General features: G+C 66.4%; 104 protein-coding genes, 3 tRNA genes and 1 pseudogene (2 of these 108 only partly in view). 51 read left to right on the plus strand and 57 right to left on the minus strand.

What is annotated here, in order from left to right; translation table 11 throughout:
• The 3 genes from A4F85_RS04040 to A4F85_RS04050 form a co-directional block, all read left to right on the plus strand.
• A protein-coding gene (locus A4F85_RS04040) for a LysR family transcriptional regulator (protein ID WP_063325734.1) crosses the window boundary here: on the plus strand, positions 1-337 show its 3' portion. Its footprint begins 521 nt before the window's first position; 337 of the gene's 858 nt are visible here — the last part of the coding sequence; the start codon falls outside the window, past its left edge; its stop codon occupies positions 335-337.
• Positions 338-430: 93 nt separating this feature from the next.
• Positions 431-1,102, plus strand: a complete 672-nt coding sequence (locus A4F85_RS04045; RefSeq protein ID WP_013801706.1) for a glutathione S-transferase — start codon at positions 431-433, stop codon at positions 1,100-1,102.
• A gap of 106 nt (positions 1,103-1,208) precedes the next feature.
• Positions 1,209-1,856, plus strand: a complete 648-nt coding sequence (locus A4F85_RS04050) for a LysE family translocator (protein ID WP_013801705.1) — start codon at positions 1,209-1,211, stop codon at positions 1,854-1,856.
• A gap of 35 nt (positions 1,857-1,891) precedes the next feature.
• On the opposite strand, the gene A4F85_RS04055 is transcribed toward A4F85_RS04050, so the two are convergent.
• The 7 genes from A4F85_RS04055 to rpiB form a co-directional block, all read right to left on the minus strand.
• Complete coding sequence (locus A4F85_RS04055) at positions 1,892-2,848, minus strand: sugar-binding transcriptional regulator (RefSeq protein WP_012206377.1); 957 nt, start codon at positions 2,846-2,848, stop codon at positions 1,892-1,894.
• Positions 2,849-2,893: 45 nt separating this feature from the next.
• A complete protein-coding gene (locus A4F85_RS04060; protein WP_012206378.1) occupies positions 2,894-4,015 on the minus strand; it encodes an erythritol/L-threitol dehydrogenase in 1,122 nt (373 codons plus the stop codon).
• 48 nt (positions 4,016-4,063) lie between these two features.
• Positions 4,064-5,044: an ABC transporter permease gene (locus A4F85_RS04065; RefSeq protein ID WP_016448253.1), complete on the minus strand. Its 981-nt coding sequence runs from the start codon at positions 5,042-5,044 to the stop codon at positions 4,064-4,066.
• Positions 5,045-5,092: 48 nt separating this feature from the next.
• Positions 5,093-5,857, minus strand: a complete 765-nt coding sequence (locus A4F85_RS04070) for a GolD/DthD family dehydrogenase (RefSeq protein ID WP_063325735.1) — start codon at positions 5,855-5,857, stop codon at positions 5,093-5,095.
• Positions 5,854-6,915 carry a substrate-binding domain-containing protein gene (locus A4F85_RS04075; RefSeq protein ID WP_063325961.1) on the minus strand — a complete coding sequence of 354 codons (1,062 nt, stop codon included), beginning with the start codon at positions 6,913-6,915 and terminating at the stop codon, positions 5,854-5,856. The genes A4F85_RS04070 and A4F85_RS04075 overlap by 4 nt, the downstream gene beginning before the upstream one ends.
• Before the next feature lie 63 nt (positions 6,916-6,978).
• Entirely contained in the window at positions 6,979-8,481 is a 1,503-nt protein-coding gene (locus A4F85_RS04080) for a sugar ABC transporter ATP-binding protein (protein ID WP_063325736.1), read from the minus strand.
• Positions 8,482-8,483: 2 nt separating this feature from the next.
• Entirely contained in the window at positions 8,484-8,957 is a 474-nt protein-coding gene (rpiB, locus tag A4F85_RS04085; protein WP_012206383.1) for a ribose 5-phosphate isomerase B, read from the minus strand.
• 294 nt (positions 8,958-9,251) lie between these two features.
• On the opposite strand from rpiB, the gene dhaL reads away from it, so the two are divergent.
• Positions 9,252-11,048: a dihydroxyacetone kinase subunit DhaL gene (dhaL, locus tag A4F85_RS04090; RefSeq protein ID WP_063325737.1), complete on the plus strand. Its 1,797-nt coding sequence runs from the start codon at positions 9,252-9,254 to the stop codon at positions 11,046-11,048.
• A 3-nt stretch (positions 11,049-11,051) separates the two neighbouring features.
• On the opposite strand, the gene A4F85_RS04095 is transcribed toward dhaL, so the two are convergent.
• The 7 genes from A4F85_RS04095 to A4F85_RS04125 all read right to left on the minus strand — a co-directional run bounded on the left by A4F85_RS04095 (position 11,052) and on the right by A4F85_RS04125 (position 17,665).
• Complete coding sequence (locus A4F85_RS04095) at positions 11,052-11,558, minus strand: disulfide bond formation protein B (RefSeq protein WP_012206385.1); 507 nt, start codon at positions 11,556-11,558, stop codon at positions 11,052-11,054.
• Positions 11,559-11,656: 98 nt separating this feature from the next.
• On the minus strand, positions 11,657-12,784 hold the full coding sequence (locus tag A4F85_RS04100) for a sulfate/molybdate ABC transporter ATP-binding protein (protein ID WP_013801698.1): 1,128 nt from the start codon (positions 12,782-12,784) through the stop codon (positions 11,657-11,659).
• 37 nt (positions 12,785-12,821) lie between these two features.
• Positions 12,822-13,820, minus strand: coding sequence for a sulfate ABC transporter permease subunit CysW (cysW, locus tag A4F85_RS04105; RefSeq protein WP_082848104.1), 999 nt, complete (start codon positions 13,818-13,820; stop codon positions 12,822-12,824).
• Between the two features lies 1 nt (position 13,821).
• Entirely contained in the window at positions 13,822-14,727 is a 906-nt protein-coding gene (cysT, locus tag A4F85_RS04110) for a sulfate ABC transporter permease subunit CysT (RefSeq protein ID WP_013801696.1), read from the minus strand.
• 74 nt (positions 14,728-14,801) lie between these two features.
• Positions 14,802-15,803, minus strand: coding sequence for a sulfate ABC transporter substrate-binding protein (locus tag A4F85_RS04115; RefSeq protein ID WP_063325738.1), 1,002 nt, complete (start codon positions 15,801-15,803; stop codon positions 14,802-14,804).
• A gap of 157 nt (positions 15,804-15,960) precedes the next feature.
• Positions 15,961-16,620 carry an RBBP9/YdeN family alpha/beta hydrolase gene (locus tag A4F85_RS04120; protein ID WP_013801694.1) on the minus strand — a complete coding sequence of 220 codons (660 nt, stop codon included), beginning with the start codon at positions 16,618-16,620 and terminating at the stop codon, positions 15,961-15,963.
• A 115-nt stretch (positions 16,621-16,735) separates the two neighbouring features.
• Complete coding sequence (locus tag A4F85_RS04125) at positions 16,736-17,665, minus strand: LysR family transcriptional regulator (RefSeq protein WP_012206391.1); 930 nt, start codon at positions 17,663-17,665, stop codon at positions 16,736-16,738.
• Positions 17,666-17,841: 176 nt separating this feature from the next.
• Between A4F85_RS04125 and A4F85_RS04130 the strand changes: the two genes are divergently transcribed.
• Positions 17,842-18,480: an FMN-dependent NADH-azoreductase gene (locus A4F85_RS04130; RefSeq protein WP_012206392.1), complete on the plus strand. Its 639-nt coding sequence runs from the start codon at positions 17,842-17,844 to the stop codon at positions 18,478-18,480.
• Between the two features lie 90 nt (positions 18,481-18,570).
• Here A4F85_RS04130 and A4F85_RS04135 read toward each other — a convergent pair whose 3' ends face one another.
• The gene (locus A4F85_RS04135) at positions 18,571-19,686 is read right to left on the minus strand and encodes a hypothetical protein (RefSeq protein ID WP_063325739.1); all 1,116 of its coding nucleotides are present in this window, start codon (positions 19,684-19,686) and stop codon (positions 18,571-18,573) included.
• Positions 19,687-19,949: 263 nt separating this feature from the next.
• Between A4F85_RS04135 and A4F85_RS04140 the strand changes: the two genes are divergently transcribed.
• A complete protein-coding gene (locus A4F85_RS04140) occupies positions 19,950-20,438 on the plus strand; it encodes a hypothetical protein (RefSeq protein WP_063325740.1) in 489 nt (162 codons plus the stop codon).
• A 91-nt stretch (positions 20,439-20,529) separates the two neighbouring features.
• On the opposite strand, the gene A4F85_RS04145 is transcribed toward A4F85_RS04140, so the two are convergent.
• The 4 genes from A4F85_RS04145 to A4F85_RS04160 all read right to left on the minus strand — a co-directional run bounded on the left by A4F85_RS04145 (position 20,530) and on the right by A4F85_RS04160 (position 23,654).
• Positions 20,530-21,078 (minus strand): NADPH-dependent FMN reductase, encoded by a 549-nt coding sequence (locus tag A4F85_RS04145; RefSeq protein ID WP_063325741.1) that lies wholly within the window; start codon positions 21,076-21,078, stop codon positions 20,530-20,532.
• 84 nt (positions 21,079-21,162) lie between these two features.
• On the minus strand, positions 21,163-21,993 hold the full coding sequence (locus A4F85_RS04150) for a MetQ/NlpA family ABC transporter substrate-binding protein (RefSeq protein ID WP_013801689.1): 831 nt from the start codon (positions 21,991-21,993) through the stop codon (positions 21,163-21,165).
• Between the two features lie 62 nt (positions 21,994-22,055).
• Positions 22,056-22,721, minus strand: coding sequence for a methionine ABC transporter permease (locus tag A4F85_RS04155; RefSeq protein WP_012206396.1), 666 nt, complete (start codon positions 22,719-22,721; stop codon positions 22,056-22,058).
• Positions 22,722-22,772: 51 nt separating this feature from the next.
• A complete protein-coding gene (locus tag A4F85_RS04160; protein WP_034395395.1) occupies positions 22,773-23,654 on the minus strand; it encodes a methionine ABC transporter ATP-binding protein in 882 nt (293 codons plus the stop codon).
• A gap of 386 nt (positions 23,655-24,040) precedes the next feature.
• On the opposite strand from A4F85_RS04160, the gene A4F85_RS04165 reads away from it, so the two are divergent.
• The 6 genes from A4F85_RS04165 to A4F85_RS04190 all read left to right on the plus strand — a co-directional run bounded on the left by A4F85_RS04165 (position 24,041) and on the right by A4F85_RS04190 (position 29,471).
• Positions 24,041-24,781 carry an energy-coupling factor ABC transporter ATP-binding protein gene (locus A4F85_RS04165; protein WP_063325742.1) on the plus strand — a complete coding sequence of 247 codons (741 nt, stop codon included), beginning with the start codon at positions 24,041-24,043 and terminating at the stop codon, positions 24,779-24,781.
• A 17-nt stretch (positions 24,782-24,798) separates the two neighbouring features.
• Complete coding sequence (locus A4F85_RS04170; RefSeq protein ID WP_013801686.1) at positions 24,799-25,392, plus strand: energy-coupling factor transporter transmembrane component T family protein; 594 nt, start codon at positions 24,799-24,801, stop codon at positions 25,390-25,392.
• 70 nt (positions 25,393-25,462) lie between these two features.
• Complete coding sequence (locus A4F85_RS04175; RefSeq protein WP_012206400.1) at positions 25,463-26,056, plus strand: biotin transporter BioY; 594 nt, start codon at positions 25,463-25,465, stop codon at positions 26,054-26,056.
• Positions 26,049-27,545, plus strand: a complete 1,497-nt coding sequence (locus tag A4F85_RS04180) for an AMP-binding protein (RefSeq protein WP_063325743.1) — start codon at positions 26,049-26,051, stop codon at positions 27,543-27,545. Before A4F85_RS04175 ends, A4F85_RS04180 begins: the two co-directional genes overlap by 8 nt.
• A complete protein-coding gene (locus A4F85_RS04185) occupies positions 27,542-28,741 on the plus strand; it encodes a thiolase family protein (protein WP_063325744.1) in 1,200 nt (399 codons plus the stop codon). The genes A4F85_RS04180 and A4F85_RS04185 overlap by 4 nt, the downstream gene beginning before the upstream one ends.
• 4 nt (positions 28,742-28,745) lie before the next feature.
• Entirely contained in the window at positions 28,746-29,471 is a 726-nt protein-coding gene (locus A4F85_RS04190) for a nitroreductase (protein ID WP_063325745.1), read from the plus strand.
• Positions 29,472-29,658: 187 nt separating this feature from the next.
• Here A4F85_RS04190 and A4F85_RS04195 read toward each other — a convergent pair whose 3' ends face one another.
• The 4 genes from A4F85_RS04195 to ydiJ all read right to left on the minus strand — a co-directional run bounded on the left by A4F85_RS04195 (position 29,659) and on the right by ydiJ (position 34,430).
• Positions 29,659-30,477, minus strand: coding sequence for a MetQ/NlpA family ABC transporter substrate-binding protein (locus A4F85_RS04195; protein WP_012206404.1), 819 nt, complete (start codon positions 30,475-30,477; stop codon positions 29,659-29,661).
• Between the two features lie 134 nt (positions 30,478-30,611).
• Positions 30,612-30,962: a single-stranded DNA-binding protein gene (locus A4F85_RS04200; protein ID WP_012206405.1), complete on the minus strand. Its 351-nt coding sequence runs from the start codon at positions 30,960-30,962 to the stop codon at positions 30,612-30,614.
• A gap of 230 nt (positions 30,963-31,192) precedes the next feature.
• Positions 31,193-31,269 (minus strand) — tRNA-Pro (locus A4F85_RS04205).
• Between the two features lie 107 nt (positions 31,270-31,376).
• Positions 31,377-34,430 (minus strand): D-2-hydroxyglutarate dehydrogenase YdiJ, encoded by a 3,054-nt coding sequence (ydiJ, locus tag A4F85_RS04210; RefSeq protein WP_063325746.1) that lies wholly within the window; start codon positions 34,428-34,430, stop codon positions 31,377-31,379.
• A 53-nt stretch (positions 34,431-34,483) separates the two neighbouring features.
• On the opposite strand from ydiJ, the gene A4F85_RS04215 reads away from it, so the two are divergent.
• A complete protein-coding gene (locus A4F85_RS04215; protein WP_082138189.1) occupies positions 34,484-35,482 on the plus strand; it encodes a LysR substrate-binding domain-containing protein in 999 nt (332 codons plus the stop codon).
• Positions 35,483-35,632: 150 nt separating this feature from the next.
• On the opposite strand, the gene A4F85_RS04220 is transcribed toward A4F85_RS04215, so the two are convergent.
• The 10 genes from A4F85_RS04220 to aceA form a co-directional block, all read right to left on the minus strand.
• Positions 35,633-35,709, minus strand: a tRNA-Pro gene (locus A4F85_RS04220).
• A gap of 30 nt (positions 35,710-35,739) precedes the next feature.
• Positions 35,740-36,150, minus strand: coding sequence for a MerR family transcriptional regulator (locus A4F85_RS04225; protein WP_013801679.1), 411 nt, complete (start codon positions 36,148-36,150; stop codon positions 35,740-35,742).
• A gap of 188 nt (positions 36,151-36,338) precedes the next feature.
• The gene (locus tag A4F85_RS04230) at positions 36,339-36,671 is read right to left on the minus strand and encodes an integration host factor subunit alpha (RefSeq protein WP_012206409.1); all 333 of its coding nucleotides are present in this window, start codon (positions 36,669-36,671) and stop codon (positions 36,339-36,341) included.
• Positions 36,672-36,704: 33 nt separating this feature from the next.
• Positions 36,705-39,152, minus strand: a complete 2,448-nt coding sequence (gene pheT / locus A4F85_RS04235; protein ID WP_063325747.1) for a phenylalanine--tRNA ligase subunit beta — start codon at positions 39,150-39,152, stop codon at positions 36,705-36,707.
• Positions 39,153-39,227: 75 nt separating this feature from the next.
• Complete coding sequence (gene pheS / locus A4F85_RS04240; RefSeq protein ID WP_012206411.1) at positions 39,228-40,280, minus strand: phenylalanine--tRNA ligase subunit alpha; 1,053 nt, start codon at positions 40,278-40,280, stop codon at positions 39,228-39,230.
• A 110-nt stretch (positions 40,281-40,390) separates the two neighbouring features.
• Positions 40,391-40,750 (minus strand): 50S ribosomal protein L20, encoded by a 360-nt coding sequence (rplT, locus tag A4F85_RS04245; protein WP_012206412.1) that lies wholly within the window; start codon positions 40,748-40,750, stop codon positions 40,391-40,393.
• A 26-nt stretch (positions 40,751-40,776) separates the two neighbouring features.
• On the minus strand, positions 40,777-40,980 hold the full coding sequence (gene rpmI, locus A4F85_RS04250) for a 50S ribosomal protein L35 (RefSeq protein ID WP_012206413.1): 204 nt from the start codon (positions 40,978-40,980) through the stop codon (positions 40,777-40,779).
• 203 nt (positions 40,981-41,183) lie between these two features.
• Positions 41,184-41,801: a translation initiation factor IF-3 gene (gene infC, locus A4F85_RS04255; protein WP_012206414.1), complete on the minus strand. Its 618-nt coding sequence runs from the start codon at positions 41,799-41,801 to the stop codon at positions 41,184-41,186.
• 80 nt (positions 41,802-41,881) lie between these two features.
• Positions 41,882-43,813: a threonine--tRNA ligase gene (gene thrS / locus A4F85_RS04260; protein WP_034395367.1), complete on the minus strand. Its 1,932-nt coding sequence runs from the start codon at positions 43,811-43,813 to the stop codon at positions 41,882-41,884.
• 309 nt (positions 43,814-44,122) lie between these two features.
• Positions 44,123-45,454 (minus strand): isocitrate lyase, encoded by a 1,332-nt coding sequence (gene aceA / locus A4F85_RS04265; protein ID WP_013801675.1) that lies wholly within the window; start codon positions 45,452-45,454, stop codon positions 44,123-44,125.
• 362 nt (positions 45,455-45,816) lie between these two features.
• Between aceA and A4F85_RS04270 the strand changes: the two genes are divergently transcribed.
• The 8 genes from A4F85_RS04270 (at position 45,817) to hemP (ending at position 51,287) form a co-directional block, all read left to right on the plus strand.
• Positions 45,817-46,767, plus strand: coding sequence for a DMT family transporter (locus A4F85_RS04270; RefSeq protein ID WP_063325748.1), 951 nt, complete (start codon positions 45,817-45,819; stop codon positions 46,765-46,767).
• Between the two features lie 216 nt (positions 46,768-46,983).
• Positions 46,984-47,283: an SWIB/MDM2 domain-containing protein gene (locus A4F85_RS04275; RefSeq protein WP_012206418.1), complete on the plus strand. Its 300-nt coding sequence runs from the start codon at positions 46,984-46,986 to the stop codon at positions 47,281-47,283.
• Positions 47,284-47,400: 117 nt separating this feature from the next.
• Positions 47,401-48,528, plus strand: a complete 1,128-nt coding sequence (locus tag A4F85_RS04280) for an alpha-hydroxy acid oxidase (protein ID WP_063325749.1) — start codon at positions 47,401-47,403, stop codon at positions 48,526-48,528.
• Between the two features lie 106 nt (positions 48,529-48,634).
• Positions 48,635-48,907: a (2Fe-2S)-binding protein gene (locus A4F85_RS04285; RefSeq protein WP_012206420.1), complete on the plus strand. Its 273-nt coding sequence runs from the start codon at positions 48,635-48,637 to the stop codon at positions 48,905-48,907.
• 101 nt (positions 48,908-49,008) lie between these two features.
• The gene (locus tag A4F85_RS04290) at positions 49,009-49,710 is read left to right on the plus strand and encodes an energy transducer TonB (RefSeq protein WP_013801672.1); all 702 of its coding nucleotides are present in this window, start codon (positions 49,009-49,011) and stop codon (positions 49,708-49,710) included.
• A 15-nt stretch (positions 49,711-49,725) separates the two neighbouring features.
• Positions 49,726-50,448 (plus strand): MotA/TolQ/ExbB proton channel family protein, encoded by a 723-nt coding sequence (locus A4F85_RS04295; RefSeq protein WP_012206422.1) that lies wholly within the window; start codon positions 49,726-49,728, stop codon positions 50,446-50,448.
• 3 nt (positions 50,449-50,451) lie between these two features.
• Complete coding sequence (locus tag A4F85_RS04300; RefSeq protein ID WP_013801671.1) at positions 50,452-50,865, plus strand: ExbD/TolR family protein; 414 nt, start codon at positions 50,452-50,454, stop codon at positions 50,863-50,865.
• 200 nt (positions 50,866-51,065) lie between these two features.
• Complete coding sequence (hemP, locus tag A4F85_RS04305) at positions 51,066-51,287, plus strand: hemin uptake protein HemP (RefSeq protein WP_012206424.1); 222 nt, start codon at positions 51,066-51,068, stop codon at positions 51,285-51,287.
• A 261-nt stretch (positions 51,288-51,548) separates the two neighbouring features.
• Here hemP and A4F85_RS04310 read toward each other — a convergent pair whose 3' ends face one another.
• A complete protein-coding gene (locus A4F85_RS04310) occupies positions 51,549-51,956 on the minus strand; it encodes a GlcG/HbpS family heme-binding protein (protein ID WP_063325750.1) in 408 nt (135 codons plus the stop codon).
• Positions 51,957-52,146: 190 nt separating this feature from the next.
• On the opposite strand from A4F85_RS04310, the gene A4F85_RS04315 reads away from it, so the two are divergent.
• Together A4F85_RS04315 and A4F85_RS04320 are read left to right on the plus strand one after the other, a co-directional pair.
• On the plus strand, positions 52,147-52,839 hold the full coding sequence (locus A4F85_RS04315; protein ID WP_012206426.1) for a Bax inhibitor-1/YccA family protein: 693 nt from the start codon (positions 52,147-52,149) through the stop codon (positions 52,837-52,839).
• A 66-nt stretch (positions 52,840-52,905) separates the two neighbouring features.
• Positions 52,906-53,334, plus strand: coding sequence for a hypothetical protein (locus tag A4F85_RS04320; RefSeq protein ID WP_012206427.1), 429 nt, complete (start codon positions 52,906-52,908; stop codon positions 53,332-53,334).
• Between the two features lie 101 nt (positions 53,335-53,435).
• Here the strand turns inward: A4F85_RS04320 and rlmD are convergent, their stop codons facing one another.
• On the minus strand, positions 53,436-54,908 hold the full coding sequence (rlmD, locus tag A4F85_RS04325) for a 23S rRNA (uracil(1939)-C(5))-methyltransferase RlmD (RefSeq protein WP_034395354.1): 1,473 nt from the start codon (positions 54,906-54,908) through the stop codon (positions 53,436-53,438).
• A 76-nt stretch (positions 54,909-54,984) separates the two neighbouring features.
• Entirely contained in the window at positions 54,985-55,302 is a 318-nt protein-coding gene (locus A4F85_RS04330; RefSeq protein ID WP_063325751.1) for a hypothetical protein, read from the minus strand.
• 187 nt (positions 55,303-55,489) lie between these two features.
• Between A4F85_RS04330 and A4F85_RS04335 the strand changes: the two genes are divergently transcribed.
• Genes A4F85_RS04335 through A4F85_RS04350 form a run of 4 tightly spaced genes read left to right on the plus strand, consistent with a single transcriptional unit; the run spans position 55,490 to position 57,825 of the window.
• The gene (locus A4F85_RS04335) at positions 55,490-56,050 is read left to right on the plus strand and encodes a GbsR/MarR family transcriptional regulator (protein WP_012206430.1); all 561 of its coding nucleotides are present in this window, start codon (positions 55,490-55,492) and stop codon (positions 56,048-56,050) included.
• A 32-nt stretch (positions 56,051-56,082) separates the two neighbouring features.
• On the plus strand, positions 56,083-56,952 hold the full coding sequence (locus A4F85_RS04340; RefSeq protein WP_063325752.1) for an NAD-dependent epimerase/dehydratase family protein: 870 nt from the start codon (positions 56,083-56,085) through the stop codon (positions 56,950-56,952).
• On the plus strand, positions 56,945-57,349 hold the full coding sequence (locus tag A4F85_RS04345) for a DoxX-like family protein (protein ID WP_063325753.1): 405 nt from the start codon (positions 56,945-56,947) through the stop codon (positions 57,347-57,349). Before A4F85_RS04340 ends, A4F85_RS04345 begins: the two co-directional genes overlap by 8 nt.
• The gene (locus A4F85_RS04350) at positions 57,346-57,825 is read left to right on the plus strand and encodes a DUF2269 family protein (protein WP_012206433.1); all 480 of its coding nucleotides are present in this window, start codon (positions 57,346-57,348) and stop codon (positions 57,823-57,825) included. Before A4F85_RS04345 ends, A4F85_RS04350 begins: the two co-directional genes overlap by 4 nt.
• Positions 57,826-57,866: 41 nt before the next feature.
• On the opposite strand, the gene A4F85_RS04355 is transcribed toward A4F85_RS04350, so the two are convergent.
• The 8 genes from A4F85_RS04355 to A4F85_RS04385 all read right to left on the minus strand — a co-directional run bounded on the left by A4F85_RS04355 (position 57,867) and on the right by A4F85_RS04385 (position 64,703).
• A complete protein-coding gene (locus A4F85_RS04355; protein ID WP_012206434.1) occupies positions 57,867-58,082 on the minus strand; it encodes a TOBE domain-containing protein in 216 nt (71 codons plus the stop codon).
• 54 nt (positions 58,083-58,136) lie between these two features.
• Positions 58,137-59,117 carry an ATP-binding cassette domain-containing protein gene (locus tag A4F85_RS04360; protein WP_012206435.1) on the minus strand — a complete coding sequence of 327 codons (981 nt, stop codon included), beginning with the start codon at positions 59,115-59,117 and terminating at the stop codon, positions 58,137-58,139.
• 15 nt (positions 59,118-59,132) lie between these two features.
• Positions 59,133-59,981: an aliphatic sulfonate ABC transporter permease SsuC gene (ssuC, locus tag A4F85_RS04365; RefSeq protein WP_063325754.1), complete on the minus strand. Its 849-nt coding sequence runs from the start codon at positions 59,979-59,981 to the stop codon at positions 59,133-59,135.
• An 11-nt stretch (positions 59,982-59,992) separates the two neighbouring features.
• Positions 59,993-61,153, minus strand: coding sequence for an FMNH2-dependent alkanesulfonate monooxygenase (gene ssuD / locus A4F85_RS04370; protein ID WP_063325755.1), 1,161 nt, complete (start codon positions 61,151-61,153; stop codon positions 59,993-59,995).
• A 38-nt stretch (positions 61,154-61,191) separates the two neighbouring features.
• The gene (locus tag A4F85_RS04375; RefSeq protein ID WP_063325756.1) at positions 61,192-62,247 is read right to left on the minus strand and encodes an aliphatic sulfonate ABC transporter substrate-binding protein; all 1,056 of its coding nucleotides are present in this window, start codon (positions 62,245-62,247) and stop codon (positions 61,192-61,194) included.
• Between the two features lie 23 nt (positions 62,248-62,270).
• Complete coding sequence (locus A4F85_RS04380; protein ID WP_197485444.1) at positions 62,271-63,272, minus strand: sulfonate ABC transporter substrate-binding protein; 1,002 nt, start codon at positions 63,270-63,272, stop codon at positions 62,271-62,273.
• Between the two features lie 157 nt (positions 63,273-63,429).
• Positions 63,430-63,600 carry a hypothetical protein gene (locus A4F85_RS30265; protein ID WP_156516927.1) on the minus strand — a complete coding sequence of 57 codons (171 nt, stop codon included), beginning with the start codon at positions 63,598-63,600 and terminating at the stop codon, positions 63,430-63,432.
• An 80-nt stretch (positions 63,601-63,680) separates the two neighbouring features.
• Positions 63,681-64,703: a sulfate ABC transporter substrate-binding protein gene (locus A4F85_RS04385; protein WP_013801660.1), complete on the minus strand. Its 1,023-nt coding sequence runs from the start codon at positions 64,701-64,703 to the stop codon at positions 63,681-63,683.
• A gap of 144 nt (positions 64,704-64,847) precedes the next feature.
• Between A4F85_RS04385 and A4F85_RS04390 the strand changes: the two genes are divergently transcribed.
• The 9 genes from A4F85_RS04390 to A4F85_RS04430 all read left to right on the plus strand — a co-directional run bounded on the left by A4F85_RS04390 (position 64,848) and on the right by A4F85_RS04430 (position 74,549).
• Positions 64,848-65,120 (plus strand): oxidative damage protection protein, encoded by a 273-nt coding sequence (locus tag A4F85_RS04390; RefSeq protein WP_012206441.1) that lies wholly within the window; start codon positions 64,848-64,850, stop codon positions 65,118-65,120.
• 172 nt (positions 65,121-65,292) lie between these two features.
• Positions 65,293-65,961: a trimeric intracellular cation channel family protein gene (locus tag A4F85_RS04395; RefSeq protein WP_063325758.1), complete on the plus strand. Its 669-nt coding sequence runs from the start codon at positions 65,293-65,295 to the stop codon at positions 65,959-65,961.
• 15 nt (positions 65,962-65,976) lie between these two features.
• Positions 65,977-67,917, plus strand: a complete 1,941-nt coding sequence (gene mnmC, locus A4F85_RS04400; protein WP_063325759.1) for an FAD-dependent 5-carboxymethylaminomethyl-2-thiouridine(34) oxidoreductase MnmC — start codon at positions 65,977-65,979, stop codon at positions 67,915-67,917.
• Positions 67,918-68,108: 191 nt separating this feature from the next.
• Positions 68,109-70,190: a TonB-dependent receptor plug domain-containing protein gene (locus tag A4F85_RS04405; RefSeq protein ID WP_063325760.1), complete on the plus strand. Its 2,082-nt coding sequence runs from the start codon at positions 68,109-68,111 to the stop codon at positions 70,188-70,190.
• Between the two features lie 22 nt (positions 70,191-70,212).
• On the plus strand, positions 70,213-71,100 hold the full coding sequence (locus A4F85_RS04410) for a tungsten ABC transporter permease (RefSeq protein ID WP_231890439.1): 888 nt from the start codon (positions 70,213-70,215) through the stop codon (positions 71,098-71,100).
• 33 nt (positions 71,101-71,133) lie between these two features.
• Entirely contained in the window at positions 71,134-71,682 is a 549-nt protein-coding gene (locus A4F85_RS04415) for a DUF2478 domain-containing protein (protein ID WP_034395316.1), read from the plus strand.
• Between the two features lie 5 nt (positions 71,683-71,687).
• A complete protein-coding gene (locus A4F85_RS04420) occupies positions 71,688-72,749 on the plus strand; it encodes an iron ABC transporter substrate-binding protein (RefSeq protein WP_063325762.1) in 1,062 nt (353 codons plus the stop codon).
• Complete coding sequence (locus A4F85_RS04425) at positions 72,749-73,762, plus strand: FecCD family ABC transporter permease (protein WP_063325763.1); 1,014 nt, start codon at positions 72,749-72,751, stop codon at positions 73,760-73,762. The genes A4F85_RS04420 and A4F85_RS04425 overlap by 1 nt, the downstream gene beginning before the upstream one ends.
• Positions 73,755-74,549, plus strand: a complete 795-nt coding sequence (locus A4F85_RS04430) for an ABC transporter ATP-binding protein (protein WP_063325764.1) — start codon at positions 73,755-73,757, stop codon at positions 74,547-74,549. Before A4F85_RS04425 ends, A4F85_RS04430 begins: the two co-directional genes overlap by 8 nt.
• On the opposite strand, the gene A4F85_RS04435 is transcribed toward A4F85_RS04430, so the two are convergent.
• Positions 74,546-75,403, minus strand: a complete 858-nt coding sequence (locus A4F85_RS04435) for a hypothetical protein (RefSeq protein ID WP_231890440.1) — start codon at positions 75,401-75,403, stop codon at positions 74,546-74,548. The two genes, A4F85_RS04430 and A4F85_RS04435, sit on opposite strands and share 4 nt — an antisense overlap.
• A gap of 450 nt (positions 75,404-75,853) precedes the next feature.
• On the opposite strand from A4F85_RS04435, the gene A4F85_RS04440 reads away from it, so the two are divergent.
• The 8 genes from A4F85_RS04440 to A4F85_RS04475 all read left to right on the plus strand — a co-directional run bounded on the left by A4F85_RS04440 (position 75,854) and on the right by A4F85_RS04475 (position 83,134).
• A complete protein-coding gene (locus A4F85_RS04440; RefSeq protein ID WP_013801649.1) occupies positions 75,854-77,686 on the plus strand; it encodes a nitrite/sulfite reductase in 1,833 nt (610 codons plus the stop codon).
• Between the two features lie 28 nt (positions 77,687-77,714).
• Positions 77,715-78,098, plus strand: coding sequence for a DUF934 domain-containing protein (locus tag A4F85_RS04445; protein WP_012206452.1), 384 nt, complete (start codon positions 77,715-77,717; stop codon positions 78,096-78,098).
• A gap of 1 nt (position 78,099) precedes the next feature.
• Positions 78,100-78,858, plus strand: a complete 759-nt coding sequence (locus A4F85_RS04450; RefSeq protein ID WP_013801647.1) for a phosphoadenylyl-sulfate reductase — start codon at positions 78,100-78,102, stop codon at positions 78,856-78,858.
• A 41-nt stretch (positions 78,859-78,899) separates the two neighbouring features.
• Positions 78,900-79,832: a sulfate adenylyltransferase subunit CysD gene (gene cysD / locus A4F85_RS04455; protein ID WP_013801646.1), complete on the plus strand. Its 933-nt coding sequence runs from the start codon at positions 78,900-78,902 to the stop codon at positions 79,830-79,832.
• On the plus strand, positions 79,832-81,214 hold the full coding sequence (locus tag A4F85_RS04460; RefSeq protein WP_063325766.1) for a sulfate adenylyltransferase subunit 1: 1,383 nt from the start codon (positions 79,832-79,834) through the stop codon (positions 81,212-81,214). The genes cysD and A4F85_RS04460 overlap by 1 nt, the downstream gene beginning before the upstream one ends.
• Positions 81,215-81,378: 164 nt before the next feature.
• A complete protein-coding gene (gene fdxA, locus A4F85_RS04465) occupies positions 81,379-81,708 on the plus strand; it encodes a ferredoxin FdxA (RefSeq protein ID WP_013801644.1) in 330 nt (109 codons plus the stop codon).
• Positions 81,709-81,721: 13 nt separating this feature from the next.
• Positions 81,722-82,774 carry an NAD(P)/FAD-dependent oxidoreductase gene (locus tag A4F85_RS04470; protein WP_063325767.1) on the plus strand — a complete coding sequence of 351 codons (1,053 nt, stop codon included), beginning with the start codon at positions 81,722-81,724 and terminating at the stop codon, positions 82,772-82,774.
• An 87-nt stretch (positions 82,775-82,861) separates the two neighbouring features.
• Entirely contained in the window at positions 82,862-83,134 is a 273-nt protein-coding gene (locus tag A4F85_RS04475) for a hypothetical protein (RefSeq protein ID WP_228676869.1), read from the plus strand.
• A gap of 45 nt (positions 83,135-83,179) precedes the next feature.
• On the opposite strand, the gene asd is transcribed toward A4F85_RS04475, so the two are convergent.
• Positions 83,180-84,034: an archaetidylserine decarboxylase gene (gene asd / locus A4F85_RS04480; protein WP_063325768.1), complete on the minus strand. Its 855-nt coding sequence runs from the start codon at positions 84,032-84,034 to the stop codon at positions 83,180-83,182.
• A gap of 451 nt (positions 84,035-84,485) precedes the next feature.
• Here asd and infA point away from each other — a divergent pair, with 451 nt between their 5' ends.
• From infA to A4F85_RS30820, 3 genes are all read left to right on the plus strand, one after another.
• Positions 84,486-84,734 (plus strand): translation initiation factor IF-1, encoded by a 249-nt coding sequence (gene infA / locus A4F85_RS04485; RefSeq protein ID WP_012206460.1) that lies wholly within the window; start codon positions 84,486-84,488, stop codon positions 84,732-84,734.
• Positions 84,735-84,794: 60 nt separating this feature from the next.
• Positions 84,795-84,871, plus strand: a tRNA-Pro gene (locus A4F85_RS04490).
• A gap of 280 nt (positions 84,872-85,151) precedes the next feature.
• On the plus strand, positions 85,152-85,586 hold the full coding sequence (locus A4F85_RS30820; protein WP_043820605.1) for a YbaY family lipoprotein: 435 nt from the start codon (positions 85,152-85,154) through the stop codon (positions 85,584-85,586).
• Positions 85,587-85,656: 70 nt separating this feature from the next.
• Here A4F85_RS30820 and A4F85_RS29245 read toward each other — a convergent pair.
• Positions 85,657-86,258, minus strand: a pseudogene (locus A4F85_RS29245) (glutathione S-transferase).
• A 101-nt stretch (positions 86,259-86,359) separates the two neighbouring features.
• Here A4F85_RS29245 and A4F85_RS04505 point away from each other — a divergent pair.
• Positions 86,360-86,824 carry a ribonuclease HI family protein gene (locus A4F85_RS04505; protein WP_082848106.1) on the plus strand — a complete coding sequence of 155 codons (465 nt, stop codon included), beginning with the start codon at positions 86,360-86,362 and terminating at the stop codon, positions 86,822-86,824.
• 59 nt (positions 86,825-86,883) lie between these two features.
• Here the strand turns inward: A4F85_RS04505 and A4F85_RS04510 are convergent, their stop codons facing one another.
• Positions 86,884-87,210, minus strand: coding sequence for a tetratricopeptide repeat protein (locus tag A4F85_RS04510; protein ID WP_063325771.1), 327 nt, complete (start codon positions 87,208-87,210; stop codon positions 86,884-86,886).
• A 984-nt stretch (positions 87,211-88,194) separates the two neighbouring features.
• Complete coding sequence (locus A4F85_RS04515) at positions 88,195-92,013, minus strand: ExeM/NucH family extracellular endonuclease (protein WP_063325772.1); 3,819 nt, start codon at positions 92,011-92,013, stop codon at positions 88,195-88,197.
• A 457-nt stretch (positions 92,014-92,470) separates the two neighbouring features.
• Between A4F85_RS04515 and A4F85_RS04520 the strand changes: the two genes are divergently transcribed.
• Positions 92,471-92,776 (plus strand): H-NS histone family protein, encoded by a 306-nt coding sequence (locus A4F85_RS04520; RefSeq protein ID WP_063325773.1) that lies wholly within the window; start codon positions 92,471-92,473, stop codon positions 92,774-92,776.
• Between the two features lie 97 nt (positions 92,777-92,873).
• Complete coding sequence (locus A4F85_RS04525) at positions 92,874-93,092, plus strand: hypothetical protein (protein WP_013801634.1); 219 nt, start codon at positions 92,874-92,876, stop codon at positions 93,090-93,092.
• 338 nt (positions 93,093-93,430) lie between these two features.
• On the opposite strand, the gene A4F85_RS30985 is transcribed toward A4F85_RS04525, so the two are convergent.
• From A4F85_RS30985 to A4F85_RS04560, 7 genes are all read right to left on the minus strand, one after another.
• A complete protein-coding gene (locus A4F85_RS30985; protein WP_156516928.1) occupies positions 93,431-94,255 on the minus strand; it encodes a Gp49 family protein in 825 nt (274 codons plus the stop codon).
• A 45-nt stretch (positions 94,256-94,300) separates the two neighbouring features.
• The gene (locus A4F85_RS04535) at positions 94,301-94,738 is read right to left on the minus strand and encodes a crAss001_48 related protein (RefSeq protein ID WP_063325774.1); all 438 of its coding nucleotides are present in this window, start codon (positions 94,736-94,738) and stop codon (positions 94,301-94,303) included.
• Complete coding sequence (locus tag A4F85_RS04540; RefSeq protein ID WP_063325775.1) at positions 94,735-95,232, minus strand: hypothetical protein; 498 nt, start codon at positions 95,230-95,232, stop codon at positions 94,735-94,737. Before A4F85_RS04540 ends, A4F85_RS04535 begins: the two co-directional genes overlap by 4 nt.
• On the minus strand, positions 95,223-95,456 hold the full coding sequence (locus A4F85_RS04545; protein WP_063325776.1) for a hypothetical protein: 234 nt from the start codon (positions 95,454-95,456) through the stop codon (positions 95,223-95,225). The genes A4F85_RS04540 and A4F85_RS04545 overlap by 10 nt, the downstream gene beginning before the upstream one ends.
• Position 95,457: 1 nt before the next feature.
• Positions 95,458-96,006: a lysozyme gene (locus tag A4F85_RS04550; RefSeq protein ID WP_063325777.1), complete on the minus strand. Its 549-nt coding sequence runs from the start codon at positions 96,004-96,006 to the stop codon at positions 95,458-95,460.
• Positions 96,003-96,272: a holin gene (locus tag A4F85_RS04555; RefSeq protein WP_231890441.1), complete on the minus strand. Its 270-nt coding sequence runs from the start codon at positions 96,270-96,272 to the stop codon at positions 96,003-96,005. Before A4F85_RS04555 ends, A4F85_RS04550 begins: the two co-directional genes overlap by 4 nt.
• A gap of 88 nt (positions 96,273-96,360) precedes the next feature.
• A complete protein-coding gene (locus tag A4F85_RS04560; protein ID WP_063325779.1) occupies positions 96,361-110,208 on the minus strand; it encodes a PLxRFG domain-containing protein in 13,848 nt (4,615 codons plus the stop codon).
• 81 nt (positions 110,209-110,289) lie between these two features.
• Between A4F85_RS04560 and A4F85_RS04565 the strand changes: the two genes are divergently transcribed.
• On the plus strand, positions 110,290-110,826 hold the full coding sequence (locus A4F85_RS04565) for a hypothetical protein (protein ID WP_156516929.1): 537 nt from the start codon (positions 110,290-110,292) through the stop codon (positions 110,824-110,826).
• A gap of 1 nt (position 110,827) precedes the next feature.
• On the opposite strand, the gene A4F85_RS04570 is transcribed toward A4F85_RS04565, so the two are convergent.
• Positions 110,828-112,106, minus strand: partial view of a Nif11-like leader peptide family natural product precursor gene (locus A4F85_RS04570; protein WP_156516930.1) — the 3' portion only. 602 nt of this gene lie beyond the right edge of the window; the window shows 1,279 of its 1,881 coding nt (coding positions 603-1,881); its start codon lies beyond the right edge, outside the window — the gene reads right to left on this strand; the stop codon is at positions 110,828-110,830.

Raw genomic sequence — 112,106 nt, forward strand, 5'->3', positions numbered from 1 at the left:
GCGCCAGCCGGCCGACCTGGCCGGGCAGACGCTGCTGCGCTCGTACCGCCTGCAGGAATGGGAGAGCTGGTTTGCCACGCTGGACCAGAGCGCGCCGCTGGCGCGCGGGGCCATGTTCGACTCCTCGCTGACGCTGGCCGAGGCGGCGGCCCAGGGCGCGGGCGTGGCCCTGCTGCCGGCGCGCATGTTCCAGCACCTGCTGCAGCAGGGCCGGCTGGTGCGCCCCTTCGAGCAGGAGGTGGACACGGGAGCCTACTGGCTGACCCACCTGCGCTCGCGCGCACCCAGCGCGGCGCTCAAGACCTTCAGGCAATGGCTGCTGGCGCAGCTGCAATAGCCACGGACGCCCGCGGCAAGACCCGCAGGCCGCCTGACTTTGGCCCCGGCGCTATCATCTGCCGCTTTTGGCCCCTAGCCCCGTTCCCGCTCCATGACCCAGACCCTGCCGGTTCTCTACTCGTTTCGCCGCTGCCCCTACGCCATTCGCGCCCGCCTGGCGCTGGCCCATGCCGGCCTGGCCTGCGAGCTGCGCGAAATCAACCTGCGCAACAAGCCGCAGGCGCTGCTCGACGCTTCGCCCAAGGGCACGGTGCCCGTGCTGGTGCTGGAGGACGGCCGCGTGATCGAGCAGAGCCTGGATGTCATGCTGCACGCGCTGCGCGCCAATGACCCGGATGGCTGGCTGGCACCGACCAGCGGTTCGCTGCCGGACATGCTGGCGCTGATCGAACGCAACGACGGCTTTTTCAAGCACGCCCTGGACCGCTGCAAGTACCCCGAGCGCTACACGGCCGAAGAGGTCAACCACGCCCAGGCCGATGCCCTGACCTGGCTGGCCGAGCTGGACGACCAGCTGGAGGCCACCGGCTACCTGTTCGGCCAGAACCCCAGCCTGGCCGACATGGCCCTGCGCCCCTTCGTGCGCCAGTACGCGCGCATCGACGAGTCGCAATGGAACGAGCAGCCCTGGCCGCACCTGCAGGCCTGGCTGCAGCGCTGGATCGATTCGGCCCTGTTCGCCGAAGTGATGGAAACCTACCCGGGCTGGGTGCCCGGCACGCGCGGCCCGGTCTTTGCCGCCGGCGGCGTGGGCAGCGACTGACACCTGCCCGCCCCGTTTGCCCTGCCCCGGGTCGGCAGGGGCTGCGCAAGGCAGGCAAAACTGGCACAGTGGCAGGCTGTTGCCAACCGCATGAGCCTTCGCCGACATGACCCTCGCCACCCTGCTCGTCTTCTCCCTGGTCGCGCTGATCGCGATCATCACCCCCGGTCCCACCGTGCTTCTGGCCCTGGCCAATGGCTCGCGCCACGGCGTGCGCCGCGCCCTGCCGGGCATGCTGGGCGCCGTGTTGTCGGACTTCGTGCTGGTCGGCGCGGTCGCGCTGGGCCTGGGCGCGCTGCTGGCGGCCTCGGAGTTCTGGTTCTCGGTGGTCAAGTGGGCGGGAGCGGCCTACCTGGCCTGGCTGGGCCTGCGCATGCTGCGCAGCCAGGGCGGATCGCTGTCGGCACCCCAGGGCGACGGCAAGGCAGAGGCCGGCGCCGACGGCTACAGCGCCCGCACCGTGCTGTTCAAATCGTTCCTGGTCGCCGTGACCAATCCCAAGGGCTACCTGTTCTGCTCGGCCCTGCTGCCGCAGTTCATCGACCCGGCGGCCGCCCAGGCGCCGCAGTACATCGCCATTGCGCTGGTGTTCGCGCTCATCGATTTCCTGGTGATGCTGGCCTATGCCTTCGCCGGATCACGCGCCGCGCGGCTGCTGCGCGGGCGGGCCGTGATGTGGCTGGACCGCCTGTGCGGCGGCATGCTGCTGGCGCTGGCAGGCTCGCTGGCCTTCTACCGCCGCGCGTCGAACTAGGCACGCCGCCCAAGAGCCGCGCCTCCCCCACTGCGTCAGCGCGTCGTCCCCATGACATCGTCCAGCTGCAGCACGGCCGCCGCGTTGGCGGTGGTGGTGGCCAGCGTGTCGATGGCGCCGGTGCGCAGGGCGCCCAGGATGGCCGTGACCTTGCTGGATTCGGCCGCCACGGCGATGACGTTGGGTATGCGCAGCAGGTCCTCGCGGCTCAGGCCGATGACGCGGTCCTGCATGGGGGTTGCGGCCGGCTGGCCGTGGATGTCGATGAAGTCGTAGCCCATCATGTCGCCCACCGTGCCCGCGCGGCGGGCGTCCGAGATCTCCTGCGCGGAAAACCAGCCCATGCGGGCCATGTTGCTGTCCACGCTGACATCGCCCACGCCGATGAGGGCGATGTCGGCGCGGCGCGCCTTGTCCAGGGTGTGCCTGACGGTGTCGTTGTCCAGCAGCGCCTTGCGCAGTTGCGGATCGCCCACCAGGGCCGGCGCATAGAGCGATTCGGACTTGCCGCCAAAGCGCGCGGCCAGGCGGCGCGCGATGTGGTCGGCGTTCATCGCCTCCCCGCCACGGTAGGAGCCGCCGATGGCGCTGACGAAGTGGCACTCCCGCCGTGTGGCGGACAGGGCGTGCTCGGAGACCGAGGACACGTTGCGCCCCATGCCCACGGCCACGATGGAGCCATCGACCAGGATGCGCTCCAGCTCGCTGGCCACCAGGCCTGCCAGCAGTTCGCGCTGCCGGTCGGCATCCTTGTGGTCCACCGCGATCAGGGCGCGCTTGATATGAAAGCGCTCGGTCAGCTGCCGCTCCAGGTCGGCGGACACCAGCGAATGCGGCCGCACGCGGATCTCGACGATGCCCTCTTCCTGCGCGCGGCGCAGCAGCCGCCCGACGGTGGCGCGCGAGATGCCGAACTCCTTGGACAGTTGGTCCTGCGTGCATCCATCGACGTAGTACAGGGTCGCCAGTCGCGTCAGGTCGCTTTCAGTCAAGGGTGCCTCCAAGGGTGCCGGGAAAGGCGCGCAGTGTAGCGCCGCTCACCGGGCCTCGCCAGCGTGGGGCAGCAGCAGGACCTTGACCGAGTCCATGGAATCGGCCACCCGGATGGCGCTTTCCCACTCCGACAGCGCATAGCGGTGGGTGACGATGCCCTCGGAGGTGACCAGCCCGCGCGCCAGCAGGTCGATGGCAATGGGGTAGCAATGGGCGCTGAGGTGGGCGCCGCGCAGGTCCAGCTCCTTTTCCTCGCCGATGATGGACCAGTCCACCGTGGTCTCGCGCCCGAAGACGCTGAACTCCACGAAGCGGCCGAGCTTGCGCACCAGGTCCAGCCCCTGCGTCACGCCCGAGGGCGCGCCCGTGGTCTCTATGTACACATCGCAGCCATAGCCGTCGGTCAGTGCGTGCACGATGGCGCGGGCATCCTCGCGCGCGGGGTTGATGGTCACGTCGGCGCCGCAGCGGCGCGCCAGCGCCAGGCGCTGGTCCGACAGGTCCATGACCACCAGCCGGCGCGGCGTCTTCAGGCGCGCCACCTGGGCCATGAGCAGGCCCAGCGTGCCCGCGCCGGCGATGACCACCACATCATCGAGCTGGATGTCGCCGCGGTTGACGGCATGGATGGCGCAGGACAGCGGCTCGGTGATGGCCGCATCCTCGAAGGCCACGCTCTCGGGAATCCGGTGCACCACGGCGCGGGCGGATAGGCGCATGTACTCGGCCATGCCGCCATCGGCCACCTGGCCCTGGAAGCCGTAGACATCGTGCACCTCGCACATCCAGCGAAAGCCGGTCCTGCAATAGCGGCAGGCATGGCAGGGCACGATCTGCTCGGCGATCACCCGGTCACCCAGCTGCACGCCGTGGTGCTCCTGCGCGCCCTCGCCCACCTGCACCACATGGCCCCAGAACTCGTGGCCCGCGATCACCGGCGGGCGCACATAGGCGGGGCGGCCTTTTTCCGGATCTCCCCAGAAGCGCGGCGCGCCAGCCCAGCATTTGCAGTCGCCCGCGCAAATGCCGCAGGAAGCCACGCGGATGACCAACTCGCGCGGCCCGGCCTGCGGACGCGCGACGCGTTCGAGCCGGTAATCCCTGGGGCCGTGGCAGACCACGGCCAGCATGTTCGTATCGGCGGCGTCAGGCAGGGTGTTTTGCATGGAACTCTCCCGGGTTGCAGATGGTGGACAGGACGTGGGCGCAGCGCTTCATGCCCTGCGGCGCGAACTGTCGAGCAGCACGGCGCCGACGATGATCACGCCCTTGATCAGCTGCTGGTAGTACGAGGAGACGCCCAGCAGGTTCAGCCCGTTGTTGATCACGCCGATGAGCAGGGCGCCGACGACCGTGCCGCCCAGGCTGCCCGTGCCGCCCGACAGGCTGGTGCCGCCGATCACCACGGCCGCGATGGCGTCCAGCTCGTAGGACACGCCGGCCTGCGGCAGCGCCGCCGTGGTGCGCGACGCCAGCAAAATGCCGGCCAGCCCCGCGAGCAGGCCGCTGACCACATAGACCAGCAGCACGATGGCGCGGGTGTTGATGCCGCTGGTCTTGGCGCTGCGCAGGTTGCCGCCCACGGCGTAGATATAGCGGCCATACACGGTGTAGCGCAGCACGAAGGCGAACACCGCGACGGCAACGGCAAAGATCACGATGGGCATGGGCACGGGGCCCAGCTGGCCGGCGCCGATGGCAAGAAAGCCGTCGGGCAGCTCGGACACCGGCATGCCGTCGTTGTAGATGTAGGTCAGGCCGCGCGCCGCACTGAGCATGCCCAGCGTGGCCACGAAGGGCGGCACCGCGAACCAGGCCACCAGCAGGCCGTTGACGCCGCCCAGCAGCATGCCCACGCCCAGCCCGGCGCCCACGCTCACCGCCAGCCCCTGGCCATCGGCCGCCAGCCAGGCGCCGACCATGCCGGCCAGCGCCAGGATGGCGCCCACCGACAGGTCGATGCCCGCCGTCAGCACCACGCACGTCATGCCGATGGCCAGGATGCCGTTGATGGAGGTCTGGCGCAGGATGTCGGCCCAGTTGCCCCAGGTCATGAAATGGGGGTTGGCCAGCGCCAGCGCGGCGCACAGCGCAACCAGCGCGATGACCACGCCGTAGCGCTCGCGCAGGCTGCGCAGGTCCAGCGCGCGCCGCCCCAAGAGCGGCGGCGAAGATGCGGCTTGAAGATTCGTCATGGAGGACTCCCGCGTTGATGGAAGAAAGGCGTGGGGCCGGCAGGCCGCTCACTGGATGGAGTAGCCCCCGTCGATGACGATGTTCTCGCCCGTCAGCATGCCGGCGTGCGTACCGGCCAGAAACACGGCCAGCCGCGCCACCTCCTCGGGCTGCGCAAAGCGGCCCGTGGGGATGAGTGCCCGCATGGCCTCCCCCACCTGCCCGGCCCAGGCCTTGCGGCCCAGCGGCGTGTCCACCACGGTCGGCGAGATGGCGTTGACGGTGATGCCGTCCGATGCCCACTCCAGCGCCAGCACACGCGTCAGTCCCACCAGGCCCGCCTTGCTGGCGCAATAGGCGGCATGGCGCCTGAGCGCGACCACGCTGGCCTGCGAGGCCAGGTTGATGATGCGGCCGTGGCGCTGGCGGCGCATGGCCGGTGCCACCGCCTGGGCCAGCAGCAGCGGCGCCGTGAGGTTGACCGCCAGCGTGCGCTCCCAGGCCGCCTCGCTGACTTCGCCGGCCGGCTCCAGCAGCGCCACGCCGGCGCTGTTGACCAGAATGTCGATGCGGCCCGTGGCCTCCAGCACCGTGGCCACCGCCTGCTCCACGCCCGCAGGCCTGGTCACATCCACCGCCAGCGCCAGGTGGCGCCGGGGCTCCGCCAGGCTGGCAGCGGCCACGTCCAGTGCCTGCCGCTCCAGGTCCACCAGGACGACACGCGCACCGCCTTCGGCGAGCTGCCGGGCAATCGCCAGGCCGATGCCGCCCGCGCCGCCGGTGACCAGGGCCGTGCGGCCGTCGAAGTCCCGCTCCAGGCTGTCGGCGCTCATTTGCGCACCTTCTGCAAGAAGGCGTCGGCATTGGCGGGCACGATGGCGGTCCAGGGCACCTCGTAGGATTTGGCCGTGCCATCGCCCCAGGGCATGGCCTGGGCATACTCGCTCCATACCACCGAGCGCGGCCGATAGGACGGACCGACAAGCTGGCGCAGCAGCACATCCAGCGCGCCCTGCGCCTGGGCCTGGGCATCCTGGAAATTGGTGGTCATCTCCCCGCGCTTGACGGCCGTGATGGCGGCGGCCACGCCGTCCACGCCCACCACCGGGATGGTCTTGATATCGATGCCCTTGGTCTTGATGGCCTGCACCGCGCCCAGGGCCTCGTCGTCGTTCTGGGCGATCACGCCCTGGATCTGGCCCGGGAATGCGGTCAGCCAGTTCTCCATCAGTCCCATGGACTCGGCGCGCGACCAGTTGGCGGTCTTGCGCGCCAGCACCTTCACGTCCTTGTGGCGGGCCAGCACCTCGTCATTGCCGCGCGCCCGCTCGATCTGTGCCGACTGGCCTATGGGCCCCTCGATGACGACGATATTGCCCTTGCCGCCGATGGCCTTCATCAATGCCTCGGCCTGCATGCGGCCGGCCACCACATCGTCATTGCCCACGTAGGAGGTCAGCACATCGCCCTGCACGCGCGTGTTGGAGCCCACCACGGGAATGCCGGCCTTCACCGCCTTGTGCACGGGCGCCGCGCCTGCCTTCAGGTCGATGGGCACGAAGAGGATGCCGTCGTACTTCTGCGTGATCATGGTGTCGAACTGGTTGCTCTGCGTCAGCGCGTCGTAGTTGCCGTCGAACACGGTGATCTGCACCGTGCCGTCCTTCACGGCCGGATGCGCCTTCAGCTCCTTGGTCCACATCTGCATGAACTCGCCCTTGAGCCCATAGACGGCCGCGCCTATGCGGTAGGGCTTGGCCGGTGCTGGTACTGGTACTGGTGCTGCTGCCGCCAGCGGGGCCGGAGCCTGGGCCCGGACCTGCGCTGCGGCCAGGAACAGCCCACCGGCAAGCGCTGCGGCAAGCACGGTGGTGAAGCGGAAAAACGGCATGGTCATGTCTCCTGTGTGTTGTGAAAGGCAAGGGGAAAAACGCAGCACGGGCATCGCCCGGGCTCAGGACGCGAGGTGCATCAGCGCCTCCTGCGTGATGCCGTGGCCGGCCACCACGCGGTCAAGCCGGCCTTTGCGGAAGATGGCGATGCGGTCGCTCAGCTCCAGCAGCTCCGGCGCCTCGGAGGACACCACCACCACGGCATGGCCCTGCGCGGCCAGCGAGGCCAGGAAGGCGTACACCTCGCGCTTGGCGCCTTCGTCGATGCCGCGCGTGGGCTCGTCGCACAGCAGGCAGACGGGATTGGTGGCCATGCAGCGGGCCAGCACCACCTTCTGCTGGTTGCCGCCGCTCAGGCCCGAGACCGGCATGGCCGGGCTGGCCAGCTTCACGCGCAGGCGCTGCAGCAGGCCGCCCACCAGCACGCGCTCTGCCGCGCCATCCACCACCCCGGCGCGCTGCAGGCCCGGCAGTGCGGGCAAGCTGGCGTTGAAGCGCACCGAGGAGCTCATCACCAGCCCCGTTGCCTTGCGGTCCTCGGTCACCAGGGCCAGGCCCGCCTTGATCGACGCCGCCGGATTGCCGCGCGGCAGGGGCAGCCCGCCCAGGCTCGCCTGCCCCTGGTCAGCGCGCGTGAGGCCGTACAGGCAGTTGAGGAATTCGCTGCGGCCCGATCCCATCAGTCCGTAGATGCCCAGCACCTCGCCGGGGGCGACGTCCAGGCTGATGTCCTCGAACTCGCCCCGGCGCGTGAGCCCCTGCACCGACAGCAGCGGCTCGCCCGGCGCCGCAGCCCTGCGCTCGCTGGCGGCAGCGCGGACCTCCCGGCCCACGATGAGCTTCACCAGCTGCCGCCGGTCGATATCGGCCAGCGCGCCGGTCTGCACGAAGCCGCCATCGCGGAACACCGTGTAGCTGTCGGCAATGGTGAAGATCTCCGTCAGGCGGTGCGACACGTAGAGGATGCCGGCGCCCTGCGCGGTCACGCGGCGTATCGCGTCGAAGAGGATGGCGGTCTCGCTTTCGCCGATGGCCGAGGTGGGCTCGTCCATGATGATCAGCTCGCTTTGCCGGCTCAGGGCCTTGGCAATCTCCACCAGCTGGGTCTGCGCCAGGCTCAGGCGGCCCATCTGCGCACGCGGATCGATATCGAAGCCCAGCTGCCTGAGCAGCGCATCCGCCTGCTCCAGCAGCGCGGCATGGCGGACCACTATGCCGGCGCGCCGGGGCTCGCGGCCCAGGAAGATGTTCTCGGCCACGCTCATGCCCGGGATGGGCGACAGCTCCTGCGTGATGATGGACAGGCGGTGCGCCAGCGCCTCGTGCGGCGTGGCGAAATCCACCGGCCGGCCCTTGAGCAGTATCTCGCCGGCATCGCGCCGCAACAGGCCCATCACGATGTTCAGGAAGGTGGACTTGCCTGCGCCATTGCCGCCGCACAGCGCGTGCACGCTGCCGGCCTGCAGCTCAAGGCAGCCGTTGCGCAGCGCAGGCACGCCGCCGAAGCTCTTGGCCACGCCGCGCGCCTGCAGCAGTGCGGTGCCGGTGCGGGTGCCGGTGCCCATGGTCACGCGCCCTGCCCGCGCCCGGCCGCGGCGGCCTGCGAGCGTTCGAAGCCGGTGATGGCATCCACCTTCAGGGCCGAGCTGCCGCCATCGAAGCGCGATGCGAGGAAGCGGTCCACGATGGCCTTGGCCAGTTCCACCCCGATCACGCGCGAGCCCAGCGTGATGATCTGCGCGTCGTTGCTGCGGCTGGCGCGCTCGGCCGAATAGGTGTCATGCGCCTGCGCGGCGCGGATGCCCGCCACCTTGTTGGCGGCAATGGCCATGCCTATGCCCGTGCCGCACAGGAGAACGCCGCGCTCATGGCGGCCCTGGACGATGGCCTGTGCCACCGCGATGCCGATGTCGGGGTAGAGCACCGGCTCGCCGTCGTGCGTGCCGAAGTCGGCCACTTCGTGGCCCTGGGCCAGCAGATGCTGCTTCACGGCGTTCTTGAGGTCGCAGGCGGCTTCGTCGCAGCCGATGGCCAGCTTCATGGCATCCCCTTCATTACAAAAGACCATCACATGATCATTTGATCAATGTTTTTTGAGAGTCTTCTCAATCAGAGAGCAGTTGTCAAACAACGAAAGCTATGTGTATCAGCAATATGAAGACGTAACCTGTTGAATTTTCTAAATAAATTATCAAATCCTATCGTTTTCCCTTGGCTATTGAATAGCCAAAAGGCATTGACATGCCAATTTCAACAAATCAAAAATGACCATTCAATGATCATATGAACAGTCTTCGGCACACCCGCCGGGACCGCACCTGGAGGAGACAACGGCATGACGACCAACCGCGTGATCAACGACCCCGACCGGGTGGTGGAGGACATGCTCCAGGGATGGATCGCCGCCCATGGCGACACCCTGCGCATCGACGCCGGCAATGCCCGCGTCGTGCGCCTGCATGCCGCGCCACGCAGGGGCAAGGTGGGCATCGTGACGGGCGGCGGGTCGGGCCACGAACCGGCCTTTCTGGGCTATGTGGGCGCAGGCCTGTGCGACGCCGCCGCCGTGGGCGAGGTCTTCTCGTCCCCCACGGCCAGAAGCTTCTACGACGCCATGCGCGCAGCCGATGGCGGCGCCGGCGTGGCCTGCCTGTATGGCAACTACGCGGGCGACAACATGAACGTTGCCATGGCCGTGCAGATGGCCGCGGCCGAAGGCATGGCGGTCAGAACCGTGGTGGCCAACGACGACGTGCCTTCAGCCGCGCGGGGCGACGAGGCCAGCCGCCGCGGCGTGGCCGGCGAGATCCTGATGTGGAAGGTGGCGGGCGCCCGGGCGGCCATAGGTGCCAGCCTCGACGAAGTGATCGCCCTCGCCCGGCACGCCATGGCCCGCACGCGCAGCATCGGCATCGGCCTGTCGGCATGCACCATTCCCGCCGTGGGCAAGGCCAACTTCCATATCGAGCGCGGCAGCATGGAGGTGGGCATAGGCCACCATGGCGAGCCCGGCATGTCCGTGCACCGCACGGCCACGGCGGCCGATATGGCCGAGCGCATGCTGGACACCCTGCTGCCCGACCTGCCCTTCGCCCCGGGCGACCGCGTGGCCGTGCTGCTGTCCGGCCTGGGCGCCACGCCGCTGATGGAGCAGTACATCCTCTATGGCGAGGTCGCCCGGCGCCTGCAAGAACGCGGCATTCAGGTGGCCTTCCGGCTGGTGGGCAATCTCTTCACCTCGCTGGAGATGATGGGCATCACGCTCACGCTGATGCAGCTGGACGACGAGCTGCTGGCCTGCCTCGAGGCGCCCTGCCAGTCAGTCGCCCTGACCCTGGCCGGCGGGCTGCCGCCCCAGCCGCAGGAGGCCATTCCAACGCTGCCCTCTGCTCCGGCACGGACGCCAGCACAGGCCCAGGAACAAGCACAAACCGCCCGCCCCCAAGCCGCAAGGCGCACCAGCCAAGGGCCGGCCATCGCGCTTGATGGCGCGGGCAGCATCGTGCGTGAACTGATCACGGCCATCGTCAGCCACCGGGAGTTCCTGAGCGAGATCGACGGCCTGATCGGCGATGGCGATCACGGCATCAACATGGCCAAGGGCTTTTCCGGCTGCGGCGCACGGCTCGATGCCATGGAGGCCAGCCAGGCGGCGCAACTGCCTGCGGCGCTGCAGCAACTGTCCCAGGCCTTGATGGACGATATCGGCGGCTCCATGGGCCCGCTGTACGGCAGCTTCTTCCAAGGCTTCGCCGATGTTCTTGGGCCGGAGCAGGAGATGGATGCCACCCTGTTCGGCCAGGCGCTGGCGCGGGCCGTCGCCGAAGTGCAGGAGATGGGCAAGGCCCAGGTGGGCGACAAGACCCTCATCGACACGCTGGCCCCGGCCCTGCAGGCCTACCGGCAATCGCTGCAGGCCGGCGCCGGTTTCCACGAGGCGCTGCAGGCCATGAAGGCCGCGGCCGAAGCGGGCAAGGAATCCACGCGCCACCTGCAGGCGCGCATCGGGCGCTCGGCCCGGCTGGGGCCGCGCTCCATTGGCGTGCTGGACGCGGGCGCCACGTCCTGCTGGCTGATTCTGAGCACCCTGGCGCAGTCGCTGCAGCGGCGACTGGCGCAAGCCTCAGCCTAGGGCTCAGCGCCTGCGGGCAGCGCCGCGCACCAGCAGCACCAAGACGGCCACGCTCATGATGGCAAAGCAGATGAAGGACCAATTGGCGATGGAGCCGCCCAGGAAGCTCCAGTCCACGGCTGCGCAGTCGCCCGAGCCACGGAAGATCATGGGCACGGCACGGCTGATGGAGTAGTTCTCGATCATTCCGTAGAAGTCGCGGCCGCAGGTGGCGAACTCGGGCGGATACCACTGCAGCCAGCTCTGGCGCGCGGCAACGAAGGCGCCAAAGCCTGCAGCCACCAGCGCCAGCACGCCCCAGCTGATCAGCCAGCCACGGCCGCCGCGCACACTGCCCAGGCCCGTGAAGAGGGCCACGCCGATCAATGCATAGCGCTGCACGATGCACATCGGGCAGGGCTCCAGCCCGACCACATGCTGCAGATACATGCCGAAGGCCAGCATGGCCACGCAGGCCAGGCTGATGAGCGCCAGGATGCGGCGCGGAGCGTTGTCAAACCATTGAAGCATTCTTGTCTTTCGTCACCCGGTTGAATGAAATCAGGGCTGCGGCGCCGGCCCGGCGCTGCAGCCCTGTTCAGCGGGTGCAGGAAGCCGTTGCCGCGCCGTCAGATGCCAGCCGCCTCGTCCAAGAACACCTTGGCGCGGCGCGGTGTCACCACCAGGGTTTCCCCCTCGCGCAGCGCCATGTCCCTGAACTGCTGCGCAGGAATCTGCGCCTCGATCAGGCCACCCTCTTCGGCATTGTCCGTGCTTTCGGTGCTCTCCGATGGAATAAGTTCCAGGCGCGCAATGGGCCCCACGACGATGGCGCGGGCCAGCTGCACGACGATGCCCGTGGGCCGTCCCTGGACGTCCAGGTTCTGGCCGGGCGAGTAGCGCTCCACCTCCAGATCGTGCGGGCGCACATAGGCGAAGGCCTTGCTGTCGCTGGCGCCCTTGGCGTCGTGGCTGTCCAGCTGGGTGCCGTCGTCCAGGTAGACACGGCCATCGCTGGCGCGGCCCTTGAACAGGTTGACATCGCCCAGGAAGCCGTAGACGAAGGGCGTGGCCGGGTTGTCCCAGACCTGCTGGGGCGTGCCCTCCTGCTCGATGCGGCCCTGGTTGATGACGACCACGCGGTCGGCCACTTCCAGTGCCTCCTCCTGGTCGTGGGTCACGAAGATGGAAGTCACGTGCAGCTCGTCATGCAGGCGGCGCAGCCAGCGGCGCAGCTCCTTGCGCACCTTGGCATCCAGCGCGCCGAAGGGCTCGTCGAGCAGCAGCACCTTGGGCTCCACCGCCAGGGCGCGGGCCAGGGCAATGCGCTGGCGCTGGCCGCCCGACAGTTGGGACGGGAAGCGTTCGGCAATCCAGTCCAGCTGCACCAGCTTGAGCAGGCTCATCACCTTCTCGCGGATCTGGGCCTCGCTGGGGCGCTGGCTGCGCGGCTTCACGCGCAGGCCGAAGGCCACGTTCTCGAACACGGTCATGTGGCGGAACAGCGCGTAGTGCTGGAACACGAAGCCCACGTTGCGCTCGCGCACATGGACATCGGTGGTGTCTTCGCCGCTGAAGTGGATGCTGCCCACGTCGGGCGTCTCCAGGCCCGCGATGATGCGCAGCAGCGTGGTCTTGCCGCAGCCTGAGGGGCCGAGCAGTGCGATGAGTTCGCCGGACTGGATGTCCAGGCTCACATCGCGTAGGGCCTGGAAATCGCCGAACTGCTTGCTGACGTTGCGTATTTCAATGCTCATGGTCTTGCTCTTGCTTTTGTCTGGTCGGGGCCGGGGTTCAGGACACCTGCGGCACCTGGGATGCCTGGGATGCCGCCGTGGGGCGCTCGGGAGGCAGGTCGGCAGCGGCCTTGGCCTGCTGCTCGGCACGCCACTCGGCCACCGACTTGATGACCAGGGTCACCAGCGCCAGCAGGGCCAGCAGCGAGGCGGCAGCGAAGGCGGCAACGGACTGGTACTCGTTGTAGAGGATCTCCACATGCAGCGGAATGGTGTTGGTCTGGCCGCGGATGTGGCCCGAGACCACCGACACCGCTCCGAACTCGCCCATGGCACGCGCATTGCACAGGATCACGCCGTACAGCAGGCCCCACTTGATGTTGGGCACGGTGACCTTCCAGAAGGTCTGCCAGCCCGTGGCACCCAGCACGATGGCGGCCTGCTCCTCGTCGCTGCCCTGCGCCTGCATCAGCGGGATCAGCTCGCGGGCGATGAAGGGGAAGGTCACGAAGATGGTGGCCAGCACGATGCCGGGCACGGCGAAGATGATCTTGATGTCATGCTCGGCCAGCCAGGGGCCGAACCAGCCGTTGGCGCCGAACACCAGCACGTACATCAGGCCCGCCACCACGGGCGAGATCGAGAACGGCAGGTCGATCAGCGTGATCAGAAAGGCCTTGCCCCGGAACTCGAACTTGGCAATGCACCAGGCCGCCGCCACGCCGAACACCAGGTTCACCGGCACGGCGATCAGCGCCGTGATCAGGGTCAGCTTGATGGCCGACCAGGCATCGGGCTCCTGCAGGCCGGCGACATAGGCGTCCCAGCCCTTGCGCAGCGCCTCGGTGAACACGGCCGCCAGTGGCAGCACGAGGAACAGGCCGATGAAGATCAGCGCAATGCCCGTGAGAATCCAGCGCACGGCGCGCGGCTCGGTGGTGGTGAGCTTTTCGCGCCGGCCCTTCGGGGGCGCCGTGAGCCTGTACAGCACCAGCACGGCGACCAGCACCGCGCCAATGATCTTGAGAAGCAGAGCTTCCTGTGGAGACAACGCCATCTCAAGCCCCTCCCGAATGCTTGCGCTGCCATGCCTGCAGCGCGTTGATGACCAGCAGCATCACGAAGGAGAACAGCAGCATCACCACGGCCACGGCCGTGGCGCCTGCGTAGTCGTATTGCTCCAGCTTGCCAATGATGATCAGCGGTGTGATTTCAGAAATCATGGGCATGTTGCCCGCGATGAAAATGACCGATCCGTACTCGCCGATGGCGCGTGCAAAGGCCATGGCAAAGCCCGTGAGCAGCGCGGGCGTGATGGCCGGCAGGATCACCTTGTAGAAGATCTGCCAGCGCGAGGCGCCCAGGCTGGTGGCCGCCTCTTCCAGCTCCTTCTCGGAGTCTTCCAGCACCGGCTGCACCGTGCGCACGACAAAGGGCAGGCCGATGAAGATCAGCGCAATGACCACGCCGTTCGGGTTGAAGGCCAGCTGGATGCCGTAGGGCTCCAGGTACTGGCCCACCCAGCCGTTGCCGGCCAGCAAGGCGGTCAGCGAAATGCCGGCCACGGCCGTGGGCAGGGCAAAGGGCAGGTCCACCAGGGCATCGACGATCTTCTTGCCCGGGAACTTGTAGCGCACCAGCACCCAGGCGATCAGCAGGCCGAACACCAGGTTCACGCAGGCCGCCGCAAACGAGGCGCCAAACGTCAGCCGGTACGAGGCCAGCACGCGCGGCGAGGCCACGGCCTCCCAGAACTGGGGCCAGGTGAGCGAGAAGGTCTTGAACAGCAGTGCCGACAACGGGATCAGCACGATCAGGCTCAGATAAAACAGCGTATAGCCCAAGGTCAGCCCGAAGCCGGGCAAAACGCGCTTGGCGCCGCGCCCTTTGCGCGCCGCACCGGACGGTGCGGGCACAGGAGCGTCGGCGCCAGGCCTTGGGCTGGTCGGAACGGCAGACACCATGTTGGATTCCAAATCAGCCAGTGTGGGGAGGGGGCCTCAGGCGGACTGCGCCGCCTTCATGCCTGCTTGCGTGCTTACTTGCCGGGGACGTAGATCTTGTCGAACTGTCCGCCGTCGTTGAAGTGCACCTTCTGGGCTTCGGACAGCGAGCCGAAATACTTGGCCACGGTGAACTGCTTGATGGGCTTGAACACATCGGCATGCTTCTTGAGCACGGTCTCGGAGCGGGGGCGCAGCGCGTGCTGTGCGGCGATTTCCTGGGCTTCGTCGGAGTACAGCCAGGCCAGGTAGTCGTGCGCCAGCTGGCCCGTGCCCTTCTTGGCCACGGTGCGCTCGACCACGGCCACGGGGTTCTCGGCCACGATGGACACCGAGGGATGGACGGCATCGACCTTGCCCTTGCCGAATTCGCGATCCACGGAGACCACTTCGGATTCGAAGGTGATCAGCACGTCGCCGATATTGCGCTGCAGGAAGATGCTGGTCGCGTCGCGGCCGCCCTTGCCCAGCACGGGCACGTTCTTGTAGAGCTGCTGCACGAACTCGGCCGCCTGCGCGTCGGTGCCGCCCTTCTCGCGCACCGAACCCCAGGCCGCCAGGTAGGCGTAGCGGCCATTGCCGCCGGTCTTGGGATTGACCACCACGACCTTCACGTCGGGGCGGATCAGGTCGCTCCAGTCCTTGATGTTCTTGGGATTGCCGTTGCGCACCAGGAACAGCATGGTCGATGTGGTGGGCGAGGCGTCATTGGGGAATTTCTTGGCCCAGTCCTTGGCGACCACGCCGCTGTCGGCCAGGAACTGCACGTCGGTGGTGGTGTTGAAGGTCACCACATCGGCGGCCAGGCCGTCGTTGACGGCGCGCGCCTGGGCGCTGGAGCCACCGTGCGACTGGTCCACCTTGATGTCCACGCCCTTGGTCTTCTTGTAGTGGGCGACGAAGGCGGCGTTGTAGTCCTTGTAGAACTCGCGCGCCACGTCGTAGGAAACGTTGAGCAGCTGGTTCTGCGCCGATACCGTTCCCGCGGCGGCCAGCGCAAGGGTGGCCAACAAAGTCTTGAGCTTCAAAGAATGCATGGTTCGCTGCCTTTTATTAGTGGACATCTCTGCGGTGTATTCACAGACAGTCACATTGTGCGAACGCTGACTTAAAACTCAAAAGAATATATTTTTGTTTGTTAATGGCCTGTCACCATATAAAGAACCGCCCTGCCCGCGGTCACCCGCCGGCCCATCACAGACCGGCAGCCCATGGCGCGCCAGCGCCAGTGCCCGCAGAGACGGAGGCATGCGCAGCCGCCACACGCGGCGGGCGCGGCGAGCGCGGCGAACGCACGGCAGGCCGGGGCTGGGCCGGCTGCCAGCTGTCGCCCTGCATCAGCGACTGCAGCAGCGCCAGGCCCAGGGGCCAGTCGCCAAAGCCTGATTCGACATTGATGTGCCCCGCGTTCTGCAGCCGCACGAACTCGCTTCCCCAGGCCCGCGCATAGGCGCCGGCCCGGCGGATCGGACAGTAGGGGTCGTTGCTGCTGGCCACCAGCACGCTGCGGTACGGCAGTGGCGCATAGGGCACGGGCGCAAAGTCGGCCAGCTGGGCACGGCGCTCGGGATCGGCCGGTGCCACCAGCAGCGCACCGCGCACGCGCGCACTGGCCTCGGGACCCAGGTGCGCTGCCGTGATGCAGCCCAGGCTGTGGGCGGCCAGCACCACCGGTTCGGGCCGGGACAGCACCAGTTGCTCCAGCGCGGCCACCCAGGGATCGCGGTGGGGCACCAGCCAGTCGTCCTGCTCCACGCGCTCGGCATGCGGCAGCTGCTGCGCCCACAGGCTTTGCCAGTGGTCAGGACCGGAGTTGCGCCAGCCGGGCACGATGATGATGCGGTGGGGATTCATGGGTTCTCCTGGACTGTCCATTGCTGGACATGGGCCCCGATTGTGGAGAACACCGCCAACTATCCCAACGAACGTTTTGTTGTTTTCTTATGGCGTGGCGAGGTGCAACCCAACCCTAGCGTGCCGCCGGCTCGCGCGTGGCATGGCTGTTGCGCCCCGGCACGGTCTCGCCGAGGAAGTCCAGGAAATGCCGCACGGCCGGCGCCAGGCCGCGCCGCGAGGGGAAGACCGCGTGCACGATGCCCTGGGGCGGCTCCCAGCCCGGCAGCAGGTGCACGAGCCGGCCCTCGGCCAGTTCCTCGTGGCACATGTAGTCGGGCAGCCAGCACATGCCGCTGCCGGCCAGCGCCGCGAATTTCAGCGTCAGCAGGTCATCCACCACATAGCGCGGCTGCAGCTGCAGGCGTTGCTCGCGGCCTTCGGGGCCGACCAGCAGCAGGCTGGACTGGCCATCCACCGCCGACATGGACATGCTGTCCAGGTGCTGCAGGTCGGCCAGTGCACGCGGCGTGCCCTGGCGCTCCAGCAGCTCCGGGCTGGCAACGAGGATCTGGCGCGCCACATCCAGCCGCTTGACGACCATGGAGCCGCTGTCCTCCAGGCTGGGGCGCACGCGCAGCGCCACGTCAATGCCCTCCTCCACCAGGTTCACGGGCCGGTTGGTCACCTGCATCTCCACATGCACCAGCGGGCAGCGCTGCAGGAACTGGGGCATGAGTTCGCCCAGCACGGTCTGGGCCAGGGTCACGGGGCAGCTCACGCGGATGGTTCCGCGCGGCTCGGTCTGCACCTCGGCCACGGTGTCGGCGGCGGCCAGAGCCGCATCGCGCATGGCCTGGCAATGGCGCAGATAGGCCTCGCCCACCTGGGTCAGCGAAAGCTTGCGCGTGGTGCGCTGCAGCAGGCGCACGCCCAGCCGGGCCTCCAGCTCCGCCACGCGCCGCGACAGCCGCGACTTGGGTATGCCCAGCGCCCGCCCGGCAGAGGCAAAGCCGCCGCGCTCCACCACCTCGGCGAAGTACAGCATGTCGTTGAGATCCATCATGTCGCGCATCCCTCCCCTGTGCTCATTGACTGCAAATTCAGGACAATCTATCGCAATTTCGGCGGCTTATCAAAGACTCTGTCCAAATTCACAATTGATCCCATCGTCGGCCCTACAAGCTTTCCCGAGTGGCCGATCCCAACCGCGATCCCAACCGACATCTCAGGAGCTTTTCCATGCAAGTGCTGCACATCGACTCTTCCATCACCGGCGCCGCTTCGGTGTCCCGCCAGCTGACCGCCCAGACCGTGGCTGCCCTGGTCGCCGCCAACCCCGGCGCCAAGGTCGAATACCTGGATCTGGCCGTGAACGCCCCCGACCACCTGAACGCAGTGTCCATGGGTTTTCGCACCGGCCAGGCCGCCACGACGGAAGCCGAGCGCGCACAGAACGCCATCTCCGAAGCCCTGGTGAGCCAGTTCCTGGCGGCCGATGTGGTCGTGGTCGGCGCTCCGTTCTACAACTTCACCATCTCCAGCCAGCTCAAGGCCTGGATCGACCGCATCGCCCAGGGCGGCCGCACCTTCCGCTACACCGCAGCCGGCCCCGAAGGCCTGGCCAAGGGCAAGAAGGTCATCGTGGCCTCCACGCGCGGCGGTGTGTACTCCACCAGCGAAATGGGCCAGGCCCTGGAGCACCAGGAAAGCTACCTGAAGACGGTGTTCGGCTTCCTGGGCATCACCGATGTGAGCATCGTGCGCGCAGAAGGCGTGGCCATGGGCGATGAGTCCAAGGCCAAGGCCCTGGAATCGGCCCGCAGCGACATCGTGCGTGCAGCGGCTGCCGCCAATCAGGAAGCGGCCATCGCCGCCTGAACCCGGTCTTGCGCATAAAAAAGCGCAGGTGCCCTGACCGGGGCGCCTGCGCTTTTTGCTGGCTGCCGAGCCTGGCAGCCGCCGTCGCAATCAGCGCACCAGCGGACTGGTGCGAACGACGGCGTACGCGCCGGCGATCAACAAGCGGTCCTGGCGGTCGAAAGCAATGGCTTTGACGTGCAGCAGCTTGCCAGGCAGCGGCCCCAGCTCGTATGCCAGGGGTGCGCTGTCCACACGCCCTGCCACGATGCTGAGCTGCCCGCTATCCGAAAGCTTTTGGACCAGGGTGCTGCGGTTGCTGGTCACAACGTAAATGCCATTCCTGCTGTCCAGGGCCATGGAAGTCACGTTGTCATCCAGCCTAGCCAGCGTTTGGCCTGTCGTGTAATTGAGGATTTCTCCACCACGGGCCACCAGCAGTTGCCCATTGCTGGCGACGGCGAGCGCGTTGAAACCTTCGCCTGGCAACGTGGTGACCTCACCATCGGCCGTGACCTGACGCAGCCTGTTCCAATCCAGCACGAACAGCCGGCCATCGGGCGTACGCCGCATGGCATGGGGGCCGGAAAAAATCGCTGCAGCGCCAACGCCATCCCTAGGGCCACTTGAATTGGGCCCACCACCGGCCAGCGCCCGCACTGCGCCCGATGCCTGCTGCACCCAGACGCCCATGCCATTGCGGGGCATGCCTCCACTGAAGACAGCGCACTCTGCACAGGTCAGGCCATCCGCAACAAAGACCTCGCCACTGCCACCTGCTGCAATAGCGCGCGGATACAGAAAGTTGCGGGGCTCGCCCCAGTCGCTGTCACCACCTGTGGAGAAGGTGGACACCACACCTTCCCCCGCAATCCGGCGAATGCGAGAGCGCTCGGGCGTGGGGCAAGGCGGCTGCGGTGACACAGGCGGATAAACATCTTCCGACACATAAATGTCGCCAAGCGGGGAAAGGGCGAGATCGGTGATTCTCGAAAACCGCGCCTGCGCGCCCACGCCGTTGACCTGACCACAGTGGTTCTGAGCCAGTGCGTCGGGCTTGCTTGCAAGCGAACCCGCCAGCAGCGACATCTGCACAGGCGCCGGCTGCGGCTCGACAACTGAGCCATTGCCATCGCCTCCCCCACCGCCGCACGCCGCCAAAACGGTCACCAATGCCACGCTCAGCGCGCCGCCTCTGCACAGATTTCTCCAGCCCTTTTTTTGCATCTTGTCTCGCCCTTATGGATGAATGCCGTCATGAACGTCACGCCAGCAGTCTAGTGGGCGTTACCAAACAAAACAGGTATCCGCTGTTTCCGCTTCTTTGAAAAATCCAATGTCCACCTGGCCTTGCACGACACACGAAGCTGGTAGGCTGAACCATCACCGCAATATTCGCGGCTTTGTCCGACACGAACCGTCTGTATTTCAGAAAGACGGCGGACCTGCCGATATCCAGGCAGCCTTACTGCATTCACTGCCTTCCATCCATGCCAGCCACAAGCCACCGTCCCCATGCCCGGCCCCGCGGCCCTGTCCATGTCCATGTCCGCCCGCCGTCCGATGAAAACCTGGTGATCACGGTGATTGCCGTGTCCCTGCTGGCCATTACCGTGCTGGGCATCGGCGTCTACCAGTTCCTGCAGTACCAGCGCGAGCAGGATCAGGAGCAGCTCAATTCGCGCGTGTACCGCAGCTATGTGCGCAACACCGACGAGGCACCTGCGCCCGAGGAGCCCGAGCAGCCCGCCGCCACGCCCACCCCTGCCAAGCCCAGCCAGCAGCAGCTGAACCAGGAAATGACGCGCAAGCTGCTGGCCCATCCCGGCGTGACGCCCGGTGCCGGCTTTTCGGCGCCCGGCGTCAAGTCGACGGGCGTGGTGATCATCGACGCCATCGACCAGGCCCAGGCGCGCGAGAAGGCATCGTCCGCCGCACGCCCTGCTGCGGCGATTGCCAACCCTTCTCCCGCTTCCTGACGCTTCCTGACCTTTGCGCTCACAGGAGCTGCAACGCAAAAGCCCGGCATTGCCGGGCTTTTTTGTGTCTTGAGCGGCCTCGCCGCACCGCTCACTGATGCTTGCGCGCCCAGGCCGCGAACTTCTGCACGAAGCCGTTCACGAAGTCGCGGCTGCCGGCGCCAATGGAGCCGTCTTCGGCAAACAGGCCGTCCTTGGCCTGGATGAAGATTTCGGGCTGGGCCAGCGTGGGCATGTCCAGGTAGGCCAGCACATTGCGCAGGTGCTGCTGCGCCAGCGCCGTGCCGATGGCACCCACGGAGACGCCGGCCACGGCAGCGGGCTTGCCGGCCCAGACGCTCTTGCCGTAGGGGCGCGAGCCCTGGTCCAGCGCGTTCTTGAGCACGCCGGGAATCGAGCGGTTGTACTCGGGCGTCAGGAACAGCACGGCCTGGGCCGACTGGATCTGGGCGCGGAACTGCTTGACCACGTCCACCTCATTGCCGTCATGGTCCTGGTTGTACAGGGGCAGGCTGTCGATGGCGACCTGCTCGAAGACCAGGCCTTCGGGCGCCAGGCGCGCAATGGCGTCGGCGAATTTGCGGTTGAAGGAATCCTTGCGCAGGCTGCCCACGATGACAGCGACCTTGATCTGGCTCATGCATTGCTCCTGGAGGAAGTGGGGAAAAACGGGCGGGAGGGGCATCTCCCGCAAGCAGCCATTATGTGGCCGCCTTCAGCAGGCTCACTGTAGGAAGGAGGGCTTGGCGTAGCCCTGGAACTTGCTGTCCACCACGGCCTTGAATTCGGCGGAACGGTAGACCTCGGCCAGGTCCTTGGCCCATGCCGTGCCCTGGTCCTTCTTCTTGATGGCCACCACGTTCAGGTAGTGGTCGGGGGTCTTTTCCAGCGAGACGGCCTCGGTCAGCTTCAGGCCCGAGGAGATGGCGAAGTTGCCGTTGATGATGGCGTACTCGGTGTCGCCCAGCGAACGCGGCAGCTGTGCGGCTTCCAGCGGGATGAACTTGAGCTTGCGCGGATTCTCGGCCAGGTCCTTTTCGGACACGCGCAGCGGGTCGATGCCGGGCTTGGCCTTGATCAGCCCGGCCTGCTCCAGCAGCACCAGCGCACGCGCCAGGTTGCTGGGGTCGTTGGGCAGGGTCACGCGGTCGCCTTCCTTGGCCTCGGCCAGGGTCTTGCGGGTCTTGGAATACACGCCCAGAGGGGCGATGGGGCCTTGCACCAGCTCCACCAGGTCCAGCTTCTGGTCGGCCGCGAACTTCTGCAGGTAGACACGGTGCTGGAAGAAGTTGGCATCCAGCGAGCCCTGGGCCAGCGCCAGGTTGGGCTGCACGTAGTCGTTGAACTCCACCAGCTTGACCTGGTAGCCCTTCTTTTGCAGAAGCGGCACGATGCCCTGCTTGAGCTGGTCGATGTTGGAGCCTGCCGTGCCGCCGATCACCAGCTGCTTCTTGTCGGCCTGGGCGTGGGCGGGCAGCGCCAGCACGCTGGCAGCGGCAAGGGCGGCGGCCGAGGCCAGCAGATGGCGGCGCACGAAGGAAAGGGATGCGGTCATGTCGGAATCCTTTTTTTGGGAGAGAGCGGGAAGAAAGAAGAAAGCGGGTCTGGACAGCGCGCTCAGCCGCGCTTGTCCAGGCGGCGGGCCGCCGTGTTGCCCACGAACTGGATGACCTGGACCATGGCCACGAGGATGGTCACGGTGAGCACCATCACATCGGTCTGGAAGCGGTAGTAGCCGTAGCGGATGGCCAGATCGCCAATGCCGCCGCCGCCCACCACGCCGGCAATGGCCGAGTACGACAGAAAGCTCACGGCCAGCACGGTCAGCGCTAGCACCAGGCCCGAGCGCGCCTCGACGATGAGCACGCGCCAGACGATCTGCAGCTCCGAGGCGCCCATGGCGTGCGCGGCCTCGATTACGCCGCGCGGCACATCGCGCAGGCACTGGTCCACCAGGCGTGCCAGGTAGGGAATGGCCGCCACGGACAGCGGCACGGCCGCAGCCAGCGGGCCGATGGAGGTGCCGGCCAGCCAGCGCGTGAAAGGCACCAGCGCGACCAGCAAGATGATGAAGGGGAAGGACCGCACGGTATTGACCGTCCAGTTCAGCACGGCGAAGGCCGGGCGGTTGTCCAGCGACTGGCCGGGGCCCAGCAGGAACAGCAGCACGCCCAGCGGGCCGCCAATGAGCACGGCGGCCGACAGGCCGATGCCCAGCATCAAAAGGGTCTGGCCCATGGCCAGCCACAGCTCGGGCAGGATTTCGACGATGTTTTCAGACATGGGAATGCGGAATCGAAAAGAAGGAGAAAACGGGAAGGGGCGAAGACCCCATCAGTGCTCGGAGCCGCCCACGGCGCGCAGCACCACGGGGCGGGTGGCGCCGCGCTCGCGCAGGGCCTTATCGGCGCGCTCCACGCGCAGGGCCTCGAGTTCGCTGCCCAGCAGCGTGGCGCGCTGCGGCGCCTCGTAGGCACGGCCCTGCGGCAAGGCGGGCAGCGTGAAGCGTTCGGCCACCTGGCCCTGCTCGATGATGGCCACCTCGCTGCACAGCGCATCGACCACGGCCAGCTCGTGCGTGACGATGACGATGGTCACGCCCAGGCGGCTGTTGATGTCGGCCAGCGTGGCCAGGATGGAGCGCGTGGTCTCGCTGTCCAGCGCCGAGGTGGGCTCGTCGCACAGCAGCACCTGCGGGCGCGGCGCCAGGGCGCGCGCAATCGCCACGCGCTGCTTCTGCCCGCCCGACAGCTGGGCAGGATGGCTGGCCGCCTTGTCGGTCAGGCCCACGATGTCCAGGCACTCGCGCACGCGCTGCTCGATCTGGGCACGCGAATGGCCACCGTGGATGCGCAGCGGAAAGGCCACGTTCTCGAACACGGTGGCGTTCTGCAGCAGGTTGAACTGCTGAAAGATCATGCCGATGTTCTGGCGCGCCTCGCGCAACGCGCGGCGGCCCAGGTCGGTCAGGCGCTGGCCTGCCACCACCACCTCGCCGCTGTCGGGACGCTCCAGCAGGTTGATCAGGCGCAGCAGCGTGGACTTGCCCGCACCGCTCTTGCCGATCAGGCCGAAGACCGTGCCCTGGCCGATGTCCAGCGATACCGAACGCACGGCATCGAAGTGCTTGCCATCGGCTGTTACAAATTTCTTTTGCAGGTCGCGCAGGCGGATCAGCGCGTTTTCCGGGGCCAAATGGGCGGTCTGGACGGTCATGGAGTCTCGGTTCGGCAGTGAAAACGGTCCTGGGATCGGCAACGGCAGCCTTTGCACCGCCATCTCCAGGCAATGGCGCGCAATTTCCGGGCCCTGTGCTTCGCAGTTGGACGCAGTTGCAAGCCGATGGGCATGCGTTGTCTTGCGTCGTCGCCAAGCACAGGCGAATCCCCAGGATCTGCCGTCATTAGTGTTCTAACGAGTGTGTTGCAAAACGTTGTTCAAACAAAAGAATAAAAAATACGGTGCTTATATCGATTGCCGTCTTTCAGGCCTTGATGTACGGCCTGGACGGCATTGCTAGAATCCGCCCCCGACAGGCCTGTACAACGGCAAGATCCCTTGCGGTTGCGTGCATTACAGGTAAGTGCCCGCTTTCCTTTGCCATGCCCGAATCCTCCCGAACTGCCGACCGTCCTGCCAGCACCGCCAGCCTGCGCGTGGAAGCCGTGCGCCTGCGGCGCGGCATCACAACAGTCTTTGACGGCCTCGACCTGCGGCTGGACGAGCCGCGCGTGGGCCTCATCGGCGACAACGGCGCCGGCAAGACCAGCCTGTTCCGCCTGCTGTGCGGCCTGGATGCGCCCGAGGCCGGGCGCGTGCTGCTGGACGGCACCGAACTGCACGAGGCCCGTGCACAGCGCCCGGGCCAGGTCGGGCTGATGTTCCAGAACCCAGACGACCAGATCATCTTCCCCACCGTGGAGGAAGAGCTGGCCCTGGGTCTGCGCCCTTCGGGCATCTCGCGGCGCGAGGCCACGGAGCGCGCCCGTGCCCTGCTGGCCAGCCGCGGCCTGGCCGACTGGGCACCGCGCGCCGTGGCCGGACTCAGCCAGGGCCAGCGCCAGCAGGTGTGCTGGCTGGCCCTGCTCATTGCCGCGCCGCGCGTGCTGCTGCTGGACGAGCCCTTCGCCAGCCTGGACCTGCCGGGCCAGGCGCGGCTGGCCCGGGACATCGCGGCCGCCGAGCAGCAGGTGCTGGTCTCCACCCATGTGCTGGACCACGTGCGCAGCTTTGGCCGCGTGCTCTGGCTGGAGCGCGGCAAAGTGCGCGAAGACGGCCCCGGCCATGAGGTCTGCGCGGCCTATGAAGCCGACGTGGCCCGCCGGCTGCAAGCGCAGGACTGACGCAGGAGCCGGCCGCCATGGGAAGCCTCTACAGCGAATACACCAGCTGGCTCCATGCCTGGAGCGCGGGCCGCAAGCTGCTGCTCATGGCGCTGCTGGGAACGGGCCTGTTCCTCATCGATTCACCGTGGCTGCTGGCCCTGGCCGGCGCCGCCTGCGGCCTGCTGTGGCTGTCGCTGGGACGCGCCACCGAGGGCGCACGGCGGCTCATGCTGTCGGTCACCGTGGCCGCCCTGCTGGTCGCTGCCTTCCATGCGTGGATGCAGCACTACGCCCTGGCCGCCGCCAGCGCGCTGCGCCTGGTCTGCGCCTCCACGCTGGGCATGGCGCTGACCGTGAGCACACGCCCCAGCGATCTGGTCGATGTGCTGGAGCGGCTGCTGGCGCCGCTGGAGCGCATCGGCATCTCCCCCGAACAGGTGGCCCTGCAACTGGCATTGATGCTGCGTTTCACCGAGCATTTCTTCGTGCAGTGGAAGCGCATGGACGATGCCCACCGGCTGCGCACGGGCCGCGCCGGCGGCCTGCGCCTGATTGCGCCGCTGACCATCCACATGCTGCAGGCCACGCGCCGCGTGTCCGACGCGCTGTGGGCGCGCCTGGGCCGCTGAGGCCTGCCCTGCCCCATTTCCCGACCGATCCATACGCAAAAGCCTTGCGAGAACCTTCCGAGAACCGTCCATGACCGCCCCCTCCACCGTCTCACGCGCCTCTGCGCGCTCCATGGCCCAGGTCTCGCTGTTTGCGGCGCTGATGGCGGTCATGGGCCTGATTCCCAAGATCGACCTGCCGCTGGGCGTGCCCATCACCATCCAGTCGCTGGGCGTGATGCTGGCCGGCGTGATGCTCGGCCCCTGGCGCGGCATGCAGTCCATGCTGCTGTTCCTCGCGGCCGTGGCCGTGGGCCTGCCCCTGCTGTCGGGCGGGCGCGGCGGCATTGCCGTCTTCATGGCGCCCTCGGCCGGCTACCTGCTGGGCTACCCGCTGGCGGCCTGCATTGCCGGCCTGGTCATGCGTGCCCTGCCCCAGGGCGCGCCCCGGCGCGCGGCGTTCAGCGCCTTTGCAGCCTCGGCGCTGGGCGGGCTGGTGGCCCTGCATGCCTTTGGCGTGCTGGGCCTCATGCTGATGGCCAAGCTCAGCCTGTCGCAGGCCTTCATGGCCACCTTGCTGTTCGTGCCCGGCGATCTGATCAAGTGCGTGCTGTGCGCCCTGGTGGTGCACACGGTGGCGCGCGGCATGCCGGACTGGCCGTTCGGAGGCCGCCAGCATGGTTGAGCCGCTCGCGCCCCACCCGCTGGCCGCGCCGCTGCAGCACCCGTGGACCCTGGTCCATGGCCCGCTGGAGCATTGGGCCCGGCAGCGCCCCGATGCGATGGCGCTGCAAAGCGAGGCGGGCCAATGGAGCTTTGCCGCGCTGCATGCCGCCGTGCTGCAGCGCTCGGCCGCGCTGGTGGCCGGCCAGGCGCCAGAGATGCTGCTGCTGGACACGGGCGGCAGCGCCAGCACCGTGGATGCCATCGTCGAATTCCTCGCCATCCTGCACAGCGGCCGCTGCGCCGCCGTGGCCGACCCCGATTGGCCCGAGGCCGTGCGCAGCCGCATCGAGGGCTGGCTTCCCACGGCGCCCAGCGCTCTGGCCGAGGCCACCGCCACCGGCGCCTTCTACACCGGCTTCACCTCGGGCAGCACCGGGCTGCCCAAGGGCTTCATGCGCCACCACCGTTCGTGGACAGAGAGCTTTCGCGTCTGCCTGGAGGACTTCGGCGCCGTGGCCGCGCAGCGCACCATGGCGCCCGGGCGTATCTCGCATTCACTGTTCCTGTTCGGCGTGATGCAGGGCCTGTGGTGCGGCGAAGGCGCCGTGGTGCAGGAGCGGTTCTCGGCGGCGCGCTGCCTGGCCAGCCTGGCGCGCGGCGAGGCGCCCTGCCTGGTCGCCGTGCCCAGCCAATTGCTGCTGATGCTGCAATGGGCCGCACACCGCGCGCTGGCGCCCATCCCCGAGGTGGAGCTGATCATGATCAGCGGCGCGCGCTGGATGCGCGCCCAGACCCCGGCCCTGCGCGCGCTGTTTCCGCGCGCACGCATCATCGAGTTCTACGGCGCCTCGGAGGCCAGCTTCATCGCCTGGATGGAGGCCGACGAACAGGCCCCGCCCCAGGCCGTGGGCCGGCCCTTCAGCAATGTGCAGTTGCAGATCCGCCCCGCCACGCAGCAGCCCGGCGACCAGCCCCTGCAGCCGGGCGAGGACGGCCTGATCTACATGCGCAGCCCCATGCTGTTCATGGACTATGTGGGCGAGGCGCGCGATGGCACGGCCGCGCTGCGCGATGGCGAATGGCTGTCCGTGCGCGACATGGGCCATATCGATGCTGGCGGCCAGCTGTGCCTGGCCGGACGCCAGAGCCGCATGCTCGTCACCCAAGGCAAGAACCTGTTCCCCGAGGAAGTCGAGACCCTGCTGGCCGCGCACCCGGGCGTGGCCCAGGTCTCCATCCAAGGCCTGCCCGACGCCCTGCGCGGCATGCAGGTGCACGCCGTCGTGCAATGGCACGGCGCCGCGCCCACAGGCTCCGCACAGGCGCTGGCGGCCTGGCTGCGCGACCGGCTGGAAAGCTACAAGCTGCCGCGCCAATGGTGGAGCTGCACCGACTGGCCGCAGACCGCCAGCGGCAAGACCGACCACGGCCGTCTGGCGCGCATGCTGGCGGCCACGGACACTGGCCAGGCACTGCCCGGCGAACCCGCGCTGCTGCCCCTGCCATGAACCCGCAAGACGCCCCCGTCATCCTGGCCTGGGCGCGCAGCCCCGTCGCCCCCGTGGGCGGTGCGCTGCGCGAGCTTGCCGCGCACGAGTTGGGCGCGCCCGTGCTCCAGGCCCTGCTGGCCCGGGCCGGCCTGCCTGCCCAGGCCGTGGATGCCGTGGTCTTAGGCAACGCCCTGGGCGCAGGCGGCAACCCGGCCCGCATGCTGGCCCTGGCTGCGGGCCTGCCGGAGCGCTGCGCGGCCCACAGCGTGGATACCCAGTGCTGCTCGGGCCTGGACAGCGTGGCCCTGGCTGCGGGCCTGCTGCTGTCGGGCCAGGCCGATATCGTGGTGGCCGGTGGTGCCGAGGCCTGGAGCCGTGCCCCCATCCGCCAGACACGCCCGCGCCATGCAGGCGAGTTGCCCGTCACCTATGACCGCCCCGCGTTCGCTCCCGACCCCGCACGCGACCCGGACCTGCTGCAATCCGCCGCCGACCATGCACTGGCCCACGGCATCACCCGCGCCGTTCAGGAGGCCCATGCCATCCACAGCCACGCGCTGGCGCTCGCGCACCGCGACCGGCTGGCCCAAGAGATCGTGCCCATGGCGGGGCTGGACCACGACGCCTATCCGCGCGCCCTGAATCCGGCCCGCGTTGCCCGCATGCCCGTGGTGACCGAAGCGGCTGGCGCCGTTGACGCCCATGCACGCCAGCGCCATGCGCTGAGCACGCCCACCATCTCGCCCAAGGCCGATGGTGCAGCCCTGGTGCTGCTGGCCACGCCGCAGGCCTGTGCACGCCTGGGCCTGCAGCCACGCGCCCGCTGGGTGGCCAGTGCCTCGCTGGGCCATGCGCCCGAAACACCGCTGGTCGCCGCCGCACTGGCGGCCCAGCAGGTGCTGGAGCGTGCAGCCGCAGCGCTGCAACTGCCCTGCCTGACTGCGGCAGAGCTCCAGGCTGTGGAGCTGCACGATGCCTTCGCCGTGCAGGCCCTGGCCTTTGCCGAAACCCTGGTCCTGCCGCTGCAGCAGCTCAACACCGGCGGCGGTGGCCTGGCGCGCGGCCATCCGATTGGCGCATCGGGCGCGGTTGCGCTGGTGCGCATGCTCTCAGACCTGCACCGCACGCCAGCAGCCCACAGGCCGGCCCTGGGCCTGGCCGCCATTGCAGGGGCGGGCGGCATAGGTGCGGCCTGCCTGGTGCAGGCGCTTTGAATCCATGGACTCCGCATTTCCCATGTCCGCCAACCCACCGTCCGACACCCTTCCCTTTGGCGATGCGCATGAGGCCCTGGTGCACGCGCGCCGCTCCGTGCGCGCCTACCGGCCCGATCCCGTGCCGGACGCGCTGCTGCACCAGTTGCTGCACTCGGCCCGCCGGGCGCCCAGCGGCGGCAACCTGCAGCCCGGCCAGTTCATACAGGTGCGCGGCAGCCTGCGCGGCGCACTCACACAGGCGCTGCTGGCCGACTGGCAAGGCGGAGCACCTGAGCGCGAGGACTACGGCTACTTCCCCCGCCCCATGCCCATGGCGCTGCGCAAGCGCCAGGTGGCGTCGGCCCAGGCCCTGTACAGCGCCCTGGGCGTGGCCCGCGAGGACCGCGCAGGGCGCGACGCGCAGTTCGGCCGCAACTACCGCTTCTTCGACGCGCCCGTGGCCCTGGTCGTGAGCATTGACGCCCGCTTCGGCGCAGGCGGCTACATGGACCTGGGCATGACCCTGTACGGCCTGCAAATGGCCGCAGCCGCCCAGGGCCTGGGCAGCTGCGCCATCGGCGCCCTGGCCTCCTACCCCGACACCGTGCGCCGCGTGCTCGACCTGCCGCCCGGCGAGCACATCGTCTGCGGCCTGGCGCTTGGCTGGCCCGACGAGGCCGCCCCCGTCAACCGCACCCAGACCACCCGCGCACCGCTGACCGAATACTTCAGAGTGCTGGGAGAATAAAAAAAGCTGCCGAAATCGGCAGCTTTGCGAGCTCGCGCCCACTAGTACGGGTCATGGCGATGGCACCACCAAGGCCCAACTCGGGGACACCGAGGAAGGGCAGCCCCGCACCGAGGGTGTCGTCCCCCTCCCCCGCGAAGCGGGTAGAGAGGGGGAAGGCGCGTCAGCGCCTCAGGGGGTGCGTTCTTCAGAACGCAGGAATCACCGACCCCTTGAACTGCACATCAATGAACTGGCGCACTTCATCGGAGTGGTAGGCCTTGATCAGCTGCGCCACCCAGGGCTTGCCCTTGTCGGCATCGCGCGCGACCAGGATGTTCACATAGGGGTTCTTGGCGTTTTCCTGCGCAATGGCATCGGTCTTGGGGTTCAGGCCTGCCGAGATCGCGAAGTTGGTGTTGATGGCCGAGGCGTCCAGGTCATCCAGCGAGCGTGGCAGCTGGGCTGCGTCCAGCTCCACGAAGCGCAGCTTCTTGGGGTTGGAGACCACGTCCAGCGGCGTGGCCTTCAGGCCCGCGCTTTCCTTGAGCTTGATCAGGCCCTGGGCCTGCAGCAGCAGCAGCACGCGGCCACCGTTGGTGGGGTCGTTGGGGATGCCGAACTTGGCGCCCTGGGGCAGGTCGGCCAGCTGCTTGATCTTCTTGGAATAGATGCCGATGGGGAAATTCACCGTGTCGGCCACCCAGCCGATCTTGTAGCCGCGGTCGCGCACCTGGGCGTCGAGGTAGGGGCGGTGCTGGTAGCTGTTGGCGTCCAGGTCACCGGCAGACAGCGCGGCATTGGGCTGCACGTAGTCGCCGAATTCCACGATCTGGATCTTCAGGCCGTTCTTCTCGGCGACCTTCTTGACCTGTTCCATGATCTGGGCGTGCGGGCCGGCCGTGACGCCGACCTTGATGGGCTTGTCCTGCGCCTGCGCGGGCATGGCCAGCAGGGTCATGGCTGCGGTGCTGGCAATCGCGGCGGCCGTGAGCGTGCGGCGGAGGAAATGGCGCTTGGTGGGCATGGATGCGGTTCCTTGTAACCTGTCAAAAACACAGGCGCACACTGTAGCGCCAACACAGCGCGCGGCGGCCGTACCGGCACACTGCGGCTAGACAGTTTTTTCAGTAGCTCACAACCGGCGCCGCAGCGCGGGCGTCAGCGGTCCTGGAACTCGGGCGTTGCCATCACCTGGTGGGCCACGACGTCCAGCACAGGGTGGGGTTGTTCCTGGCGGTCTATCCAGACCTTGGGCGTGAAGCTGCCACGCAGCGCCACGGCATCGCCTTCGATCAGATTGCGCAGCACCTCGCAGGCCTGGGCATCGAATGCAACCACGTTGACCGGGATGGAGGTGCCATCGGATGCCTCGGAACGCACGCGGGCCACCATGAAGGGGCGCCGATTGCGGTCGCTGCGGTGTTCGGGCGTACCGGTGAGTCTGCCGGTAATCAGTCCATCCATCATGTGCGAGACCAGGAAGAAATCGTCAGTTACAAAAGACGCCATTGTAGGTGCAGGTTTTACGTGCCCAGACCGGGACGCGCATCTTCGCGGTGCATGGACTTTTCATGCGCTGGCTGCCCTCGCCATCCGTGATGGACCTGCCTGGCGAAGCTGCACTTGTCCTTGCCCTTGCTCTTCGCGGCAAGGCGCCATCGCGCGCAAAATCGAACGCGCAAAAAAACGAACGCACAAAGCAAAAAGCTCCTGACGTTTCCGTCAGGAGCTTTGCGTTTTGGTCGGCGTGGCGGGATTCGAACTCGCGACCCCTTGCACCCCATGCAAGTGCGCTACCAGGCTGCGCTACACGCCGAAGCATTGAATTATAGGGACTAAAAACAGGCCTTCAGGGAAAACGCAGAGATTTTTCAAAAATGTCTGCAAATTCCTGAAATGGCGACGTTCAGCCCCCGCATCTTCTCACCCCTGATGCGTGGCGCGCACGTGGTCCAGCAAGGCCTCCAACGGATGGCGCACCTGACGTGCAGACAGTCGCTTGACCTGGCTGCGGCAGGAATAGCCGGTGGCCAGCGGCTCGCCCAGGTTCTGCTTGCTCTCGATCTGTTTCTCCCATGACTGGGCATAGATGGTCTTGGAGGTTTCGAGGTTGCGCGCCTCATGCCCGTAGGTGCCCGACATGCCGCAGCAGCCCGTGGCCTCCACGCTCAGGCGCAGCCCCCGTCGCTCGAAAAGCTGCGTCCACTGCTTGCCGCTGTCGGGCGCATTGGTCTTTTCAGTGCAGTGCGGCAGCAGCCGGTAGGCCACGCTGGCCACGCTGGTCACTGCCTCGGGCAGCACCTGCAGCAGCCACTCCTGGGGCAGCGCGACCTTCGGCACCTCGCCCATGCCCGGCACCTTGAGGTATTCCTGCCGATAGGCCAGCGTCATGGCCGGATCCAGCCCCACCAGCGCAACGCCGGACTGCGCCAGTTGCGCTAGCTGCGCGGCATTGCGGATGGCCGCCTTGGCAAAGGCGCCCATGAATCCCTGCACATGCAGCGGCTTGCCATTGGGCAGCAGCGGCGCCAGCCAGACCTGGAACCCCAGTCGCGCCGCCAGCTCGATCAGCACCTGCAGCTGGCCGGTCTCGAAGTAGCGGGTAAAGCTGTCCTGCACGATGACCACGCTGCGTGCGCGCTGCTCGGGCGTGAGCGCGGCCAGCGCCTGCGCATCGGCCGCGCGCACCTTCCATTGCCGCAAGGTGGCTGCCAGGTCCAGCCGGCTCAGCAGCGGGCCGTCGACCATGCCGATGCGCCGGCTGAGCACATCGCGCATCCATGGCGAGCCCATCACCCCGTTGTAGAGCGCGGGCATGCGCGCCAGCCACGGCATGGTGAACTCCAGCGAGCCGATCAGGTAGTCACGCACGGGCCGCAGGTAGCGGCGGTGGTAGAGCTCCAGAAAGCGCGAGCGGAATTCGGGCACGTTGACCTTGACGGGACACTGCCCGGCGCAGGACTTGCAGGCCAGGCAGCCGGCCATGGCGTCATAGACCTCGTGAGAGAAATCGGCCTCGCCGCGGCGCGCCGCGCGGCTGTTGCGCCAGCGCGCGGCCAGGCTGGACAGGAAGGGTTGGGGCCGCTGCGCGACCTCCAGCACGTTGACGCCGGCCTGCCCCTGCAGGCGCAGCCATTCGCGCATCAGCGAGGCCCGGCCCTTGGGCGAATGCACGCGCTGGCGCGTGGCCTTCCAGGACGGGCACATGGCATCGTCCGGGTCGAAGTTGTAGCAGGCGCCGTTGCCGTTGCAGTGCATGGCCGCGCCATAGCTTTGCCATACGCGCTCGTCGATCTGCCGGTCCAGCTCGCCGCGCGTGGTGACGCCGTCCACCTTGAGCAGCAAGGTCTTGCTGGCCGGAGGCGTGGCGATCTTGCCAGGGTTGAGCTGGTTGTGCGGGTCGAAGGCGGCCTTGAGCTGCTGCAGCGAGGGATACAGCTCGCCGAAGAAGGCCGGCACATATTCGGAGCGCAGGCCCTTGCCGTGCTCGCCCCACAGCAGGCCGCCATGGCGCTGCGTGAGTTCGGCCACCGCGTCGGAGATGGGGCGCACCAGGGCGGCGTCCACAGGGTTCTTCATGTCCAGGATGGGGCGCACATGCAGTACGCCGGCATCGACGTGGCCGAACATGCCGTACTGCAGGCCGTGGCTGTCCAGCAGCGCGCGGAACTCGGCAATGAACTCGGGCAGGTTCTCGGGCGGCACGGCCGTGTCTTCGACAAAGGGCTGGGGCCGCGCCTCGCCCGCCACGTTGCCCAGCAGGCCCACGGCGCGCTTGCGCATGGCATAGACGCGGTGCACCGCCGCATTGCCGGCCGCCAGCGTGTGGCCCAGCCGCTCCACCGAGGCGTCGGCGCCCAGGTGCGCGAGGAAGGCCTGCACGCGGCCATCGACCTCCTGCGGATCGTCGCCGCTGAATTCCACCAGGTTGATGCCCAGCGTGGGACGCTGCCCGTCCTGCGGGAAGTACTCGGCCACGCTGCTCCAGACGAAGTCCTTCATGGCCAGCAGCAGCACCTTGGAATCCACCGTCTCAATGGACAGCGGCCGGTGCGCCATCAGCGCGCGCGCATCGCGCAGCGCATCCATGAAGCCCGCATAGCGCACGTTGACCAGCACCGAGTACCGGGGAATGGGCAGCACGTTGAGCCGCGCCTCCACCACGAAGCCCAGCGAGCCTTCGGCGCCGCACAGCACGCTGTTGAGGTTGAAGCGCCCGTCGCCTTCGCGTAGATGGGCCAGGTCATAGCCGGTGAGGCAGCGGTTGAGCTTGGGGAATCTGGCCTCGATCAACTCCGCCTGGTCCTCGCTGATGCGCCGCGCCGTGCGGTGCACCTTGCCGATGCGCCCCGAATCGGCGCACATGCGCTCCAGCGCCTCGGCATCCAGCGGCGCGCTGTGCAGGCGCTCGCCGCCGAGCAGCACAAAGTCCAGCGCCAGCACGTGGTCGCGCGTCTTGCCATAGGTGCAGCTGCCCTGCCCGCTGGCATCGGTGTTGATCATGCCGCCGATGGTGGCGCGGTTGGAGGTGGACAGCTCGGGGGCAAAGAACAGCCCGTATGGCTTGAGCGCGGCGTTGAGCTGGTCCTTGACCACGCCTGCCTGCACGCGCACCCAGCGCTGATCGGCATTGATTTCGAGGATGCCGTTCATGTGCCGCGACAAGTCCATGGTCACGCCATGCGTGAGCGACTGGCCGTTCGTCCCCGTGCCGCCGCCGCGCGGTGTCAGCACCACATCGCGGAACTCAGGCCGCGCCAGCACTTGCGCCGCCCTGGCCACATCCTCGGCGTGACGCGGGTAGATGGCCGCCTGCGGCATGCGCTGGTAGATGGAGTTGTCCGTGGCCAGCACGGTGCGGCTGGCATGGTCCGTGTCCACGTCGCCCTCGAAGCCGGCGGCCTTCAACGCTTCAAGAAACTCAAGGTAATGAGCAGCCACGGGGGCGCCGGCGTGGGGCAGTGGGGCAATCGACATGGAGGGCAAGGTGGGGAGTTTTGTTGCAGGCGATCAGCCCAGGAAACCCATGCATGCAATACACGATTTCAGGCCGACCATGGCCGCAAGTATCTCTACACTCTTCCTCTGGAACAAACGAAAATTGCTGCCGCAAACACTGCATAAAACTCATGAATTACCGACGCCTGACGCCATCCATGTCCCTGCTGCTGGTCTTCGAGGCGGCCGCGCGCCACGAAAGCTATGCGCGTGCGGCCGAGGAGCTGTCGCTCAGCCAGAGCGCCATCAGCCGGCAGGTGCAGACGCTGGAGGCGCAGCTGGGCATCAGCCTGTTCCGCCGCGAGGGGCGCACGGTGCGCCTGACCGACGTGGGGCGCCGCTACTTCATCGACCTGGGCGCCGCGCTGGGCCGCATACGCAGCGCCACCCTGCAGGCCATGTCACGCCAGTCCGGCGGCGGCACCCTCAATCTGGCCACCCTGCCCACCTTCGGCTCCAAATGGCTGCTGCCGCACCTGCATGGCTTCTACCAGGCGCAGCCCGGGGTGACGATGCACATCCACTCGCGCATCGGCGATATCGATTTCGACAGCGCAGAGATAGACGCCGCCATCACCGTGGGCACGGGAGACTGGCCCGGGCTGACCGCGCATCGCCTGTACCACGAGTTTCTGGTGGCGGTGGCCAGCCCGCAGGCGCTGCAGCAGGCCGGGCAGGCAGCAGCCTCGCCGGATTGGGCGGGCCAGCAGGTGCTGCTCACGGTGGCCAGCAACCGGCAGGCCTGGAGCGAGTGGTTCACGCACTATCGGCTCGATCACCGGCAGATGCGGATAGGGCCGAGCTTCGAGCTGACCTCGCACCTGATACAGGCCGTGCTGGCAGGCATGGGCGTGGGCCTGGTGCCACGGGTGCTGGTGGAAGAGGAGATAGCGCGCGGTGAGCTGCACGTGGTGGGAGACGCCATCCCCAGCCAGCGCAGCTACTACCTGGTCTATCCCGAGAGGAACGCGACACTGCCGGCGCTGGCAGCCTTCCGGCAATGGCTGCTTGAGACCTGCGCTCAGGGTTGATTCCTGCGCAACGGCCGCTCCCCTTCAGGGGTTGGCGGCACACGGAAGCACCTGTTAGCGGTTGGTAGCGGTTGGTAGCGGTTGGTAGCGGTTGGCGACGGCACAAAGAAAAACGGACCACAGCCAGAAGCTGTGGTCCGTATTCATTTATGGTCGGCGTGGCGGGATTCGAACTCGCGACCCCTTGCACCCCATGCAAGTGCGCTACCAGGCTGCGCTACACGCCGAAGAATTCAATTATATACAGCTTTTTGCTCTCAAATAGAAAGCAGCGCACGAATCTGCAAAAGCTCTTCACGCACGGCCTCCGGCTCCAGCGGAACGCTGGCCGCGGCATCGCCACCGAGCAGCGGCGCGGCAGCCGGCGCCGACACCACGACACCGGCCTGCAGCGCGGGAACCACGGCAGACCCCGAGGCTTCGCGCAGGCGGTTGCGCGCGCCGTTGATGGTGAAGCCCTGTTCGTACAGCAGCTCGCGGATGCGCCGGATCATCAGCACTTCGTGGTGCTGGTAGTAGCGGCGGTTGCCGCGCCGCTTCATGGGACGCAGCTGCGTGAACTCCTGCTCCCAATAGCGCAGCACATGCGGCTTGACGTCGCACAGATCCGCGACCTCACCGATGGTGAAGTAGCGCTTGGCGGGAATCTGGGGCAGAAGTGAAGCCATGGCAAATGTGGATGAGGTCAGGATGTGCAATGCCGCTGGTGCGCGGACGCCGATCCGGGAAGAAGGCCGAGCCTACTGCACAGCTCGCTTGCAGGCCAGCACCCTGTCGTAAAAACAGCCCATCCACCGCAAGGCAGACAGGCTGACGACAGCTGGGCCACGGCAAGCCGGGCCCCGGGGACGACCCTTCAGGACGCGGAGCCCGTCGTGCCTTCCTGGATCTGCTCCTTGAGCTTGCTGCTCGCATGGAAGGTCACGACGCGGCGTGCCTCGATCGGAATGGCCTCGCCCGTGCGCGGGTTGCGCCCCGGACGCGGCGCCTTGGTGCGGATCTGGAAGTTGCCGAAGCCCGACAGCTTCACATCCTCGCCCGTCACCAGGCTTTGCGAGATCAGCTCGAAGAACGCATCCACCATTTCCTTGGATTCGCGCTTGTTCAGGCCGATCTCGTCGAACAGCAGGTCCGCCAGCTGCGCCTTGGTCAGCGCGGGCGAATCAAGACTTTCCACCGTCAGTTCCATCACGGGATCTCCTTTCACGGCATGGGCCTTCCATCAGGCGCGCAGGCGCGCGCCCAGGCGTTGCTGCAGCTGCTCGAGCACGGCCTGCACGGCCTGTTCGATCTGCACATCGGTCAGCGAGCTGTCGTCATGGCCCAGCGTCAGGCGCACGGCCAGGCTCTTTTCGTCCTGCGCCAGCGCGCCCGGTGCCGCTGTCTCGCCGGCCTTGAGCGCCTTGGGGCGGAACACATCGAACAGCACGGCGGAGCGCAGCAGGCCGCCGGTCTGGGCAGCTTCCACCGCCTGCATCAGCTGGGCATGCGTGGCCTTTTCGTTCACGACCACGGCAATGTCGCGCTCCACGGCCTGGTGCTTGGCCACGGGCTTGAACACCGGCACCTCGCGCGCCAGCACGGCATCGAGCTCCAGCTCGAACAGCACGGGCGCCTGGGCCAGATCCCATTGCTGGCGCCACTGGGGATGCAGCTCGCCGATGAAGCCGATGGACTGGCCATCGAGCAGCACGCGCGCGCAGCGGCCCGGGTGCATGGCCGGATGCTCGGCCGGCTCGAACACGGGCTTGCGCGGCGCCAGCAGCGCCTCGACATCGCCCTTGACGTCGTAGAAGTCCACCTTGGCTTCGGCGCGGCCCCATTGCAGCTGCTCTCCAGCGCCCCAGGCCAGGCCCGCCACGCGCATGGGCTGGTAGAAGCCCTTGACCGTGGTGTCGCTGTCAACAACGCTGTCATCCTTGAGGAAGACACGGCCCAGCTCGAACACGCGCACGCGCTCGGCCTTGCGGTCGGCATTGAACTTGAGCACCTGCATGAGCGAGCCGATGAGGCTGGAGCGCATCACGCTGAGCTGGCTTGCGATGGGGTTGAGCAGCTGGATGGGATTGGCGTTGCCGGCCAGATCCTTCTCCCACGCGGCTTCCACAAAGCTGAAGTTGATGGTTTCCTGGTAGCCCAGATCGGCCAGCGCGCGGCGCACGGCGAACTGGCTGCGGCGGTTTTCGGCGCGCAGCTTGGGCGCAATGGGCGCCAGCGGCTTGGTCGTGGGCAGGTTCTCGTAACCCACCATGCGCGCCACTTCCTCGATCAGGTCTTCCTCGATGTTGATGTCGAAGCGGAAGCTGGGCGGCGTGACGGTGAGCACGCCATCGCCCTGCTCCACCGGCAGGCCCAGGCCGGCCAGCGCATCGTGGCACTGCTGCTGCGTGAGCGGCATGCCGATGACCTTGGCCGCACGCGCCACGCGCAGCGTGACGGGCTTGGGCTGGGGCATGTTGGCCTGCTGATCGTCGATGGGGCCGCAGACGGTCTCGGGCGTGCCGCAGATCTGCAGCACCAGCTCAGTGATGCGCTCGATGTGCTCGACCGTCAGTTCGGGATCGACACCCCGCTCGAAGCGGTGGCCCGCATCGGTGGAGAAGTTGTAGCGGCGCGAACGGCCGGCAATCGACTTGGGCCACCAGAATGCGGCCTCGATGTAGATGTGACGCGTGTCGTCGGACACGGCCGTGGCGTCGCCGCCCATGATGCCGGCCAGCGACTCGACTTCGCGGTCATCGGCGATCACGCCCACCTGTCCATCCACGGTGACGGTGTTGCCGTTGAGCAGCTTGAGCTGCTCGCCTTCCTTGCCCCAGCGCACCTGCAGGCCGCCGTGGATCTTGTCCAGGTCGAAGATGTGCGAAGGACGGCCCAGCTCGAACATCACATAGTTGGAGATGTCCACCAGCGGCGCCACGCTGCGCTGGCCGCAGCGCGCCAGGCGATCGACCATCCACTGCGGCGTCTTCGCCTGGGTGTTGACATTGCGCACCACGCGGCCCGAGAAGCGGCCGCACAGGTCGGGCGCCTCGATCTTCACGGCCAGCCTGTCCTGCACGCCCACGGCGGCAGGCGTGAACGACTGAGGCTTGAGCGGCGCGCCGGTCAGCGCAGCCACTTCGCGCGCCACGCCATAGACGCTCAGGCAATGCGCCAGATTGGGCGTGAGCTTGAGCGTGAGCAGCGTGTCATCCAGATTCAGGTACTCACGGATGTTCTGGCCCAGGGGCGCGTCCAGCGGCAGCTCCATCAGGCCGCCATGGTCCTCGGACAGCTTGAGCTCGCGTGCCGAGCACAGCATGCCGAAGCTCTCCACACCGCGCAGCTTGCCGATCTTGATCAGGAAAGGCTTGCCATCTTCACCGGGCGGCAGCTCGGCGCCCACCGTGGCGCAGGGCACTCGGATGCCCACGCGCGCGTTGGGTGCGCCGCAGACGATGGTCAGCAGCTCGGGTCCGCCCACATCGACCTGGCACACGCGCAGGCGATCGGCATTGGGATGCTGCTCGGCAGCCTTGATCTCACCGACGACGATCTTGGTGAACGGCGGCGCCACGGGCTCCAGCTCCTCCACCTCCAGGCCGGCCATGGTCAGGGTGTCGGCCAGTTCTTGGGTGGTCAGCGGCGGATTGCAGAACTCGCGCAGCCAGGATTCGGGAAATTGCATATCAGACTCTTTGGCGTTGGTTCAGTCCGCGCGCCGTGGCGCTGGCGGACTCTTTGGCGAAGGCTTGCAGCCGGATCAACGGAATTGCGACAGGAAGCGGATATCGCCGTCAAAAAACAGTCGCAGATCGTTGACGCCATAGCGCAGCATGGTCAGGCGGTCAGGCCCCATGCCAAAGGCAAAGCCGATGTACTTTTCGGGGTCCAGCCCCATGTTGCGCACCACGTTGGGGTGCACCTGGCCGGAGCCGGCCACTTCCAGCCAGCGGCCGGCCAGCGGGCCGCTCTGGAACTGGATGTCGATCTCGGCGCTGGGCTCGGTGAAGGGGAAGAAGCTGGGACGGAAGCGCAGCACCAGGTCGTCGCTCTCGAAGAAGGTCTTGCAGAAGTCGGTGAAGACCACCTTCAGGTCCTTGAAGCTGACGTTCTCGCCAATCCACAGGCCTTCGCACTGGTGGAACATGGGCGAGTGCGTGGCATCGCTGTCCACGCGGTAGGTGCGGCCCGGCGCGATCACGCGGATCTCGGGCATGCCCTGGCCGGCGTCGAGCCGCTCGCGGTATTTCTTGACGTGCTGCACAGCGTGGCGCACCTGCATCGGGCTGGTGTGCGTGCGCAGCAGATTGGGAGCCTGCTCCGTGCCGCCTTCCACGTAGAAGGTGTCGTGCATGGAACGGGCAGGATGGTCTTCCGGCGTGTTCAGCGCCGTGAAGTTGAACCAGTCGGACTCGATCTCGGGGCCCTCGGCCACATCGAAACCCATGGAGCCGAAGATGCCCTCGATGCGCTCCAGCGTCAGCGACACGGGGTGCAGGCCGCCCTGGCCACGGCGGCGGCCCGGCAAGGTCACATCCAGCACCTCGGCCTTCAGGTGGGCCTGCAGTTCGGCATCGGCCAGGGCCTTGCGGCGCGCGGTCAGCGCGGCCTCGATGCCTTGCTTGGCCACGTTGATGGCGGCTCCGCGCGACTTCTTCTCTTCGACGGAAAGCTGCGCCATGCCCTTCATGAGCTCGGTCACCTTGCCCGACTTGCCCAGAAACTGCGCCTTGGCGTTTTCCAGATCAGCGGGGGTTTGTGCCTGCGCGAACAGCTGCTGCGCGCTCTCGACCAGAGAATCCAACTCGTTCATATCGACTCTTTATCGACTGTGAAAAGAAACAAGGGCTAGCAGCCTTTTCAAGCCCTAGCCCTTGCTGTTTGCGCTGCAGACCATCACGAGGATGGCCGCAGACCGTTATCTCAAGCAGCCAGCTTGGCCTTGACTTGATCAACGATGCTGCTAAACGCAGCCTTGTCGTGCACCGCGATATCGGCCAGCATCTTGCGGTCGATCTCGATGGCTGCCTTCTTCAGGCCGTTGGCGAACTGGCTGTAGGTCAGGCCCAGTTCACGTGCAGCGGCGTTGATACGGGCGATCCACAGACGGCGGAACACGCGCTTCTTGGCACGGCGGTCACGGTAGGCATATTGCCCAGCCTTCATCACCGCCTGCTTGGCGATGCGGAAGACATTGCCGCGGCGGCCGCGGAAACCCTTGGAAAGGGCCAGAACTTTTTTGTGACGGGCGCGGGCCGTTACACCACGTTTGACGCGAGGCATGTGTTTTCTCCTTGTTCGTCAGTGAATTACAGGCCAGCCATCGGCAGCATTTGTGCGATAGAGCCCATGTTGGTCTCATGCACAGACACTGCACCACGCAGGTGACGCTTGTTCTTGGTGGTCTTCTTGGTCAAGATGTGACGCTTGAAGGCTTGACCGCGCTTGACGGTGCCACCGGGACGAACGCGAAAACGCTTCTTCGCGCTGCTCTTGGTCTTCATTTTGGGCATTTGAATGCTCCTGTTGTTTGTGCTCGTGAGGCGGCTCGCAACACTGCGCGCACTTGCTGGCCCCGAGACACTTCTGTGCCAGCCCGGAGGCCGGCAAGAACAAGGGACATGGAAACCATGTCCCTTGCATCGCACGCCCCGCGCAATCAACTCGCGCACGGCCTGCAAATTCTGTCGCCCCTCAACGAAGGGCGAAACCGCGATTATGCCTTATCAGCCACCGCAGGTGCAGCAGAAACTTCTGCCGGCTTGCCGCCAGCTGTGGGCTTCTTGCGCGCAGGGGCGATCATCATCACCATCTGGCGGCCTTCCAGCTTGGGGAACTGCTCCACCTGGATGGAATCCGCCAGATCGTCACGCAGACGGTTCAGCAGGTCCAGACCAATCTGCTGGTGCGTGATTTCACGGCCGCGGAACCGCAGCGTGATCTTGCACTTGTCACCATCGGCCAGGAAACGGCGGATGTTGCGCAGCTTGATGTTGTAGTCGCCGTCGTCGGTACCAGGGCGGAATTTCACTTCCTTGATTTCGATGACGGTCTGCTTGGCCTTGGCTTCGGCAGCCTTCTTCTGTTCAAGGTACTTGAACTTGCCATAGTCCATCAACCGGCAGACAGGCGGAGTGGCAGTGGCGGCGATTTCCACCAGGTCCACGTCCAGTTCGCCCGCCATGCGCAGCGCTTCCTGCAGAGGCACGATGCCCAGCGGCTCGTTCTCCGGGCCGGACAGACGCACTTCAGGCGCCATGATTTCACGGTTGAGACGATGCTTGCGCTCTTCACGGTGGCGCCGATCACGAAATTCAGTAGCTATGGTTCTCACCCTTGGATTTAAGTTGCTACAACAGCGTAGCCGCTTGTGTGCAGTACACGCAAGCGGCTACCGCCTTTGGAGATGCTCCATCAGGCCTTCGCCGCGATGTCCTTGGCCACGAGTTCAATGAACGCATCGACCGACATCACACCGAGGTCCTTGTTGCCCCGTGCGCGCACTGCCACTGCACCAGCGGCCTTCTCCTTGTCGCCAGCAACAAGGATGTAAGGCAGCTTTTGCAACGAATGCTCCCGTATTTTATACGTAATCTTTTCGTTGCGCAGATCTGTCGCCACCCTAAGGCCTTGATTCGGAAATGCTTTTTGCAGCTTTTGTGCGACTTCCCGCACATAGTCCGCCTGCGCGTCGGTGATATTGAGCACGGCGGCCTGCACGGGAGCCAGCCACGTCGGCATGGCGCCAGCGTGCTGCTCGATGAGAATGCCGATGAAACGCTCCAGGCTGCCGACGATGGCACGGTGCAGCATCACGGGGCGATGGCGGTCGCCATCCTCGCCCACGTACTCCGCATCCAGGCGCTCGGGCATGGAGAAATCCACCTGGATGGTTCCGCACTGCCACTGGCGGCCGATGGCGTCCTTGAGCGTGTACTCGATCTTGGGGCCGTAGAACGCGCCATCGCCGGGCGAGATCACGTACTCGCAGCCCGAAGCCTCCAGGCTGTTGATCAGCGCAGCTTCTGCCTTGTCCCAGCTTTCATCGGAGCCGATGCGCGCCTCGGGGCGCGTGGCGACCTTGTAGATGATGTCGCTGAAGCCGAAGTCCGCGTAGACCTTTTGCAGCAGCGTGGTGAAGGCCAGCACTTCGGGCTGGATCTGATCTTCGGTACAGAAGACGTGGCCGTCATCCTGCGTGAAGCCGCGCACGCGCATGATGCCGTGCAGGCCGCCCGTGGGCTCGTTGCGGTGGCACTGGCCGAATTCGCCGTAGCGCAGCGGCAGGTCGCGGTAGCTCTTGATGCCCTGCTTGAAGATCAGGATGTGGCCGGGGCAGTTCATCGGCTTGAGCGCGTAGTCGCGCTTTTCCGACTCGGTCGTGAACATGTTCTCGCGGTACTTGTCCCAGTGACCCGTCTTCTCCCACAGGGTCTTGTCCAGGATCTGCGGACCCTTGACTTCCTGATAGCCGTTGTCGCGGTACACGCGGCGCATGTACTGCTCGACCTCTTGCCACAGGGACCAGCCCTTCGGGTGCCAGAACACGGTGCCCGGCGAATGCTCGTCGATGTGGAACAGGTCCAGTTCGCGGCCCAGCTTGCGGTGGTCGCGCTTTTCAGCCTCCTCCAGCATGTGCAGGTACTGCTGCAGGTCGTCCTTCGATGCCCAGGCCGTGCCGTACACGCGCTGCAGCATCTCGTTGCGATGGTCGCCACGCCAGTAAGCGCCAGCCACCTTCATCAGCTTGAAGAACTTGAGCTTGCCGGTGCTGGGCACGTGCGGGCCGCGGCACAGATCCTCGAAGCTGCCTTCGCGGTACAGGCTCACATCCTCATTGGAGGGGATGCTGGCGATGATCTCGGCCTTGTAGTTCTCGCCGATGCCCTTGAAGTACGCAACGGCCTCGTCGCGCGGCAGTACGCGGCGCACCACGGGCTCGTCCTTGGCGGCCAGTTCGGCCATGCGCTTTTCGATGGCGACCAGGTCCTCGGGCGTGAAGGGGCGCTTGTACGAGAAGTCGTAGTAGAAGCCGTTCTCGATCACGGGACCGATGGTGACCTGGGCCTCCGGGAACAGTTCCTTGACGGCATAGGCCAGCAAGTGGGCCGTGGAATGGCGGATCACCTCCAGGCCATCGGCGTCCTTGGCCGTCACGATGGACAAGGGCATGTCCTTGTCGATGACGAAGCTGGTGTCCACCACCTTGGCGTCCTCGCCAGCCCCCACCTTGCCGGCCAGTGCCGCTTTGGCAAGGCCTGTGCCTATGGATGCGGCCACTTCGGCCACGGTGACCGGGCCGGGGTACTCACGTTGCGAACCATCGGGAAGCGTAATGTGGATCATGGGATTCCTAAAATATTTCTCAGGGGGCGCGCATCCCCCAAAAGCAAAAAGCGCGGAGCCAGGTCCGCGCTTTCTTGGGGTCGAGTGAATCTCGTGCAGGCGCGAACCGCCAGCCGCTAGCGGCCGGTGTACATCTCCGATGTAGTTCGCGGTGTCATAACCATGATGCCTTTCTCGCCCTTGTCAGTTGTTGTCAATTGAAAACTCCCGCCATTTTAACCCCAGACAAAGAAAAAGCGCCCGAAGCACAAGGCCCCGGACGCTTTCTCACCCCTATCTACCTGAAGTTGCACTCACCGAAGCCGCGCTTCAGTGGAATTGCTCCTCTTCCGTCGAGCCGGTCAGCGCCTTGACGCTGGACGAGCCACCCTGGATCACCGTGGTCACGTCGTCGAAGTAGCCTGCGCCCACTTCCTGCTGGTGCGACACGAAGGTGTAGCCTTGTTCGCGGGCTGCGAATTCGGGCTCCTGCACCATGTTCACGTAGTGCTTCATGCCTTCGCCGTTGGCGTAGGCGTGGGCAAACTTGAACGTGTTGAACCAGTTGATGTGAATGCCGGCCAGCGTGATGAACTGGAACTTGTAGCCCAGAGCAGACAGGTCTTCCTGGAAGGAGGCGATCTGGCTGTCGTTGAGGTTCTTCTTCCAGTTGAACGAAGGCGAGCAGTTGTAGCTCAGCAGCTTGCCTGGGCAGGCGGCATGCACGGCCTGGGCGAACTCGCGGGCAAAGCCGATGTCGGGCACGCCGGTTTCGCACCACACCAGGTCGGCATAGGGCGCATAGGCCACACCGCGGCTGATGGACTGCTCCATGCCATTGCGGACACGGTAGAAGCCTTCCTGTGTGCGCTCGCCGGTCAGGAACGGCTTGTCGTTGGCGTCGTGATCGGAGGTGATCAGGTTGGCGGCTTCAGCATCGGTGCGGGCCAGCACGATGGTAGGCACGCCCATCACGTCAGCGGCAAAGCGGGCGGAGATCAGCTTCTCGACGGCTTCCTGGGTGGGCACCAGAACCTTGCCACCCATGTGGCCGCACTTCTTCACGGCAGCCAGTTGGTCCTCGAAGTGCACGCCGGCTGCGCCAGCGGCAATCATGTTCTTCATCAGCTCAAACGCGTTGAGCACGCCGCCAAAACCGGCTTCCGCATCGGCGACGATAGGCAGGAAGTAGTCGATGAATTCCTTGTCGCCGGGGTTGATGCCACGGCCCCACTGGATTTCGTCGGCACGCTTGAAGGTGTTGTTGATGCGGCGCACCATGGTGGGCACCGAGTCATAGGCGTACAGCGACTGGTCGGGGTACATGGTTTCGCTGGTGTTGCCATCGGCAGCCACCTGCCAGCCCGACAGATACACCGCTTCCAGGCCAGCCTTGGCCTGTTGCATGGCCTGGCCTGCGGAGATGGCGCCAAAGGCATTCACGTAGCCCTTCTTGGCACCGCCGTTGATCCTGTCCCAGAGCAGTTCCGCGCCACGCTGGGCCAGCGTGTACTCGGGCTGCAGGCTGCCGCGCAGACGCACCACGTCGGCGGCGCTGTAGCCGCGCTTGACGCCCTTCCAACGGGGGTTCTGCGCCCAGTCTTTCTCAAGGGCGGAAATCTGCTGTTCACGGCTCAGTTGCTGGGTCAGGGATTGGGGCATGTTGCTCTCCTGGGAGGTGGTTGAAACAAGCGGCTTTCTTGCGTCGGCCTTGGGATCAAATTTAAGTCTTATAGAAGACCTCATCAACATCTTGTGTCTTATACAAGACTAAATTTTTCATCATATAAATCAATGAGTTATTTTCATATTTTTCAATATGAAATCACATTTCTCGTATTGAGAAAAATTGGCGCAATGCAGCATTTCAATATTTCACAATGCAAAACATGGATTCCATGCCATGAAAAGTCACCACAGCATGGCAAGCGTCCGCGACAGGCACATGTCACGCACACCGGGCGCGCTCACAGGTACCATCGCGCGTTCAGGCGGCGCTCCCGCCTCTCAAACCTGCACTTGCCGTGAACACCTCCCATCGCAGATCTGCCTATGCCTGCCTGGCGCTGAGCATGTCCCTGGTCGGCAGCTATGTCGCCCTCTCCAAGCCTCTGGCGGCCATTTTTCCGGTGCTGCTGCTGGCATGGCTGCGCTTTGGCATCGGGGCCATCGCCATGCTGCGCTGGCTGCGCAAGCCGGCTGAAGAGGCACCCCTGTCTCGGCGCACGCAGGGCCTGCTGTTTCTTGAGTCGCTGTTCGGCAACTTTCTCTTCACCATCTGCATGGTGACTGGCGTGAGCCTGACAAGCGCCGTCACGGCCGGCGTGACCATGGCTGCCATCCCTGCTGCCGTGGCCTTGATGAGCTGGCTGTTTCTGCGCGAGCGCGTGGCTGCGCGCACCTGGCTGGCCATCGCGCTGGCCGTGGCGGGCATCGGCCTGTATGCACTGTCCCGCCCGGACGCTGGCGCCGCCTCGGCAGCATCAGCCTCACCGCAGGCGTGGCTGGGGCAGATGCTGCTGGTCGGTGCCGTGCTTTGCGAGGCGTTCTACGCCGTCATCGGCAAGCGCCTGACCACGTCCCTGGGGCCCAAGCGCATCACATCCATCGTCAATCTCTGGGGATTTGCGCTGTCTACGCCTTTCGGGCTGTATCTGGCGTGGCGCTTCGACTTCGGCAGCGTGGCATGGAGCATCTGGGGTCTGTTGCTGTTCTACGCCCTTGCCGCCTGCGTGTGGACCGTGTGGTTGTGGATGACAGGCTTGCGCAACGTGCCAGCCTCCCAGGCCGGCACCTTTACGGTACTGCTGCCGATCAGCGCTGCCGTGGTCGGCATGTGCGTGCTGGGCGAACGGGTTACATCCATGCAGGCGCTGGCCTTTGCGATCGCCCTGCTGGGCATTCTCGTGGCCACCTGGCCGGGCAGAAAACGCCTTGCACAACACCTTTCCGCGAGCGGTGCCAGCCCCCTCTGAAAACGCTGGCGCCGACGGCCAACCTGCCAGTGCGGCCCTCGAAAGCGAGCCAGAATGCAAAAACTCCTCAAAAAACAGCGCCACAGCAACAAATCGAGGCAAAAATTTGACGGGTAAGCTTGGAAGAGCGTTTTTTTCCCATTAGCATCAGCCTGCCAGTGGATAGCGACGGTTTTTCGCTGGTAAAGAATCCACTCCATACTAGGAACAAGCAACATGGCAACTGCAAAGAAGGCAACGGCTGCTCCGGCAGCTCCCGCAAAGAAGCGCACTCCCAACGCCGCCTTCATGAAACCCCTCACCCCCAGCCCCGCTCTGGCTGCCGTGGTGGGTTCCACTCCCCTGCCCCGCACCGAGATCATCAGCAAGCTGTGGGTCTACATCAAGGCCAACAAGCTGCAAGACGCTGCCAACAAGCGCATGATCAACGCCGACGCGAAGCTCAAGGAAGTGTTCGGCAAGCCCCAAGTCTCGATGTTCGAGATGGCTGGCCTGATCGGCAAGCACGTCAAGTAATCCTCGGGCCTGCGCCACGACGGATGAAAGCCGGCCCCTGGGCCGGCTTTTCTTTTTTCCGGGATGCCATCTCCTCTTCTTGCCGGAGATGCTGCACACCGACAACATTCCAATGCCATGAGTCAAGTGCCCGCGCTGCAAGCCGTTCCCGACGGCATCATCAATCTGGCCGACCACGAGGCGCATGCGCGGCAGCGGATGGACGACAACGCCTGGGCCTATTTCTCGGGCGGCGCGGCCGATGAGCGCAGTCTTGCGGCAAACCGCAGCGCCTGGGACGCGCTCACACTGTGGCCGCGCGTGCTCCGCCCCCTTGCAGGCGGTCACACCCGGCTGCAGTTGCTGGGCAGGGATCTGGCCTGCCCGCTGCTGGTGGCCCCCATGGCCTTCCAGCGCATGGCCCATGAGGACGCAGAGCTTGCAACGGCCTATGCCGCTGCTGCGCTGGGCGCGGGCATGGTGCTCAGCACACAGGCCAGCCTGCCGCTGGAGGCAGTGGCACAGGCAGCACGGCTCACGCCGGGCCATGGCCCTTTGTGGTTCCAACTCTATCTGCAGCATGACCGTGGCTTCACCACGCAACTGATCAAGCGCGCAGAGGCCGCAGGCTACGAAGCGCTGGTGCTGACGGTGGACGCACCCACCAGCGGTGTGCGTGACCGTGAACGCCGCGCGCGCTTTTGTCTTCCGCCGGGAGTGTCTGCCGTCAATCTGCAGGGGATGGCGCCACTTGCAGCCATGCAACTCGCACCAGGCCAGAGCCCCCTGTTCGACGGCCTGCTGCACCATGCCCCTACCTGGGATGACGTCGCCTGGCTGCAGCAGCAGACACGGCTGCCGCTGCTGCTCAAGGGCGTGCTCCACCCGGCCGATGCGCTGCAGGCCGCGAGATTGGGAGTAGCGGGCATCATCGTCTCCAACCATGGAGGGCGCACGCTGGACACCGCACCGGCAACGGCAACAGCCCTTGCCCGCGTGGCCAGGGCCGTGCGCGGCGCGGGCCACGAGCTTCCCTTGCTGGCCGACGGGGGCATACGGCGCGGCACAGACGTGCTCAAGGCGATCGCCCTCGGGGCGACGGCGGTTCTGATAGGCCGCCCCGTACTCTGGGGGCTGGCCAATGCGGGCGCCGCCGGCGTGGCCCATGTGCTCAGGTTGCTGCGCGATGAACTGGAGATCGCCATGGCGCTGACAGGGTGTGCCACTCTTGCCCAGGCCACTGTGGAACTACTGGATACCGAGTAAAGCCGAGCGCCATACAGCCCTACAGACAACCAAGAATTGCAAATGCGATGAATTCTCATTTATAATTTTTCATCCTATCAATAGCCAGCCACTACTGCCTGTAGCCATGATCGTCTGTGTATGCCGCCGGGTTTCCGACCGTGAGATCGCACGCCACGCTCATGCGGGCATGAGCTTTGACGAGATCCAATTCGAATTGGGTATCGCCATGCAGTGCGGCCGCTGCGAAAGCTGCGCCCGGGATGTGGTGGCGCAATGCTGCGCCAGCCAGCCCGTGGCGGCCATCCACAACGAGGTCGCGGCCCAGACCGTCCAGCTTGCCAACAACATTCTGGAGAGCAAAGCATGGTCCTCCTCTCAGCACTTGTCGGCAGCCTGATCCTCGTCGTTACATGCACCTGGTGGATTCTGCGCAGCTGATACTCCGTCTTCCGAGCGACAGCACCCGGCTCCCATACGCTGACCGCTCCTTCTGTCTCTATGTCCCAGTCTGATCGTTTTGGCCCCCCCGGGGGCCTTGGCCGTAACGTGGCCATCGCGGGTTCGGTCGTGGTCTTGCATGCAGCAACCCTTTGGGCGATGCAGCATGGCCTGCTCCAGCGCGCACCCGAAGAGGTCATCGTGCCAGCCCAGGTGATTGCGGAATTCATTTCGCCACCCGCTCCCGAGCCCGAGGCACCCAAGCCTCCTCCTCCGCCACCACCTCCCAAACCCCAGCCGGTCGTGAAGAAGGCACCGCCGCTGCCCAAGGCCATTGCCGACCCCAAGCCTGCACCTGCGGCGCCGCGCGGCACGCTGGACGACGAGCCCAAGCCCGTGGTGGAAGCACCGCCGGCACCGCCCGCCCCTCCTGCACCGCCAGCGCCTCCCGCTCCCCCGGCACCACCGGCTCCGCCCAAGATCGAATTGCCGTCCAACAACGCGGCCTACCTCAACAACCCGGCCCCCAACTACCCCGCCATCAGCAGACGCATGGGGGAACAGGGAACGGTCACGCTGCGCATCTTCGTGGACGCGCAAGGCCTGCCTCAAAAGATCGAGGTCAGCAAATCCAGCGGCTACGACCGTCTGGACCAGCAGGCCGTGGACGGCGTCAAGAACTGGAAATTCGTCCCCGGCAAGAGCAACGGCACGCCAACCCCCATGTGGGTCACCGTCCCGGTCAAATTCACCCTCAATTGATTCTCAGGAGTATCCATGGATTCCCAATTCGGCATTGCCCACGTCTGGACGCAGGGAGACTTCGTCACCCGTGCCGTCGCCATCATCCTGCTGGCCATGTCGGTGGCCTCTTGGCTCGTGATGATCATCAAGGCCCTGGACATCGTGAAGTTCAAGAAGCTGGCGCGCAACGCCCAGGACTTCTGGCACAGCCCCGACCTGGCCAGCGGCCTGGAAAAGCTGGGCGATGACCGCTCCAACCCCTTCCGCTACCTGGTGCTCGAAGGCCGCGAAGCCACCGCCCACCACCGCAAGACCAGCGCCCACCTGCATGACACGCTGGACATCAGCGACTGGGTGACCCGCTGCATGCGCAACGGCATCAGCGAGTTCACCGCCCGTCTGCAATCGGGCCTGGCCATTCTGGCTTCCGTGGGCTCGACCGCTCCCTTCATCGGCCTGTTCGGCACCGTCTGGGGCATCTACCACGCGCTGGTCGCCATCGGCCTGTCCGGCCAGTCCTCGATCGACAAGGTCGCGGGCCCCATCGGTGAAGCGCTGATCATGACCGCCCTGGGCCTGGCCGTGGCGATTCCCGCCGTGCTCGGCTACAACGCCGTGGTGCGTGGCAACAAGTCCATCCTCAACGCCCTCAACAGCTTTGCCCACGACATGCACGCCTACTTCGTGACCGGCGCCCGCGTGTCCATCGACGGCAAGGAAGCCGGCAACGTGCTGCCGCTGAAGAAAGGCGCGTAAGCCATGGCATTCGGAACAATGGACGATGACGGCGAAGAGGTGATGAACGAGATCAACATGACGCCGCTGGTCGACGTCATGCTGGTGCTCCTTATCATCTTCATCATCACCGTGCCGGTGATGAAGCATTCGGTGAACGTGGACCTGCCCCGCGCCACCAACCAGCCCGAGGACGTCAAGCCCGCCACCGTGCGCCTGGCCGTCTCCGCCGATGGCCAGTACCACTGGAATGGCGTTGCCGTCAGCGATACGCAGTTCGAGGAGAACCTCAAGGCCGAGGCGGCCAAGGAGCCGCAACCTGACCTGCACATCCAGGGTGACAAGGAAGTGCGCTACGAGCGCGTGGCCCAGGCCATGGCCGCCGCACAGCGCGCAGGCGTGCGCAAGATCGGCTTCGTGACGGACCCGGCCAAGTAGGCCGTGGCAGGCATTCCTTGCCTGGCGATCAACGACAACGGCCCTTCGGGGCCGTTTTTCATTCTCTTCGCGTTGGCAGTGCATCGGGTCGCAGGGATAGGACTGGTCCCAGAAACCACAATGCGAGTAAGTCTCACTTGATTTTCAATTGAGAATTGTTATCATTCACAAAACTTTCCAATTTTTGAGGAATTCCCTGCATGTCTGCCACTTCCGCCGCCACCTCGCATCTGTCCGGCAACTCCAACGCCCAGGCCTTTGCAGCGCTGCAGGCCGCAGCATCTGCAGCCCTGACCGGGGCCGCCAGCGGACTCGACAGCACCTTGCTGCTCAATGGACAAAAGGCTGTGACCATCGTGCACAACGGCACGCCCTACCGCCTGCAGGCCACCAAGCTGGGCAAGCTCATCCTGACCAAATAAGCAAGATTCCGGCCGTCGTCGGATGCCCGACCGGCGGCTTCTTCGTTTCATCGTGGGGCGACCTTGGGACTTCCAGTCTCAGAGGTCGATTAGCCAGCCAACAAAATCTCCGGATTTTGCGTAGCCAAGCATTTTTTCCCCGCGCTGCAGCGCAGATTGACCAAAGAAAAAGCCCCTGTGCATCGGCACAGGGGCTTTTTCTTGGCTGCATGGATCAGTCCCCAAGGACCGATTCATGCAGCATGGGTGCACCAGGAGCTATTACAGGCCCAGAGCAGCAATGCCGGCGCTGGCAACCTGCGCATCCTCGCTGGCCTTGACGCCGCTGACGCCCACGGCGCCCAGGCATTGGCCGTCCTTCATGATGGCCACGCCACCTTCGAGCAGGCCGTCCAGCGTGGGCGCGCTCAGGAAGGCCGTGCGGCCGTTGTTGATCATGTCTTCATAGCCCTTGGTATCGCGGCGGCCCAGGGCCGCCGAGCGGGCCTTGGACGGAGCGATGTGGGCCGACACGGCGGCGGCGCCATCCAGGCGCTGCAGCCACAGCAGGTGGCCGCCGTCATCGACGATGGCAATGGTCACGGCCCACTTGTTCTTCAGCGCCTCGGCTTCTGCGGCGGCGGCAATGGCCTTCACGTCGGCCAGTTCGAGTTCATGCTTGGTCTTCATAAGATTCCAATTATCCATTCCATCACAAATGTCCTATAAGCATAGCAATCGTATGAGGACTGACAATGCATGCGCAGAACAAAACATTCGAAACCAAACCATGGCGGCGGCTCGGGGTATTGCAAGTCGCGCGCAAACCGCCACCTAGAATGGGCAAGTCGCAACAACACTCCTTCGGAGGACTGGCCACATGAATGATCAAGTCACCACACTGGGCTCTGCGGGCTACGGTGTCTCGCAGCAAGAGCGCAATCGCGTATTGCGCAACACCTACTGGCTGCTGGCCCTGAGTCTTCTCCCCACCGTGCTGGGCGCTTGGCTGGGCGTGGCCACGGGCATCACGCGCTCGCTGAGCGGCGGGTTGGGGCTCATCGTCTTCCTGGGCGGCGCCTTCGGCTTCATGTTCGCCATCGAGAAGACAAAGCACTCGGCAGCCGGCATTCCCGTGCTCCTGGGTTTCACGTTCTTCATGGGCCTGATGCTGTCGCGCATGATCGGCATGATCCTGGGCTTCAAGAACGGCTCCGAGCTGATCATGACCGCCTTTGCAGGCACGGCCGGCGTGTTCCTGGTCATGGCCTCGCTGGCCACGGTGATCAAGCGCGACCTGTCGGGCATGGGCAAGTTCCTGTTCGTCGGCGTGCTGGTACTGTTCGTGGGCTCCATCATCAACGTCTTCATCGGCTCCACGGCCGGCATGATGGCGATCTCGGTGGCGGCCATCGGCATCTTCAGCGCCTACATGCTCTATGACCTCAAGCAGATCATGGACGGCGGCGAGACCAACTACATCAGCGCCACGCTGGCTCTGTACCTGGACCTGTTCAACGTGTTCCAGAGCCTGCTGGCCCTGCTTGGCATCATGGGCGGCGAACGCGACTGATGCCGCACGCGGAAGGCTTCGCCTTCCCTGCTGCACACCAAAGGCCTCCTTCGGGAGGCCTTTTGCATGTCCGGGATCATCATTTGTGCAAAGCGGACTCAACTTCTTCCAGGGCCTGCCGATAATCTCCTCAAGATGACCATGCCTAATCTTCCCCGCACCTTCGCCATCCTGCTGCTGCCCACGCTGCTTGCCGGCTGCAAGCTGGATGATATTCCGGGCCTGGGACCGGACCCCCGCACCGTCGCCAAGGAGGCCGAGGCCAAGGCCATCGGCGGGGCGTGCCGCCATGCCCTGCGCGGGCTGGAGGATTGCTACACGCTCAACCCCAAATCGTCCAAGGCCCTGGTGTTTGCAGGCTGGAAGGATATGGACGAATACATGCGCGCCAACAAGATGGAGGGCACGCCTTCGGTCCTGGGCCAGAGCGACCGCCGCCGCAGCGACAAGGACGAGGCGCCTGCCGAGCCGACCTCAGGCCGCAATCGCAGCTGACCCCTTTTGAGATCCGGATTTGAGATCTGGATCCGCCCGTTAAAAAGCCGTGGCCGCCCGAGGGCTCCACGGCTTTTTTCATGGCGCGGGCAGCCAGGCCGTCAGTCTGCGCAGCGCTCGAACACCGCCATGCTCTCCACGTGGGCCGTGTGCGGGAACATGTTGACCACGCCTGCCGACACACAGCGATAGCCGGCCAGATGCACCAGAAGGCCGGCATCGCGCGCCAGCGTTGCGGGATTGCAGCTGACATAGACGATGCGCTCGGGAAAGCGCCAGGCCTCATGCCCTGCCGGCAGGGGCTCGGCGCCTTCGGCACCGATGCGCGCCTGGTGGATGTCGGCCAGGGCCTTGGACAGCGCAAACGCGCCTTCGCGCGGCGGATCGACCAGCCACTTGCCGGCCACGCCGTCGGCGAACAGCATCTCGGGCGTCATCTCGAACAGGTTGCGCGCCACAAAGCGCGTGGGCGCGAGCTTGTCGCCCTCTGCGCGCTGTGCGTTGTTGGCCGCGTAGTTTTCATGGGAGCGCTTGACCAGGGTATCGCTGCCCTCGATGCCCAGCACCTCGCGCGCCTGCGTGGCCAGGGGAAGGGTGAAGTTGCCCAGACCGCAGAACCAGTCGATCACCCGCTCATCCTTCTTGACATCCAGCAGGCGCAGCGCGCGCGTGACCAGAACGCGGTTGATGTGCGGATTGACCTGGGTGAAGTCCGTGGGCTTGAACGGCATGGTGATGCCGAAATCGGGCAGGCCGTAGTCGAGCTGGGCGCCTCCCTGCTCCATGAGGTGCACGGTGTCCGGGCCCTTGGGCTGCAGCCACCACTGAACGTTGTGCTCGACTGCGAAGGCGCGCAGCCTGGCCTGGTCGTCCTCGGACAGCGGCTCCAGATGACGCAGCACCAGGGCCGTGACGGAGTCGCCGCAGGCAACCTCGATCTGCGGGCAGGTTTCGCGCGCATCCATGGAGGCGATCAGCGCGCGCATGGGCAGCAGCATGGCGTCCACATGGGGCGGCAGGATCTTGCAGGTCTCCATGTCGGCGATGTAGCGGCTCTTGCGCTCGTGAAAGCCCACCAGCACCTTGCCCTTCTTGGCCACATAGCGCACCGACAGGCGCGAGCGGAAACGGTAGGCCCAGGATGGACCTTCGATGGGGCGCAGCAGCGTCTCGGGCTTGACCTTGGCCAGATGCCAGAGATTGTCTTCCAGCACGCGCTGCTTGATGGCCACCTGGGCGCCCACGTGCAGATGCTGCATCTTGCAGCCGCCGCAGGCGCCGGCATGCAGACCGAAATTCGGGCAGCCGGGGCGCACGCGCTGGGAAGATTCGCGGTGGATGGCCGTCAGGCTGGCGGCTTCCCAGTTGTTTTTCTTGCGATGGGTGTTGGCGCTGACCAGTTCGGTCGGCAGGGCGCCGTCGATGAATACCACCTTGCCATCGCTCTTGCGGGCCACGCCCTGGGCGTCCATATCCATGGACAGCACCTGCAGCCAGCCTTCGGGCAGTGCAGGGGCGTCGATGTCGGCTTCGGGCAGGTTGTCGGGGATCTTGTTGTCGCGGGGTTCACTCATGGGGCACGATTGTCTCAGGCTCTCCCCTTGCCCTGTTGGCGGCTCCCCAAAAAAGCCCCCAACTCGCTTTTGCCTCTCAGGACCGCGGAGTGCTGCTGCGGCCCAGGTCCCGCTGCCGCTCCTGGCGCGCCCGGGCCAGTTGCTCGCGTTCGGCCAGCAGGTTGATTTCGATGATGCAGTTGAATTCGTCCAGCGTGAACACCATGGTGGCGCCGCGCTCGATCTTGTCCACGGTCTGGTGCAGCGGCAAGGTCAGGTCCACCGGCGGGCGGTTGGAGCGGTAGATCAGTTCCTGCTCGGGCGTGTAGACGGAATAGCAGGCGGCAGACGCGGCCTGCGCCAGCGCGCAGGCGGCCAGCACGGTGATGGCACGCAGGTTTTGCACAGCAGTCATGGTGTTCCCCTCAAAACGGCGGCCCGCCTGTGTATGTACTGGGTGGCAGGCCAAGCTGCCCAGCATTATGGAGCAGCACATGCCGCGCCCCGCCAGGTGCCGCCTCCGCGCTGCAGCCGGTTTTGATTTTTCAGCTTTCTCAAATTTCTCTCTTGACAGAAATTTCAGGCCTGCAGACACTGAGGCCATGCAACTGAGTCCCATCGCACACCGTTTCATCCACCATTGGGGCGACATGGGCAGCTCCTGGGGAGTAAACCGCACGGTCGCCCAGATCCACGCCCTGCTGTTTTTCCATGGCCGCCCGCTCAACGCGGAAGAGATTGCCGACACGCTGGGCGCCGCTCGCTCCAACGTGAGCAACAGCCTCAAGGAACTGCAAGGCTGGGAGCTGATCCGCACCAGCCGCAGGCCTGGTGACCGCCGCGACTATTTCGAGACCTCGTCCGATGTCTGGGAGCTGCTGCGCACCATCGTGCGAGAGCGCAAGCAGCGCGAATTCGACCCGACCTCGGAGATGCTGCGAGAACTGATCGCCGAGCCCGGTTTCGATGCCGAATCCCCCGACACCCAGGACCGCGTGCACGAGACGCTGCGCCTCATGGAGTCACTGGGCATCTGGACCGATGAAATGCTGCGCCTGTCGCCCTCCACGCTGGACAAGCTGCTGCGCCTGGGCGCCAGCGTGCAGCGCTTCGTGCGCTCCGAGGCCGCTGACACCCGCGTCAAGCGCGGACGCCGAGCCTGAAATTTCCGTCACAAGAGAAACTGGAGGTCACCATGCGCATTCTGGTCTGCGGCGGCAACGGCTTCATCGGCCGCCATATCGTCAACCTGCTGGTCCTGGCCGGCCATGATCCCGTGGCGCGCAGCCGCCATTCCCTGCCTGCGCTCGACTACGCCAAGGCCACCACGCCCGAGGCCTGGCTGCCGCACCTGGCGGGCGTGGATGCCGTGGTCAATGCCGTGGGCGTGCTGCGCGACAGCGCCTCCCGGCCCATCGATGCCATGCACGCCCAGGCCCCCATCGCCCTGTTCGATGCCTGCGCGGCGGCCAGCGTGCGGCGCGTGGTGCAGATCTCTGCCCTGGGCATAGAAGGCAGTGCCACGCGCTACGCCACCACCAAGCGCGCCGCTGACGAGCATCTGCTGGCACTCACGGCAGCCGGACATCTGCAAGGCTGCGTGGTCCGACCCAGCGTGGTGTTCGGCGCTGGCGGCGCCAGCAGCGAGATGTTCCTGTCCATGGCGCGCCTGCCGGCGCTGCTGCTGCCGCGCCCCGTGCTGCAGGCCCGCGTGCAGCCCGTGGCCGTGCGCGACCTGGCCGAGGCCGTGGCCGGCCTGGTGACGCGCCCCGAGCCCGTGGGCATGATCGAGATCGGTGGCCCCTTGCCCTTGCCGCTGGCCGCACTGATTGCCAGCCTGCGCGCGCAGATGGGCCGCGCTCCGGCCCGCATGGGCACGCTGCCCGGCTGGCTCACCCGCGCCAGCGCACGCGCTGGCGACTGGGTCAGCGCCTCACCGTGGTGCAGCGAGACACTGGCCATGCTGGCCAGCGACAACGTCACCGATCCGGCGGGATTGCAAGGCCTGCTGGGCCGGCCCGGCATTGCGCCCGCCCAGCTGCTGGCCACGCTGCGCCATGGGTGAACACCGCCTGCGCCAGGTGCCCCCTTCACAGCGCACCATGCACTTGAGCCTGATCGCCGTCTGGCTGGGCACGGCCCTGGTCAGCGCCATCGAGCACCGCGGCCTGAGCGTGCAGGTACTGGCCGATGCCGGCATCCACGATGCGCGCTGGCAGACATTCCTGGTCTGGAGCGGCCTGCTCGCCGACCTGGCCGTGGGCCTGGCGCTGTGGCTGCGGCCGGGCCGGGAGAGCTATCTGGCGGCCTTGCTGCTGATGGCCGCCATGACCGCGCTGGCCACGGTGCTGCAGCCCACGCTGTGGCTGCATCCGCTGGGGCCGCTGCTCAAGAACCTGCCGATCGCAGCCATGCTGCTGCACCTGATGTCGGCGCCCGTCACGTCCAAGGAGTCCGCATGAATCTCTACCTGTTGCTCAAGACGCTGCATATCGCGTCCAGCGTGTTGCTGGTCGGCACCGGCCTGGGCTCGGCCTTCTACATGTTCTTCGCCAACCGCAGCGGCAGCGTCGCTGCCCAGGCCGTGGTCAGCCGCCTGGTGGTGCGTGCGGACTGGTGGTTCACCACGCCCTGCGTGGTCATACAGCCTGTGAGCGGCATTGCCCTGGCCCACATGGCAGGCTGGCCGTTGACCACGCCGTGGCTGGCACTGTCGCTGGGCCTGTACCTGCTGGCCGGCGCCTGCTGGCTGCCCGTGGTCTGGCTGCAGGTGCGCATGGCCGCAATGGCGCGCGGCGCGCACGCAGCGCAAGCCGCCCTGCCCGCGCTGTATGCCGTCTATGCCCGGCGCTGGGAGGCGCTGGGCTATCCGGCCTTCATTGCCATGGCCGTGACCTACTACCTCATGGTCAACAAGCCGATGCTCTGGGGCGGTTGAGCATCGGCAGCACCTTCAGTGCCTGGCCTCAGAGCTTGGCCTCAGAGCTTGGCAATGGACACTTCGGTGGACTTGACCAGGGCCACCACGTCGGAGCCCACGACCAGGCCCAGCTCGTCCACCGAGCGCGTGGTGATCACCGAGGTGACCACGCCCCAGGGCGTTTGCACATCGACTTCGGAGACAACGTCGCCACGGATGATTTCGCGCACCTGGCCCTTGAACTGGTTGCGCACGTTGATGGCTTGAATGGACATGTTTTTCTCCTGGGGATCAAAAGGAATCAAAGGAAGGTTGGGGAAAACGGAAAGTCAGACCGCCCAGCGCAGGCCATGGGCCGGTACGCCGGGCCAGGCCGTGGTGTCGGTCAGCGGGTTGGCTTCGGGCTCGGCGGCGGGCTTTTGCAGCACGCGGTCGAGAATGCGTTGCTCGATGGCCGCCAGCGCCACGCTGCCGTGCACGCGCGGCCGCGGCAGGGCGATGCGTTCATCCAGCGCGATGCGGCCGTCCTCGATCAGCACCACGCGGTCGGCCAGGGCCACAGCCTCCTGCACGTCATGCGTGACCAGCAGGGCCGTGAAGCCGTGGCGCTGCCACAGGCCTTCGATCAGGCGGTGCATCTCTATGCGGGTGAGCGCATCGAGCGCACCCAGCGGCTCGTCCAGCAGCAGCAGTTGCGGGCGGTGCACCAGGGCACGCGCCAGGGCCACGCGCTGGCGCTGGCCGCCGGACAGGCGTGCCGGCCATTCGCCCTCGCGGTCGGCCAGGCCGACCTGGGCCAGCACTTCGCGGCCACGTTCCTGGGCCGAGGCGGGCAGGCCCAGCGTCACATTGGCCAGCACACGCCGCCAGGGCAGCAGGCGCGCATCCTGGAACATGATGCGCGTGCCGCCCTGGGCGCCCTGCACGGCGCGGGCGGGCTCGCCGTCCAGCAGCAAGGTGCCGGCCGTGGCCTGCTCCAACCCAGCCACCAGGCGCAGCAAGGTGCTCTTGCCGCAGCCGCTGCGGCCCACGATGGCGACGAATTCGCCAGGCTCCACCTGCAGCTGCACTTCGTGCAGCACCTCGCGCTGGCCGTAGCGCTTGGTCAGCCCGCCGGCCTGCAGGCGCACGCCACGGCGCGGTGCGGATTGGGGGGATGCGGACTGCGGCGCATCGTCGTTCTGGGCCAGGCGGTCGCTGACGTCCAGGCCATCGGCGTCGAACGAGGCCTCCCAGGCCATCGCCGGCGCGGTGGTGTTCAGCTCCACGGCCTGTGCCAGCGTGGTCTTCATGCGGTTCCATCGGCTCATGTCGTGCTCCTTGTGTCACTTGGGCTGGTAGCCCGGATGCCAGCGCAGCCACCAGTGCTCCAGCGCACGCGCAAACCAGTCGGCCAGCTTGCCCAGCAGGGCGTACAGCAGGATGCCGACCAGCACCACGTCGGTCTGCAGGAACTCGCGGGCGTTCATGGTCAGGTAGCCGATGCCCGACTGCGCCGAGATGGTCTCGGCCACGATCAGGATCACCCACATCAGGCCCAGCGAAAAACGCAGGCCGACGAGGATGGAGGACAGCGCGCCCGGCAGGATGACCTCGCGGTACAGCTGCCAGCGCGTGAGGCCGTAGCTGCGCCCCATCTCGATCAGCGCGGGGTCCACATTGCGTATGCCGTGGAAGGTGTTCAGGTAGATGGGAAAGAACACCGAGACGCTGATCAGGAACAGCTTGGCGCTCTCGTCGATGCCGAACCACAGGATGACCAGCGGAATCAGCGCCAGCGCGGGGATGTTGCGCACCATCTGGATGGTGGAGTCCAGCAGCGTCTCCGCCCAGCGCAGCGAGCCCGTGAGCAGGCCCAGCGCCAGCCCCAGCCCGCCGCCGATGGCCAGGCCACCCAGCGCGCGGCCCGCGCTCACCTGTACATGCTTGAGCAGCTCTCCCGACTCGGCCAGCGCCTGCGCGGCGCGCAGCACATCCAGCGGAGCGGGCAGCACCCGCGTGGACAGCCAGCCCCACGCCGAGGCGGCCTGCCAGACGGCGATCAGCGCCAGCGGCACCAGCCAGGGCACCAGGCGGCGGCCCACGCCGGCCGCAAAGCGCAGCAGCGGCGACCAGGAATCGCCGGCCGGGGGGGCGGAGGCCGGCAGCGCAGTAACGGTACGTGCATCGGACATGCGTGACTCCCTCAGCTTTGCGACGCGCGCGGCGAGTACAGGTTGGCAACGGTCTCGCCCAGCGGCCCGCCCACGCCGCCAGCCAGCCTGTCGCGCACGGACAGCGGCAGCAGCGGGAAGACCAGTTCGGCAAAGCGGTAGGCCTCTTCCAGGTGCGGATAGCCGGACAGCACGAAGGTGTCTATGCCCAGGTCCGCGTACTCCTTGATGCGGTCGGCCACGGTCTGCGCATCGCCCACCAGGGCCGTGCCCGCGCCGCCGCGCACCAGGCCCACGCCGGCCCAGAGGTTGGGGCTGATCTCCAGCTCGGCGCGCGTGCGGCGGCTGCCGCCGGCATGCAGGGCGGCCATGCGGCGCTGGCCTTCCGAGTCCATGCGCGCGAAGGCGGCCTGGGCCTGGACCACGGTCTCGTCCTTGAGGCGGCTGATCAGGCGATCGGCATCGGCCCAGGCCTCCTCCTCGGTCTCGCGCACGATGACGTGCAGGCGGATGCCGAACTTCACGCTGCGGCCATGGCGCGCCGCCTTCTCGCGCACATCGGCAATCTTTTTGGCCACCTCGGCCGGGGGCTCGCCCCAGGTCAGGTAGGCATCGACCTGCTCGGCGGCCAGGTCGTGCGCGGCCTCGGACGAACCGCCGAAGTACACGGGCGGATACGGCTTTTGCAGCGGCGGGAACAACAGCTTGGCGCCCTTGACCGAGAGGTGTTCACCTTCGTAGTCGAGCGTGCCGCCCTCATGGCTGCGCTCAAGGATCTCGCGCCAAATGCGGATGAACTCGGCCGATTGCTCGTAGCGCTGCGCATGGTCGAGGAAAACGCCGTCGCCCTCCAGCTCGGCGCGGTCGCCGCCCGTGACCAGGTTGATCAGCAGCCGCCCGCCCGACAGGCGGTCGAACGAGGCCGCCATGCGCGCCGCCAGGCTGGGCTGATGCAGGCCGGGCCGCACGGCGACCAGGAACTTCAGGCGCTTGGTGACCGGAATCAGGCTGGAGGCGACGACCCAGGGGTCCTCGCAGGAGCGGCCCGTGGGAATCAGCACGCCCTCGTAGCCCAGGCTGTCGGCCGCGATGGCGACCTGCTTGACATAGTCGTGGCTGAGCGGGCGGGCGCCCTCGGCCGTGCCGAGGTAGCGGCTGTCGCCGTGGGTGGGAATGAACCAGAAAACCTGCATGCGCTGCTCCAGTCAGGGGACGGAATCGAGGAAGGGGATCAAAGGGCGGAAGAAGGCCGTGCCGCCGCAGGCTCGGCCAGCCGCGCGTACTCGGCCGCCGAGGGCCGCCAGACGATGTCGGCCACCTGTACCTGGCGCGGAATCAGGCCCAGCCGAAAAAATGCATCGGCCACGCGCTGCTGGTCCACCACGGTCTGCGCAGCCAGCAGGCCCACGGGGGAGCTGGGCCGGCGCGCAATGAAGCGGCTGACCACCGCCGCATCCAGGCCGCTGAAGCCGGCCACCAGGGCCACGGCCTCCTGGCGTGCGCTCTGGGCCAGGCGATCGGCGCGCGTGAGCTCGTCGAACAGCGCGCGCAGCACCTGCGGATGGCGCTCCACCAGTCCGCGCGCGGCCAGGTAGAACGAGGCGTTGCCCGACAGGCCTTCGCCATTGGCCAGCACGCGCGGGCGAATAGCCAGCTCGGTGGCCGCGTAGAACGGGTCCCAGATGGCCCAGGCATCCACGCTCTTGCGCTCGAAGGCGGCGCGCGCATCGGCCGGGGCCAGGTACACGGGCTGGATCTCGTTCCAGGCCAGGCCCGCCTTGTCCAGCGCGCGCACCAGCAGGTAATGGGCGCTGGAGCCTTTTTGCAGCGCCACGCGCCGGCCCTTGAGGTCGGCCAGGGCGCGCAGCGGCGAGTCCGATGGCACGAGGATGGCCGAGCTTTCGGGCTTGGGTGGCTCAGCGCCCACGTACAGCAGGTCGCGGCCCGCGGCCTGGGCAAAGACCGGGGGTGAATCGCCGGTCAGGCCGAAATCCAGGCTGCCAGCGGCCAGGGCCTCCAGCAGTTGGGGGCCGGCCGGAAACTCCAGCCAGCTGACCTTGGTGCCCGCAAAGCGCTTTTCCAGCACGCCTTGCTGCTTGAGGATGACCAGGTTGACGGCCGACTTCTGGTAGCCGATGCGCAACTGCTCGGGCCCGGCCACGGCGGCCGGCGTCTCGGCGCGTGCGTACTGGCCGACCAGGCTCCAGCTGAAGGCGGTGGTGCCCAGCAGTTTCAGGGCCTGGCGGCGCACGCGGTCCAGGCGGGGCTTCTTGGAATTGGCATTCATGGTGCGGACTCCTTGCAGTGGGCTCAGGGGCGCGACGCGATCAGGTCCACCGGCGCGGCATGCAGCAGGTTGAGCTTGCGGGGGATGAGCTTGAGCTCGAAGAAGGTGTCGGCGATCTGCTGCTGCTCGGCCAGGATCTCGCGCGTCACGGACGAGGTGCCGAAGCGTGCGCGGCTCAGGTACAGCTCGGTGATGGACTTGTCCAGGCCCAGGATGCTGGACAGCTCGGCGGCAGCGGCCGTCTGGTTCTTCGAGGCCCAGCGGTCAATCCCATCGACCTCTTCGATGGCAATGCGCAGCACATCGGCATTGCGCGTGGCGAAATCGCGCGAGGTGAAGTAGTAGGCGCGGTTGTTGACCACGCCCGTGGCATCGGCCAGCAGGCGGGCGTCCAGCGTCTTTTGCGCGGCAGCCAGGAAGGGGTCCCAGATCAGCCAGGCATCGACGGAGCCGCGCTCGAAGGCGGCGCGCGCATCGGCCGGCGCCAGGAAGACGGACTGCACATCGCCGTACTTCAGGCCGTGCTTTTCCAGCAGCTTGACCAGGAAGTACTGCACGTTCGAGCCCTTGTTGTAGGCCACGCGCTTGCCCTTGAGGTCCTGCACGCTGCGGATGGACGAGTCCTTGGGCACGATCACCGCCTCCAGCCCGGGGCGCGGCACGGTGGCGCCCGCATAGACCAGGGGTGCGCCTGCAGCCTGCGCAAAGATGGGCGGGGCCTCGCCCACATCGCCGAAGTCGATGGAGCCCACGTTCAGCGCCTCCAACTGCACGGGGCCGGCGTTGAACTCGATCCAGCGCACCGACACGCCCAGCGGCGCCAGCCGCTTTTCCAGCGTACCCCGGCTCTTCAGGATGGACAGCCAGCCCTTTTGGTGGCCCACGCGCAGCACGCGGTCACCCGCCTTGTCCTGGGCCAGGGCCGGGCCGCCCACCGTGGCGACTGCTGCGGCAAGGCCCGCGCCCAGCAGTTGGCGTCGGCGCCAGTTGGCTGTGTGTCGGGGGAAAGAATCAAACGAGACCATGACGGACATCCTTGGAAGAGTGGTGCGTGGTGCGTGGCGCAGGCAAAGCGCTGCCCATGCATGCGCGCGGCATGCAGCCAGAAAACAAAAAAAGGGAAGGCGGAGCAAGGGGCAGCCGACTGCAGGGCCGGGCCTGCAGGCGCACCGCACGGAGTCGTCAGGTGCTACATCGCCGGCTGGCGAAGGCCATGGTCTCGAAGCGAAGAAAAGAGCTGGATGCCACCACGCCTGCCTTGCCTGCCACTCCTGCCTTGTGCATCCGCACGCCTGCCTGCGCCGTGCGGCGCGCGGCCTGCAAAGAGTGGCGGGAGGTCAGGAAGATGGACATGGCGGATCGTGGGGGTTGGCAGGGGTCTGGGAAAGCGGGTGAATCAGTGGGTGGGCGCCGGCCGGGCCGGCGCGCCGCACTCACTTCTTGGTGTAGATCTGGTCGAAGCTGCCGCCATCGGCAAAGTGGTCCTTGTCGGCCTTGGCCCAGCCGCCAAAGGCCTGGTCGATGGTGACCAGCTCCAGCTTGGGGAACTTGTCCGCGAACTCGGCCTTGACCTTGGCATCGGTGGGACGGTAGTAGTTGCGGCCGGCGATGCGCTGGCCTTCCTCGGAGTACAGGTACTTCAGGTACTCCTCGGCCACGGCGCGCGTGCCCTTCTTGTCCACGACCTTGTCGACCACGGCCACCGAAGGCTCGGCCAGGATGGACAGCGAAGGCACGACGATCTGGAACTTCTCGGGACCGAACTCCTTGAGTGCCAGGAAGGCCTCGTTCTCCCAGGCCAGCAGCACATCGCCCACGCCGCGCTGCACGAAGGTGATGGTGGCGCCGCGCGCGCCCGTGTCCAGCACGGGCACGTTCTTGAACAGCTTGCCGATGAAGTCCTTGGCCTGTGCGTCGCCGCCGTACTTGCGCTTGGCGAATTCCCAGGCGGCCAGGTAGTTCCAGCGCGCACCGCCGCTGGTCTTGGGGTTGGGCGTGATCACCTGCACACCGGGCTTGACCAGGTCGTCCCAGTCCTTGAGGTTCTTGGGATTGCCCTTCTTCACCAGGAAGACGATGGTGGAGCTGTAGGGCGCCGAGTTGTGCGGCAGGCGCTTTTGCCAGTCGGCCTTGAGCAGGTTGCCGTTCTTGACCAGGGCATCGATGTCGCCGGCCAGCGCCAGCGTGGCCACGTCGGCGTCGATGCCGTCGATGATGGAACGCGCCTGCTTGCCCGAGCCGCCGTGCGACTGCTTGACGCTCACGTCCTGGCCGCTCTTGGCCTTCCAGTGCTTGGCGAAGGCCTGGTTGTACTCCACGTACAGCTCGCGCGTCGGATCGTAGGAGACATTGAGCAGTTGCACCGACTGGGCCAACGCCGGCAGAGCCGACAGGGTCAAGCCCGCGATCAGGCCGGCGGCGACAGGAAACTTGATAAAGTGGCGGCGAATTTTCATTGGAGTGTCGGTAGAGAGTGGAGACGACGGTCTGGTGCCGTGGAAAGCATTCTCAAAGCCAACTCTTAAAACTCAAACCAATAAGATTTCAGTTTGTTATTCCCAAAACATCTGAATCTCCACAAGACAAGGACTCAATTCCCCATGGCACGTACCGTTCACTGCATCAAGCTTGGCGTTGACGCTGAAGGCCTGGATTTCCCGCCCTACCCCGGCGAGCTGGGCAAGCGCATTTTTGAAGGCGTGAGCAAGCAGGCCTGGGCCGACTGGCTCAAGCACCAGACGATGCTGGTCAACGAAAACCGCCTGAACCTGGCCGACGCCCGCGCACGCCAGTACCTGGCCCGCCAGATGGAAAACCACTTCTTCGGCGGCGGCGCCGATGCGGCGGCCGGCTACGTGCCTCCTACGGCCTGAGCCGCTTCGTGCCCTTTCACCGCCCCCGTCGCACCGCGCCGGGGGCGGTTTCATTTGCGGTGCCGCAAACGGCCGCCGCCCAGAGACCGCCTACAATGCCCGCCTTCTTGCGCTGGACGGCGCAGTGGCCGCACACCCTGCGGCGCGGGCCGGTCTTCATCCGAGGTTTTCCGTGCTTCCATCCGTCTCCCTGCTGGAATCGTTCCAGGCATCGCAGTTCACCGTCATGCTGGTGATCTACCTCGTGGCCATCACGGCCGAAGCCATGTCGGGCGCGCTGGCGGCGGGCCGGCGCAACATGGACATCTTCGGCGTGGCCGTGATCGCCTTCGTCACCGCGCTAGGCGGCGGCACCATCCGCGACATGGTGCTGGGCCACTACCCCATCGGCTGGACGCAGCACCCTGAATATGTCTACCTGGTCATCTCGGCCGGGCTGCTGACCATCGTCGTGGCACGCCACATGCACCATCTCAAGCAGGTCTTTCTGTTGCTGGACGCCATGGGGCTGATCGCCTTCTCGCTGATCGGCTGCAACGTGGCGCTGGAGCTGGGCTACCCGCCCGTGGTGGTGGTGATGTCGGGCATGCTGACCGGCATCAGCGGCGGCATTCTGCGCGACGTGCTGTGCAACCAGGTGCCGGTCGTCTTCCGGCGCGAGCTGTACGCCAGCGTGTCCCTGACCGTGTGCCTGCTGTTCCTGGGACTGCGCACGCTGGAAGTGGGCTCCAACCTCAGCACCGTCGTCTGCTTTGCCGGCGGACTCACGCTGCGCCTGGCTGCCATCCGCTTCAAGTGGCGGCTGCCCGTGTTCTCCTACCAGCAGCGCTGGGAGGAGTAGTTCTGCCCCTTGCCCATGTCCGAACCCATTGACTGGCTGCCCGATGGCACGCCCTATAGCCCGCGCTTCGGCGACCGCTACCACAGCGAACTCGGCGGCCTGGACCAGGCCCGCCACGTCTTTCTGGGCGGCTGCGGCCTGCCGGCGGCCTGGGCCGATGCGCCGCAATGGCGCATCCTGGAGACCGGTTTCGGGTTCGGACTGAATTTCCTCGTTGCCTGGGAAGCCTGGAAGGCCGATCCCCGGCGCCCGAGGCTGCTGCATTTCGTCTCGGCCGAGGCCTTTCCCGTCAGTGCCGACGCCATGCGCCAGGCCATGCCGGGCGAGCCAGGATTGCGCCTGCTGGCCGAAGAGCTGGTCACCCGGTTCCAGGGCCTGCTGCCCGGCGTGCACCGCCTCGCCTTCGAGCAAGGGCGCGTGCTGCTGACGCTGTACATCGGCGATGCCCAGGCCATGCTGCGGCGCCAGCAGCTCACGGCCGACAGCATCTACCTGGACGGCTTCACGCCGGAACTCAACCCCGACCTCTGGAGCGCCGACACCCTGCGCGCGCTGGCGCGCCATTGCCGGCGCGGCACGCAGCTGTCCACCTGGTGCGTGGCGCGTACGGTGCGCGATGGCCTGGCCCAGCACGGCTTTCAGGTGCGCAAGGTGGATGGCGTGCGCCCCAAGCGCCACAACCTGCATGCCGTCTTTGACCCGGCCTGGCAACCGCGTGGGCCGCGCGGGCCGCGTGCACAGCCGCAGGAAGCCATCACCCCACGGCGCTGCATGGTGCTGGGTGCAGGCATCGCCGGCGCGGCCGCCGCCGCCAGCCTGTCGCGCCGTGGCTGGCAGGTCACCGTGCTGGATGCTGCCGACGCGCCTGCAGCGGGCGCCTCGGCCCTGCCCGCGGGCCTGTTCTGCCCCCATGTCTCGCCCGATGACAGCCTGCTGTCCCGCCTGAGCCGCGACGGCGCACGCCTGACCCTGGCGCAGCTGCAAATGCTCTCCGGCCAGGGCCTGCTGCAACCGGGCACGGACTGGTGCGATACCGGCGTGCTGGAGCACGGCGTGGAAGCCGCCCCGCGGCTGCCGCGCGACTGGCAATCCCCCGGCCCGGGCGACCACTGGAGCCGTCCCGCCAGCGCCGATCAACTCTCGGCGGCCGGCCTGCCCGCCGACGCCCCTGCCTGCTGGCATGTGCAGGCCGGCTGGGTGCGCCCGGCGCGGCTGGTGCAGGCGCAGCTGGCGCTGCCGGGCGTGCGCTGGCAGGGCCGCGCCTGCGTGGCGCGTCTTGCATGCACCGACACAGCCGGTGGCGCGCCCGTCTGGCAGGCCCTGGATGCACAGGGCAATCTGCTGGCCGAGGCTGAACTGGTCGTTCTCGCCCTGGGCCCCGCAACCAATGCGCTGCTGGAGCACAGCCTGGGCGCGCAGGCCACCTGGCCGCTGCAGCCCATTCGCGGCCAGGTCAGCTGGGATGTGCACACCCCGGCCAGCGCGCAGGCCATGCCGCCCTTTCCCGTCAACGGCCATGGCAACCTGGTGCCTGCCATGCCGCTGCCCGGCGATGCAGCCGGGCCAGGCTGGGTCATGGGATCGACCTTCGAGCGCGACGAGACCGTGCTGCCGCCAAGTCCCGAAGACCAGGCCGCCGCCCATGCAGCCAATGGCGCCAAGCTGGCGCAGCTGCTGCCACGTGCCTACCAGGGCCTGCAAGGCTTCTTCGACGCGCCACCGCGCGCCACCTGGGGCGCCGTGCGCGTGGCCTCGCCAGACCGGCTGCCCGTGGTCGGACCGGTGTCCGATCAGGCTCCCGGCCTGTGGGCGCTGACGGCCATGGGCTCGCGCGGGCTCACCCTGTCGCTGCTGTGCGGCGAGCTGCTGGCAGCACGCCTGCACGACGAACCGCTGCCCCTGGACGCCAGGCTGGCGGCTGCCCTGGCCAGCGAGCGCCTGGGCCGCAGGCGCTGAGCCGTTGAACCGCCCGGCAGCTGAACGGCCCGGCATTCACACAACGGCCTGAAAGAAAACCCGAGTCTTCCCGCAGACGGTTTTTTGTCACTCGTTATGTTTTTTAGTGCATATCGCTAGAATCCGGAACCTGTTTTCAAAAGGAAACAACCAGCCGCTCCCCGCGTTCAACCACACAAGAACCTGAAACCGTGACCCGCCAGCCCCGCTCCTGCGCTCCCGCATCCTTACCCGCCCTCTGCTCACCCTCGTTCCGCCTTCGCTCCACTCTGACACACGCCCTGCTGCTCGCAGGCCTGGCCGCCAGCACGCAGGCGCAAGCCCAGGTCGAGGCCCAATCGGGTGCGCCTGCAGCACAGGCTTCGCAGACCTTCCAGTTGGGCACGGTCGATGTGCACGGTGCGCGTGATGAAGCACAGGCCATATCCGGCGATGAACAGCGACTGGACGCCGCCGAGATGCGCCAGCGCAATGCCGACACCGTGGCCGACGCCGTGCGCCTGCTGCCGGGCGCCGCGCTGTCGCGCAACAATCGCAACGAGGAAATGATCTACCTGCGCGGCTTCGATCCGCGCCAGGTGCCGGTCTTCGTGGACGGCGTGCCGTTGTACGTGCCCTATGACGGCTATGTGGACTTCGGCCGCTTCACCACCTTCGACCTGTCCGAGATCCGCGTGGCCAAGGCCGGCGCCTCGCTGATGTATGGCCCCAATACGCTGGGCGGCGCCATCAACCTGGTCACGCGCAAGCCCGTCAAATCCTTCGAGGGCGATGCGCGCATCGGCGCAGGCGCAGGCGGCGAACGCAAGGCCGCCGTGAACCTGGGCGGCAACCTGGGCACCTGGTACTACCAGCTGGGCGCCTCCTACCTGGACGCGGACAGTTTTCCGCTGCCCAAGGGCTTCAAGGACTTCAAGAAGCAGCCCACCGACACGGGCAACTACCGCGACAACGCCTACCGCACGGACAAGCGGCTGTCGTTCAAGCTGGGCCTGACGCCCAATGCCACGGACGAATACGCGCTGGGCTATGTGCGCCAGGAAGGCGAGAAGGGCAACCCCGTGTATACCGGCAGCGCCGCGGGCAAGAACGTCATCCGCTACTGGCGCTGGCCCTACTGGGACAAAGACAGCGTGTACTTCCTGAGCACCACGCGCATCAATGCCGACAACCTGCTCAAGACGCGCATCTACCACGACACCTACCAAAACGGCCTGGACATGTACACGGACGCGAGCTACTCGCGCCATGACCCCACCAGCAGCTACAAGGACGTGAGCCAAGGCGCCAGCGTCGAGTGGGCCAACTACAGTTTCAAGGGCCATGCGCTGCGCCTGGGCGCGCACTACAAGATCGACGAGCACACCGATGCCGCCTCGGCCAAGGACCCCAGCAAGCACTACCGCGACGTAACGCGCTCGCTGGTGGTCGAGGACACGATCTCCCTGGCCGAGCGCTGGAGCCTGAACCTGGCGCTCAGCCACGACCAGCGCGATGCGCGCGAGGTCTACCAGTGGCCCACGGGCTCCGCCAGCGCCACCAATGGCGTGGCCAAGCTCGGCTATGCGCTGGGCGGTGGCAGCGAGGCGTATTTCATCGCCTCGCACAAGACGCGCTTTCCCACCATCAAGGACCGCTACTCGGCACGCATGGGCACGGCCCTGGCCAACCCCGACCTGCAGCCCGAGACGGCCAACCACTTGGAGCTGGGCGTCAGCGGCTCGCCCTGGCAGGGCGGCCAGGGCCAGGCCGCGCTGTTCTACAGCCGCGTGCGCAACCAGATCCAGACCGTGGTCGTGGCCTCGGCCGAATGCGGCGGCACCACCTGCAACCAGGCGCAGAACGTGGGGCGCACGCGCAACATCGGCATGGAGCTGTCCCTGGCCCAGCAACTGTCCGCGCAATGGGGCGTGAACGCCGGCTACACCTACCTGAACCGCCGCAACACCAGCGACTCCAGCATCACGCTGACCAACACGCCGCGCCACCGCCTGCTGGCCGGTGTCCAGTGGCGTCCGCTGGCGCAGTGGGAATTCAATGCCGAGGTCGAGACCGAGAAGGGCCGCTACGTTCCGCTGTCTGGCAGCGGCCAGTTGCAGACGCTCAAACTGCCCGGCTACGGCATTGCCAACCTGCGCGCACGCTACAAGCCGCGCAGCGACATCACCGTGGACTTTGGCGTGGCCAATATCGGCGACAAGTGGTACCAGTTCGATGACGGCCTGCCCATGCCGGGCCGCAGCTGGTATGTCAACCTGGGCTATCGCTTCTGAAGCCGGGTCGGAGACTGTGCCCGTGCCCGATTCCATGGAACCGATCTGCCACCCTCGCCGCCGCCTGCTGGGTGCCCTGCCCGCGCTGGCCGCCCTGAGCAGCTGCGCCAGCCTGCCGGCAGAAGCTGTCAGCGTCGACGTGGCCGTGGTCGGCGGCCTGTCGCTGTGCGGCGTCTGGCCGCGCCTGGCCGACATGGCGGGCCGCAGCCTGGGCCTGTCCGTGCGCACCGCCGTTGCCGCGCCCAAGGAGGGCGTGATTCCCGCCATGGCCCAGGGCCGCGCCCAGCTGCTGCTGATCCACGCCAGCGACGAAGCCATGTCGCTGGAGGCTGCCGGCCTGGCATCGGCCGCGCGGGTCTGGGGCTGGAACGAGCATGTGTTCGCCGGTCCTGCCCACGACCCGGCCCGCGTGCGCGGCGCGGCCGATGGCGTGGAGGCCATGCGCCGCATCGTTGCCAGCGGCTCACCCTTCATCGCGCTGCGCGACCCCGGCAGCTATACCGTGGTCCAGCGCCTGTGGCGCCGCGCCGGCATACGGCCGGACGCCCGCTGGCTGCGCGCCGACACCGGGCCGCGCCCCCAGGCCGTGCTGCAGTTGGCGGCCGAGCTCCAGGCCTATGCCGTGGTCGGCCATATCCCGCTGCATTTCGGCAAGATGGGCGCGCCCGGCATCGAGCTGCTGCTGCACGGCGACCCGCTGATGCGCCGGCCCTATGTGCTGCTCACGCCCGGGCCGCGCCATCCGGCCGACGCCCGCCAGCGCCGCAGCGCGCAACGGCTGGCCGAGCATCTGCTGTCCGCGCCGGGCCAGCAGGAACTGGCGCTGGCCAATGTGGCAGCCGGAGGTCCCTGGATCTTCGGGCGCGACAGCATGCCCCTGGTCAACGACACCGGCGGCGGCCAGGAGTAAAAACCTGCCTGGATTCCACAAGCACCGCATGCCATGAACTCACCTGCCACCCTGCCCCTGGCCGCCCTGGTCCATCCCGACGACGAACATGCAATGGAGCTGCTGCTCGAACGCGTGGCACGCCGCCTGCAAGGCGCGGGCTGGCGGGTGGGCGGCCTGGTGCATCGCCAGGACCGCTATGCCAACGGCAACAAGCGCATGCAGCTGTTCGACCTGCGCAGTGACCGCCAATTCGAGCTGTCCCAGGACCTGGGCTGCGCCTCGCGCGCCTGCAGCCTCAACCCCCAGGCCCTGGCCCAGGCCAGCGCCGTGCTGCGCCAGGCGCTGGACGATGGCGTGGATCTGGTGGTGATCAACCGCTTCGGCATCGTCGAGGCCTCGGGCCAGGGCTTTGCCGCCGAATTCGCGGCCTTTGTCGAGGCCGGCACGCCCGTGCTCACGGCCGTCGCGGCCCGCCATCTTGAAGACTGGCGCAGGTACACCGGCAGCCTGCATGCCGAGCTGGCAGCCGATGAGGTGCAGATAGAGCAATGGTGCCAGGCACAGCTTGAGCGCCGTGGCTGCGCCAGCCCCATCCCCTGATTTTCATGACCGATCTTCTGTTCACCCGCCGCCGCTGGCTGGGCCAGGCCATGGCGGCGCTGGCCTCATCGGCTCTTGTTCCCGGCCATGCCCAGACCACGACCATTGCCGCGCGCATAGGCCAGATACCGGACGCGACCAAAGTGCGCCGGGTGTTTGCTGCCGGCCCCCCCGCAGGCGTGCTGGTGGCCACGCTGGCACCGCACAAGCTGCTGGGCTGGCCCCAGCAGCTGGACGATGTCTCGCGCACCTACCTTGGGCCCACGCTGCAGGCGCTGCCGCACCTGGGCCGCCTGTCCGGGCGCGGCAGCACCATGCCGCTGGAGTCGCTGCTGAAGCTGCAGCCCGACCTGGTGCTGGACGCCGGCACGGCCGATGCCCCCTATATCTCGGCCACCGAGCGGCTGGCGCGCCAGACCGGCCTGCCCTGCGTGCTGATCCAGGGCTCGCTGGCCGACCACGCACGCCAGTTGCGCGAGGTTGGCGCCTTGCTGGGCGAGGCCGCACGTGGCGAAACCCTGGCCCGCCATGCCGATGCCGTGGCGGCGCTGGCGCAGCGTGCCACCCAGGGCCTGGCACCGGCCGAGCGCCCGCGCGTGTATTTCGCACGCAGCGCCAATGGCCTGGAGACAGGGCTGGCGGGCTCCATCAATGTGGAAGCCATCGAGTACGCGGGCGGGCTCAATGTGGCGGCCGACGCAGGGCGCGGCGGACTGACACGCGTGTCCATGGAGCAGATCCTGGCCTGGGACCCGCAGGTCATCGTCACGCAGGAACCCGGCCTTGCCGAGCGCATGCGCCAGGACCCGCTGTGGCGCGGCGTGGCCGCCGTGCGCTCGGGCCGCGTGCACTGCGCGCCGGTCTGGCCCTTCGGCTGGCTGGATGGTCCGCCCGGCGTCAACCGGCTGATCGGCGTGCGCTGGCTGCTGCAAAAGCTCCACCCGCAGGCGCCGGCACTGCAGGGACTGCCGCCGTTGGAACGCGAGGTGCGCGACTTCTACCGCCTGTTCTATGGCGCCGACCTGTCGCCCGCAGCGCTGGGCAGGCTGATGGAGACTGCGCGTTGATGCCTGCCACAGGCCGCCGCCTGGGGTGGGTGCTCGCGCTGGCCTTGCTGGCCGCCGTGCTGCTGTGGGCACTGGCGGCGGGTCAGTTCTCCATCGCGCCGCAGCAGCTGTGGCAGTCGCTGCTGGCGCACGCAATGGGCACTGCCTCGCCCTTGTCCGCCAGCGCCGAGATCGTGCTCTGGAACATCCGCCTGCCACGCATCGCCGCAGGCCTGGCCGTGGGCGCCACGCTGGCAGCGGCGGGTGCGGCCTACCAGGGCATGTTCCGCAACCCGCTGGTCTCGCCCGACATCCTGGGCGTCTCGGCCGGTGCCGGCCTGGGCGCGGTGCTGGGCATCTTCCTGGGCTGGACCATGGCGGCCGTGCAGGCCCTGGCCTTTGGCGGCGGGCTGGCCGCTGTGGCCGTGGTGGTGGCCATCAGCGCCAGCGTGCGCCGCCATGACCCCGTGCTGGTCCTGGTGCTGGCCGGCATTGCGCTGGGCGCGCTGCTGGGCGCGGGCATCGCCCTGGTCAAGACGCTGGCCGACCCCAATACGCAGCTGCCATCCATCACCTTCTGGCTCATGGGCGGCCTGAGCGCCGTGACCCTGCCCGAGCTGGGTGCCACGGCACCCGTGATGCTGTGCGCCCTGCTGCCCCTGATGCTGCTGCGCTGGCGCATCAACCTGCTGGGCCTGCCTGACGAGGAGGCGCTGGCCCTGGGCGTGCCCGTGGCACGCCTGCGCCTGCTGCTGGTGGCCTGTGCCACGCTGGGCACGGCGGCCGCCGTATCGCTGGCCGGCATCGTCGGCTGGGTGGGGCTGGTGGTGCCGCATGTGGCGCGCCTGCTGGTCGGCCCCAATTTCGTGCGCCTGCTGCCGGCCTCGGCGCTGCTGGGCGCGGGCTTCGTAGTTGCAGCCGACACGCTGGCGCGCAGCGCGGCACGCATCGAGCTGCCACTGGGCATTCTCACGGCCCTGGTCGGCGCGCCCTTCTTTCTTTACCTGCTGTCGCGCACGGGGCGCAATGACTGAAGTGCAGGCCCCACCCGTGCTGCAGACGCTGGCCCTGGCCACGGGCCATGGGCGCCGGCGCGTCAGCCAGGGGCTGGACCTGGCCATTGCCGCAGGCGAGGTGCTGTGCCTGCTGGGCCCCAACGGCTGCGGCAAGACCACGTTGTTCCGTACCATGCTGGGCCTGCTGGCGCCGCTGGCCGGAGAGGTGCGCGTGCAGGGCCAGCCCGTGCACAGCTGGCCGCGTGCCGAGTTTGCGCGGCGCGTGGGCTATGTGCCCCAGGCGCAGGCCGGCGTCTTCGGCTTCGAAGCGCTGGACATGGTGCTCATGGGCCGTGCCGCGCGCCTGCCTGCGCTGGCCCGGCCTTCAAGTGCCGACCGTGCCCTGGCGCTGGGCTGCCTGGAGCAGTTGGGCATCGCCCATCTGGCGCTGCGTCCCTATACCGAGCTGAGCGGCGGCGAGCGCCAGCTGGTGCTGATCGCACGCGCCCTGGCCCAGGAGCCCGCGCTGCTGGTCATGGACGAGCCCACGGCCAGCCTGGACTTCGGCAACCAGATCCGCGTGCTGGACCAGATTGCCGCGCTGCGTGCACGCGGCATGGCCGTGCTGCTGTCCACCCACCAGCCCGAGCATGCGCTGCAGGTGGCCGACCGCATCGCCCTGCTGGGCCGCGGCGGACTGCTGGCCTGCGGTGAGGCGGCGCAAGTGGCGACACCGGCCGCGCTGGCTGCGCTCTATGGGGTGAGCGAGGCGGCGGTGGCGGCGCGGCTGCCGGCAGACCTGGACAGGCGCAGCGTTGGCATCTAGTGCTTGGGAACGGGCAGCTTCCAGCCAGGCGGGGGCTGCAGCGGGCGACCTGCGTCCTTGAGCATGCGCTCCAGCAGTTGCTGTTCGCTGTGGATGGAGGAATCGGACAACAGCCGGACAAACGGATCGCCACCCGTCTGCATGCTCAGTGGGTTGGACTCGTGCATCAGCCAGTCCAGCTGGCGCCGCCGGGATTGCACTGCAGCGCGCTCGGCCGGGGTTCTGGCAAGCCAGCGCCGTATCGCCAGTCCAAAGGCCTCATCCAGCACGGTGGATGAGCGTTCCGTCATCAGGTGCGCCACATGCAGGCAGTCGGCATCTCGCGCCGGGGCATCGCCCCGCTTTTCGGGTTTGCAGGCATCGATCAAGGTCCGGTAGCCCGGCAGTTCAAAGGCCGCCCAGATGCCCATGGCCGTGATGGCAGCGCCTTCCTCGGGGCGGTAGGGCTGCCCACCTCCAAACGCCTGCAACTCCTCGGCCGTGGGCGGGTGTTTCAGCAGCACCGACTGCATCCAGCGCACGCCCTCATACATGTGCAGGTCCGCATAGCGGCTGTCGCGCGCGGCAGTCAGCAACTCCTGCGGCCCCAGCGCCTGCCACATCAGCGCAGTGAGATTGCTGGGTTCCAGCGCCAGCCAGCGGCGCGCAGCCTGCGACCGCAACTCGCCTTCACGTTCAGGCGCGCTGGCAGCCAGCAGTTGGTAGGCCAGCACGTCCTGCCCGGCCCGCTCCAAGGCGGCCTGGCGCCATTGCGGGGCTCGGCTGTCGGCATCCTCCTGTAGGAAGGGTGGGACTGACAGATTGATCAGGATGGCCGCAAAGGCCCGATCGCGCCCGCTGCCGGAACCGGCCAACTGCGCCGCCACGCGATGCAGATACGCATCCCAGGCTGATTCCCGTGCGGATTCGCCGGGTTCAGGCGTGTCAGCTGTGTGCGCTGCTGACAACGGGGACTGCGGCGGTGCCGGCTTCTGGGCCTGCGCCTGAGCAGCAGTTGCCAATGCCAAGGCCAGCCCGATGGCGGCACAACGGTTTCGCATTCTGAAATCCTCCCTCTGGCCGGAAAGCATATCGGCCGCTCATGCGTTTGACATGCCCAGCCCCACAAAGCCTGCTGCCATTCACTTATATCCATATCCACATACTTGCAGGACAAAACAATCGTTTGCTTCTATAAGGCCATTGCTTACATTTCCGTCCATGCAGGGTTCTGCGCGCGTTTCCCGCAAGTGCCTCGGTGCCACGCAATGAACCCCTGCACCGCCGCCACTGGCGGCAGTCGAAGACCCCACATCCGAAGCGCCATGTACCAATACACCGAATTCGACAAACAGTTCATCCGCCTGCGCGCCGAGCAGTTCCGTGACCAGCTCGAACGCTGGCAGGCCGGCAAGCTCTCGGAGGATGAGTTCAAGCCCCTGCGCCTGCAAAACGGCTGGTATGTGCAGCGCTACGCGCCCATGCTGCGCGTGGCCGTGCCCTACGGCGAACTGTCCAGCGCCCAGTTGCGCGTGCTGGCCCGCGTGGCCCGCGAGTATGACCAGCCCGACGCCGCCCTGCTGGCCGAGGCCCGCGCCACCCAGGACCGGCTGGGCGACATCCCGCTGCACGACGGCCGCCGCATCGGCTCCGACCTGAAGTTCGGCTACGGCCACTTCACCACGCGCACCAACGTCCAATACAACTGGATTCCGCTGTCCAAGGCCGCCGACGTGATGGACCTGCTGGCCAGCGTGAACCTGCACGGCATCCAGACCAGCGGCAACTGCATCCGCAACATCAACAGCGACGCGCTGGCGGGCATTGCCATCGACGAGATCGCCGACCCCCGCCCCTTCACTGAAATCCTGCGCCAGTGGAGCACGCTGCACCCCGAGTTCAGCTTCCTGCCGCGCAAGTTCAAGGTCTCCATCAGCGGCGCCGAGGAAGACCGCGCCGCGCTGGGCTGGTACGACGTGGGCCTGCAGTTGCTCAAGAACGAGGCTGGCGAGCTGGGCTTCAAGGTGCGCGTGGGCGGCGGCATGGGCCGCACGCCCACCATCAGCCCGGTGCTGCGCGAGTTCCTGCCCTGGAACCAGCTGATGAACTACCTGGAAGCCGTGATCCGCGTCTACAACCGCTACGGCCGCCGCGACAACGCCTGGAAGGCGCGCATCAAGATCCTCGTGAAGTCCGAGGGCCAGAACTTCATCGACCAGGTCGATGAGGAATTCCGCCAGATCGTCGAGGTCGAGGGTGGTCCCCACACCATCACGCAAGCCGAGTACGACCGCGTGGCCGCCAATTTCCGCGAGCCCGAGCTGGACCTGTCGCCCGCCAATGCCGAGGCCGAGACCCTGGCCCTGCTGCGCACGGCCGCCGAGGAAGACAAGGACTTCGGCCGCTGGCTGATCAGCAACGTGCGCCCGCACCGCCACCCGCAACTGCGCGCCGTGCTGCTGTCGTTCAAGCGCCTGGGCTACGCGCCCGGCGACGCCACGGCCGACCAGATGGATGCCGCCGCCGCGCTGGCCGACCAGTTCTCGGCCGGCGAGATGCGCGTCACCCACGAGCAGAACCTGCTGCTGCCCTGGGTGCGCCGCGACCAGCTGCCCCAGCTGTACAAGGCGGCCAAGGCCCTGGGCCTGGCCAAGCCCAATATCGGCCTGCTGACCGACATGATCGCCTGCCCCGGCGGCGACTTCTGCTCGCTGGCCAATGCGCGCTCCCTGCCCATTGCCGAGGCCATCACCGAGCGCTACCAGGACCTGGACGAGCTGTGGGACCTGGGCGAGATCGACCTGCACATCAGCGGCTGCATCAACAGCTGCGGCCACCACCACAGCGGCCACATCGGCATCCTGGGCGTGGACAAGGACGGCAAGGAGTGGTACCAGATCACGCTGGGCGGCGCCGACGGCTCCCACCTGTCCGGCCCGGCCACGCCCGGCAAGATCATCGGCCCCTCGTTCAGCGCCGCCGAAGTGCCCGGCGTGATCGAAGCCCTGCTGGCCACCTACCGCGAGCAGCGCCAAAGCGAAGGCGGCCGTTTCGAGACCTTCATCGCCACCGTGCGCCGCGTGGGCATCGACCCGTTCAAGGCCGCCGGCAATGCCGCCCGCCACCCCGCCAAGCACACCGAGGAAGCGGCCGCCTGACCCCAGGTGAGAGCCGCAGGAGATCCCCATGAAAATCATCGCCGCCCAAGAGCACCAAAGCCCGGCCGAAGGCCAGCAGACCATCATCGCCCCGGCCAATGACGCCGATCCCTTCACGCTGGATCTGACCGGCGTTCAGCGCATCGACCTCAACTTTCCCAAGTTCACCGATGGCCGCGCCTTCAGCCAGGCCCGCCTGCTGCGCAAGCGCCTGGGCTTCCAGGGCGAGATCCGCGCCACGGGCGACGTGCTGATCGACCAGCTGGTGCAGATGCAGCGCTGCGGCTTCGACGTGGCCGTGCTGCGCGAAGGCGTGGACATCGCCGACGCCCAGCGCCAGCTGGACCGCTTCCACGGCTTCTACCAGGGCGATGCCGTCCATCCCGAGCCCCACTTCGTCAAGGCGGCCTGACATGGGTGCGCAAAGCTTTCTGTCGCGACAGGCATCGGCCAAGGCCACCGAGGTCAACGGGCGTGCCAGCAGCGGCTTTGCCGACAAGCTGGCCGCCACCGAAGCCTTGCTGCGCGAGGCTGCGGCGCTGGGCGCCGAGGCCGTGACGCAGGCCTCCAGCCTGGGCGCCGAGGATGTGGTGATCACCGACATCATCCATCGCCTGGGCCTGGACATCCCCGTCTTCGTGCTGGACACCGGCGCCCTGCACACCGAAACCCTGGCCCTGCTGGAGCGCACACAGTCGCTGCCCGGCCTGAGCGTCAAGGTCTACCGGCCGCAGCTCGAATCGGTGATCCACTTCATCCGCGACAACGGCCAGGACGCCATGTACCGCAGCATCGAGCTGCGCAAGGCCTGCTGCGGCGTGCGCAAGATGGAGCCGCTGGCGCGTGCGCTGGCCGGCAAGAGCGCCTGGATCACGGGCCTGCGCCGCGAGCAGTCCAATGCCCGCGCCGACGTGCCCGCCGTGGACCGCAGCGAGGTCGAGACCAAGGGCCTGACCAAGTTCAACCCGCTGACCGACTGGACCCAGGGCGATGTCTGGCACTACATCGCCAGCCATGGCGTGGACTACAACCCGCTGCACGACCAGTTCTATCCCAGCATCGGCTGCGCACCCTGCACGCGCGCCGTCAGCCTTGGCGAGGACTTCCGCGCCGGCCGCTGGTGGTGGGAGGATGAAGCGGCCAAGGAATGCGGCCTGCATGCCAAGAAGTGAAGCCTGCAGGGTTTGACACCGATTTGATTGGAAACCAAGAAATGAATGCCCGTGTGGACACCTCCGTGCTGAGCCATCTCAGCAACCGCCACCTCGACGCCCTCGAAGAGGAAACCATCTTCGTGCTGCGCGAAGTGGCCGCCGCCTTCGAGCGCCCCACCCTGCTGTTTTCGGGCGGCAAGGACTCGCTGGTCATGCTGCGCTGCGCCGAAAAGGCCTTCGGCAAGGGCCGCATCCCCTACCCGCTGCTGATGATCGACACCGGCCACAACTTTCCGGAAGTGACCGACTTCCGCGACCTGCGTGCCAAAGAGCTCGGCGCCGAACTCATCGTGCGCAGCGTCGAGGACTCCATGGCACGCGGCACCGTGCGCCTGGCCCATCCGGGCGAAAGCCGCAACGTCCACCAGTCGGTGACGCTGCTGGAGGCCATCGATGAATTCCGCTTCGACGCCCTGATCGGCGGCGCGCGCCGCGACGAGGAAAAGGCCCGCGCCAAGGAACGCATCTTCAGCCACCGCGACAGCTTCGGCCAATGGCAGCCCAAGGCCCAGCGCCCCGAGCTGTGGACGCTGTTCAACACGCGTCTGGCCCCCGGCGAGCACTTCCGCGTGTTCCCCATCAGCAACTGGACCGAACTCGATGTCTGGCAATACATCGAGCGCGAGCAGATCGCCCTGCCCAGCATCTACTACACGCACAAGCGCGAAGTGGTGGAGCGCCGCGGCCTGCTGGTGCCCGTGACCGAACTCACGCCCCCGCGCGACGGCGAGGAAGTCGTGGTGCGCGACGTGCGCTTTCGCACCGTGGGCGACATCACCTGCACCTGCCCCGTGGAAAGCGAAGCCGCCACGGCAGCCGACATCGTGCTCGAAACCCTGGCCGCCGAAGTCAGCGAACGCGGCGCCACGCGCATGGACGACAAGACCAGCGACGCCTCCATGGAAAAGCGCAAGAAGGACGGATATTTCTGATGACCACCGCAAGCATTGCCGCCGACGCAGCCGTCGCGGATTCCACGGCCACCCAGGCCACACAGCAGACGGCCGCCAACGCCTCGGCCTTGCGCTTCATCACCTGCGGCTCCGTCGATGACGGCAAGAGCACGCTGATCGGCCGCCTGCTGGTGGACACGCGCGCCGTGCTGCAGGACCAGCTGGCCGGCGTCACCAAGAGCGGCGAGACCGACCTGGCGCTGCTGACCGACGGCCTGTCGGCCGAGCGCGAGCAGGGCATCACCATCGACGTGGCCTACCGCTACTTCGCCACCGAAAGCCGCAAGTTCATCATCGGCGACGCGCCGGGCCATGAGCAGTACACGCGCAACATGGTCACCGCCGCCAGCAGCGCCGACGCCGCCGTGGTGCTGGTCGATGCCACCAAGCTCGACTGGAAGAACCCGCAGCTCACCCTGCTGCCGCAGACGCGCCGCCACAGCCTGCTGGCCCACCTGCTGCGCGTGCACTCGCTGGTGTTTGCCGTCAACAAGCTCGACGCCGTCGAAGACCCGCAACAGGCCTTCGTCCACATCCGCGGCGCGCTGGAGCGCTTCACGGCCGAGGCCGGCATTGCCTCCGCGGCCACCGTGCCCGTCTCGGCCCTCAAGGGCTTCAACGTGGTCAACGCCGAGCCCGGCTGGGCCGGCTACGACGGCCCCAGCCTGCTGCAACTGCTGGAGCAGTTGCCCAACACGCCGACCGACACCGGCCTGGCGCTGGCCTTCCCCGTGCAATGGGTGGAGAAATTCTCGTCCTCGGCCGATACCAGCCAGGGCCGCCGCGTGTTCTGGGGCCGCGTGGCCGCAGGCCGCGCACGCGTCGGCGACGCCGTGCAGATCCTGCCCAGCGGCCAGCAGGCCGTGATTGCCCAGGTGCTGGACCATGCCCGCGTTCCCGGCTCCATCGACGCAGGCCTGTCGGCCGGCATCACGCTGGACCGCGAGGTCGATGTCTCGCGTGGTGACTGGCTCGTCGCAGCCCCTGCGGCTGCAGCGGCCGCTGCCGATGACGACTTCGACGCCCAGGAAGCGCAGCCCGCATGGCCCAGCAAGCGCGAGCTGACCGCTACCGTGGCCTGGATGGACGAGCAGCCGCTGGTCCCCGGCCGCACCTACCTGGCGCTGCATGGCCACCGCTGGATCAAGGCCAAGGCCCGCCGCGTGGTGCACCGCCTGAACATCCACACGCTGGCCCAGGAAGAGGCCACCCAGCTGGAGCCCAACGCCATCGGCCGCGTGGAGCTGCTGCTGCAGGAAAGCATTCCCGCAGCGCCCTTCGCCCAGGCCCGCCAGTTGGGTGCGCTGATCCTTGTGGACACGGCCAGCCACGCTACCGCAGGCGCTGCACTGCTGGATTGAGCAACTGGACAGTCCCGCTTCGCGAGCCGGCACATGCCGGCTCGTGGGCTTTCGGAAAACCGCAGCAGTCCGCGCCAGAATCCATGCCATGTGCGGGACTGGCTCCTGAAAAATTTTAGAATCCCGGGTTGATACCGACATTCACACTGCCATAAAAGACTCCCATGACTCACGTCGTCACCGAAAACTGCATCAAGTGCAAATACACAGATTGTGTGGATGTCTGCCCCGTGGACTGCTTCCGCGAAGGCCCCAACTTCCTCGTGATCGATCCTGACGAGTGCATCGACTGCGCCGTGTGCATTCCCGAATGCCCGGCCAATGCCATCTTTGCCGAGGAAGACGTCCCCGCCGACCAACTGGCCTTCATCAAGCTCAATGCCGAGCTGTCGCTGGAAAAGGGCTGGAAGAGCATCACCAAGCGCAAGGCCTCGCTGCCCGACGCCGACGACTGGAACGGCAAGCCCGGCAAGATCGATCAACTCGAGCGCTGAAGCCGCGCAGCCCATGCAAGACACCTCCGGCACGCAACCGATCCAGACCGATGCCCTCGTCATAGGCGCGGGCCCGGCGGGCCTGTTCCAGGTGTTTCAGCTGGGCCTGCAAGGCATTCGCTGCCATGTCGTCGATGCCCTGCCCCATGTGGGCGGGCAGTGCGCGCAGTTGTATGGCGACAAGCCCATCTACGACATTCCCGGCATTCCGGTATGCACGGGCCATGAACTGGTCCAGCTGCTGCAGCGGCAGGTCGCGCCCATGGACGCGCAACTGCACCTTTCCCAGCAGGTCTCCCAGCTGCAGCGCATGGACGATGGCCGCTGGCTGGCGCAGACCACGCACGGCCTTGAACTGCACGCGCGCAGCGTCTTCATTGCGGCTGGCGTGGGTGCCTTTGTGCCCAAGGCGCTGAAGGTGCCCGGCGTGGAGCTGCTGGCTGCAGGCCAGCTTCACTACCATCCCGCCGATCTGGAAATGGTGCGCGGCGAGACCGCCATCGTCCACGGTGGCGACGAAGAGGCCGTGGCCGCGGCCATTGCCTGCGCCGACAGGGCCCAGGCCACCTACCTGCTCCACCGCCGCGACGCCTTCCAGGCTTCGGCCGCACTGCTGGAGCGCCTGCAGGAGCTGCGCGACAGCGGCGCCATCCGCGTGGTGATCGGCCAGATCACGCAACTGCATGCCGATGCAGGCCAACTGCGCGCCGTGCAGTGGATGGATGGCGAAGGCCAGGAGCACGAACTGGCGGCGCAGCAACTGGTCGTCTGCCTGGGCATCTCCCCCCGCCTGGGCCCGGTCGCCGAATGGGGCCTGGCCATGGAACGCAAGCAGTTGCTGGTGAACCCTGCAACCCAGGCCACCGATGCGCCAGGCATCTATGCGATTGGCGACATCGTCAGCTACCCGGGCAAGCACAAGCTGATCCTGTGCGGCTTCCATGAAGCCACCATGGCGGCCTTTGCCGCCGCCGAGTATCTGCAGGGCGAAAAACCGCTGCTGCAGTACACGACGACCAGCGCACGGCTGCACGCCATCCTCGGCGTTTCCCACCCGCAGGCATGATTCCTCGCGGCCGCACCCCCGCGGCCCTACAGTTTGGCGCGGCAGTGTCGATAGAGTTGGCAGCGTCCACTCATGCACATCAAGCCTATGGTTGCCACACTCGAAGCCCCTCCCAACACCGCCATCGCGCCACCGGCCGATCCGCGCAGCTTCACCTTCCAGATGCCGCTGTTTCGCCCCGGCACGCATGTCACGCAAAACGGCAAGGCCGAGAAGGTCAGCCACGTGATACTGCGCCGCCGCGAACTGATGGTCTACCTGGTCGGCCATGAAGACCCCGTCAGGCCTGAACGGCTGAGCATCACGCCTTCGATGTTCACCACACAGCGGCGCCCTGAAGCCTTGAGCTGGATCCTTTGAAAGAAACCGGGCCTGGGCCCGGTTTCATCGATCATCCATCCAGGCTCAGGCCTCGTTGCGCCCGGCCATCTTCTGGCCCAGGCGCACGGGCGCAGCATGCGTCCACTGCTCGTTGAAGCGAAGCCCTGCCGATGCGGGGAACAGCATGACGACGGTGGAGCCCAGCTGGAAGCGCCCCATTTCCTCGCCCTGGCCCAGGACGATGGACTGGTCGTCATAGCGCCAGTCCTGGACGCGTCCAGGACGGGGCGGATTGACGATGCCGTGCCACACCGTTCCCATGCTGCCCACGATGGTGGCCCCCACCAGCACCAGCACCATGGGGCCATGGTCGGTATCGAAAACGCAGACCACGCGCTCGTTGCGCGCAAACAGGCCCGGCACGCCGCGCGCCGTGACCGGGTTGACCGAGAACAGTTCGCCCGGCACATAGATCATGCGCCGCAGCCGGCCTGCACAGGGCATGTGGATGCGGTGGTAGTCGCGCGGGCTCAGGTAGATGGTGGCGAAATGCCCGTTGTCGAATTGCCGCGCCAACTGCGCATCGCCTCCGACCAGCGCCGTGGCGCTGTAGCTGTGTCCCTTGGCCTGGAAGATCTGCTCGCCCTCGATGGCGCCGATCTGGCTGATGGCCCCATCCACCGGACAGACCCAGTCGGCCGAAGCCAGCGGCCGCACACCGGGCTTGAGCGCCCGCGTGAAGAACTCGTTGAAGCTGGCATAGGCCGCAGGATCGGAATCGGCCGCCTCCGACATGTCCACGCCATAGCGTGCAATGAAGCGGCGGATGACTGCCGTGGTCAGGTCGCCAGCACGCGCCTGGGCCAGGCGCCCCATGACGGCAGTCAGCGCCTGCTTGGGCAAAAGATACTGGGAGAGAACGGCAAGTCGATCAGACATCGAGGTTTTGCTATGAAAGTAATAGAAGTTGTGGGCGGATTCTAGCCAACCCACACCCCTCGCCCTCCACTCCTCCCGCCGCTTTCAGCACTTGTCATACCCGCCTTGAAGCCACGCGCACGATTTCCGGAGGCCGCGGATGAAACGCAGATGACAAAAGGCAGCACCGTTCCAGCAAAAATCCAACCTGTGTTTTGCGTGCGACGGCCGCATTGGGCCGCGCACGCGCAGGAATGCAACGCTGTAGAATTGGGAGGTTTAGCTGTTGCCGGGCTTTGCCTTTGCGACACCATTGTGACCTGGCCTTCCGTTCGGTCTGCGCCTCTTGCGCAGAACATCCACTGCTTTTTCAGCCTCGGCCCACGTACCCCATGTTCTGTGGGCCAGGCAAGGCCTTCGTGGTTCCGACAAGTGAGTGCCGCAACCGACCCAGACCTGAGAGATTGAACACATGGCCAAAGAAGAACTGATTGAAATGCAGGGTTCCGTCACGGAAGTCCTGCCTGACTCTCGCTTTCGTGTGACGCTGGAAAACGGACACCAGCTGATCGCCTACACCGGCGGCAAGATGCGCAAGCACCACATCCGCATCCTGGCTGGCGACAAGGTATCGCTGGAGATGTCGCCCTACGACCTGACCAAGGGCCGCATCACCTTCCGTCACCTGGCCAACCGCGGCCCGGGACCTGGCTCGCGTTGAGCAAAAAATTCGCCCATTGCGAAAATACCCATTTTTTTGACGCTACAATAGCGTTTTAGTCGGAGCGTAGCGCAGCCTGGTAGCGCATCTGCTTTGGGAGCAGAGGGTCGCGAGTTCGAATCCCGCCGCTCCGACCAAATGATTCAAGCCCCTGGTTCGAAAGAGCCAGGGGCTTTTGTCTACATATCTGCAAGGTGTCTACACTTCAGATCGCAAGTGTTCAACCGAGCGTCGCCAGCGCAGCGCCAGCAGCACGAGCACAAACCTTTCACACCCTTGCCGCCAAGACTGGCAACCACCCAGCAGATCGGCCCATGCGACTTTGGGAAATGGCAGCAGCGTGCGTTGAGCCTGCTCCTACAGCCCCGCAAGCCGCGCCAGGCCAGACTGGGACTCCCAAATCAAGAAGGAGCTCCAATGAATTCCAACAGCCTTCAGCGCCGCACAACCCTGGCCCTCGTGATGTCCGCAGCACTGCTGGGTGCATGCGCCCAGACCCAGCCGGCGCCCAATGCGCCCGTCACTGCGGTCATGGGAACGGTCGACCTGAGGGAGCCCGCTCCGCTTGCGCCCGATGCCGTGCTGGTCGTCGAATTGCAGGACACCTCGCGCGCCGATGCTCCCGCCCCGGTGATATCCCAGCAGTCCATGCGGCTCGAAGGCCTCAAGCCGCCCTACAGCTTCAAGCTGCCCGTCGAGCCCAGCCGCCTGAATCCTGCCGCGCAGTACACGGTCACCTCACGCATTACCCAGGGCAACCAGCTCATCTTCATCAATGACACCGTCCACCCGGTCCTGACCCGTGGTGCCGGCTCGAAGGCCGACATGATGCTGGTGCGCGTCGCCCCCTGACCCACTCCTTGAACAACCAAAGCCCGCAGGAAACCTGGCGGGCTTTGTCACGCAGGGCGCCAGACCGCCGTCAAGGCATGGCGCCATGCAGGCGAAAGCCCGGCCGCTCGCAAAGCCGTTCGTAGTAGGCGCGGACTGCAGGCAATTCAGGGCGCTCCATGGGCGCCGACATCCAGCGGTGCGTGGACAGACCCAGCACGATATCGGCCAAGCTCAATTGCGCGCCAGCAGCAAAGGCGCCGGTGCGCGACAACTGGTCTTCCAGAATGCGCATGTGGCGATGCCAGTTCGCCATGCTGCCGGCCAGTTGCATGGGGTCCTGGTGCTCGGGGCTGTGCCTCACCAATCCCATGAAGGCATAGCGCCAGGCATTGTTCAGCTCAGTTGCCTGCCAGTCCATCCACTGCTCGACAAGCGCGCGCTCGGCGGGTGCTGCCGGTCATGGCGGGCCGCCAGGTAGCGGCAGATGGTATTGGACTCCCACAGCACCAGCGGCCCATCAAGCAGCACCGGAACCATCGCATTCGGATTGAGCCCCAGAAATCCCGGCTCCTGAGTTGATCGATGACCTGAGCCCCATTCCTCCTGATCGAAAGAAACTCCCAACTCCACGCAAAGCCACAGCACCTTGCGCACATTGATGGACGATGACTTGCCCAGAATCCTGATCATTCGCTGCCTTCTTCGGTTTCGGTGATTTGCAGACCTGCATTGTCCCGCGCCATCCGACAAGAAATGCGACCGAACCTCCACCGCTGCCGCATGATGCGGGCATGCCCCTGGAAAAGCCCTCATCACGCCCAAGCGCCTGCGGCCCCGCGCTCTCAGATGCCGACCTCTGGACTGCCTACATCGATGCAAGCGCCGTACCCAACCCCGGACGCATGGCCATGGGCGCCGTCATCACCGCACCCGACGGACGCCGCCACCTTCTGTCCGAGCCCTGCCCCGAGCGAGGCTGCAACAACGAAGCCGAACTGCGCGCCCTGATGGCCGCGCTGCAGGCCCTGCAAGCCCTGCAGGCGCGCCGCCTGACCATCTTCACGGACAGCAGCATCCTGGTGGAGCAGTTGACTCCATCGCCACGCCCCATCAAGCCCATCGCGCGCCTGGCAGACCTCTTTGATGAGGCCCGCACCATGCTGACCGGGTTCGAGCACGTGCAACTGCGCTGGATACCCCGCCACCGCAACACCGAGGCCGACGCCCTGGCCAGGGAAGCTCTTTTGCAGGCGTGAATCCCGCTCCGCACCAAAACACACACACCCGCACCCACACCCTTTCGCAGGATCTCGACTCAGGCCGCCTGCTGCCTGTCCAGACGCTTGAGGAACACACCAATCTCCTTTACGACCTGGGCGTCCCCCTTCTGCTGCGCGCAGGCCAATCCCGTATTCCACGCCCGCCGCGCTCCAGCAGCGTCGCCCAGCGCCAGCAATGCCCGGCCCAGCAGCTTCCACGCCACCGAATAGCCGGGATCGAGTTCAGTGGCCCGCTCCAGGTGTGAATGAGCCACCTCAGGCGCCTCGTTTTCAAGATAGGTCTTGCCCAAGGTACAGCGCAGCAGGGCCGAGTCCTTGCCGGATGCGAGCAGGCCCTCAAGCCTTTGCGTCATTTCATTCATCTTCAAACCCCTTCTGCGGCAACACAGGCCCATGGCTCAAGCGGCAAATTCTGCCTCTGCTATAATCCCGTGGTTGTCTGCGCAGGCAATGCTGTATCTCACGCCGGCGCGTCGTGCACTACGACGAAAAAAACAACGGTGACAGCCGCAGAGACGTTCTGCCGTAAAACGATGGTCGCGTAAGAGCCATCGTCCACATTCCCAGAAAAAAGCCCGCTCCACAGCGGGCTTTTTGCATTGCACGGCGCATTTGGCTTGAGGCGGTTGCATCGGAGTACAAAAAAACAGCTTTACGGCTCAGATGCATGCAACTTCGGCTGCTTTGACCCCATCAAGCACCTTGTTTCAATTTACACTTGACAACCAGGAAGGACCGGAGACGCAGATGCAAGCGCTCTCATTCAAAACCCTAGCATGTGTCCTTCCTGGATTGATCGCATGGAACGCTCCATTCAGCGCCCCGGCCGCCTCCGCAGCCGGGGCGTTTTTTCTTGAGCGGCACCACGTCAGATACCAGCCCAGCAGGCGAAAACCGCAAAACACAAGCTTTTTCTAATTCCAGAGGAAATTCTGGGTTTATTTGAGAATGATTCTTGTTTGCGTATATCATACAACCCATGCTGCAGCATTCATGGTGTTGCAGCAGTTCAGTTTCATCGTGGGGCGACTCGTCAGGCCAGTTCAGCCTGCAGTCGTTTTTGCCAGCCAGCGGTATGCCGGTTAGCCAGGCTCTTTTTTCAAGCACGATCGTTTCTGGATATCTCTCTCATTCCTTGCACCGAGACGGCGTCCGCAGCAGCAGACGCGCCACTTTCGCACCTAGCCCGGCCATCATCAAGCAACGGCCTGCGGCTGCACACCAAGATCCTCTCCCACCCATCCCTCTTGCACGCAGTCAGGCCAATGCCTGTCCGCAGTTTCCCCTGCCCCAAAGCAAAAAGCCCGGCATGCACGTGGTGCAGACCGGGCCTTTTCACGGCAGCATCAAGGGTTGCGGCGGCGCAGACGGATGGCCAGCCCACCCATCATCAGGCTCAGCAGCGCGACCGCCCACTCGCTCAGTGACGGAATCGCCGCCGGCGTACCGCCACCTACCGCGGCAGGCAGCACCAGGGCCGAAGGGTCTTCCACACGGCCATTGGCCAGAAGATCGTCATCGCCCAGGCCGCCATCGCGCAGCACGAAGGAGACGACGCGACCCTGCAGCGTTGCAGGTATGCGGTACCAGTGCTGCGTGGTGTTATCTGCCGTGCGGCCCCACTTCCAGTATTCAGCACCACTGGGCAGATCGTTCGGATAGGTCAGCCTGACCGTCACGAGCGCACCCGCATCACAGCCATCGGTATTGAGCTTCAACAGCCCGTGTGGCACCACCGCCCCAGGACGTGGAGTACCCGGTGCCGCCATGACCTGCGGCGGCTCGGCCAGGCGGCAGTTGGCGCCACCGCCCACGACCTCGCCCGCAACCGCAATCTGGCTTGCTCCGGTGATGTTGAATCGATTGGCCGGGTCCACCGCGCCCGCTGCGGTCGCCAGCAGCGGATAGCTGGCAGTCACAGCCGCATGGACACCATCGCTCACGCTCAGTTTCAGGCTGGCCGGGCCGGCTACCGAAGCCATGTACATGGCGGCGCGCAATTGCTGCGACACCTGTTCGGGGCTGCCGCGCAGTTGTATGCCGGGCTGTGCAGCATCGGCATCCTCCAGGCCCAGCACCTGTCCGCCGCTGGCGACAATGGACAGTGTGACGACGGGGCTGTCGGCATCGGCCACCACCACGTCCGCCAGATCGGCCGCCTGCCCCACCACCACCGCCTGCGCATTGGCAGGCACGCCACTGAACGAGGGCGCCTGGCCACCGAAATTCAGCCCCAGGAGGATGGGGTTGTGATCACTGGAACGATAGGCGGTGGGCGCATAGAAGCTGGCCTGCTGATCCAGCGACTTGAACTCGACGTTGTAGTCGAGCACCTCGGGCTCCTCGGCATTGATGGCCCACTTGACCGCACGCCCCACGCTGGACTGGAGGCTGGTGCTGACCAGCACATGGTCCAGCGAACCCCACATTCCGTCGAATGCATAGGACAGCCCCTGGGAGACCTTGACATAGCCGCCGGACTCCAGCGTGGTGATGGGGTCTTCCTTCGCATAGGCGTTGAAATCGCCCACCAGCACCACGTGGGGGCTGGTCGCGCCTGTGGGCCGGGTTGCCAGCCAGTTGCTCAGTTGCTGGGCCGTCTTCACGCGCGCCGCGTTGTTGGCGCCCTGGCCGTCGAGCACGTCCGCATTGCCCGCGCCACCGAGCACGCTGCCCTTGGATTTGAAATGGTTCACCACCAGGGTGAATTGCTCCGTGCTGCCGCCCACGGCAAAGGTCTGCGCAATCGGCACCCGGGCTCCGCCGATGCTTGCGTTGAAGGCATCGTAGGTAGAGACATTGGGTGCCGCTGCGCTGCCCACCGGCGTGACGCGGTCGCTGCGATAGAGGATGGCCACGGTAATGGCATCCGTGCCCGCGCCTGGCACCGTGCCTGCAGCCTCACTGAAGGGTGCCTTGACTACCGCATACACGGCGCCGGCAGGCTTGTCCGCACTCGCGTTCAAGGCGTCGGCCAGATCCTGGATGGCGCTGCCCGGACCAAAGCCATTGTTCTGCACCTCCATCAGGCCGTACACATCGGCGCCCAGCCCCAGCAGATTGGCCACGATCTTGGCGCGCTGCCTGTCCAGCTCGGCAATGCTGTTGGCGCCGCGAATGCCCTGCTGGTTGCCCAGCGGCGTGTTGAACATCACCTGGGAAGAGCCGCTGGTGGCGCCGGTCAGGTTGAAGAAATTGAGAACGTTGGCCGATGCGATCTTGAGCGTGGCCGCTCCCACGGCCTGGTGCAATTCGGCAGCAGAAGGTCGCGCGGCTCCCGTGAACTGCGGCGTCTGCGTGGGCTGCACGCGGTAGCTGGTCAAATAGGGCTCGCTGGCGGCAGCATCAAAGAACTGGTCGAGCACGCCGATGACGCGGTCCACGCCATCGCCAGCGCGCAGCGTGTTGGACGCCGACAGCGGCAAGCCGCCACGGCCCGGCACGAACTCGGGATTCTGGGCCCCGGAGCGATCATCGAGAATGATCTGACTGCGCTGCAGCGTCTGCACGTAGGCTGCATAGCCCGCCACGCTGGGAGCGTTGACTTCGGTGTACTGCGCCAACGGCGTATCGGCAGACAGCGTGACATTGCCGTAGCGGCCCAGCGTGCGGTTGTCGCTCACCACCAGCTTGCCGCCTGCGGTGGCGGATGCCACCTCCACACGCATGCCTTCCAGACGCTCCCATTGCCCCATGTCGCTGACAGGCAGTGCGATGCGCACCGGCTCCGGCAAGGCCGCCGCGCCGCGGACAACGAAGTCCGTGATGGCGCTGAGCTGGGTCTGATTGCGGAACTCGCTCACCGAGGCGGAAATCTGCACCAGCTTGCCCACCGTGCTCTCATCCACGCCAGGATTGGCGTTGCCGTAGTAGACAAAGATGCCCTCCGAGGTAGCAGCGTCTCCATCGGAGTCTGCCGCCTCTTCCTGCACGAAAAAGCCGCTCAGTCCAGGCATATAGGCCGTCACCACGGCACTCACCGTCACCTTCTGCCCCACCAGCGGAGACTGATCGCCAGAGCCCTGGACCGCAGAAATCCTGGTGACCGGAGGCTCGTCTCCCGTCGTGAAGCCCAGCGTCGTGCCGGTCCACACATTGCCCGAGGTATCCAACACCGGCTCGCCCACGGAAACCAGGCTATAGGGCGTATTGACCGCCAGCCGCACACCCGCGTTGAGCGTGATGGTCGAGCCACTGAATTTCACCTGCGCCGCATCGCCAGCCTGCAGCGTTGCCACCACCGTGGCGCCCTGGCGCAGTTCGAAGCTGCCGCTACCGGGCTTCACCGCCTCATCGAAACTCAGCTTGATTTCGGGATTCAGCGCCACCCCGGTCGCCGCCGCCGCGGGAATGCTTGCCTGCAGCGTGGGCGCCGTGGTGTCGGGCAGCGCCAGCGTGATGGAGACGTCATCAATGGCCAGGCCGTGGTCGTTGCCCACATCATTGAGCTCCACCCAACGCAGCCACAGCGTGGCACCTGGCGCCCAGCCCAGGCCGCGCAGATCCCCGCCCACATTGTTCACCCGCCCGGCCACATTGCCGTCCACGGCGGCAGCAGTGCCGGTGGCAACAGGCGATTGCCAATTGAAGTTCGCGCCGGCAGGCAGCCATTCAGGCACGTCGGCAAAGGTGGCTCCCATGCCGTACTCCAGCACCATGGGCTGCCGTTCCGTATTGCCACCGTTGCGCCATTGCTCGCCGTTGAATCGCAAGGCGATGCCATCGACCGAGCCACCCGTGTCATTGCGCACCGCCAGCGCAATCCAACCCGCTACGGCGCCCTGTGCCGGGCTGCCAAAGTAGGCCCCGCCTGATGCCACGCCCCCCAAGGCACGGTCCGCGTTCAGCCCCAGGCTGTAGAAGCCGCCGGTGTTGGAGGCACCATTGCCAGCGACGTAAGAGGTGATGGATGCCAGGCTCTTGTTGAAGAGAAACCAGCCCGGCAAGGTGCTGTTATTGGCCCAGGCCAGCCCCGCCCCGGACGCGGCCAGGGTGTCGAAATCCTGCGTGTAGGTGCCGTTGAAGGGAACCTGCGCCCATACCCCGGCAGATGCCGAAAGAAGCAGGCCCGCACCATACAGGTGCCAACGATGGCGCTGCAATGGCGCACTCATCGGATTGGCCGGGTTGAAAACAAATGGAATCAGCGTGGCAGCAATGGACATGGATGCGCAATAAAAAAACAATGCGCTCCCCCCCATGGTTGCGCAACTCCCGGTTTATCGCGCATGGAGATGACCAGCCTGTGACTCGGCAGATGCTCCTCCGTCCTACGTGCAGACTCGCCTCTCACCCATCGGCCGGCCTGCGCACGGCAGGCATCATCGCCTTCAGTTTCTGCACCGTTTCATTGCCGGGTCTGGGGCATTTCCTCCTCCCTCCCTCTCATTCCCCCAGGAAGCTTTCAAAAAGCACCGGCTCTTTCTTCCCAGGCCAGCGCAAGCCGCTGGCCTTTTTCTTGGGCGCACCTCGTCGCCCCAACCATCCCCATCACCTGTTCTGAACGCGCTACGTCGCTGGTGACCATTCCCGCATCCGCACACTCTTTTTCTTACTGGTAACTTACAAAATATTCATACCCGTGATATACACGCGCATCTCCCACTGAAAATCATCATTGCCATGACATCCGACTACAAGGCCCTGCTGCAACAAAAAGCCGAGCTTGAGAAAAAAATCGACGCACTCATCCAGAATGCGAAAACCGATGCGATCGCTGAAGCAAAGGCGATGGTGCAGCAATATGGCCTGACGAAGGAAGACGTATTCCCCTCCGCCAAGAGCAAATCCGGCAAGCCCGGCAAGGCCAGCAAGCGCAGCGTGGGAGAGCCCAAATTCCGCAACCCAGAAACCGGCGCCACCTGGACAGGCCGCGGCAAGCCGCCCAAGTGGATAGAAGGCAAGGACCGCGCAAGCCTCGCCATCTGAGAATCGACACCGGGCGCCGGCCATGCCTCCCAGTCGGCGCCCCCTATTTCGCCGCGTTGCCATACCATGCGATTTCCAACACAAGGAGGAAACGCACATGAGCAAACAGAGCACAGAAACCCTGTTGGCAGCAGAACTGGCTGACCACTTCATAGAAGTCATCCTGTCCAACAAACCAGAGCTGTTGGTCTCGGGCATCGGCGGGGTGGCAGACCTGCACCACATACAGCACGGCGCCAAGGCCCTGGCGCATTTCCGCCTCACGCTGATCCAGGAACTGTCGCAACAGCCCATGCCCGACATGGGCAGCAGCTGAATCAACCCTGGGCCAGCCTCCTTGCCGAGCCCGCTCCCGCAGCCCGTGCGAAATCCGCGCGATTCCGACGACACCGCAGGACACTTGAAGGCAAAAAAAACCGCCACACGCTGAGGTCATCAGTGTGTGGCGGTGTCTTGGATGGTGGAGCTGGCGGGAATTGAACCCGCGTCCGACCCTTATTTCATGCGGCTCTCAAGAGGTTTGTGTGAGTCCGGTGTGAATTGGTCATTTCCTTCAAACCACGGCTGGCAATCTGAGGCAATTCGGCGTAGAGATACCACAGATCGCGGGATGTTTGCAACATAATGCAACAGACCAATACGAACCTCCAGCGGTCAGATTTGGGTCGCAAGCTTGTCGCGCAGCCGGAAGCCCAGCAGCGGCCAGATTTTCTCCACAGCGTTCTCACGCGCGATACGGCGGCCGATGTCGGCGTCGAAGTTTTCGGGCGACGCGCAGGCCGACTCGCCGGTCACGGTGAAGCCGTTGCGTAGGCGCAGCACGCAGAAGGTCAGCAGGCCCAGGGTGCTCGGCACGTCGCCATGGTCGAGCGGATTCACGGCATCCTGGTGACGAGCGCCCTGCTCGGCCGTAAAGAAGTGGATGCTCATGATTTCGTCCTCGACGTCCTGCGGCGTCACGCGCGGGGCCGTCAGGCCCTTGGCCTGGATTTCATCCTCGACGGAGATGTCCACGCCTGCGGTTGGCACCAGGCCTTTCGCATCCATGCAGCCCAGCGGGTGCTTCGGATCAGCGCGGTATGCGCTCATTCCCCATCGCTGCTCGGCCAATGACGCAGGGGCCGCCTGCACCAGCATCGCGTCCAGCGCATCTCGGATGTTTTCGCCCACATGTTTGCCCGCGTAGCTGGGATTGGCTACCAATGCACCCATGCCGCGTGCCATGGCCAGCTCCAGCTCCTGACGGTGGGTGCACTCGCGCGGCTCGGGCGACGCCGGCTGGCCAGGCACCTGGAACGCCAGGTTGATCTGCGTGGCGCAGAACAGCAAAACCGCGAAGGCGCAGACGCCGACGAAGACCGGCAACGCGGCGCCGCTCGGGGCCGCTCCGACCTTGTAGGCGCCCAGCGTCAGCACGGCGGCCAGCACCGCGAAGGCAGTGGCGATCATCTTGGGGGTAGTGTTGAAGGTGAATTTCACGGGATTCTCCGATGTCCGGCAGCCGGCCGGTGCGGGCCGAACGGCTCAGAAATTGGCGATGCGCTCGCCCAGGATCGTGGACAGTTCGTGCATAACGTCCAGCTGGCGGCGCAGGCGGGCCTGCTCGTCTGCAGGCAGTGTGGGGAATACGGCGTTCTCGCGGATGAACGTGTCCAGGCGGGTGATTTCCTGATCGCGCTCCATCTTCTCGTCCAGCACGCGCTGCTGATGCGGTGGCAGCGAGCTCCCGCTCGCCGGGCGCCGTTCACGGGTCACGGTGGTGGTGGTCACGACACGGCCGTGGTCGTTGTCGTGCTTGGAGACCACCCCTGCCCCGATGCGACCAGACAGGAACAGGCGCGAGTGCGCCAGCTCATGCACGGCATCGACCACGTATGCCTGCACAGGTTCGCTTTCGCCGACACCGCGCACGGTAATGCCGATGGTGAAGTGGAATTCAGTTGCTTGGGTGTGATGGTTCACAGTGCATCCTTGCGTTTGGTTGATGAGGTCACGGGCCAGGCGTCCCGATAGGTTTGGACATCAGCTGCGTGCCCTGCAGCCTTTGCTGCCAAGTCGCCATACGCCGCGCGGCAGTCGTCGTATACGGCGTTGACGGCAGTGGCGTACTCAAGGACGGCAGCGGGGGGAGCGCTGGCAAGTCGCCGGGCGGCATCTGCGGATTGCTCGCGCAGGCTGTCAGCAACAGCGAGAAGGTGGTCACGATCACGGCGCAGCAGCGCCTCGCGGTCACGGGCGGCATTGAGGGCTCCTTGGTATTTGGTGGTCATGGCCTTCTCGGCCTGGCGCACGCGGGCGTCGGCTGCGCGCTGTGCGGTGCTGGTGGCCAGTTGCTGGGTTGTGGTTTCCAGCCGGGCCTCGGCCAGATCAGCGCCGAGCCGGGCCTCCTGGAAGTACCAGACCAGCAGCGCAGCAAGCGCGGCCACGGCGCCGTGGGTGATCGTGTTCAGGCCCATGGGCGACCCCACTTGCGGTGGTTGCGCCAGGACATCAGCGCCAGGACGCAATTCAGAGGCAGCACGCCCCAGGCCTGCGCCGCCAGGATCCACAGCAGAAAAAGCGCTTGGATCGCCAGGGCCAGGGCCCAGGTCTTCGGGTGCTGGCGCCAGCCCATGAGCGCCATGCACAGGGTCAAGGCGAGCACCAGCCACGGCAGGTGGTTGACGATCAGCGCCACCATGTCACGCACCTTCCAGGCACATCGCGCGCTCGGCTTGGCGGCGGTTCTGCAGGCCCTGCACGTACACGCCATCGGCGAAGGACCAATTCGGCGCGCCGCTCGGTGTGCTGGCGATCAGGTTGCAGCCGGCCACGACGTTGCCCAGGTTGATCTGGCGCACGGCCTGCGAGCCGCATGCGCCGTCTTTGCCCACGTTCACCGCAAACATGGTCAGGCCTATGAGGCGCTGCGCGGTCAGGTGGTCCCAGTTGACGCAGCCCAGCACCTCGTAGCCGTACTCGAGCAGCGTGGCCTTGTTGACCTCCTTGCACTCGTCGCTGGTCAGCTTGGTACCGGGCTTCGCGCTCCAGTCCGTGCGGCCTGCGCAGTACGTGGGAATGCCACGGGCCAGCTTGTCGCTGTATACCTGCAGGACGTTGCCCTCCAGGCGCTCCAACGAGCTGAAGGCCAAAGGGGACGTGAGCGCAGCCAGCAGCACGGTCGGGATCGCGCCCTTGCGCACCAGATTCGCCGGCATGCTGGGCCGGGGCGGCATGGGTAGGCCGCTCATTCCTGCAGCTCCAGCGCGCCGAAGTCCGTGCGCGTTTCGCATGCCGTGTGCGGCTGGCCAGTGGCGCGCATCAGGTCCATGCGCATTTGGCGCTCCTGCTGGCGCAGCAGGTGCTCGGCTTCCAAGCGCCGGTTGGCCTTGCGCTTGTAGTACCAGGTGATGATGAGGCCAGCAATGGCCACCAGCGCGCCGACGATGGCAGCCACTTCACTGGCGGTCCACAGACCGGCCCCCGCTGTGCCGGCGCCAAGCACTGACACTTTCATGCCAGTGGTGCCGATGGAGTCAAGGGTTTCGGGTTTCATGCCCCGGAGTGTTCCGAGGCATGCCCTTATCGCCCAACCCTATACCGGGTCAGCGGCTCGCTTCCTGCGCCATCTCCCGCATCTGCGCACGCAGTGCCTTGGGCGACGTGTCGGCGATCCGGTCAGCCTTGTCCTTACCCATCTGGCGCACGCGCTTCATGATGTCGGGGATGCTCACCTTGATCGGCTGTTCGGGGTTGTCGCGGTTCCAGGCGGACAGCCGGTCGCGCACGCGCTGCAGCGCCGCGTCGTCCTTTTCAAACAGCGCCTGTGCCCACTGCGCCTTGATGTCGCTGCTGGTCGCCGTGTAGAACGACTTGGTGCGCTGCATGAAGCTGTTCGCCTCCTGGACCTCGGCCACGTTCTTCGGCTGGAAGCCGATGAACTTGCTGGCGGCCTCTGCCAGCGACACGTCGATGACCTTGTAGCCCTTCGTGTCCTTGTAGATGCCGCTGGTGGCCATGTCGATGCCCTTGGCGGCATTGCGCACGGCGGTGGGCGAGAACTCCATGGCAGCGCCAGCAACGTCGCCCGTCAGGGCCTTGCGCGCCCCGGTGAAACCGCGTGCCACCAGGTCGCCGGCCGGGCCGGCAATCTCAAGAAGATCGCGCTCGCGGTTCTGCTTGTTCATGAACAGGCCGGTACCGGGGATCAGGTTGCCCATGCCAAGGCGGCCCGACACGTCGATAGGCGCGCCCGGCAGGCCGGAAACGCCCTGCTCGGCGAAGTCCGCCAGCTCCTTGCCCACCACGCTGGCCAGGAACTCCTTGCGCACCTGCTTGCTGCTCAGGTTGTAGCCCATCAACTGTCCGGCGCCGTCGATCAAGTCCTCGATGTCCTCAACGAACGGCAGGCCCCCAGCTCCCCCCATCAGCAGCAGCATGGCCACGGCCCAGCCCACCGCGCGGCGGCCGGCCGCACGCTCTGGGCTGCCGGCCTCGCCCTGGTTCCACATCCGGTTCATCAGCTCAAGGTAGGAGACGCTGTAGGTCCGGAACGTCATGAGGGTGCCCCCCACTGCGCCGCGCCCGAAGCGCATCTTGTTGGCCTTCGAGTAGAGAAACTGGGTTTCGAGCACGGCCTTGCGGGCGAACTGGCCCGGGTCCGCGATGCCCTGGTCCTTGGCGATCCGGTAGGAGGCAATGAACGTGCTGCGGCGGTTGAACTGCTCGGCCAGGGCGAACGGCTGGCCCCAGGCCACCTTGACGCGCTCCCAGTTGTTGGATGCCGCGGCGCGCGCGTCGCCCAGCTTGGTGCCGTCGCCCGTGCGCAGCGAGCCGGTGCCCCGGGCCTGCGCCATCAGCTGGTGGATTTCCTGCGGGCTCACCGTGCCGTCATCCTCGGCCAGCTGCAGCGCCCGCGCCAAATCCGCCTCGTACTTGAACCCCTTGGTGCCCATGTCCTTCAGCGCGCGTGCCATCTGGCCGGCCGCCTTGCGCATGCCGCCGTACTGAGACAGCCAGGGCATGGTGATCTGGAAAGGCTGAGTCATGTTGACGAAGGCCGAGGCCACAGATCCTCCCAGGTACTGGGCGAACAGCATGCCCCGCACGGCCTGGCCTTCCTCCTGTGGGTCCTGGATGTAGGAGCGCAAGCCCATGGCAACGTCGCGCAGCTCGCCCATTTCCTTGGGGATCGCCTCGACGGCTTGCTCCATGGTGCCGGCATTCAATCCGCCAGAGCCCAGGCGGGCATTGCTGTAGACGAAACTGGCCAGGACGCGGCCCACGTCCTCGCTGTAGCCGTCGATGCCCTTGCGGTGAATAAGGCGCTTCAGGGCGCTGTGGTTGTTCTTCGCCAGCTGCAGGTAGGCCTGGAAAGCCTTGTCCTTGGCATCGTTGCCGTCGCCCTGCAGGCCCAGCATCGAACCGAACTGCTCCAGGCTCTCAGGGGTGATGCCTGCGAACAGCTTGAATGCCTGCTGGCTCATGGTGCCCTGCGTCACGTTCGCGCCCTTGAACACGTCGCGCATCTTCATGGCCATCTGGTTGGCTTCGCGCATGCTCTCGAACATGCCGAAAAACTGGCGCTCGCCAGCCTGGTCCACAACGTCCACGGTGTACCGGCCGAAGCGCGACAGCGGCGCGTAGCCCTTCGCCATCAGCTCGGACGCGGTTTCGTAGCGATTCACCACGGCGTTGTTCATCTGCATCAGGCGGTCGGCCATATCCGGGTTGGCGCGGGCCTCGTCCTGCAGCGTGTCCACCACCAGGGTGAATGCGTCCTTCAGGTTCTGCTGCTCCAGCACCACGTCGCGCAGGCCCGCGAACTGCTCGCCCAGCACGCGCAGCATGTCGGTGCGCGCTGTCACGTCGATGCTGCGGTCGATGGCGGCGCGCGCCTCCTGGTACAGGCTCAACTGCTGGTCGCTCAGCTTGAACAAATCTTTCAGCTCTTTCCCACTCCAGACAACACCGGGCTTGAGAATCGTGCTATCAAATCTGCTGTTTACAGCCGACTCGAAAGACTCCAGCGGCATGCCCTTCCACATCTTCAACACGCGGTCGTCCAGCTTGCCGGTGCGCAGCATGATCTGGGCCTTCTCGTCGGCGCTCACGTTGCGGTACTTGGCATTCAGCGCTTCGGTGGTCACGGGCGTGCCGTCCACGTCGCGCGCCCACATCAGCGTGCCCTCGAAAAGCGGCTTGGCCACGGCCTTGTTGTCGTCGGCGGTGATGGGCTTCTTCTTCAGGTCAGCCAGCGTCTCGACGCGTGGCATCAGGCGCGGCGCGAAGTCGGCCGCGTCGTTGGCGAGCATGGACACGTCATCGATGAAGCGCTGGGCCGCCTCGAAGACGGGTTTGAACTGCGGCACGCGCTCGGCGAGATTGCGCATGGTGCCGAAACTCTTGTCCCACCAGCTCACCTTGCCCGGGTGGGACAGGGACTGGCTGATCTGATCGAGCGCACTGGTCTTCAGCCGCGCCAGGTCGTCGGCGCCGAAGTTGGCCACGTCATCCCCAGTGGTATCCAGCGTCAGCAACCGATGGAGCTCACGCGCCACCTCGGCGGACGTTGCCTTGATGCGCTGCACCTCGTTTGCTACACTGGCTTCGTCTCCTGAATTCGTTGAGCCAGACCGTTCGGATGCCGCCTTGGCTGCATCAACACTGGATACTCTCGGATTCAGGAGATTTTCTTTTGTGGACACGCTATGCAAATACATGCGTTGCGTGTTGTGGTCCCGGCGTACCAACACCGTCACAATGTTGTCGCGGCCAGACAATCGCACTGGCGCAGACACATAGAAGCTGTCTTTGTTGCCCACCGCCGTCCGGTAAACCAGCGCTCCCTTCTCGATCACATCCTTGACGGCTGCAAAGGCAATCTTCTTTGCGGCGTTTGCGCCGCCATGCGCCAGCGAGCTCTTGGCAGCGCGCGCATCAAGCACCACCTCTCCAATCTCTGGGTTGAACGCCCCCCCGCCTTGGCGGGCGAACAAATCTGCAGCCCAGCGCTCAATATCGGCAAAGCCACCGGCCGGAGCATCCTCCAAGCGCAGAACAGCCACAGGCTGGCCCTGCAAAACACGCGCCCGCTGCAAATCGCTGGATTCTTCGGCGCTATCTGCGTTCTTGCCACTTCGCACTCCCTGCGTGCGCAGCGCCATGTCCTGGCGCATGGCCGCCACTCCCAACTCCAGCGCCTGGGACAGCGCATCTGTGGCATCGGCGTTCAGGCCCAGGATTCGCTTAAGGGTGCGCAGGAAGGAGTCCCAGGCGGTCTTGAGCGTGGAGGCGTTGGGCGCCGTCATCTGGCGCAGGGCCCGCTGGAAATCCGGGTTTGTGAACACCTCGGCAACGAACTCGTCCACGTTGGTCGTGCCGTAGAAGCCCGCCGCGCCCTTCTGCTTGCGAACATGCTCCAGCAGCTTTTGCAGCTGCATCTTGGGCAGCCCACCCTTGGCCAGCGCGCGCATGGTGGCCGCGTGCATGGCTTCGTGCATGAAGATGCGCTCGGCCGCGTACTCAGCGCTGCCCGCCATGGCGATGGTGTCGCTACGGCCCCGGTACTGGCCATGGATCGGCGTGCCCTTGACGGTCTTGCCAATGTGGCCGAACTGCACATTGGGCGTGATGCCGGCGCGCAGCAGCAGGCGTGCCACCTTGCGCAGGAATGGATCCTTGGACTGCTCGGCGACCAGGCGCAGCACATCGCGGGCGCTCTTGCCATCGGCGATGGCCTGCATCACGGCCTTGTCCTGTGCGCTGCCTGGGCGGCGCTTGGCCTCGCCCTGGAAGTCGGCCGCGCCCTGGCCGGCGCCGGCGGCATCCGGCACGGCAACGGGGACTCCGGCTGCCGGCGCGGTGCTCCCGTCCTTCTCGATCACCTCGGGCGCGTTGAACTCGCGCGCCTCGTACAGCGGCATGCCCTGTGCATCCATCACCTCGGTGAAGGGGATGGCCATCTCGCCCTTGGCGTCCTGGCCCAGCACAAACCAGCCGTCCTTGGTCCACCGGTGACCCGTCACCACGAACGGGCGGCCGGCGCGGAAGGCCTCGGAATCCACGGGCGCGCCAGCGCGCAGCCAGGCGGGCGGCGGCACCGGGTTCACCTCGATGTCTTTCTCCAGGGCCTCAAGGCGCTTCTGCGCGGCCTCCAAGTCCACAGCGCGGGCAAAGGGCGCTTTGCTCACTTGCTGCAGGCGCTCGATGCTGGCCTCGCGCTCGGCGATCACACCCTCCACCTTCTCGATGCGGCCGGGGAAGTTGCGCACCTGCTGCTCCAGGCCCCGCAGACCACCGCTGCTGAATTCCTGCCCGCCCACTTCCATCACCAGCTCGGGTTGGCTCGACAGCGACGGCCAGCGCGCGGTAATGGTCTGGTCGCGGTAGGTGGCCACCGTCACGCCGGACTGCTCCATCCGCATTTCCGTCTTCAGGAACTTGTCGATGGCGTCCTCGGCGTCCTTGCGGTTGTCGAAGGCCTGGCCCTGCACCGTCGCAGTGAAATTCTCCGACTGCGCCTGCATCATGGCGCGCAGGCGCTGCGGTAGATCGTTGGCCCGCATCTGGCGCAGCATGCCGCGGTTCCACTGGATGGCCTCTTCGGCGTTGCGCATGTTGCGGCGCGCGTCGGCCACGCCGTTGCCGTGCATGCGCTCGGCGCGCTGCAGGGCCTCGACGTTCTTGCGCAGCTTGGCCCGGATCAGGATGCGGGGATCACCCGCGGCCTCCGAAAACGACTGGACGATGTCGCTTTCCTCGTCGCTGGCCGCATCACCCTCGATCACGCGCGCGTCGCTGTTGGCCTTCATGAAGGCAGTGATAAACCGCTGCTTGATCGCCAGAATCTGCCAGCGGCGGCCGTCCAGGCGGTCGGTCATGTAGCGGTACTCGAGCACCGTATTCCACTGGTTACCCTGCCGCAGGCCGCGCCCGTTGCGCTGCTCCAGCTCGCCCGGCATGTAGGGCGCGTCCATGTGGTGCATGGCGCGCAGGTTGCGCTGCATGTTCACGCCCACGCCCAGGGTGTCGGTGGAGCCGATCACCACGCGGACGGTGAGCGCGTTCATGGCGTTGGCAATCTCCTTGCGCTTTTCCTTGCTGGTGCTGCCGTCCACGATGGCGATCTGCTCGCGCGGGATGCCGCCCTGCACCAGGCGCTCAACGATGTCGCGCATAGTGGAGAAGGTCTTGGCGCGGCGCGTGATCTTCTTGCCGCTGGGGTCGCGCCCCATGCTCTTGTCCTTGGACGTGGAAAAGCCCTGCTCGGCAAAGATCACCTGTGCGGCGCGGTCGTCGGAGTTGTAGATCTCCAGCACGTTGCCCACCACCTTGGAGGCCTTGCTGCCGGGCGAGTCGGGCACGCTGCCCTCCTGCCCAGCATAGGCTTCGTCATCCATCAGGCGCACGTCGAAGCTCGCCTTGTTGGCCAGCCCCTCGGTGATGATGGGCGACTCGGGCGCCCCCGCGTACATAGCCTCCTTGCGGGCTTTGCCGCTCATGTTGCGCCAGGAGCGCGCGTAGCCCTGCAGCTGCGAGAAGATACGGCTTTGCTCGTCGGTCAGGTCGCTGGTGACGTTGACCACCTTCTTATAGGGGCGGTCGGTGGCGTTCTCGGTGCGGCCGTTCAGCAACTCGGCCCGCTCGGCTTCGGCCAGGTCGGCGCTGGTCAGAGTTTTGCCATTGACCTTGCGCGGCTGCATTTCCGGCATGTCCTCGGCAAACACCACGTCCATGTACTGGCCGATCATGCGGCGCAGCTCGGGCACGTTGATGAAGCCGGCCAGACGGTTGATGGCCTCGTACTCGCCGGCCGCCGACAGCTCCACGTCCTGCACTTCCTTGGCGAACGAGCCAAACCAGCCGTCCCAGGATTCCACGCCTGCGGCCTTCATCTCGTCCTCCATCACGTAGCGCATCTGGTGGAAGATCTCCGTCAGCGTGTTGGTGATGGGCGTGCCGGTGAAGGTGTGGACATTGCCGCCGAAGTTGTTGGCCCGGATGTAGCGGGTGATGAACTGCAGCGCAATCGAGCGGTTCGAGGTCTGGGTGTTCAGGCCCTTCATGTTCATGCGCGTGCTGATGGGCGGCTTCTTGAATTCGTGCGCCTCGTCCACCAGCACCATGTCGATGCCCAGGTCTTCAAACGGGATCGCGCCCTCACGCGATGACTGCATGGCCTGCTTCTTGATCGTCTCGATGATCCTGTTGCGCGCCTTGACCAGCTCTTTGGCGGTGATGGAACGGACCTTCTTCAGCTCGTCCTCGTCGTCCATCATCTTGGCGGTCAGCTCGACGCCGTCTTCCTCAGCTGCGGCATAGGCCTCTTCCTCCAGCGAGCGGATGTCCTCGCGCGCCATCTCCATCAGCGTTTCCTCGCGGAAGCTGAGCCGGTCGATCAGCGAGTGCGGCATGACGATGGTGTCCCAGTCGTCGTTGGCGATCTGGCGCATGCGCACCGCGATGCTGTCTTTGTCCAGGTTGTCGATGTACAGCACCTTGGCGGCCGGGTACATCATCTGGATTTCGGCGGCCACGCTGGCACTGTTGGCGTTGTGGGCCAGCAGCACGGGCTTCTTGGCAATGCCGTAGCGACGCGACTCCACGGCGATGCCGCCCATGGTGAAGGTCTTGCCGGTGCCGACTTCATGCGCGTTGAGCGAACGGCGGTTGACCAGCGCGCGCCAGATGGCGTTGACCTGGTGCTGACGGAGGTTGAACGGCCCACGGCCCAGGCTCAGGGCCATGCCGTCCAGGTGGAGAAATGACCCGTCGTACTTCGGCGTGGCGTAGGCGTTGCGCGACTCGTTGTATTCCGCTTCCAGCGCCGTGCGGCGCTCGGGGTCGGACCACAGCCACTCGCCGAACTTGGCGCGGATGTCGCCGATGCGGGCGTTGGCTTCGTCGGAGGCCTCGGTGTCCACGTACTCGTTGCCGTCGCTGTCCTTGCGGCGGATCTTCACCGTCTGGTTGGTGAAAGCGGCGTTGACCAGCTTGCTGAATGGGTACTCGCCCGTGCCGAAGCCGGTGCGGGCCTCGGTCCAGTGGTTGGCGCCATCGGGCAGGCGAATCTTCCAGCGCCCGTTGAGGAAGGTGGCCTCGATGCCGTTGGTGCTGGGCCGGTTGAGCATGTGGGCCACGTACTCGGCGTAGGCCCGGGCCGGCACCCAGGTGGCGCCCAGCTGGCTCTCGATGTTGAAGTACGGCACATCCTCGGGGATGACCTTCTTCAGCTCGGCCACGTTGCGCTCCATGGCCTTGTCGCCTTCGGCCAGCGCCGCTTGTGCTTCGCGCAACTTCTGGCGCACATTGCCCGACAGGTAGATGTCGGAGGGCACCACGTCGCCGTTCGGGGCCTCAAACACCGCGCCCGACTTCACCAGGGCGGCGCGCACCTCGGCTTCGGGCTTGCCAGCGAGCGCGGCAATCTCGGCCAGGGTGGGCTCGACAGAGCGGTTGCGCGCCAGCACATAGGCGTCCTGCGGCGTGGGGTTCTCCATGCCACGCGCGCCGCGGATCGTGCTCTTGCTCAGGATTTCCGAGGGCTTGCCGTTGACCGTCAGCGCGGCCAGCGCCGGGTAGAACGGGTCGTCAATCTTGCGCAGGTAGTCCAGGCCGAAGCTATCGCTCAAGTCGCCGTGGGCCTTGCCGAAGGCGTCATAGGCCTCGCGCAGCCCGTTGCGAGCGTCATCGGCATCGCCGGTGCGCTCTGCCTCGATCAGCGCGGCGTACTTGCGGCGCATGTCGATCAGCGCACGCAGCTCGCGCTCGCGCTCCGCCGTGGCCGCCTCGCTCTTGAGCGCGTACTTGCGCACTTCCTGGGCCGGTGCAAGGTGTTCGCCGCGCACCACGTACAGCCGGCCATTCTGCTCGCTCAAGGAGCCCTCGCGGTCAGCGGTGTGGTTCGTCACATAGCTGAGGTGCTTCGTGCGGTCTTCCTTGCTGAATACCCCCTCGGGCACGAGGTTCACCGCATCGCGCAGGCGCTCGGCCATGTTGTCCGGGCGGTGGACGATCATGCCGGGCTGCATGCGCGTGGTGCCGTGGCCGTAGTCGGTGGTGCCGATCACGTTGCCCGGGTTCTGCGCATAGAACTCGTTGATGAACACCTCTGGTCCGGCCGGCGTCTTCACGGCTACCGAGTTGATCCACGGCTCATTGGGCGTCAGGCTCAGGGCCTGGGGGCGCTTCTTCAGGATCACGATGTCAGTGACCACCTTGGTGCCCGCGTACTCCTGGAAGGCGCCCGAGGGCAGCCGGATCGACGTGACCAGCTCGGCCTTGCGCGCCAGGGCGGCCCGGATACGGGTCGCCTTCTTGTCCATGGTGCCGTTGGACGTGATGCCCACCACCAGCCCGCCCGGCCGGACCTGATCGAGCGCTTTCAGGAAAAAGTAGTCATGCAGGAACGGCGACAGCGTGTTGTACCGGCGGTCTGCGATGACCGTGTTCTCGAACGGCCAGTTGCCGATCACCACGTCGTAGAAGTCGTCCGGCGTCTTGGACTCCTGGTAGCCCATGATCTTGACGTTGGCGTCCGGGTACAGGCGCGTGGCCATGGCCCCGGTCAGGCTGTCCAGCTCGATGCCAGCCAGGTGGCTACGGCCCTTGATGTCGGCAGGCATCATGCCGAAGAAGTTGCCAATGCCCATGGACGGCTCCAGCACGCGGCCACCGCTGAAGCCCATGCGCTTCACCATGTCCCACATGGCCATCACGGTTGGTGGGTCGGTGTAGTGGGCGTTGGTGATCGAGCGCTGGGCAGACTCCCATTCGTCCTGGCCCAGGTGGTCGCGCAGCCACTGGTCGCGCTTCTCCCAGCCAGCCTTTGGCATGGCCTTGGCCCAGGTGCCCTGGAAAAGCTCCTGGCCGAACGAACCCCAGCCGGTGTACCCAGCCAGTGTGCGCTGTTCTTCTGCGGTGGCTTGGCGCTCGCTCTCGCGCAGCTGGTTCAGCAGCTCGATGGCTGCCATGTTCTTGTCGAAACGGGCAACGGGCGTGCCGCCGACGATTTCAAGAGGGTTGTCGAGGTGGAAGTTGCCGGGGCCAGGGTTGGCAGGGCTGACTTCCTCGGGCGCCTTTACGCTGCGCTGCTTTCTGGCTCCAGCATCAGGTGCTCGCGCTCCGCCTGCTCCCGTGCGTCCGTCACCGGCATTCCCGCCTTGATCAACCGGGCCTGCTCTTCCCACATCCGTTGCTGGCACACGAACGCCATCGCCTCCAGCACGCCCTGCGTCCGCAGGCGCAGATACATCGCCGGGCTGTCGGCTTTCCAGGTCGCCAGAATCCGCTGGTGCAGCGGGATCGTTATCTCGGCGCCCTCGTCCAGATACCTCTGGTGCTCGGCCTTGATCCGCTGCACGTCCTGGTTGCTCAGGATTTCCATTGCTTACTTCCTTGGTTTCAGTCGTGCGCGTTTGCGCTTCCATGGTACCGCGCGCGTCGCGCAGCAGCAATGCCGCGAGGTCGGAGGCCGACAGATCAACGGGCATCCAGCGGTTCTGGCCCTTGGTGGCGTAGGTATCGCCCACCGCCTGGGAAGTGCGCGCCATCACCGCAATGCCGCTGGCCGTGCTGGGGAACATGCCGCGTAGGGCCGTGTCGCCCACATGAACGTAGACGTTGGTGCCCGTCTCGGGGTGCTGCACCGTCAGGGTCACGTCGCCGCTGCCGGCCATGCCGCTCTCGTTCACGCTCACGGCCTTGCCCGGCTTGCCCTTGGCGTCGGAGTGCGGGGTGAAGCCAGCGGCGGCCAGCTCGTCGGCCACCGCGTTCAGGTACTGCTTGGCCTCCTTCAGGAAGGCATCCTTCGTGCCGTTGCCGGTTTCGCGGTCGGCGTTGCCGTAGCCGTCGATGTGCTCCACGCCCCAATCCTGGGTCAGTGTCATGTCGCCCTTGACGCCGGTCTTCTTGGCGCGCTTGGCAGGCTTGGCCACGGCCTCGCCCAGCTGCTCGGCGGCCTGCTCGCGCGCCTCGGACGTCAGCAGCGCCTGGTGCTGGCGGGCCGACTCGGCAGGGTCGGTCATGCCCGCGTTGTCCAGGCCTGGGTAGTTGCGCGCACCCTCCCAGAAGGACAGCAGGTAGGGCTTCACACCGTCGCCCATGTCATCGATCATGGCCTTGGCGTACTGGGTGAAGTTGCGCACGCCGGACTCGATGTAGGCACCCGCGATGGTCATGCCGTCCACCAGCAGCTCGGGGTCGATGCCGCTGTTGAGCGTGCCCAGCTTCTTGCGCATGCGCTCGCGCGCCGCGGCCACCTTGTCGGCAGTGAACAGCTTGTTGTCGGCGAAGCGGTCTGCCGGTTGGGCCTGCGCCGGAGTCTCCGCAGGAGCGCCCTGCTCGGCCGCTTTGGCCACGGTGTACGTGACCTTGTTGGCGTGGGCCAGGTCCAGCCTGAACGAGGTCCGGCTGCCGCGCGCCGGATCGATGACGTGTACCTCACCCTTGGCTGTGATGCTCTCGATCCGGTATGCCTTCTGGCCGGTCGCGTACTCAAAGTCTTTGGACAGCGTGATGGCGTCGCCCACCTGGGCGCCGCCCAGGTACTTGGCTGAAACGCGGTCCACCGCCTCTTTCTGCTCAGCGGCTTTGGACTTCTTGGGCGCGGGGGCTGGTGCTGCCTTGGCGGCCTGCTGCTCACGCGGCGCCATGGCGTCGGCCAGCTTGCCCTGGATGTCCGAATTCAGGTTCTCCCACACCGCGCGCGGCAGGTTCTTCGCCAGGACGGGCGCTACTCCGTCCAGGCGCTGGACCAGCGCGGATCGCTCTGCGGCAGGCATGCGGGTCCACTGTGCGCCAGCGTCAGCACGGCGCTTTGCTGGGAACTCGCGGGCAGGCTCTTGCGCTTGAGCTTGCGGCGCAGCCGGCGCGCCTGCTTCACGGCCATCGTCTTGAGTTGGGGTCGTGCCATCGGTCAGTCCTTGGGCGGCAGGCCCAGATGCAGCGCCAGCTTGTTGAATGCCAGGGACTTGGGCAGCAGGCTCAGTCCCTCCTGCTGGTGCGGGCGCAGCTGCAGGTACTGCTGGCGCTGCAGGCGCTTGCGCAGGTTGCGCGCCACCTTGCTGGGCTTCAGGGGTTTGCGTGCCATCGTTTTTCGCTCCTTCATTGATAGCATTCGGCGCTTTTTGCGCGCGGTTTTTGATCGCTTTTTGAATCTTCTGTTGGCGCGCGTGGTCGGCCGGCAGCAGGCTCGACAGCTGGTGGAGCTCGTCGGTGCTCATCTCGGCCAGCTTCTTGCGGTTGAGCTGGGCCAGGGTCGCCACGTTGGCGCCCTGGGCCTGCGAGCCCGGGGCGTGCGCCGGGGCCTGGGCCGGGGCTTCCTGGGCGCCCTGAACCTCGATGCGCTCGGGCACCGGGCCGGCGTCCTCCTGGGTGCTGGCAAAGGCGTCGTCGGGCGCATCGGGTAGGTCCTGCGCGGCGAGGTCGGCCTGAAGCTCTGCCTGCAGCTCGCCCTCCTGGCGGATCGCGCGGCGGCGGCTCAGTTCGCCGGCCAGCGCGCGGCGCACGTCTGGCGACTGTGCGCCACGGAAGGCCGAGGACAGATCAGCATCAGACCAGTCGCTCATCGTGTGCAGTCCGGAAATCTCGCCCGTGTCGGGATCGACCTCCTGGCCGGCCTGGGCCTGCTGCTGATCGCCCTTGAGAGTCCAGCCGTTGGCTGTCTCCGCGTCGAAATGCACCTGGGCCTTGTCGCCGCGCCCGAAGTCGGCCAGCGCCAGCTTCCCGTCAGCGGAAACGCTCTCGATGGTGTAGCTGCCGCCGCTCTTGGAATGCCACTGCTGGCCGGGCTCGTAGCCCCCCTGCTGCTTCCCTTTCTTGGGCTGCTGCTTGGCCTGCTTGGCTTGGGACTCGGCGGCCTGGGCCTGGGCGGCGGCCTGTTGCAGCTGCGCCGACAGGCCGGTATCCACCGACATGGCCGCAGCGCCCTCCAGCGTGCCGGCCGCCGGGCCGCTGCGCAGGCCCATGGCCTCGGACGGGCGCTGCGCGGCGCCGGTCGATTGCAGGATCTCGTCGTCGGGCGTTTCCACAGCGCGGCTGGCCGCCAGCTCGGCATCGCGGTCGGCCTGCACGCGGGCGGCCGCCATGTCGCGGGCGGCCTGTTGCTGGGCCAGCGCGGCGGCGCCATCGGGCGGCGCGGACTGGGGCACGTTGGGCTCGCCCTGCTCCTGCTCCTGAAGCGCGCGCAGCTGCTGCGCGAACTCGTTGCGCACGCGGGCCATGCCGGGATTGGCCTGTGCAGGCGCTGGCGCTTCAGCGGCCTGGGCGCCCTGGTTCAGCAGCTTGGCGCGGGCGGCCAGCTGCTCGCCCTCGGGCAGGCTGGCCACATAGGCATCCACCTGGGCGCGCGTGCCCACCGTGCCATCGGGGAAGACAACCAGGGGATCGGGGTTGTAGCCCAGCTGCAGCGGTTTGGCGTCCTGGCCGGGCGCGGCCTGCTCGCCAGCGGCGCGGGATTCACGGAAGCCGCGGAAGCCAGCAGCACCAGCGCCCATGGCGCCGCCGGACAGCACGCCCATGACTGCGGCCGAATCGAGTTCTTCGTGCCAGGGCTTGCCCAGCGCCACGTTCTGGAAAATCTGCTCGGCCATGGACTGGGGCAGTTCCTCCAAGAAGCCCTCAGCGATGGCGCCCTCGATGACCTTGCGCGGGATGCTCTTGACGGCGGCCTCGGCCACCAGGGGATTCGCGGCGCCCTGGGCGGCCTTGCCCGCGATCTGTTCGTCCACGCCCTTGAGGCCCTGAGCCATCATGGTGTCGGCGTCGCCAATGCCCAGGCGCTGGGCCACCTTGCCGCCCGCAACGCTGAAGGCGCCGCCCACAACGCCCGTTCCGACAGCCGCCGCAGCTTGGCCAGGCGTCAGCAGCCCGTCCTCGGTTTCTTGGCGAATCTGCTCTGCCTGGGAGCCCGCCATCGTGACGCCCTCTCCTGCAGCGCCGGCCACCACCGCGCCCGTGGCGCCCAACTTGCCCAGGCGGGTTGCCGCCATCAGGCCGCGCGCAGCCACGCCACCGGCCCCCATTGATGGCAGCGATTCGCCCACGGCAGTAGCGATGAGGCTGGGGTTCGACAGGGCCACAGCGGTCTTGTCCACGATGCCATCAGCCTCTTGGAATTTGCGCTGCGCCTCCTTGGTTGCGTCGGAGTGCCAGTCGTTGACCATCTCCTTGGCCTGCCTGAAGCGCAGGCCCACCGTGCCGCCCTCGTTGGCCAGCGCCTTGCCGGCAGCGCCGCCTGTGGGAATGTCGGCCAGGCCCACCAGCGCCTCGGGCACCGCAATGGCGCCCTTGACGGCGGTGGCCGCTATGTCGCGGCCCCAGCCCTTCAAGCCGCGCGGGGCAGCCGGGGCATCAGCGGCGTCAGGCCCGTAGTCTTGCTTCCACGGCTGGGCACCTGCGCCGGTGGCGCCGCCGTCGAACTGCTGTTCCCAAGGTTTTTTTTCATCGGTCATGCACGCATGCTCACGTGCGCCCCCGATGGCGTCGAACCCTATACAGGGCGCCCCGTTATAGTTGGAGGCGGAGGTAAGGAAATGAGCGCCACGACAACCAAAAGACAAAATATTTTGATAGCAGCAAACTTAGCACTCGTATGCGCTATCACCTATTTTCACCCTTTCATCAAGTTTGCCCGGTCGCCGCTGATGGAGTGGCTGTATCTGGCCTCCCTGCCCATCGCGGCGGCGGCAGTTTGCTACGGCCTGTATGCCCTGGCGTTCCGTGAGCGTGCGCGCGGTGGCTGGCCAATTGGCTTTCTGGTGCTGGCGTGGCTGTTTGCCGTGGTCAACATGGTCGGCGCTCTCAAGGACCGCAAGGCCCCGGCCCCAGCACCGATAAGGGAGCCGGCCATTGCAGCTGTGCCCAGCCAGCCAGCTGGGCAATGGACAGCCGAGCGCACGACCAGCTCAGTGGCCGGGCCATGGCTGGACTACGCCCCCTCGGGCTCGCGCTTTTGCCGGGCAGCGGACGGCATCATCGTGACCGTCTTCCCGCCTGGCGTCAGGCCAGAAGCCCAGGCGGTTGACGCGCACTGCCTGCAAAGCAGCGTGCCTTCGCCCGCCCAACTCTGATTTACACCTTTTCCCAGTTGGCCTCGATGTTGGGATTACCGCCCTTGTAGCGGAAGCCATTGCGAGCCTCGCCAATCTTCGGCAGCCCTGTGGGTTGGCCAGCAGGGGCGGGACTCTGCTCCACAAACTGGCCGGATTGGTTGTTGAGCACCCGGGCCGGCACGTTGCGCATGGCGCCGGCAGCGGCGTCCCACTCCTGGCCGCCTGACACCACCGTGAAGCGATTGGCCTGCTCGGTCTTGCCCGACAGGTCGCGGATTTGCTGGGCAATCGCGCTGCGTTCCTCGGGTGTCTTCGCGGCCTCGTAGCGCTGGTGCAAGCGCTCCTGGCGCTGGCCGGCGCGAATGTCAAAGCCACGCACCTGCTGCTCCAGGCCCAGGCGCCCTTGGTCGATGGAGTTGCGCGCCCCCGCCCGGTTCGTCTCGCCGGCCTCGCGCAGCGCGGCGCGCCCGTTGTCGCCCGCCTCGCGCATGGCGGTCAGATCCCGCTGCGTGCCGGTCTGCATCTCGGTCTGCTGGAGCGCCGTGGCATTGTTGGCCTTCGCCTGGGCGCCGCGCGCCTCCTGGTCCAGCAGGGAGAGCATGCCGTTGCGCTGGGCGGCGGTCAGGCCGCGCGCGCCAGCCACGGGCGTGGTCAGCGCAGACACCACTTCGCGGCGCTCGCGCCCAGCCGCGGGGTCCGTGCCGATCACGCCAGACCAGCCACGCTCGACCGGCGCGGCGGCGACGCGGCCGGCGCTGGCCTGCTGCGAGCGCTGGGCCAGCACATCAGCGGCTGCCATGGCGTCGGGGGTGGGCAGGCCACGCGGCGCAGCACCAGTGATGGCCGCCTGCTGGCTGTCGCCGTAGCTGTTGCCGGCCCGGAAGATGCCGGGCATCACCTCAGGGGCTGCAGGCGGCGCGGCGCTGGCGGGCGGGCCGTATTCGTGGGCGGCGGGCCGGCTGGCGCTGGGCGCCGCGGCGGCTGCCGGCGCGGTGGCGGGCGGCGGCACGGGCGCGGCAGGCGGCGCTGCAGCTGCTTGCGACCCAGCGGGGGGCGACACCAGCGGCGGATTCACGAAGCCGCGGCCAGCGCCAGCCCCACCCGCATCGTGCGCAGCCAGTGCGGCCGCTCCAGTGCTGGCCGGTAGCGCGGCGGCAGCCAGCGGCCGATTGGCAGCGCGGTTCATCCGCATCGTGGCGGCTTCGCGCGCCTCTGCCGCCATCTGGGCGCCGGCCGAGTCGTAGCGCTCATTCGCCTGGGCGCGCTGAATCTGGCCCTCCAGCGCCTGGCGCTGCACC

Origin of the sequence: Delftia sp. GW456-R20, from assembly GCF_001622915.1 — a bacterium.
Classification (GTDB): Bacteria; Pseudomonadota; Gammaproteobacteria; order Burkholderiales; family Burkholderiaceae_C; genus Comamonas; species Comamonas acidovorans.

Bases quoted from the DNA above. Each gene is read 5' to 3' on its own strand.
- ssuD (WP_063325755.1), bottom strand. From the start codon at position 61,153: ATGCAGGTTTTCTGGTTCATTCCCACCCACGGCGACAGCCGCTACCTC.
- A4F85_RS04375 (WP_063325756.1), bottom strand. From the start codon at position 62,247: ATGAATGCCAATTCCAAGAAGCCCCGCCTGGACCGCGTGCGCCGCCAG.
- A4F85_RS04075 (WP_063325961.1), bottom strand. From the start codon at position 6,915: ATGCCGTTTTTCCGCTTCACCACCGTGCTTGCCGCAGCGCTTGCCGGT.
- A4F85_RS04415 (WP_034395316.1), top strand. From the start codon at position 71,134: ATGAACTCACCTGCCACCCTGCCCCTGGCCGCCCTGGTCCATCCCGAC.
- A4F85_RS04430 (WP_063325764.1), top strand. From the start codon at position 73,755: ATGACTGAAGTGCAGGCCCCACCCGTGCTGCAGACGCTGGCCCTGGCC.
- mnmC (WP_063325759.1), top strand. From the start codon at position 65,977: ATGTCCGAACCCATTGACTGGCTGCCCGATGGCACGCCCTATAGCCCG.
- A4F85_RS04550 (WP_063325777.1), bottom strand. From the start codon at position 96,006: ATGAGCGGCCTACCCATGCCGCCCCGGCCCAGCATGCCGGCGAATCTG.
- A4F85_RS04345 (WP_063325753.1), top strand. From the start codon at position 56,945: ATGGGTGAACACCGCCTGCGCCAGGTGCCCCCTTCACAGCGCACCATG.
- A4F85_RS04100 (WP_013801698.1), bottom strand. From the start codon at position 12,784: ATGAGCATTGAAATACGCAACGTCAGCAAGCAGTTCGGCGATTTCCAG.
- A4F85_RS04185 (WP_063325744.1), top strand. From the start codon at position 27,542: ATGAACCCGCAAGACGCCCCCGTCATCCTGGCCTGGGCGCGCAGCCCC.
- A4F85_RS04145 (WP_063325741.1), bottom strand. From the start codon at position 21,078: ATGAGCCAGATCAAGGTCGCTGTCATCGTGGGCAGCCTGCGCAAGGAT.
- A4F85_RS04460 (WP_063325766.1), top strand. From the start codon at position 79,832: ATGACCACCGCAAGCATTGCCGCCGACGCAGCCGTCGCGGATTCCACG.
- fdxA (WP_013801644.1), top strand. From the start codon at position 81,379: ATGACTCACGTCGTCACCGAAAACTGCATCAAGTGCAAATACACAGAT.
- A4F85_RS04320 (WP_012206427.1), top strand. From the start codon at position 52,906: ATGTCCGGGATCATCATTTGTGCAAAGCGGACTCAACTTCTTCCAGGG.
- A4F85_RS04335 (WP_012206430.1), top strand. From the start codon at position 55,490: ATGCAACTGAGTCCCATCGCACACCGTTTCATCCACCATTGGGGCGAC.
- hemP (WP_012206424.1), top strand. From the start codon at position 51,066: ATGTCTGCCACTTCCGCCGCCACCTCGCATCTGTCCGGCAACTCCAAC.
- A4F85_RS04095 (WP_012206385.1), bottom strand. From the start codon at position 11,558: ATGCTTCAATGGTTTGACAACGCTCCGCGCCGCATCCTGGCGCTCATC.
- A4F85_RS04340 (WP_063325752.1), top strand. From the start codon at position 56,083: ATGCGCATTCTGGTCTGCGGCGGCAACGGCTTCATCGGCCGCCATATC.
- A4F85_RS04380 (WP_197485444.1), bottom strand. From the start codon at position 63,272: ATGGTCTCGTTTGATTCTTTCCCCCGACACACAGCCAACTGGCGCCGA.
- A4F85_RS04045 (WP_013801706.1), top strand. From the start codon at position 431: ATGACCCAGACCCTGCCGGTTCTCTACTCGTTTCGCCGCTGCCCCTAC.
- A4F85_RS04420 (WP_063325762.1), top strand. From the start codon at position 71,688: ATGACCGATCTTCTGTTCACCCGCCGCCGCTGGCTGGGCCAGGCCATG.
- A4F85_RS04555 (WP_231890441.1), bottom strand. From the start codon at position 96,272: ATGAAAGTGTCAGTGCTTGGCGCCGGCACAGCGGGGGCCGGTCTGTGG.
- A4F85_RS04355 (WP_012206434.1), bottom strand. From the start codon at position 58,082: ATGTCCATTCAAGCCATCAACGTGCGCAACCAGTTCAAGGGCCAGGTG.
- A4F85_RS04125 (WP_012206391.1), bottom strand. From the start codon at position 17,665: ATGATGGATCTCAACGACATGCTGTACTTCGCCGAGGTGGTGGAGCGC.
- pheT (WP_063325747.1), bottom strand. From the start codon at position 39,152: ATGCAATTTCCCGAATCCTGGCTGCGCGAGTTCTGCAATCCGCCGCTG.
- A4F85_RS04140 (WP_063325740.1), top strand. From the start codon at position 19,950: ATGCCAGCCACAAGCCACCGTCCCCATGCCCGGCCCCGCGGCCCTGTC.
- A4F85_RS04150 (WP_013801689.1), bottom strand. From the start codon at position 21,993: ATGACCGCATCCCTTTCCTTCGTGCGCCGCCATCTGCTGGCCTCGGCC.
- pheS (WP_012206411.1), bottom strand. From the start codon at position 40,280: ATGAACGAGTTGGATTCTCTGGTCGAGAGCGCGCAGCAGCTGTTCGCG.
- cysW (WP_082848104.1), bottom strand. From the start codon at position 13,820: ATGGCGTTGTCTCCACAGGAAGCTCTGCTTCTCAAGATCATTGGCGCG.
- A4F85_RS04120 (WP_013801694.1), bottom strand. From the start codon at position 16,620: ATGAATCCCCACCGCATCATCATCGTGCCCGGCTGGCGCAACTCCGGT.
- A4F85_RS30820 (WP_043820605.1), top strand. From the start codon at position 85,152: ATGAATTCCAACAGCCTTCAGCGCCGCACAACCCTGGCCCTCGTGATG.
- aceA (WP_013801675.1), bottom strand. From the start codon at position 45,454: ATGCCCCAATCCCTGACCCAGCAACTGAGCCGTGAACAGCAGATTTCC.
- A4F85_RS04330 (WP_063325751.1), bottom strand. From the start codon at position 55,302: ATGACTGCTGTGCAAAACCTGCGTGCCATCACCGTGCTGGCCGCCTGC.
- A4F85_RS04295 (WP_012206422.1), top strand. From the start codon at position 49,726: ATGGATTCCCAATTCGGCATTGCCCACGTCTGGACGCAGGGAGACTTC.
- A4F85_RS04565 (WP_156516929.1), top strand. From the start codon at position 110,290: ATGAGCGCCACGACAACCAAAAGACAAAATATTTTGATAGCAGCAAAC.
- dhaL (WP_063325737.1), top strand. From the start codon at position 9,252: ATGACGACCAACCGCGTGATCAACGACCCCGACCGGGTGGTGGAGGAC.
- A4F85_RS04440 (WP_013801649.1), top strand. From the start codon at position 75,854: ATGTACCAATACACCGAATTCGACAAACAGTTCATCCGCCTGCGCGCC.
- A4F85_RS04190 (WP_063325745.1), top strand. From the start codon at position 28,746: ATGGACTCCGCATTTCCCATGTCCGCCAACCCACCGTCCGACACCCTT.
- A4F85_RS04225 (WP_013801679.1), bottom strand. From the start codon at position 36,150: ATGGCTTCACTTCTGCCCCAGATTCCCGCCAAGCGCTACTTCACCATC.
- infA (WP_012206460.1), top strand. From the start codon at position 84,486: ATGGCCAAAGAAGAACTGATTGAAATGCAGGGTTCCGTCACGGAAGTC.
- A4F85_RS04280 (WP_063325749.1), top strand. From the start codon at position 47,401: ATGAGTCAAGTGCCCGCGCTGCAAGCCGTTCCCGACGGCATCATCAAT.
- A4F85_RS04060 (WP_012206378.1), bottom strand. From the start codon at position 4,015: ATGCAAAACACCCTGCCTGACGCCGCCGATACGAACATGCTGGCCGTG.
- A4F85_RS04215 (WP_082138189.1), top strand. From the start codon at position 34,484: ATGCAATACACGATTTCAGGCCGACCATGGCCGCAAGTATCTCTACAC.
- A4F85_RS04470 (WP_063325767.1), top strand. From the start codon at position 81,722: ATGCAAGACACCTCCGGCACGCAACCGATCCAGACCGATGCCCTCGTC.
- A4F85_RS30265 (WP_156516927.1), bottom strand. From the start codon at position 63,600: ATGTCCATCTTCCTGACCTCCCGCCACTCTTTGCAGGCCGCGCGCCGC.
- rpiB (WP_012206383.1), bottom strand. From the start codon at position 8,957: ATGAAGCTGGCCATCGGCTGCGACGAAGCCGCCTGCGACCTCAAGAAC.
- A4F85_RS04275 (WP_012206418.1), top strand. From the start codon at position 46,984: ATGGCAACTGCAAAGAAGGCAACGGCTGCTCCGGCAGCTCCCGCAAAG.
- A4F85_RS04520 (WP_063325773.1), top strand. From the start codon at position 92,471: ATGACATCCGACTACAAGGCCCTGCTGCAACAAAAAGCCGAGCTTGAG.
- asd (WP_063325768.1), bottom strand. From the start codon at position 84,034: ATGTCTGATCGACTTGCCGTTCTCTCCCAGTATCTTTTGCCCAAGCAG.
- ssuC (WP_063325754.1), bottom strand. From the start codon at position 59,981: ATGTCCGATGCACGTACCGTTACTGCGCTGCCGGCCTCCGCCCCCCCG.
- A4F85_RS04200 (WP_012206405.1), bottom strand. From the start codon at position 30,962: ATGGCGTCTTTTGTAACTGACGATTTCTTCCTGGTCTCGCACATGATG.
- A4F85_RS04170 (WP_013801686.1), top strand. From the start codon at position 24,799: ATGGGAAGCCTCTACAGCGAATACACCAGCTGGCTCCATGCCTGGAGC.
- A4F85_RS04545 (WP_063325776.1), bottom strand. From the start codon at position 95,456: ATGGTGGCGCTGATCGTCAACCACCTGCCGTGGCTGGTGCTCGCCTTG.
- A4F85_RS04475 (WP_228676869.1), top strand. From the start codon at position 82,862: ATGGTTGCCACACTCGAAGCCCCTCCCAACACCGCCATCGCGCCACCG.
- A4F85_RS04505 (WP_082848106.1), top strand. From the start codon at position 86,360: ATGCCCCTGGAAAAGCCCTCATCACGCCCAAGCGCCTGCGGCCCCGCG.
- A4F85_RS04360 (WP_012206435.1), bottom strand. From the start codon at position 59,117: ATGAGCCGATGGAACCGCATGAAGACCACGCTGGCACAGGCCGTGGAG.
- rpmI (WP_012206413.1), bottom strand. From the start codon at position 40,980: ATGCCCAAAATGAAGACCAAGAGCAGCGCGAAGAAGCGTTTTCGCGTT.
- A4F85_RS04510 (WP_063325771.1), bottom strand. From the start codon at position 87,210: ATGAATGAAATGACGCAAAGGCTTGAGGGCCTGCTCGCATCCGGCAAG.
- A4F85_RS04300 (WP_013801671.1), top strand. From the start codon at position 50,452: ATGGCATTCGGAACAATGGACGATGACGGCGAAGAGGTGATGAACGAG.
- A4F85_RS04315 (WP_012206426.1), top strand. From the start codon at position 52,147: ATGAATGATCAAGTCACCACACTGGGCTCTGCGGGCTACGGTGTCTCG.
- A4F85_RS04385 (WP_013801660.1), bottom strand. From the start codon at position 64,703: ATGAAAATTCGCCGCCACTTTATCAAGTTTCCTGTCGCCGCCGGCCTG.
- A4F85_RS04175 (WP_012206400.1), top strand. From the start codon at position 25,463: ATGACCGCCCCCTCCACCGTCTCACGCGCCTCTGCGCGCTCCATGGCC.
- A4F85_RS04155 (WP_012206396.1), bottom strand. From the start codon at position 22,721: ATGTCTGAAAACATCGTCGAAATCCTGCCCGAGCTGTGGCTGGCCATG.
- A4F85_RS04165 (WP_063325742.1), top strand. From the start codon at position 24,041: ATGCCCGAATCCTCCCGAACTGCCGACCGTCCTGCCAGCACCGCCAGC.
- A4F85_RS04285 (WP_012206420.1), top strand. From the start codon at position 48,635: ATGATCGTCTGTGTATGCCGCCGGGTTTCCGACCGTGAGATCGCACGC.
- rplT (WP_012206412.1), bottom strand. From the start codon at position 40,750: ATGCCTCGCGTCAAACGTGGTGTAACGGCCCGCGCCCGTCACAAAAAA.
- A4F85_RS04115 (WP_063325738.1), bottom strand. From the start codon at position 15,803: ATGCATTCTTTGAAGCTCAAGACTTTGTTGGCCACCCTTGCGCTGGCC.
- A4F85_RS04525 (WP_013801634.1), top strand. From the start codon at position 92,874: ATGAGCAAACAGAGCACAGAAACCCTGTTGGCAGCAGAACTGGCTGAC.
- A4F85_RS04195 (WP_012206404.1), bottom strand. From the start codon at position 30,477: ATGCCCACCAAGCGCCATTTCCTCCGCCGCACGCTCACGGCCGCCGCG.
- A4F85_RS04450 (WP_013801647.1), top strand. From the start codon at position 78,100: ATGGGTGCGCAAAGCTTTCTGTCGCGACAGGCATCGGCCAAGGCCACC.
- A4F85_RS04425 (WP_063325763.1), top strand. From the start codon at position 72,749: ATGCCTGCCACAGGCCGCCGCCTGGGGTGGGTGCTCGCGCTGGCCTTG.
- A4F85_RS04065 (WP_016448253.1), bottom strand. From the start codon at position 5,044: ATGACGAATCTTCAAGCCGCATCTTCGCCGCCGCTCTTGGGGCGGCGC.
- A4F85_RS04515 (WP_063325772.1), bottom strand. From the start codon at position 92,013: ATGTCCATTGCTGCCACGCTGATTCCATTTGTTTTCAACCCGGCCAAT.
- ydiJ (WP_063325746.1), bottom strand. From the start codon at position 34,430: ATGTCGATTGCCCCACTGCCCCACGCCGGCGCCCCCGTGGCTGCTCAT.
- A4F85_RS04290 (WP_013801672.1), top strand. From the start codon at position 49,009: ATGTCCCAGTCTGATCGTTTTGGCCCCCCCGGGGGCCTTGGCCGTAAC.
- A4F85_RS04130 (WP_012206392.1), top strand. From the start codon at position 17,842: ATGCAAGTGCTGCACATCGACTCTTCCATCACCGGCGCCGCTTCGGTG.
- A4F85_RS04080 (WP_063325736.1), bottom strand. From the start codon at position 8,481: ATGGGCACCGGCACCCGCACCGGCACCGCACTGCTGCAGGCGCGCGGC.
- A4F85_RS04160 (WP_034395395.1), bottom strand. From the start codon at position 23,654: ATGACCGTCCAGACCGCCCATTTGGCCCCGGAAAACGCGCTGATCCGC.
- A4F85_RS04350 (WP_012206433.1), top strand. From the start codon at position 57,346: ATGAATCTCTACCTGTTGCTCAAGACGCTGCATATCGCGTCCAGCGTG.
- A4F85_RS04050 (WP_013801705.1), top strand. From the start codon at position 1,209: ATGACCCTCGCCACCCTGCTCGTCTTCTCCCTGGTCGCGCTGATCGCG.
- A4F85_RS04070 (WP_063325735.1), bottom strand. From the start codon at position 5,857: ATGAGCGCCGACAGCCTGGAGCGGGACTTCGACGGCCGCACGGCCCTG.
- A4F85_RS04445 (WP_012206452.1), top strand. From the start codon at position 77,715: ATGAAAATCATCGCCGCCCAAGAGCACCAAAGCCCGGCCGAAGGCCAG.
- A4F85_RS04560 (WP_063325779.1), bottom strand. From the start codon at position 110,208: ATGACCGATGAAAAAAAACCTTGGGAACAGCAGTTCGACGGCGGCGCC.
- A4F85_RS04540 (WP_063325775.1), bottom strand. From the start codon at position 95,232: ATGGGCCTGAACACGATCACCCACGGCGCCGTGGCCGCGCTTGCTGCG.
- rlmD (WP_034395354.1), bottom strand. From the start codon at position 54,908: ATGAGTGAACCCCGCGACAACAAGATCCCCGACAACCTGCCCGAAGCC.
- cysT (WP_013801696.1), bottom strand. From the start codon at position 14,727: ATGGTGTCTGCCGTTCCGACCAGCCCAAGGCCTGGCGCCGACGCTCCT.
- thrS (WP_034395367.1), bottom strand. From the start codon at position 43,813: ATGATCCACATTACGCTTCCCGATGGTTCGCAACGTGAGTACCCCGGC.
- A4F85_RS04390 (WP_012206441.1), top strand. From the start codon at position 64,848: ATGGCACGTACCGTTCACTGCATCAAGCTTGGCGTTGACGCTGAAGGC.
- A4F85_RS04135 (WP_063325739.1), bottom strand. From the start codon at position 19,686: ATGCAAAAAAAGGGCTGGAGAAATCTGTGCAGAGGCGGCGCGCTGAGC.
- cysD (WP_013801646.1), top strand. From the start codon at position 78,900: ATGAATGCCCGTGTGGACACCTCCGTGCTGAGCCATCTCAGCAACCGC.
- A4F85_RS04180 (WP_063325743.1), top strand. From the start codon at position 26,049: ATGGTTGAGCCGCTCGCGCCCCACCCGCTGGCCGCGCCGCTGCAGCAC.
- A4F85_RS04230 (WP_012206409.1), bottom strand. From the start codon at position 36,671: ATGGAACTGACGGTGGAAAGTCTTGATTCGCCCGCGCTGACCAAGGCG.
- A4F85_RS04310 (WP_063325750.1), bottom strand. From the start codon at position 51,956: ATGAAGACCAAGCATGAACTCGAACTGGCCGACGTGAAGGCCATTGCC.